General features: G+C 62.8%; 94 protein-coding genes and 1 pseudogene (1 of these 95 only partly in view). 46 read left to right on the top strand and 49 right to left on the bottom strand.

What is annotated here, in order from left to right:
• The 4 genes in view from NKJ13_RS19810 to atzF are tightly spaced (each overlapping or abutting the next) and all read left to right on the top strand, a layout consistent with a single transcriptional unit that may run on beyond the window.
• On the top strand, positions 1–1,179 hold the 3' portion of the coding sequence (locus NKJ13_RS19810; protein ID WP_352737351.1) for an ABC transporter ATP-binding protein. It extends 354 nt beyond the left edge of the window; 1,179 of the gene's 1,533 nt are visible here — the last part of the coding sequence; the start codon falls outside the window, past its left edge; it ends in the stop codon at positions 1,177–1,179.
• Positions 1,179–1,847 carry a cysteine hydrolase family protein gene (locus NKJ13_RS19815; protein WP_352737352.1) on the top strand — a complete coding sequence of 223 codons (669 nt, stop codon included), beginning with the start codon at positions 1,179–1,181 and terminating at the stop codon, positions 1,845–1,847. Before NKJ13_RS19810 ends, NKJ13_RS19815 begins: the two co-directional genes overlap by 1 nt.
• Entirely contained in the window at positions 1,840–2,190 is a 351-nt protein-coding gene (locus NKJ13_RS19820; protein WP_352737353.1) for a cupin domain-containing protein, read from the top strand. The genes NKJ13_RS19815 and NKJ13_RS19820 overlap by 8 nt, the downstream gene beginning before the upstream one ends.
• Positions 2,187–3,995, top strand: coding sequence for an allophanate hydrolase (atzF, locus tag NKJ13_RS19825; protein WP_352737354.1), 1,809 nt, complete (start codon positions 2,187–2,189; stop codon positions 3,993–3,995). Before NKJ13_RS19820 ends, atzF begins: the two co-directional genes overlap by 4 nt.
• Positions 3,996–4,000: 5 nt before the next feature.
• Here atzF and NKJ13_RS19830 read toward each other — a convergent pair whose 3' ends face one another.
• A complete protein-coding gene (locus NKJ13_RS19830) occupies positions 4,001–4,558 on the bottom strand; it encodes a cytochrome c (RefSeq protein WP_352737355.1) in 558 nt (185 codons plus the stop codon).
• A 17-nt stretch (positions 4,559–4,575) separates the two neighbouring features.
• The gene (locus NKJ13_RS19835) at positions 4,576–5,118 is read right to left on the bottom strand and encodes a phosphatase PAP2 family protein (RefSeq protein ID WP_352507104.1); all 543 of its coding nucleotides are present in this window, start codon (positions 5,116–5,118) and stop codon (positions 4,576–4,578) included.
• Positions 5,119–5,159: 41 nt separating this feature from the next.
• Between NKJ13_RS19835 and NKJ13_RS19840 the strand changes: the two genes are divergently transcribed.
• Positions 5,160–5,642: a DUF2127 domain-containing protein gene (locus NKJ13_RS19840; RefSeq protein WP_352452336.1), complete on the top strand. Its 483-nt coding sequence runs from the start codon at positions 5,160–5,162 to the stop codon at positions 5,640–5,642.
• A gap of 42 nt (positions 5,643–5,684) precedes the next feature.
• Here the strand turns inward: NKJ13_RS19840 and cueR are convergent, their stop codons facing one another.
• Positions 5,685–6,083, bottom strand: coding sequence for a Cu(I)-responsive transcriptional regulator (gene cueR / locus NKJ13_RS19845; RefSeq protein WP_254819466.1), 399 nt, complete (start codon positions 6,081–6,083; stop codon positions 5,685–5,687).
• 264 nt (positions 6,084–6,347) lie between these two features.
• On the opposite strand from cueR, the gene NKJ13_RS19850 reads away from it, so the two are divergent.
• The 4 genes from NKJ13_RS19850 (at position 6,348) to NKJ13_RS19865 (ending at position 10,118) form a co-directional block, all read left to right on the top strand.
• Entirely contained in the window at positions 6,348–7,415 is a 1,068-nt protein-coding gene (locus NKJ13_RS19850; RefSeq protein ID WP_352737356.1) for a type III polyketide synthase, read from the top strand.
• Positions 7,412–8,125 (top strand): class I SAM-dependent methyltransferase, encoded by a 714-nt coding sequence (locus tag NKJ13_RS19855; RefSeq protein ID WP_352737357.1) that lies wholly within the window; start codon positions 7,412–7,414, stop codon positions 8,123–8,125. The genes NKJ13_RS19850 and NKJ13_RS19855 overlap by 4 nt, the downstream gene beginning before the upstream one ends.
• Positions 8,122–9,342 (top strand): NAD(P)/FAD-dependent oxidoreductase, encoded by a 1,221-nt coding sequence (locus NKJ13_RS19860; RefSeq protein WP_352737358.1) that lies wholly within the window; start codon positions 8,122–8,124, stop codon positions 9,340–9,342. Before NKJ13_RS19855 ends, NKJ13_RS19860 begins: the two co-directional genes overlap by 4 nt.
• Before the next feature lie 179 nt (positions 9,343–9,521).
• Positions 9,522–10,118 carry a cation efflux transmembrane domain-containing protein gene (locus NKJ13_RS19865; protein WP_352645553.1) on the top strand — a complete coding sequence of 199 codons (597 nt, stop codon included), beginning with the start codon at positions 9,522–9,524 and terminating at the stop codon, positions 10,116–10,118.
• Between the two features lie 231 nt (positions 10,119–10,349).
• On the opposite strand, the gene NKJ13_RS19870 is transcribed toward NKJ13_RS19865, so the two are convergent.
• Complete coding sequence (locus NKJ13_RS19870) at positions 10,350–10,772, bottom strand: hypothetical protein (RefSeq protein ID WP_352649657.1); 423 nt, start codon at positions 10,770–10,772, stop codon at positions 10,350–10,352.
• A gap of 191 nt (positions 10,773–10,963) precedes the next feature.
• Between NKJ13_RS19870 and NKJ13_RS19875 the strand changes: the two genes are divergently transcribed.
• From NKJ13_RS19875 to NKJ13_RS19900, 6 genes and pseudogenes are all read left to right on the top strand, one after another.
• Positions 10,964–11,776 carry a class I SAM-dependent methyltransferase gene (locus NKJ13_RS19875; protein ID WP_352737359.1) on the top strand — a complete coding sequence of 271 codons (813 nt, stop codon included), beginning with the start codon at positions 10,964–10,966 and terminating at the stop codon, positions 11,774–11,776.
• Between the two features lie 570 nt (positions 11,777–12,346).
• Positions 12,347–13,855, top strand: a complete 1,509-nt coding sequence (locus NKJ13_RS19880; RefSeq protein WP_352737360.1) for a tlde1 domain-containing protein — start codon at positions 12,347–12,349, stop codon at positions 13,853–13,855.
• A 360-nt stretch (positions 13,856–14,215) separates the two neighbouring features.
• The gene (locus NKJ13_RS19885; protein WP_352737361.1) at positions 14,216–15,001 is read left to right on the top strand and encodes a ThuA domain-containing protein; all 786 of its coding nucleotides are present in this window, start codon (positions 14,216–14,218) and stop codon (positions 14,999–15,001) included.
• A gap of 53 nt (positions 15,002–15,054) precedes the next feature.
• Positions 15,055–16,113 carry a Gfo/Idh/MocA family protein gene (locus NKJ13_RS19890; protein ID WP_352737362.1) on the top strand — a complete coding sequence of 353 codons (1,059 nt, stop codon included), beginning with the start codon at positions 15,055–15,057 and terminating at the stop codon, positions 16,111–16,113.
• A gap of 207 nt (positions 16,114–16,320) precedes the next feature.
• On the top strand, positions 16,321–16,677 hold the full coding sequence (locus NKJ13_RS19895; RefSeq protein WP_352737363.1) for a hypothetical protein: 357 nt from the start codon (positions 16,321–16,323) through the stop codon (positions 16,675–16,677).
• Positions 16,678–16,923: 246 nt separating this feature from the next.
• Positions 16,924–17,354 (top strand): annotated as a pseudogene (locus tag NKJ13_RS19900) (DUF6841 family protein).
• A 24-nt stretch (positions 17,355–17,378) separates the two neighbouring features.
• Here NKJ13_RS19900 and NKJ13_RS19905 read toward each other — a convergent pair.
• The 6 genes from NKJ13_RS19905 to NKJ13_RS19930 all read right to left on the bottom strand — a co-directional run bounded on the left by NKJ13_RS19905 (position 17,379) and on the right by NKJ13_RS19930 (position 22,141).
• Positions 17,379–18,107, bottom strand: coding sequence for an amino acid ABC transporter ATP-binding protein (locus NKJ13_RS19905; protein ID WP_352737364.1), 729 nt, complete (start codon positions 18,105–18,107; stop codon positions 17,379–17,381).
• A 29-nt stretch (positions 18,108–18,136) separates the two neighbouring features.
• Positions 18,137–18,811: an amino acid ABC transporter permease gene (locus NKJ13_RS19910; RefSeq protein WP_023677250.1), complete on the bottom strand. Its 675-nt coding sequence runs from the start codon at positions 18,809–18,811 to the stop codon at positions 18,137–18,139.
• Positions 18,808–19,479, bottom strand: coding sequence for an amino acid ABC transporter permease (locus tag NKJ13_RS19915; protein WP_352737394.1), 672 nt, complete (start codon positions 19,477–19,479; stop codon positions 18,808–18,810). Before NKJ13_RS19915 ends, NKJ13_RS19910 begins: the two co-directional genes overlap by 4 nt.
• Before the next feature lie 110 nt (positions 19,480–19,589).
• On the bottom strand, positions 19,590–20,378 hold the full coding sequence (locus NKJ13_RS19920) for an ABC transporter substrate-binding protein (protein WP_254819451.1): 789 nt from the start codon (positions 20,376–20,378) through the stop codon (positions 19,590–19,592).
• A gap of 99 nt (positions 20,379–20,477) precedes the next feature.
• Positions 20,478–21,641 (bottom strand): saccharopine dehydrogenase family protein, encoded by a 1,164-nt coding sequence (locus NKJ13_RS19925; RefSeq protein ID WP_352737365.1) that lies wholly within the window; start codon positions 21,639–21,641, stop codon positions 20,478–20,480.
• The gene (locus NKJ13_RS19930; protein WP_023677254.1) at positions 21,638–22,141 is read right to left on the bottom strand and encodes an Lrp/AsnC family transcriptional regulator; all 504 of its coding nucleotides are present in this window, start codon (positions 22,139–22,141) and stop codon (positions 21,638–21,640) included. Before NKJ13_RS19930 ends, NKJ13_RS19925 begins: the two co-directional genes overlap by 4 nt.
• A 383-nt stretch (positions 22,142–22,524) precedes the next feature.
• Here NKJ13_RS19930 and NKJ13_RS19935 point away from each other — a divergent pair, with 383 nt between their 5' ends.
• Complete coding sequence (locus NKJ13_RS19935) at positions 22,525–23,376, top strand: hypothetical protein (RefSeq protein ID WP_352778038.1); 852 nt, start codon at positions 22,525–22,527, stop codon at positions 23,374–23,376.
• 157 nt (positions 23,377–23,533) lie between these two features.
• Here NKJ13_RS19935 and NKJ13_RS19940 read toward each other — a convergent pair whose 3' ends face one another.
• Positions 23,534–24,580, bottom strand: coding sequence for an acyltransferase family protein (locus NKJ13_RS19940; protein ID WP_352737367.1), 1,047 nt, complete (start codon positions 24,578–24,580; stop codon positions 23,534–23,536).
• Positions 24,581–24,797: 217 nt separating this feature from the next.
• A complete protein-coding gene (locus NKJ13_RS19945; RefSeq protein WP_352737368.1) occupies positions 24,798–25,523 on the bottom strand; it encodes a 3-keto-5-aminohexanoate cleavage protein in 726 nt (241 codons plus the stop codon).
• 161 nt (positions 25,524–25,684) lie between these two features.
• Here NKJ13_RS19945 and NKJ13_RS19950 point away from each other — a divergent pair, with 161 nt between their 5' ends.
• Positions 25,685–26,428 (top strand): 2OG-Fe(II) oxygenase, encoded by a 744-nt coding sequence (locus tag NKJ13_RS19950; protein ID WP_352737369.1) that lies wholly within the window; start codon positions 25,685–25,687, stop codon positions 26,426–26,428.
• 31 nt (positions 26,429–26,459) lie between these two features.
• On the opposite strand, the gene NKJ13_RS19955 is transcribed toward NKJ13_RS19950, so the two are convergent.
• The gene (locus NKJ13_RS19955) at positions 26,460–27,815 is read right to left on the bottom strand and encodes a sigma-54-dependent transcriptional regulator (protein ID WP_352737370.1); all 1,356 of its coding nucleotides are present in this window, start codon (positions 27,813–27,815) and stop codon (positions 26,460–26,462) included.
• A 6-nt stretch (positions 27,816–27,821) separates the two neighbouring features.
• Positions 27,822–29,681: a sensor histidine kinase gene (locus tag NKJ13_RS19960; protein ID WP_352737371.1), complete on the bottom strand. Its 1,860-nt coding sequence runs from the start codon at positions 29,679–29,681 to the stop codon at positions 27,822–27,824.
• 236 nt (positions 29,682–29,917) lie between these two features.
• On the opposite strand from NKJ13_RS19960, the gene NKJ13_RS19965 reads away from it, so the two are divergent.
• From NKJ13_RS19965 to NKJ13_RS19980, 4 genes are all read left to right on the top strand, one after another.
• The gene (locus tag NKJ13_RS19965; protein ID WP_352737372.1) at positions 29,918–31,249 is read left to right on the top strand and encodes a dicarboxylate/amino acid:cation symporter; all 1,332 of its coding nucleotides are present in this window, start codon (positions 29,918–29,920) and stop codon (positions 31,247–31,249) included.
• A gap of 469 nt (positions 31,250–31,718) precedes the next feature.
• Positions 31,719–32,786 (top strand): glycosyltransferase family 2 protein, encoded by a 1,068-nt coding sequence (locus tag NKJ13_RS19970; RefSeq protein ID WP_352737373.1) that lies wholly within the window; start codon positions 31,719–31,721, stop codon positions 32,784–32,786.
• Between the two features lie 154 nt (positions 32,787–32,940).
• Positions 32,941–33,219, top strand: coding sequence for a type II toxin-antitoxin system RelE/ParE family toxin (locus NKJ13_RS19975; RefSeq protein ID WP_352737374.1), 279 nt, complete (start codon positions 32,941–32,943; stop codon positions 33,217–33,219).
• A gap of 26 nt (positions 33,220–33,245) precedes the next feature.
• A complete protein-coding gene (locus NKJ13_RS19980) occupies positions 33,246–33,554 on the top strand; it encodes a HigA family addiction module antitoxin (protein ID WP_352455430.1) in 309 nt (102 codons plus the stop codon).
• A 43-nt stretch (positions 33,555–33,597) separates the two neighbouring features.
• Here the strand turns inward: NKJ13_RS19980 and NKJ13_RS19985 are convergent, their stop codons facing one another.
• The 6 genes from NKJ13_RS19985 to NKJ13_RS20010 form a co-directional block, all read right to left on the bottom strand.
• On the bottom strand, positions 33,598–33,885 hold the full coding sequence (locus NKJ13_RS19985; RefSeq protein WP_352475640.1) for a DUF982 domain-containing protein: 288 nt from the start codon (positions 33,883–33,885) through the stop codon (positions 33,598–33,600).
• Between the two features lie 88 nt (positions 33,886–33,973).
• On the bottom strand, positions 33,974–34,780 hold the full coding sequence (locus tag NKJ13_RS19990) for an ABC transporter permease (RefSeq protein ID WP_352737375.1): 807 nt from the start codon (positions 34,778–34,780) through the stop codon (positions 33,974–33,976).
• A 4-nt stretch (positions 34,781–34,784) separates the two neighbouring features.
• Positions 34,785–35,618: an ABC transporter permease gene (locus tag NKJ13_RS19995; RefSeq protein ID WP_254819440.1), complete on the bottom strand. Its 834-nt coding sequence runs from the start codon at positions 35,616–35,618 to the stop codon at positions 34,785–34,787.
• A gap of 24 nt (positions 35,619–35,642) precedes the next feature.
• Positions 35,643–36,758 (bottom strand): ABC transporter substrate-binding protein, encoded by a 1,116-nt coding sequence (locus tag NKJ13_RS20000; RefSeq protein WP_352737376.1) that lies wholly within the window; start codon positions 36,756–36,758, stop codon positions 35,643–35,645.
• A 66-nt stretch (positions 36,759–36,824) separates the two neighbouring features.
• Complete coding sequence (locus NKJ13_RS20005) at positions 36,825–37,919, bottom strand: ABC transporter ATP-binding protein (protein WP_352737377.1); 1,095 nt, start codon at positions 37,917–37,919, stop codon at positions 36,825–36,827.
• Positions 37,920–38,173: 254 nt separating this feature from the next.
• Positions 38,174–39,061: a LysR substrate-binding domain-containing protein gene (locus tag NKJ13_RS20010; RefSeq protein ID WP_352737378.1), complete on the bottom strand. Its 888-nt coding sequence runs from the start codon at positions 39,059–39,061 to the stop codon at positions 38,174–38,176.
• A gap of 75 nt (positions 39,062–39,136) precedes the next feature.
• Here NKJ13_RS20010 and NKJ13_RS20015 point away from each other — a divergent pair, with 75 nt between their 5' ends.
• Positions 39,137–40,729 carry a zinc-binding metallopeptidase family protein gene (locus NKJ13_RS20015; protein ID WP_352737395.1) on the top strand — a complete coding sequence of 531 codons (1,593 nt, stop codon included), beginning with the start codon at positions 39,137–39,139 and terminating at the stop codon, positions 40,727–40,729.
• 33 nt (positions 40,730–40,762) lie between these two features.
• Positions 40,763–41,695, top strand: coding sequence for a dimethylarginine dimethylaminohydrolase family protein (locus tag NKJ13_RS20020; protein ID WP_352507131.1), 933 nt, complete (start codon positions 40,763–40,765; stop codon positions 41,693–41,695).
• Between the two features lie 12 nt (positions 41,696–41,707).
• Here NKJ13_RS20020 and NKJ13_RS20025 read toward each other — a convergent pair whose 3' ends face one another.
• Positions 41,708–42,715, bottom strand: a complete 1,008-nt coding sequence (locus NKJ13_RS20025; RefSeq protein ID WP_352507132.1) for an ornithine cyclodeaminase family protein — start codon at positions 42,713–42,715, stop codon at positions 41,708–41,710.
• A 160-nt stretch (positions 42,716–42,875) separates the two neighbouring features.
• Here NKJ13_RS20025 and NKJ13_RS20030 point away from each other — a divergent pair, with 160 nt between their 5' ends.
• Complete coding sequence (locus NKJ13_RS20030) at positions 42,876–43,337, top strand: Lrp/AsnC family transcriptional regulator (RefSeq protein ID WP_254819434.1); 462 nt, start codon at positions 42,876–42,878, stop codon at positions 43,335–43,337.
• 118 nt (positions 43,338–43,455) lie between these two features.
• Here NKJ13_RS20030 and NKJ13_RS20035 read toward each other — a convergent pair whose 3' ends face one another.
• Complete coding sequence (locus tag NKJ13_RS20035; RefSeq protein WP_352705684.1) at positions 43,456–43,839, bottom strand: YybH family protein; 384 nt, start codon at positions 43,837–43,839, stop codon at positions 43,456–43,458.
• 161 nt (positions 43,840–44,000) lie between these two features.
• Positions 44,001–44,750, bottom strand: coding sequence for an SDR family NAD(P)-dependent oxidoreductase (locus NKJ13_RS20040; protein ID WP_352507134.1), 750 nt, complete (start codon positions 44,748–44,750; stop codon positions 44,001–44,003).
• A gap of 96 nt (positions 44,751–44,846) precedes the next feature.
• On the opposite strand from NKJ13_RS20040, the gene NKJ13_RS20045 reads away from it, so the two are divergent.
• Positions 44,847–45,740, top strand: a complete 894-nt coding sequence (locus NKJ13_RS20045) for a LysR family transcriptional regulator (protein ID WP_352737379.1) — start codon at positions 44,847–44,849, stop codon at positions 45,738–45,740.
• An 80-nt stretch (positions 45,741–45,820) separates the two neighbouring features.
• On the opposite strand, the gene NKJ13_RS20050 is transcribed toward NKJ13_RS20045, so the two are convergent.
• Complete coding sequence (locus NKJ13_RS20050; protein ID WP_254819430.1) at positions 45,821–46,240, bottom strand: VOC family protein; 420 nt, start codon at positions 46,238–46,240, stop codon at positions 45,821–45,823.
• 217 nt (positions 46,241–46,457) lie between these two features.
• On the opposite strand from NKJ13_RS20050, the gene NKJ13_RS20055 reads away from it, so the two are divergent.
• On the top strand, positions 46,458–47,660 hold the full coding sequence (locus NKJ13_RS20055; protein WP_352737380.1) for an MFS transporter: 1,203 nt from the start codon (positions 46,458–46,460) through the stop codon (positions 47,658–47,660).
• An 88-nt stretch (positions 47,661–47,748) separates the two neighbouring features.
• Here the strand turns inward: NKJ13_RS20055 and NKJ13_RS20060 are convergent, their stop codons facing one another.
• Entirely contained in the window at positions 47,749–48,651 is a 903-nt protein-coding gene (locus NKJ13_RS20060; RefSeq protein ID WP_352737381.1) for a sigma-70 family RNA polymerase sigma factor, read from the bottom strand.
• A 204-nt stretch (positions 48,652–48,855) separates the two neighbouring features.
• Here NKJ13_RS20060 and NKJ13_RS20065 point away from each other — a divergent pair, with 204 nt between their 5' ends.
• The 6 genes from NKJ13_RS20065 to NKJ13_RS20090 all read left to right on the top strand — a co-directional run bounded on the left by NKJ13_RS20065 (position 48,856) and on the right by NKJ13_RS20090 (position 55,958).
• Positions 48,856–50,262: a DHA2 family efflux MFS transporter permease subunit gene (locus tag NKJ13_RS20065; RefSeq protein ID WP_352690351.1), complete on the top strand. Its 1,407-nt coding sequence runs from the start codon at positions 48,856–48,858 to the stop codon at positions 50,260–50,262.
• Positions 50,263–50,488: 226 nt separating this feature from the next.
• Positions 50,489–50,824, top strand: coding sequence for a hypothetical protein (locus NKJ13_RS20070; protein WP_352690348.1), 336 nt, complete (start codon positions 50,489–50,491; stop codon positions 50,822–50,824).
• On the top strand, positions 50,824–52,017 hold the full coding sequence (locus NKJ13_RS20075) for an acyltransferase family protein (protein ID WP_352737382.1): 1,194 nt from the start codon (positions 50,824–50,826) through the stop codon (positions 52,015–52,017). The genes NKJ13_RS20070 and NKJ13_RS20075 overlap by 1 nt, the downstream gene beginning before the upstream one ends.
• A gap of 2 nt (positions 52,018–52,019) precedes the next feature.
• On the top strand, positions 52,020–53,126 hold the full coding sequence (locus tag NKJ13_RS20080; protein WP_352737383.1) for a glycosyltransferase family 2 protein: 1,107 nt from the start codon (positions 52,020–52,022) through the stop codon (positions 53,124–53,126).
• A 48-nt stretch (positions 53,127–53,174) separates the two neighbouring features.
• Positions 53,175–54,161 carry a glycosyltransferase family 2 protein gene (locus tag NKJ13_RS20085; RefSeq protein WP_502899842.1) on the top strand — a complete coding sequence of 329 codons (987 nt, stop codon included), beginning with the start codon at positions 53,175–53,177 and terminating at the stop codon, positions 54,159–54,161.
• 9 nt (positions 54,162–54,170) lie between these two features.
• The gene (locus NKJ13_RS20090) at positions 54,171–55,958 is read left to right on the top strand and encodes an ABC transporter ATP-binding protein (protein ID WP_502899840.1); all 1,788 of its coding nucleotides are present in this window, start codon (positions 54,171–54,173) and stop codon (positions 55,956–55,958) included.
• An 852-nt stretch (positions 55,959–56,810) separates the two neighbouring features.
• On the opposite strand, the gene NKJ13_RS20095 is transcribed toward NKJ13_RS20090, so the two are convergent.
• Positions 56,811–59,009: a sensor domain-containing diguanylate cyclase gene (locus tag NKJ13_RS20095; RefSeq protein WP_352737384.1), complete on the bottom strand. Its 2,199-nt coding sequence runs from the start codon at positions 59,007–59,009 to the stop codon at positions 56,811–56,813.
• A 301-nt stretch (positions 59,010–59,310) separates the two neighbouring features.
• Here NKJ13_RS20095 and NKJ13_RS20100 point away from each other — a divergent pair, with 301 nt between their 5' ends.
• Both NKJ13_RS20100 and NKJ13_RS20105 read left to right on the top strand, forming a co-directional pair.
• Positions 59,311–59,532: a hypothetical protein gene (locus NKJ13_RS20100; protein WP_254819423.1), complete on the top strand. Its 222-nt coding sequence runs from the start codon at positions 59,311–59,313 to the stop codon at positions 59,530–59,532.
• A 112-nt stretch (positions 59,533–59,644) separates the two neighbouring features.
• Complete coding sequence (locus tag NKJ13_RS20105; RefSeq protein WP_352507144.1) at positions 59,645–60,349, top strand: SOS response-associated peptidase; 705 nt, start codon at positions 59,645–59,647, stop codon at positions 60,347–60,349.
• Here NKJ13_RS20105 and NKJ13_RS20110 read toward each other — a convergent pair.
• Both NKJ13_RS20110 and NKJ13_RS20115 read right to left on the bottom strand, forming a co-directional pair.
• Complete coding sequence (locus NKJ13_RS20110) at positions 60,346–60,606, bottom strand: hypothetical protein (protein ID WP_352737385.1); 261 nt, start codon at positions 60,604–60,606, stop codon at positions 60,346–60,348. The genes NKJ13_RS20105 and NKJ13_RS20110 overlap by 4 nt on opposite strands.
• A 3-nt stretch (positions 60,607–60,609) precedes the next feature.
• Entirely contained in the window at positions 60,610–60,870 is a 261-nt protein-coding gene (locus NKJ13_RS20115; protein ID WP_352507145.1) for a hypothetical protein, read from the bottom strand.
• A gap of 136 nt (positions 60,871–61,006) precedes the next feature.
• Between NKJ13_RS20115 and NKJ13_RS20120 the strand changes: the two genes are divergently transcribed.
• The gene (locus tag NKJ13_RS20120) at positions 61,007–61,183 is read left to right on the top strand and encodes a hypothetical protein (protein ID WP_352705670.1); all 177 of its coding nucleotides are present in this window, start codon (positions 61,007–61,009) and stop codon (positions 61,181–61,183) included.
• 56 nt (positions 61,184–61,239) lie between these two features.
• On the opposite strand, the gene NKJ13_RS20125 is transcribed toward NKJ13_RS20120, so the two are convergent.
• The 12 genes from NKJ13_RS20125 to NKJ13_RS20180 form a co-directional block, all read right to left on the bottom strand.
• Positions 61,240–62,526, bottom strand: coding sequence for a hypothetical protein (locus NKJ13_RS20125; RefSeq protein WP_352737386.1), 1,287 nt, complete (start codon positions 62,524–62,526; stop codon positions 61,240–61,242).
• The gene (locus NKJ13_RS20130; RefSeq protein WP_352737387.1) at positions 62,490–63,431 is read right to left on the bottom strand and encodes a KAP family P-loop NTPase fold protein; all 942 of its coding nucleotides are present in this window, start codon (positions 63,429–63,431) and stop codon (positions 62,490–62,492) included. Before NKJ13_RS20130 ends, NKJ13_RS20125 begins: the two co-directional genes overlap by 37 nt.
• Positions 63,432–63,612: 181 nt before the next feature.
• Entirely contained in the window at positions 63,613–63,819 is a 207-nt protein-coding gene (locus NKJ13_RS31610; RefSeq protein ID WP_502899839.1) for a BA14K family protein, read from the bottom strand.
• 161 nt (positions 63,820–63,980) lie between these two features.
• Positions 63,981–64,130: a hypothetical protein gene (locus tag NKJ13_RS20140; RefSeq protein WP_352737388.1), complete on the bottom strand. Its 150-nt coding sequence runs from the start codon at positions 64,128–64,130 to the stop codon at positions 63,981–63,983.
• Between the two features lie 14 nt (positions 64,131–64,144).
• Positions 64,145–64,468 carry a DUF2934 domain-containing protein gene (locus NKJ13_RS20145; protein ID WP_352737389.1) on the bottom strand — a complete coding sequence of 108 codons (324 nt, stop codon included), beginning with the start codon at positions 64,466–64,468 and terminating at the stop codon, positions 64,145–64,147.
• Between the two features lie 121 nt (positions 64,469–64,589).
• Positions 64,590–65,228: a BA14K family protein gene (locus NKJ13_RS20150; RefSeq protein WP_352737390.1), complete on the bottom strand. Its 639-nt coding sequence runs from the start codon at positions 65,226–65,228 to the stop codon at positions 64,590–64,592.
• 178 nt (positions 65,229–65,406) lie between these two features.
• On the bottom strand, positions 65,407–66,177 hold the full coding sequence (locus tag NKJ13_RS20155) for an ABC transporter ATP-binding protein (protein ID WP_352740101.1): 771 nt from the start codon (positions 66,175–66,177) through the stop codon (positions 65,407–65,409).
• A 32-nt stretch (positions 66,178–66,209) separates the two neighbouring features.
• Complete coding sequence (locus NKJ13_RS20160) at positions 66,210–67,208, bottom strand: ABC transporter substrate-binding protein (RefSeq protein WP_352778041.1); 999 nt, start codon at positions 67,206–67,208, stop codon at positions 66,210–66,212.
• Between the two features lie 64 nt (positions 67,209–67,272).
• Positions 67,273–68,121 carry an ABC transporter permease gene (locus NKJ13_RS20165; protein WP_352740105.1) on the bottom strand — a complete coding sequence of 283 codons (849 nt, stop codon included), beginning with the start codon at positions 68,119–68,121 and terminating at the stop codon, positions 67,273–67,275.
• Positions 68,122–68,165: 44 nt separating this feature from the next.
• On the bottom strand, positions 68,166–69,530 hold the full coding sequence (locus NKJ13_RS20170) for an LLM class flavin-dependent oxidoreductase (RefSeq protein ID WP_352740107.1): 1,365 nt from the start codon (positions 69,528–69,530) through the stop codon (positions 68,166–68,168).
• Between the two features lie 53 nt (positions 69,531–69,583).
• On the bottom strand, positions 69,584–70,141 hold the full coding sequence (msuE, locus tag NKJ13_RS20175) for an FMN reductase (RefSeq protein ID WP_352740109.1): 558 nt from the start codon (positions 70,139–70,141) through the stop codon (positions 69,584–69,586).
• 605 nt (positions 70,142–70,746) lie between these two features.
• The gene (locus NKJ13_RS20180; protein ID WP_352740111.1) at positions 70,747–72,138 is read right to left on the bottom strand and encodes an Nramp family divalent metal transporter; all 1,392 of its coding nucleotides are present in this window, start codon (positions 72,136–72,138) and stop codon (positions 70,747–70,749) included.
• 165 nt (positions 72,139–72,303) lie between these two features.
• Between NKJ13_RS20180 and NKJ13_RS20185 the strand changes: the two genes are divergently transcribed.
• Positions 72,304–72,609 (top strand): hypothetical protein, encoded by a 306-nt coding sequence (locus tag NKJ13_RS20185; protein ID WP_352507157.1) that lies wholly within the window; start codon positions 72,304–72,306, stop codon positions 72,607–72,609.
• A 536-nt stretch (positions 72,610–73,145) separates the two neighbouring features.
• On the opposite strand, the gene NKJ13_RS20190 is transcribed toward NKJ13_RS20185, so the two are convergent.
• Positions 73,146–74,000, bottom strand: a complete 855-nt coding sequence (locus tag NKJ13_RS20190; RefSeq protein WP_352740113.1) for an aldo/keto reductase — start codon at positions 73,998–74,000, stop codon at positions 73,146–73,148.
• Positions 74,001–74,229: 229 nt separating this feature from the next.
• On the opposite strand from NKJ13_RS20190, the gene NKJ13_RS20195 reads away from it, so the two are divergent.
• From NKJ13_RS20195 to NKJ13_RS20210, 4 genes are all read left to right on the top strand, one after another.
• Complete coding sequence (locus NKJ13_RS20195) at positions 74,230–74,865, top strand: ankyrin repeat domain-containing protein (protein WP_352740115.1); 636 nt, start codon at positions 74,230–74,232, stop codon at positions 74,863–74,865.
• A 143-nt stretch (positions 74,866–75,008) separates the two neighbouring features.
• Positions 75,009–75,398, top strand: coding sequence for an ArsR/SmtB family transcription factor (locus tag NKJ13_RS20200; protein WP_352740146.1), 390 nt, complete (start codon positions 75,009–75,011; stop codon positions 75,396–75,398).
• On the top strand, positions 75,395–75,928 hold the full coding sequence (locus NKJ13_RS20205; protein ID WP_254819403.1) for an SRPBCC family protein: 534 nt from the start codon (positions 75,395–75,397) through the stop codon (positions 75,926–75,928). Before NKJ13_RS20200 ends, NKJ13_RS20205 begins: the two co-directional genes overlap by 4 nt.
• Positions 75,929–76,021: 93 nt before the next feature.
• Positions 76,022–76,597: a dihydrofolate reductase family protein gene (locus NKJ13_RS20210; protein ID WP_352507160.1), complete on the top strand. Its 576-nt coding sequence runs from the start codon at positions 76,022–76,024 to the stop codon at positions 76,595–76,597.
• Positions 76,598–76,719: 122 nt separating this feature from the next.
• On the opposite strand, the gene NKJ13_RS20215 is transcribed toward NKJ13_RS20210, so the two are convergent.
• From NKJ13_RS20215 to NKJ13_RS20240, 6 genes are all read right to left on the bottom strand, one after another.
• On the bottom strand, positions 76,720–77,520 hold the full coding sequence (locus tag NKJ13_RS20215) for a class I SAM-dependent methyltransferase (protein WP_352507161.1): 801 nt from the start codon (positions 77,518–77,520) through the stop codon (positions 76,720–76,722).
• Positions 77,521–77,672: 152 nt separating this feature from the next.
• Positions 77,673–78,584 carry a DUF930 domain-containing protein gene (locus NKJ13_RS20220; RefSeq protein ID WP_352705644.1) on the bottom strand — a complete coding sequence of 304 codons (912 nt, stop codon included), beginning with the start codon at positions 78,582–78,584 and terminating at the stop codon, positions 77,673–77,675.
• Between the two features lie 181 nt (positions 78,585–78,765).
• On the bottom strand, positions 78,766–79,515 hold the full coding sequence (locus NKJ13_RS20225; protein ID WP_254819721.1) for a glucose 1-dehydrogenase: 750 nt from the start codon (positions 79,513–79,515) through the stop codon (positions 78,766–78,768).
• A gap of 48 nt (positions 79,516–79,563) precedes the next feature.
• Positions 79,564–80,568, bottom strand: a complete 1,005-nt coding sequence (locus tag NKJ13_RS20230; RefSeq protein ID WP_254819720.1) for a sugar-binding protein — start codon at positions 80,566–80,568, stop codon at positions 79,564–79,566.
• A 53-nt stretch (positions 80,569–80,621) separates the two neighbouring features.
• A complete protein-coding gene (locus NKJ13_RS20235; RefSeq protein WP_352740117.1) occupies positions 80,622–81,683 on the bottom strand; it encodes an ABC transporter permease in 1,062 nt (353 codons plus the stop codon).
• 55 nt (positions 81,684–81,738) lie between these two features.
• Positions 81,739–82,479, bottom strand: a complete 741-nt coding sequence (locus NKJ13_RS20240) for an ATP-binding cassette domain-containing protein (protein WP_254819718.1) — start codon at positions 82,477–82,479, stop codon at positions 81,739–81,741.
• 453 nt (positions 82,480–82,932) lie between these two features.
• On the opposite strand from NKJ13_RS20240, the gene NKJ13_RS20245 reads away from it, so the two are divergent.
• Together NKJ13_RS20245 and NKJ13_RS20250 are read left to right on the top strand one after the other, a co-directional pair.
• Entirely contained in the window at positions 82,933–84,366 is a 1,434-nt protein-coding gene (locus NKJ13_RS20245) for a coiled-coil domain-containing protein (protein ID WP_352756019.1), read from the top strand.
• 171 nt (positions 84,367–84,537) lie between these two features.
• Complete coding sequence (locus NKJ13_RS20250; RefSeq protein WP_502896214.1) at positions 84,538–86,061, top strand: serine hydrolase; 1,524 nt, start codon at positions 84,538–84,540, stop codon at positions 86,059–86,061.
• Positions 86,062–86,090: 29 nt separating this feature from the next.
• Here the strand turns inward: NKJ13_RS20250 and NKJ13_RS20255 are convergent, their stop codons facing one another.
• On the bottom strand, positions 86,091–87,026 hold the full coding sequence (locus NKJ13_RS20255; protein WP_352740121.1) for a hypothetical protein: 936 nt from the start codon (positions 87,024–87,026) through the stop codon (positions 86,091–86,093).
• A 264-nt stretch (positions 87,027–87,290) separates the two neighbouring features.
• Here NKJ13_RS20255 and NKJ13_RS20260 point away from each other — a divergent pair, with 264 nt between their 5' ends.
• Complete coding sequence (locus tag NKJ13_RS20260) at positions 87,291–87,731, top strand: lipid-binding SYLF domain-containing protein (protein ID WP_352507169.1); 441 nt, start codon at positions 87,291–87,293, stop codon at positions 87,729–87,731.
• A gap of 18 nt (positions 87,732–87,749) precedes the next feature.
• Here NKJ13_RS20260 and NKJ13_RS20265 read toward each other — a convergent pair whose 3' ends face one another.
• Positions 87,750–88,382, bottom strand: a complete 633-nt coding sequence (locus NKJ13_RS20265; RefSeq protein ID WP_352705635.1) for a TetR/AcrR family transcriptional regulator — start codon at positions 88,380–88,382, stop codon at positions 87,750–87,752.
• Positions 88,383–89,101: 719 nt separating this feature from the next.
• Between NKJ13_RS20265 and NKJ13_RS20270 the strand changes: the two genes are divergently transcribed.
• From NKJ13_RS20270 to NKJ13_RS20280, 3 genes are read left to right on the top strand one after another with little or no spacing between them, the layout of a single operon-like run.
• Entirely contained in the window at positions 89,102–89,587 is a 486-nt protein-coding gene (locus NKJ13_RS20270; RefSeq protein ID WP_352507171.1) for a (2Fe-2S)-binding protein, read from the top strand.
• Positions 89,584–90,567: an FAD binding domain-containing protein gene (locus NKJ13_RS20275; RefSeq protein ID WP_352740122.1), complete on the top strand. Its 984-nt coding sequence runs from the start codon at positions 89,584–89,586 to the stop codon at positions 90,565–90,567. The genes NKJ13_RS20270 and NKJ13_RS20275 overlap by 4 nt, the downstream gene beginning before the upstream one ends.
• Positions 90,564–92,885, top strand: coding sequence for a xanthine dehydrogenase family protein molybdopterin-binding subunit (locus NKJ13_RS20280; protein WP_352740124.1), 2,322 nt, complete (start codon positions 90,564–90,566; stop codon positions 92,883–92,885). The genes NKJ13_RS20275 and NKJ13_RS20280 overlap by 4 nt, the downstream gene beginning before the upstream one ends.
• Positions 92,886–92,929: the final 44 nt, after the last annotated feature.

Consider the following 92,929-nt stretch of genomic DNA (forward strand, 5'->3'; position numbering starts at 1 on the left):
GACTGGCGCAAGGAGCGCGCCGCACTTGCGCAATTCATGCAGCGTATGCCGTTCAAGCTGCCGCTCGACGTCAAGGTGGCGGAACTTGCGGCGGGCGAGAAGCAGAAGCTCGAAATCATCAAGCAGCTCTATCTCGGCCGCAGTTTCCTGGTGCTCGACGAGCCGACCTCGGTGCTCACTCCCGGCGAAGCACAGGAGGTGCTTGGCCTGGTGCGCGACATGACCAGGACCGGCGACCTCACCGTGCTGATGATCTCGCATAAATTCCACGAGGTGACGGCGTTTGCCGACGATATCACCGTGCTGCGCAAGGGCAGGCTGACCGGAACCGGAAAGGTCTCCGAACTTTCCCACAAGCAGATGGCGGCGATGATGATCGGCGACCAACCGATCGCCGCACTCGACAGCCGCGCCCCGGTGCCGGCCGGCGCCAGACAGGTGCTGACGGTAAAGTCGCTGAAGGCGCCCGACCGCACCGGTTTGAAAACCATCGACATCGGCGAACTCGATGTGAAGTCGGGTGAGATCGTCGGCATTGCCGGCATCTCCGGCAACGGCCAGAAGGAGTTTCTCGAAGTCCTTGCCGGACAGCGGGCGCGCAATGGCGGCGACGTTCTGGTGAAAGGCTCGCCCTATGGCGCCAGCCGCAGCGAGGCGCGCACGCTCAATGTCCGCTTCATTCCGGAGGAGCCGTTGCGCAATGCCTGCGCACCGAAGATGACGGTGGCGGAAAACATGGCCTTCCGGACCTTCGACCTCAACGAGGCCGGCAAGCCGGTCAACTGGATCAGGATGAGTGCGATCAGGGACTACGCGGCCCGCCTGATAGAACAGTTCAAGGTCAAGACGGCCTCGCTCGCTTCGCCGATTTCGTCGCTGTCAGGCGGCAATGTGCAGCGCGCCGTGCTGGCGCGCGAGCTGACCGGCGAGGTCGATTTGCTCATCGTGTCGAACCCCTGCTTCGGCCTCGACTTCTCCGCCGTCGCCGAAATACGCGCCCGCATCATGAAGGCGCGCAATGCCGGCGCCGCGGTGCTCCTTATGTCGGAGGACCTTGATGAGCTGCTCGAGCTCTCGGACCGCATCTTCGTCATGTCGGACGGCGCGCTGGTCTACGAGACGCCGATTGCTCAGGCGAGCGTGCAGACGATCGGCGAGCACATGGCGGGACATCACTGATGGCGGAGATCGAGGCGCTGCCGTTCCCGTTTGCCTTCAAGCTCGAGGCGATGGCGCTGGTCGTCATCGACATGCAGCGCGATTTCGCTGAGCCGGGCGGCTTCGGCGCCAGCCTCGGCAACGACGTCAGCCGGGTGGTGGCGATTGTGCCGACGGTGAAGAGATTGATCGAGGGGTTCCGCACCGCCGGCCTGCCGGTGATCCACACGATGGAGTGCCACAAGGCAGACCTTTCGGATCTGCCGCCGGCCAAGCGCAACCGCGGCAACCCGTCGATCCGGATCGGCGATGTCGGGCCGATGGGTCGTGTGCTGATCGTCGGCGAGCCGGGAACGGCGATCCTCGATGAACTTGCGCCACTGCCTGGCGAGATCGTCATCGAAAAGCCGGGCAAGGGCGCGTTCTATGCCACCAGCTTCGGCGATGACCTGAAGCGGCTCGGCGCACAGCAACTGGTCTTTGCCGGAGTGACGACGGAGGTCTGCGTGCAGACGACGATGCGCGAGGCCAACGACCGCGGCTATGAATGCCTGCTGGCCGAGGATGCTACCGAGAGCTATTTTGCCGAGTTCAAGGCGGCCGCCCTGGCCATGATCAGGGCGCAGGGCGCGATCGTCGGCTGGACGGCGACAACGGACCAGGTGCTCGAGGGAATTTCCAATGCCTAACCTTGCCTTTGCCGGCCTCCTCAATGGTGGCTGGCGCGATCTGCCGTTCGAGCCTTTCCGCGAAGGCATCACAGTGCATTGGCTGCTCAAGGGTGGGCCGATGGAACCGTCGGTCGCCATCCTGAACTACCGGGCTGGCGCCAGCGTGCCGCGTCATCGCCATGCCGGGCTGGAGACGATCATCGTGCTGGACGGCACGCAGAGCGACGAGAACGGCGATCATGCCGCGGGCAGCGTGATCCTGAACGCGGTCGGAACCGAGCATTCGGTGTGGACGAAGCATAGCTGCGTCGTGCTCATCCAGTGGAACCTGCCGGTAGTCATTCTGGGCGAGGCCAAATGAGCGACATCCGCTTCGACATAGCGAGCCTGCACGTTGCCTATCAGGCCGGCCTCAGCATTGGCGACGTGATCGATATGGTCCATGCGCGGCTCGCGGCGGCCGATGACCCCGGCATCTTCATCCATCTGGCGAGCAGGGCGGAGTTGCTTGCCGAGGCGGAAAAGCTCGGCCCGTTCGATCCGGCGGCAAAGCCGCTGTGGGGCGTGCCGTTCGCGGTCAAGGACAACATCGATGTTGCCGGCATGCCGACCACGGCGGGTTGTGCGGAATATGCCTACTTGCCGGCGAAAGACGCCACCGTCGTCGCGCGACTCAAGGCCGCCGGCGCGCTGGTTATCGGCAAGAGCAATCTCGACCAGTTCGCCACCGGCCTGGTCGGCGTGCGCACGCCCTATCCGGTCCCGAGGAATGCGATCGACCCGAAACTGGTGCCGGGCGGCTCTTCATGCGGCTCGGCCGTGGCGACGGCGCGCGGCATCGTCTCGTTCGCGCTCGGCACCGACACCGCCGGTTCGGGGCGCATACCCGCCGGCCTCAACAACATCGTCGGGCTGAAGCCGAGCGTCGGCGCGCTATCAGCCGCCGGCGTCGTGCCGGCCTGCCGGACGCTTGACTGCGTCTCGGTGTTCGCGCTCACCGTCGATGACGCCTATCACGTGTTCGAGGCGGCGGCGGCAAAGGACGACGCCGATCCCTATTCGCGTGACCTCTGCATTCAGGCTCTTGCCGCGCGCCCGCCGGTGCTGACGGTTGGCGTGCCGGCCAGGGCCGACTGGACCTTCTTCGGCGACCAGGCGATGCAGGCGGGCTTCGAGGCCGCCCTTGCCTCGTTGGAGACGCTGGGCTGCAGGCTGGTCGAAATCCCGTTCGGTGACTTCTACGCCGCCGCCAACCTGCTCTACGAAGGCGCCTGGGTAGCCGAGCGTTACGCCGCGATCAGGGACTTCATGGTTGCCAACGAGGCCGCCATGCATCCGGTGACGCGGCAGATCATCGGCGGTGCGCGAAAACTTTCCGCGGCGGACGCTTTCAAGGGGCTCTATGCCCTGCAAGGCTATAAGGCCAAGCTTGCGCCGGTCATCGCCTCGGTCGACGTTTTCTGCGTGCCGACCGCGCCGACGCACTACACAGTCGAGGCGGTTCTCGCCGATCCGATCGTCACCAACAGCCGGCTCGGCACCTACACCAACTTCGTCAATCTGCTCGACTTGTGCGGCATTTCGGTGCCGAGCGGAACTCGTAGCGACGGTTTGCCGATGAGCGTCACCTTGCTTGCCGCGGCGGGCAAGGACCATCTGACGGCGTCGCTTGCGCGCGACGTGCATGCGGCAAGCGGCCTTTCGCTGGGCGCTACCGGCTGGCCGCTGCCGCCGCGTGGCGATGTTCGCGTGGACGTGGACGAGGGCACGATCGAGCTGGCCGTGGTCGGCGCGCATCTATCGGGGATGGCGCTGAACGGCCAGTTGCAGCAGCTCGGCGCAATTTTCGCCCGGGGGGCAAGAACGGCGCCGCTCTATCGGCTTTACGCACTCGCCGGCCAGTCGGTGCCGCGACCGGGGCTCGAACGGATCTGCAATGGCAAGGGGGCAGCGATCGAGGTCGAAGTCTGGCGGCTCTCGCCACAAGCGTTCGGGCGCTTTGTTGCCGCGATTCCGCCGCCGCTCGGCATCGGGACGCTTCTGCTTGATGACGGAACTTCGCCGAAAGGCTTCCTCGTCGAAAGTGCCGGCCTCACCGATGCAAAGGAGATTTCGCATTTCGGCGGCTGGCGCAATTTCATGGCGGGTCAGCTGCAGCGGAGCTGACGCTATCACTCGACCTTTTGCCGGAATTTCGAATGGCAGCTCGAGCAATCCTGCAAGATGAGATGCAGGAGGTGCTCCGCCGGCAATTTAGTGGGATCGGCTTCCGCGAGTGATGGTCGCTTGCCAAGCAGGCTGCCACCGCCCATCGCCAGGCCGGAACCCATTCTCATGTCGTCGGTGATGCGCGGCGGCGCCCGCTCGGCGTCGGAGCCCAAGGCGCTGGCCAGCGTCCCGATGTGGCGAGCCAGCTCTTCGAACTCCGCGCGGGCGGGGTCGATATCCGGCTTGGCGCCTGAAGGCGCGCCCAATGTCGCGCTGGGGAATTCGGCAATCAGGGCACGGCCGGTGCGGGCGCGGATGGTCTCGGCCGCCGCCTTGAAGGCTGCGGCGTCGTACGCCTGCTTGCCGTCGAACATCCCAGCGATCGCCTTTGCCGCCGCGGCCATTTCCTTCATCGAGGCCTGGCGAGCCTGGATGACCGCATCACGACCCGAATGGGCGGCGGCGAGCACGACAGAGACGCAGGCAAGCGACAGGACCGCTATGATAGCTGCTCGTCTCATCGTTGGCACATAAGGAGCTAGAGAATTCTTGTGACCAGACTGTCCAGTCGGGAGTTCTCGCGATAGGCCAATCGGACCACAACGGCACCTAAGACGCCAGTGATGGCACCGCCTATCACGTCGGTGAGATAGTGGGTGCCGATATAAATTCTCGACCAGCAGATCAGCAATGCCATGATGGAGAGGGCCAGCGTCCGGCGCGGCAGACCTTGCATTGCAAGAGCCGCAACAACCGCAAAGCTGGCTGTCGCGTGGTCGGAGGGAAACGACCAGTCGGCGCTGGGCGCAATCAGCAGATGCGTCACGCCGGCATCGTAGGGCCGCAGCCGGTGGACGAATAGCAAAATGAACTGATTGATCGCCAGACCGAGCAGGAACGCCAAGCCGGCGGACAAGGCAGCATGGCGCACATGGTAGCGGTCGGCCTTTGCCCACCATTGCAGGGCAACAGCCAGCACCATCAGCGGAACGCCGATTTGTGAGACAGCGATCATTGCCTTATCAAGAAAAGGGCTGATCCCGGCTGCCGCGTTGATCCAGTGGGTTAGGGCTGCATCCATCGTTTCTCGTTTCCGCTGTTGTCGATCGCAAGGTGAATTTTGTGAAAGCAGTAGACGAACGCCGCATCCATCAGATTTTCGAGCTCAGCATCTGGCTTAAAGGGGCGCATGCCCTGATCGAATGCGTGGGCGGGATCCTGCTTTATGTCGTCACCACCGACGCCATTGCCTCCTGGGTCAATACATTCACCCAAGAGGAATTGATCGAAGATCCGAACGATTTCATAGCTGGCTATCTGTCGCAGATGGCAAGCCACTTTTCCGTTGCCAGCAAGGAGTTTTATGCCTTCTACCTGCTTAGCCACGGCCTGATAAAACTGCTGCTCGTTGTCGGGCTTTTGAGAGGCAAGCTGTGGTCGTATCCGGCATCGCTTGCGGCGCTGGGCGCATTTATGTTCTATCAAGTCTACCGCTACTCCTACACCCATTCGTTCGGCCTGCTTGTCCTGACCGTATTCGATGCTGTCGTCATGGTGCTGATCTGGCATGAATGGAAGGTCGTGCGGCAGCACAAGCCGGCATGACAGCGAAGTTTGCACGTCAGCCGCTCCGATTTTCAATCCACCTCACTGGGCGACGCCTTGTCCTGCCAGCTCGTCGATGATTGGGCAATCCGGCCGCTCGTCACCGTGGCAGTGACTGACCAGATGGTGAAGCAAGCCGCGCAATCCGACCAGTTCGGCGATCTTCCTGTCGATCTCCACCAGCTTGGCTTTCGCGATCGCCTTCACGTCGGCGCTGTCACGTTCCCTGTCTTGATACAGCGAGAGCAACTGGCGGCATTCGTCGACCGAAAACCCCAGGCTTCGCGAGCGCTGCAGGAAGCGCAGCCGGTGAATATCGGCCGTCGAGTAATCGCGATAGCCATTGTCTGTCCGAGCCGGGTGCAAGAGCCCGATATCCTCGTAGTAACGGATCGTCTTGGCCGGCAGGCCGGATTTTTCGGATGCGACGCCGATGTTCATGGCGGAAATCTCCTTTATTGGAGGAAATAGACCTTCCAGTAGATGGAAGGTCAACATGATGTGGCGATTTTGGATGCCTGACGCAACCGCCCGCCCGCTCCAACCGTTTGCCTGCCAGCAGCGCACACTGAACCTTCGGGAAGAAATCAGTTTTCGGAAACGTTTATCGAACAGCGCTCAAAACCCGGTGTTCGACACCGGGTAACGATGAGCAAGGACCCTCCGGCGGCACGTTACACCGTGCAGACGCCGAGGAGACAGAATATGCCCGTCAACGCCTATATCAACCGGATCGCGACGGCGGTGCCGGAGCACGAGGTTCATCAATTCTACCTGCGTTTCGCGGCCTCCATGCTCGCGGCCGATCGCCGGAGGATCTTCGAACGCATGGCCGATCTTGCCGGCATCGAGCACCGCTATTCCTGCTTTGCGCCGGCGTCCGACCCCGAAGGACCGTCCGCCGACTTGGCCGGGACCTTCATCCGCGGTGCGTTTCCCGGAACGGCCATGAGAATGGCGATGTTCGACGATGCCGCACCTGTTCTGGCGCAAAAGGGCATCGACGGATTGCAGCTTGGCGACGACGCTTCCCGCATCACCCATTTGATCGTCACCACCTGCACCGGCTTTTCGGCGCCGGGCATCGATCTGGAGCTGATCGCGCGTTGCGGGCTTCCCGATAGTGTCGAACGCACGATGATCGGTTTCATGGGTTGCTACGCGGCGATCAACGGGCTCAAGCTGGCCCGCCACATCGTCCGCTCCGACCAGCAGGCCAAGGTCCTGCTGGTCAATATCGAGCTCTGCACGATGCATCTGCGCGAAACCACCGAACTGGAAAAACTGCTGTCGTTCTGCCTCTGGGGCGACGGCTGCGCGGCTGCGCTCATCACTGCCGAGCCGGCCGGCATCGAGCTCGATAGCTTTCACTGTCTGGTGGCGAGGGAACGGCGGGACCTGATGCGCTGGAACATTCGCGACCGCGGCTTCGAAATGGTTCTTTCCGGCCAGGTGCCGGCAGCGATTCATGAAGCGTTGCGGAACAGCCAGGCCGCCATCCTCGGCGGCCGATCGGCGAAAGACATCGACCTTTGGGCCGTGCACCCGGGTGGACGTTCGGTGCTCGATGCTGTCGAAAGGGCTCTGGAACTGGAGCCCACTGCACTGGAACCATCGCGCGCGGTGTTGCGCCGGTATGGGAACATGTCGTCGGCGACCGTCATGTTCGTGATGAATGAGATGTTGAAGGCGCCACCCGGCCTACTCGGCTGCGGCATGTCGTTCGGGCCCGGGCTGACGGCCGAAACCATGCTCTTTCGAACGGTGTCATGAGCGGCCTGGAGCATCGGCAGCTTGCGCCGGAAATCCTCGACGGACTTGCGGCCGACGATCCGCGAGCGCTGGCCGCGCGCCGCGACCTTCGGCGCATCAATATGCTGATGTTTCAGGTGCCGATCATGACGTCGTTGCTCAAGAGGTTCGTGCCAAAGCCGCCACGCCGCATCCTGGAGATCGGCGCCGGCGATGGCTCCTTCATGCTGGCGGTGGCGCGGCGCATGGCCACGCATTGGCCCGGGGTCGAACTGGTAATGCTCGACCGCGTCGGCCTCGTCACCGGGCAATTGCGCAGCGATTTTGACAGGCTGGGATGGAAGGCCGAAGGCGTCACCGCCGATGTCTTCGACTGGGCAGGAAAGATCGAGGGTGCGCCGTTCGACGCCGTCACCGTCAATCTGTTCCTGCATCACCTCGATGATGCGCAGCTCGTGCGTCTGTTTTCGCTGATCAGGCCGAAAGTCCCGTTGCTCATCGCGACAGAGCCGCTGCGGGCGAAACTGCCGCTGGCCGCAACCCGTCTTCTGCCGGCAATCGGCGCCAACGACGTCACACGAAACGATGCGGCGCAAAGCGTGCGTGCCGGCTTTCGCGGCAGCGAGCTTTCCCGTCTCTGGCTTGCGGCCAACGGCAAACCGGTCGAGGAGCGGCGCGCCGGCCTGTTTTCCCACATTTTCGTCGGCGCCAGTGCCAGTGTCGAGCCATGACGCGATTGTCGACTCATGACGCGATCGTCATTGGTGCCGGCCCGGCGGGCACCTCCGTCGCGCTCACGCTGGCCCGGCGCGGGTGGGTCGTGGCCATTGTGGAAAAGAGTGCGTTTCCGCGCCGCAAAGTCTGCGGCGAATACATCTCGGCAAGCAATCTTGCGCTTCTCGACCGGCTCGAGATCGGCGATGCCTGGCGTGCCAATGCCGGCCCCGAAATCCGCCGCGTCGGTTTGTTTTCCGGTGAGACCTCCGTCGAGGCTGCAATGCCTGGTGCAGGAGCTGGGTCTCGTGCGAAACACGGCTTCGGCCGGGCGCTCGGCCGGGACATTCTCGACTCTCTGCTTCTACAGGCGGCGCGATCGGCGGGCGTCGAAATCTTCCAGCCCTGCCGCGCCGTCGCCATCGACCGGGATGGTGAGATGCAACGTGTACGAGTTCAGGCCGGGGATGAAGCGGTGATGTTGCGTGCGCCGGTGATTGTCGCCGCACACGGCTCCTGGGAGCCGGGACCATTACCCAGCCAGCTCGCAAAGACCAATCGGCCGTCGGACTTGCTCGGCTTCAAGGCGCATTTCACCGGGTCGTCGCTCGCACCGGATTTGATGCCTCTGCTGGCTTTTCCCGGCGGCTATGGCGGCATGGTCTCGGCGGATCATGGACGGTTGTCGATCTCGTGCTGCATTCGCCGCGATGTGCTCGCGCGGCTGCGTAAACAACATGATCCCGAATACCTGGGCCATGTGTCGGCCGCCGATGTCGTCTCACGCCATGTCATGAATTCATGCCGGGGCGTGCGAGGCGCCCTGGAACCGGCGCACCTCGACGGCCCGTGGCTTGCCGCGGGTCCGATCCGGCCGGGAATTCGCTCCTGCTACGAACAGGACATCTTCCGGGTCGGCAATGCAGCCGGAGAGTCTCATCCCGTTATCGCCGAGGGCATCTCGATGGCGCTTCAGTCCGGCTGGCTGCTGGCTAGCGAACTCGCATCCGCGCCAAGTGGCCAAGCGGGGCGCGAGGCCGCCGCCAGACGCTACGAGGCGGCCTGGAAAAGACTGTTTTCGACCCGGGTCTACGCTGCCGCTGCTATTGCCGGAATTGCCCTTCGCCCCGGCAGCGCCACCGCGATGGCGGCGATCGTCCGGAATTTCCCGCAGGCGCTGACATTGGGCGCGCAACTGAGCGGCAAGACCAAGCCGGTTCCCGGCTTTGCCTGACGAGCGGCGCGCATGAGGGCACGCCCAAAACAGGGTGACCATCCTGTTTTGGCTCGCAGGTGTTTTGGTGACAGACGTGCCATGTTCGGCCTAGGCTGGCCTCAAAGCCTGCGAGATCGAGACGGTCGAGGAACGGGACGCCCAGCAATAACATTAACGCCATCACATCGGGGCAGACCATGCAGCAAGCCATCACGTCGGACGGCCTTCGCCGGGTGGTGCTTGTCGTCGCACTGCTGAACCTGGGTTATTTCGGCATTGAATTCGCCGTCGCGCTGGCGATCGGCTCGGTGTCGCTGTTCGCCGACAGCGTCGATTTTCTGGAAGATGCCTCGGTCAATCTCCTCATACTGCTCGCCATGGGATGGTCGCTGCGTGCCCGCTCGCGGGTCGGCATGGCGCTGGCGCTTATCCTGCTGGTGCCGGGCCTGGCGACGCTGTGGACCGCGTGGGAAAAGTTCAACATGCCGGTGCCGCCGCAGCCAACGGCTCTGACGCTGGCGGGGTTGGGCGCTCTCGCGGTCAATCTGTCATGCGCCTACATGTTGGCGCGCTACCGCCATCACAGCGGCAGTCTTACCAGGGCGGCATTCCTCTCGGCCCGCAACGATGCGGTCGCCAATGTTGCGATCATACTGGCCGGATTGGTGACGGCCTTCCTGTGGCGCTCGGCGTGGCCGGATCTGATCGTCGGCCTGGGAATCGCGGCACTGAATGCAGACGCGGCGCGCGAGGTCTGGGAGGCAGCTCGGGAAGAGCACCGGGCCATTTCGTGAAGCCAAACGCCCAGCGCGGCGCCGGCTTGCGAATGCGGCGATGCAGGGGCGCCAATGTAGGGGCGCCAATGCAGGCCCGCAGACCGGCGTGCAGTCATCCAGAAACTTGCGTGATTTCTAATATAGCGCACGCTTGCAAAGCGGGCGGAGGGAGAAACGGCTCATAAGCACGCACCTCATCAAAAGGCCCGCGTCCGGACGAGGACGCGGGCCGGTTTTCGCTGGCATGCGCTAGGCAGGTATCAAGACGGCGATGCGGTGGATGCCGACTACCTTGCTGGTGTTGGCTGCCTCGTCGGTCTTGCCCTTGGAGCAGGTGTACACGTCACCTTCCCTAAGCTTGAATTCCTTGTCCGCCTTCTTGATCGTGAATTCACCGGCAGCAATGGTGCACACCATGTCGTTGTCCATCACCATTTGAGGGGCGGCTGCTCCGGGCTGAAAGACTATGTCGACAATTGAGATGCTCTTGTAAGCGGGGATATCGGAATTGCCGGTGCCGACCTCGACCAATCTGACGCCGGGGGCTATTTCCTTGCCTTCCTTCGGGCCGTATTTCTTGACCTTTGCAGCAGCCGCCAGCGTGAACAAAGGCGTCACCGCTGCCGCCGTCACGCCAAGCGCGATTGCAGACCTGCGACTTATGGTTTTCATCGCATCCTCCCATTTTATGTTTGGCCACGCACCAATGCGCATGACCACAAGATATTAACACATATGCAGATAATTGCAGCACGGCGTTTCGGAGCTTCCGGGAGCGAACCGCCTCCCGGTCGAATGCGACCGAATAGCAAACAATTCCATGCTATGCTGACGAGCCATCAAACGGACGGCGGGGGATAGCAATGTTGGAAACGGACAAGGTATTCGCCGGCTCAATTCCGGAAAACTACGACCGCTATATGGTGCCGTTGATTTTCGAGCCGTTCGCCGCAGATCTTGCACGGCGAGCAGCGTCCTTGTCGCCAAGCGCCGTTCTGGAAACCGCCGCGGGCACCGGGGTTGTCACCCGCGCATTGGCGCCAAAACTGTCGCCCGGTGCAAGCTATGTCGTAACCGACCTCAACCAGCCGATGCTCGACTACGCCGCTTCGCGGCAAGCTCCCGACGATCGCATCAAATGGCGTCAGGCGGATGCTCTGGCGCTACCGTTTGAAAATGCGGCCTTCGATCTCGTTTGTTGTCAGTTCGGCGCGATGTTCTTTCCCAACCGCTCATCTGCCTACCGCGAAGCCCGGCGAGTCCTGAAGCCCGGAGGACATTTTCTATTCAGCGTATGGGATCGCATCGAGGAGAACGTGTTTGCCGACGATGTGACGAATGCTCTCGCAAGGATTTTTCCGAACGATCCGCCGCGCTTTCTGGCACGCACGCCGCATGGCTACCACGATACGGCACTGATCCGTGGCGAGCTGGAGGACGCAGGTTTTTCCGGTGTGGTGATCGAGACGAGAGCCGAACAAAGCCGTGCCTCCTCGCCGCGCCTTCCGGCCGTTGCTTATTGCCAGGGCACTCTCCTTCGCAACGAAATCGAGGCCAGAGAGGCGGGGAAGCTGGACTCTGCAACCGACTATGCCGCAGCCGCCATTGCAGACAGGCATGGCAGCGGCAAGGTTACTGCCAAAATTCAGGCTCACATACTGGTGGCTGTGGTCTAGGTGTTGGATATCCCGCTCCGGCACTTGGCGACATTCAGTTGCTGCGCGGCAAACATCTTGCCGCTGTCCCGAATTCTCAGACGTTAATCGTTCATTCGCCCGAGTGGCAGGTCGACAAGTGCCCGCTCAATAATCGCCGTTCTGATCGAACGCCGGGGCTTGATGACGGTGGCTGCCGGCCGCAAGATTCTGGTCGGCCCGGCTTCACTTTCGCAGCCATGGCCGACTCCGCCCAGCAAGGCCTAGTCATTTCGCTTTCTTGACTCGGCCGACAAAAACGGGCAGCAAAGTCATCATTGGAGGGCAGTTTTGCCAACTATGCAGGTTTTGGAGGGCGTTTTTCGGTGTGACCGTCGCCCAATCGGCGGTCGGTAGAGGGATTGGTTAACCAACTTTGTCCATCTTTTGAATCAATCGGCAACAGACGCGAAGCGTGCTGGGGGCACCAGGCGAGCTGTGAATGTCACGGCTGCGAAATCCGCTAGCCGGCATCGGCCGATTGAGAGTGGTTGAATGGCGTTTGTAAGTGCGAAAACCCGGGGTGACAGTCCTGCAACTGGATTGACTTCGATGAGGCCCGGCCTGCGCTGGGTCGCGGTTCCTGCCGTCGGCGCAGCCATTGCTTTATGGTCGGTGGCGACCTTGGCCGGCCTTTATTCGATGGGAACCTCGCTCACCGCCGCTTCCAACGGTCTCCCGCAAAGCCTGCTCGCGCCGCGCACCATCGCGCTCGCCGATCCTCGCCGCAGCCTTGCAAAGGCGCAGGCCCCGACATGGGCCGCGACAAACGCAGCGCTGTCGGCCAAGCTGCTGCAGCACGGGTGCGATGCCAACTGCCTGCGGTCGGCGTCGAATTTCGTTCACCAGGGAAAATCGGCGCGTCTCAAGCGCAATACGGTGCCGCTCGTCGCCGATGCATCGCGGCAATCGAGCTTCGACGACGTGGTGGCCAAAGCAGGGTTGTCGCCGCAAAAGCTTGCCGCCGCCTTTGCCCGTGCCGGCTCACCCGTCATGCTCGCAAGCCTGCCGGCCGCCGCCCGGTTCGCCGAGCCGGTACGCATTCCCGACCCGAACGGCCCGGCATCGGTGCGCTTCGGGCCGGCGGTGGCGGAGATCGAACGCTCGTCGCGCCTGGCTCTGGCGCTGGCGAATACATTGCCGGAGCAGATGATCGACGTGCTCCCGGCAGCCGTCGTGGCAAGCGAGCCGGCAGCTTCGCAAGAGCCGCAAGAGCCAGAGGTCCAACTGGCCTCGCTGCCGCCGCAGGACGACATGCCCGACAGCGTTCCGCTGCCGACCCTGCGTCCGCAGGCGGACATCGATGAGCCGGCGCCCCAGGCTCAAGCCTCGAAAGACCGGGCGCCAAAGGATCAGGCATCAAAGGCCCAGGCAGTAAAAACGGAGCCGCCCCAGAAATCCAGGGCCCAGGCATCCAGGGCGAGCAAGGTCCAGACGGCCGACGCTCCGCCGGTCGAGACGCTACCCGGCAGTCTGTCGCCTCGCAATTCGTCACAAGCGGCAGTGCCGGCCGTGTCGGGCAAGCCGGGCAAACGGTCGAAGACGCAGGGCGGCGACATGCTGGCCTATGCCAAGCCCGACATGCCTTCCGGCGGTCTCGGCGGAGCCTTCAGGAACCTGTTCACCACGCCCAACATGGGCAGCGGCGTCGCCGTCTACGACATCTCGGCCAAGACCGTCTATATGCCCGACGGCTCGCGGCTGGAGGCACATTCGGGACTGGGCGCGATGGTCGACCAGCCGCGCTACGTTCACAAGAAGAATGTCGGTCCGACGCCGCCCGACACCTACAATCTGACGCTGCGGGAATCGCGCTTCCATGGCGTCGAGGCCCTGCGTCTCACCCCTGCCAGCGGCAGCAACAAATATGGCCGCGACGGCTTGCTCGCCCACACCTACATGCTGCGCGGCGGCCGCGCCGAATCCAATGGCTGTGTCGTCTTCAAGGACTATGCCCGCTTTCTCGCCGCCTACAAGAAGGGCAAGATCAAGCGGCTCGTCGTGGTGCCGCGGCTGTCGAAGCCGCTGACACGCGTCGCCCAAGAAGGCCGCGGCGCTTAGGTTCGCGGCGGTCCTTTACGGCTTCGTTATCCCAGGGCGGAGCGGACGCGAAGCGGAAGCGCAGACCCTGGGATCCATGCCGTTGCATCAGCCGAAGAAAGCAACGATGCAGATTTGACGCCGTTCTGTCGCAATCCCTTTCACCTCTTATCCCTCTTGCATCAAGGTTCTGCACCGTCGCAGCGCATAGAAGTCACGGCATGGATCCCAGGGTCTTCGCGACGTCGCTTCGCTCCTGCTTCGCCCTGGGATGACGACGCTGGGGACGTTTGGGCCAATCTCGAGGTTTTCATTCCCGGCCGAGGATATTATGACTGACCGGCCGGGGCGGCTCGAGTTTCAAACAATCACGAGGACATCATGACAATACGCGCTGTCGTCTGGGGCGAGAATATTCATGAGCGGACCAACGAGGTGGTCGCCGGCATCTATCCCGAGGGCATGCATGCGAGGATCGCCAATGCGCTGAAGCTCGACCCGGAGATTTCGGTATCGTGGGCGACGCTGGAGCAGAAGGAGCATGGGCTGCCGGCCGACCGTCTGGCCGAGACCGACGTCTTGCTGTGGTGGGGACACAAGGACCATGGCGCCGTCGCCGACGAAGTGGTCGAGCGCGTGGCGCGCCGCGTCTGGGAAGGCATGGGGCTGATCGTTCTCCATTCCGGCCATTTCTCGAAGATATTCAAGAAGCTGATGGGCACGCCGTGCACGCTGAAATGGCGCGAGGCGGGCGAGCGCGAACGGCTCTGGGTGACCAGCGCAAGCCACCCGATCGCTGCCGGGATCGGCGAGTATTTCGAGCTCGAGAACGAGGAGATGTATGGCGAGCAGTTCGCCGTGCCGGAGCCGCTCGAGACCGTGTTCATCTCCTGGTTCCAGGGCGGCGAAGTGTTCCGGTCGGGGCTGACCTATCGCCGCGGCGCCGGCAACATCTTCTATTTCAGGCCCGGCCACGAGACGTATCCGACCTATCACGACGCCAACGTCCACAAGGTGCTGCGCAATGCGGTGAGATGGGCGCACAACCCCCAAGGCTCCAATCCGGCCATCCTCGATGCGCCGAACGTGCCGGTGGAAAAGGCGCTCGAGCCGATCGTCGAGCGCGGCGGAAAACTTCATTCCGCGGGCGAAGCCGGCTTTCGCTAGACCAAATCCATGATCGAACAAGAAGATAAAGCCCTGTCCTAAGGATAAGAATCATGCGCCTCTTGATACTCGGCACCGGTTGGATGGCGGAGGAGCACGCCAGGCAGTTCGGCAAGATCGAGGGCGTCGAACTGATCGGCGCCGTCGATCTCGACCGCACGCGCGTCGACAAGTTTTCGGACATCTACGGTATCCCCAACCGGTTCGCGTCGCTGGACGAGGCGCTGGCATGGGGCAAGTTCGATGCGGTGGCGAACGTGACGCCTGATCGCATCCACCATCCGACCACCATGATGCTGATCGCGGCGGGCAAGCCGGTGCTGTGCGAGAAACCGCTGGCCGAAAACTTCGAGAAAGCCAGTGAGATGGCCGCTGCCGCCGAGCGGGCCGGCATCATCAACATGGTCAACCTGACCTATCGCAATGTCGCGCCGCTGCAGAGAGCGCGCGCCATGGTGCTGGCCGGCGACATCGGCACGGTCAGGCATGTCGAGGCGTCCTATCTGCAGAGCTGGCTGGTGTCCAAATTCTGGGGCGACTGGCGCACCGATTCGAAATGGCTGTGGCGGCTGTCGCGCGGCCATGGCTCCAACGGCGTGCTGGGCGACGTCGGTATCCACATCCTCGATTTCGCCAGCTATGGCGCGGCGCTCGACATCGACCATGTGTTCTGCCGCCTGAGATCCTTCGACAAGGCGCCCGAAAACCGCATCGGCGAATACGAGCTCGACGCCAATGACAGTTTCACCATGGCGCTTGATTTCCGCAATGGCGCCTTCGGCGTCGTCCATGCCAGCCGCTGGGCAACCGGCCATCTCAACGAACTCCGCCTGCGCATCTACGGCGACAAGGGCGGCATCGAAGTCGTGCACAATCTGACCGGCTCGGAGCTGAAAGCCTGCATCGGCGAGGATGTCGAGAACGCCAAATGGCAAGTTCTGGACGCCGGAACGGTGGCGACCAACTACCAGCGCTTCGTCGATGCGGTGCGCAGCGGTGTCCAGCCCGAACCGTCATTTCGCCATGCGGCCGAATTGCAGAAGGTGCTCGACCTCGCAGTCGTGTCGGATGAGAAGCGGGCCGAATTGAGCACTCACGCGGACGCGCAATAGGCTTGGGTTCCTCGCCGTAGGGCGGGGCGGTCGACCGATGCTGTTCAACGGCACAAGCAGCGGAAGCATCTGGCTGCATCGCTTGCATATGCCTCGACGCTGCTCATAATGTGCGGACAAGGCATCGCGACTCTATCGAATCGCTAGAAAACCGATGGATAAATGAGCAAACCAGATCGCTAAATTCTTCTTTGCATAGGTATTTAGATGATCCAATCTTCCCATAAATTTAAAGAACGCACGTCCTTTGAAAGCGCAGAATCGGTTTTAGCGGCTATTCTAGTTTTATGTCTCTTCGCTGCGATTCTCGCCTTCTTCCATTACAATCCTGAGCTCCGATCAGCCATTGCCGGGGCTTTTCGGCCGTCTGACAATTTCATCGCGACCGTGGAAAGTGACCCATTTGCTGTTCTTGGCGTCGTCAGCCTTTCCCTAGTTGCCTTTGTCGCAACGCTATTTTTTCTTATTACAACATGGTCTATTGCGACGAGATCCATTCACTTTTTATCTGCACGCTTCCTCGCGTCGGCCAACCGCAGTGTTGAGTCAGATAAAGGCAATTGAGCGCACGATCGGTCTCTCCAATAGGACGTCAAATCTTTGCCGATAGATCCGCACCTCCGGATAAGTCCAACCACCCATCTGGGCCATCGGTGGCAACCAACTGACTGAATCTAAGCCTCAATGCCGCAGGATCTTGCTCCGCCCTGGGACGAAGTCATGATTGGCTGAGGGGCAATCGCGGATGTCGGAGATCGGCGGAGCGTTTCCTGGTCCCACCCAACATAGCCGCACCTGGGAGATGAAACTATGGAGACCAGCGTAAGGAAGCTATTCGAGCGATATGAGCGCTTTTTCAACCAGTCCCTCGGCGGCGACATGGACATGGATGAGGTCGCATCGCTGTATGCTTCGGACTTCATAGCGGCTTCGCCCGCCGGGGTCATGACTGGAAAGAACGATAAGCAATCAAGCAGGTCATGGCGCAAGGCCATGCGCACTATCGCGCGATAGGGACGAAGGAAATGCGGATACGCAATGTCCGGCTCTCGCCGATAGACGAACATCATTGCGTGGCTCATGTCGCCTGGACAGCAACCTATGCCCGCAAGGATCAATCGAAGGTGGCGATAGATTTTGACGTCCACTACCTCGTGCAGAAGTTGGACGGCGAGCCGAAGGTTTTCGGCTGGATATCGGACGACGAGCAGGCGCTGTTGAGAAAGCACGGCATCGTCTGAGGTCCGCTTTCTCCTGATGCCCCCCTAATGCCGCAGGATCTTGCTCAGAAAAGCGCGGCTGCGGTCGGTCTTCGGATGCGAGAAGAACTCGTCCGGCGTGCCGCTCTCGACGATGGCGCCGGCGTCCATGAACACCACCCGCTGCGCGACCTTGCGGGCAAAGCCCATCTCGTGCGTCACCACCATCATGGTCATGCCTTCCTCGGCCACCGCGACCATGACGTCGAGCACTTCCGAGATCATCTCGGGATCGAGGGCCGAGGTCGGCTCGTCGAACAGCATGATCTTGGGGCGCATGCCGAGGCAGCGCGCGATCGCCACGCGCTGCTGCTGGCCGCCTGAGAGTTGCGCCGGATAGGCATTCACCTTGTCGGCAAGGCCGACCTTGGCGAGCAGCTCGCGTCCGGCCTTTTCGGCTTCGGCGCGCGGGATCTTGCGGACATGGATCGGCGCCAGCGTCACGTTTTCGAGCGCGGTCTTGTGCGGGTAGAGATTGAACGACTGGAAGACGAAGCCGATCTCGGTGCGCAGCCGCGTCATGTTGGTGGCGGCGTCGCCGAGGCGCTGGCCGTCGACCGTCAGGTCGCCGTCGCGGATCGTCTCCAGCCCGTTGATGCAACGGATCAGGGTGCTCTTGCCCGAGCCGCTAGGGCCGCAGACGACGACCACTTCGCGCGGCTCGACGCTCAGCGTGATATCCCTGAGCACGTTGAGCTGGCCGAACCATTTGTTGACGCCGCGAAATTCGATCATGCCAGTGCCATTTTTGCTAAGGTTCGACATCACAACTGCACCTCGCCATGCGCCGCGCCCATGCGTTGCTCCAGCCGGCGGGCCAGCATGATCAGGGGGTAGCAGACGATGAAGTAACCGAGCCCGACGAGGAAGAAGACGAGCAGGCCGTTCGGCACACGCTGCACCACCAGCCAGCCGACGCGGGTGAGGTCGGTCAGGCCGATGGCCGAGACAACCGAGGAATCCTTGATCAGCAGCACATATTGCCCGACCAGCGGCGGCAGCACGATGCGCATCGCCTGCGGCAGCACCACCTGGCGCATGCGCTGCCAGCGCGACAGGCCGGATGCCAGCGCCGCCTCGACCTGGCCGGTCGGCACCGAGCGGATGCCGGCGACGACGATCTCGCAGATGAAGCAGGCGGCCAGATTGGTCAGCGCGATGATGCCGGCGGTGAAGGCGTCGAGCTCGATGCCGAGTTCCGGCAGGATGAAGAAGATCAGGAAGATCTGCACCAGGAACGGTGTGCCGCGGATCAGGTCGACCCAGGCGCCGATCGCGCCGCTGATCAGCCGGTTGCCGCCGGTGCGCAGGATGCCGAGGCCGAAGCCGAGCAGCGTGCCCAGCACCAGGCTGATCAGCGACAGCACCACGGTCATGCCGAGGCCGCGCAAGGCGAGGGGATAGCTGCCGGCGATGCTTTGCAGCTGCTGCCAGATCATGTCCGTGCCCCCGCGAGGCCGAGCCAGCGCCCGGAGAGCGCCGCCAGCCCCTTCAGCCCGTAATAGAGCAGGAGGTAGAAGGCGGCGATGGTGATGAAACCTTCGGCCGGCATGAAGCGGTCGGAGGCGAGCAATTGTCCGGCGCGCGTCAGCTCGGCAACCGAGATCAGCGACAACAGGGCGGAATCCTTGACCAGCACGATCGCCTGGCCGAGCAGCGGCGGGATCGTCACCTTGAACGCCTGCGGCAGGATGACGAGACGTATGCGCTGGACATAGGTCATGCCCGAAGCGACGCCGGCCTCGACCTGGCCGCGCGGGATCGACAGGATGCCGGCACGGATGATCTCGGCGACATAGGCGCCGCTGTTCAGCGATAAAGCGAGGATGCCGACGACGAACTCGGGCAGGATAAAGCCGAGCCGCGGCAGGCCGAAATAGAGGAAATAGAGCTGCGCCAGTAAGGGCGTGGCGCGCACCGCGTCGATATAGGCCTTGGCCGGGACGCGGAACAGCCGGCCGCGCTGCAAATTCATCGCGGCGAGCACGATGCCGACGGCGAGCGCGCCGGCAAAGGAGAGCGCAGACAGCCACACGGTCGTGACGAGGCCCTGCCCGAACAGGGGCAGATATTCGACGATGGTGCGGAAGCTGAAGTTTTCGAGCATGGTGAGTGGGCAGTAGTGAGTAGGCAGTAGTGAGTAGTGAAGGTGTCCGGAATGGCCATCAGCCACTCCATGCTCCCTATTTCTACTTCCTACTCCCTACTCCCTATCCGTTAGTGGTCTTTCTTCCAGGCGTCGGAATTCACCCAGTAATCGAGGTTCTTTTGCAGGCGGCCGTCGAGGCTGACCTGGTCGAGGAACAGGTTCATCCAGACCAGCAGGTCCTGCTCGTCATAGCGCGTGGCGAAGGCCAGCGGCTCCTTCGACAGCATATCCGGCATGATGTTGAAGCTGCCGGCTGGGTACGCGGTCGACTGGCCCTTGACCGCCGAGACGTCGTTGACGCCGCAATCGGCCTGGCCGTTGTTGACGGCGTCGAGCAGCAGCGGGCCGCCGCCCTTGTAGCTCTTGATGTCGGCATCGGGGAAGGCGGCCTTGGCTTCCTTCTCGCCGGTGGCGCCGAGCAGCACCGCGATCTTGGTGCCTTTGGCCTTGCAGTCCTCGGTGGATTTGAAGGCGGTCCCAGCCTTGGTGAAGACGGTGCTGCCCGTGTACATGTAGGGCTTGGTAAAGGCGACCTTCATGCCGCGCGCCAGCGTCGGCGTCATGTCGGCGACCAGAAGATCGGCCTTGCCCGACAGCAGCGCCGGGATCAGGCCGTCCCAGTCGAAGTCGAGGAAGGTGATCTTGACGCCCATTTCCTTGGCCATCAATTCGGCGAGTTCGACCGAACTGCCGGTGCGTTCGCCGGCGGCACCCACCAGCGAAAAGGGCGGGCCTTGCGTCTGCACCGCAACGCGCAACTCACCGCGCTTGGTAATCTCGTCGAGGGTTCCGGCACTGGCGGCAGCGGTGAGGCCGGCGAGCGCAAGTCCGGCGATGAAAAGCTTGGCAATCTTCATTTGGGCATTCCTCCTTGTTGTTCCACTTGTTGTTTCACCCCATCGGGTGCTTTTTGAGCGGCAGCGCCGTTGCCGGCGGCAACCACCGTTCGAAAATCTTCAATCCCAGCTCACCGTTTCGGCGACCTTGATGCCGCGCCTGGCCAGCTCGTCGAGGAAGCGGCCATCGGGCACATGCAGCAGTGGGTTGAGCAGGCCGGGCGTGGCGATCTCGCGCCGTGCCAGCATCTGCGCCACGATGCTGGCGGGATAGCCGACGCCAAGGCTCATGCCGAACAGGCCAGAGGCGAGGTCGCGTTCGATGACCAGCTCCGAGGTCACCGTCTTGCGGCGGCCGCCTTCGCTGCCGACAAACACGTTCCGCATGACGCAAAGGTCCTTTTCGTCCGCGCCGTATTGCAGTTGCGGGCCAAGCAGCCGGCCGAGGAATTCGCGTGGGCTGACACCGGTGCCGGATACCTTTTCCTCGGACAGGAAGCCGAGCTGCTTCAGCGGCGCCCAGAACGCCGACCAGCCAGGCCAGCGCAGCGAATATCGGCCGGAGCGCTGCAGCCCCTTTGCGGCGGCAAGCATGCCGGCATAATGCGGGGCGTCGCCATTGGGGAAGGCTTCCAGCCTGCCCAGCCCCGCCACCTCGATCTCGTGGATGAAACGATTGTCGTGCTGGCGGGCGGCCGGCACATCGACCTGTTCGCCGTTCTCGACCAGCACACTGTCGCGGTTCTGGCTGACCAGAACCATGTCGAAATTCCAGCTCACCTTGTAGCGCAGCGGCTCGACCACCGCTTTCGGCTCGGGAATGCCGCCACAGTAGGAATCGATCGCGGTGATGGTGTCGAACTGGCTTGCGGCGCGCGCGTAGAGCACAAGGTCGATGCCGGGGTCGAGCCCGCATTCGGTGACGATCGAGACGCCGGCCTTTTCGGCCTCGGGCGCTAGATCCGCGATGGCCTTGCCGTAATTGGTGGTGACCAGCGGCGTGCGCGTCGCGATCGCCGCCTGCACCGCCTCGCGCATCAGCGGTTGCGGCAACAGGTCGATGACCGCGTCGACGTCCTTCATCACATCGGCCAATGCTGGACCGATCGCGCCCTCCGGCACGACGAAACGCACCCGGGCAAGGTCGGTCAGGCCGCCAAGCCGCGCAGCGCCGTCGGTTGCGGTGTCGACACAGACCACTTGCTCGACGCCGTCGCTGGCAACGAGATCGGCGATCGCCGCCCGGCCTTGCAGGCCGAGCCCGCCGAGAACCGCGATCTTCATGCCATTTCCTTCCGCGTCTCGTCCGACCAGCAACCTTCCGGCAGGCTGACCCATTTGTTGCAGGACGCCATGACGACGAAAGTCTCGCTGCGCACGACCTCGCCCGGCTCGCCGGCGCCGGGGATCAGCTCGCTGGTGACGCGGTAGAGATCGGCGACATCACCGGCCACGGTCACGTCGACGATGATGTCGAAGCGTCCGGTGACGACGGCGGCCGAGTTCACGAAAGGCAGTTCGGAGATGCGTTGCGCCAGTTCCCGTGCCCGGCCGCGCCCTTGCGCATTGATGCCGACGATCGCCGAGATCAGCTCGGGGCGTTCGGTCAGGTTGAGCAGGCCGACGATCTTGAGCAGGTTGCGGTCGAGCAGGTTGCGCAGCCGCATGCGCACCGTCGGCACCGAGATCGCCATCTTCTCGGCGAGGCGGTTGACGCCAAGCTGCGCGTCCTGCGACAGCAGCTTGACCAGTCGCCGGTCGGTCTGATCGAGATGTTCCCGCAAACGCTCAGGCTTTCATAAATGGAAATAAACGGTCGGATTTTCTTTCGGATATGAAAATACCTTATGAGAGATTTTTAACAATGGCAAGAGCCACGTCGTCCGCGGTCCCCTATGCCTGTCGGCAGTTTCGTCGAGGACGTCACATTTTGTTCTTGCTTTGTGCCGGCAGCTATGCTACTAATTTGGGTATGGTGCTAATTGGCTCCAAAGACCCGCCTCCCCGAGGCGGGTTTTTTGTTTTCCCATACCTTTGAAGGTTCAGCGCCGCCGGCTTGAGGTTGGCGGGACAGCGCCGTTCGGGACGCGCTGTGTTCGAGGGTGGAAAAGCAAACGGCGCAAGAGGTGCCTGGAATCTCATGTTTAGAAAGGAACGGTAAATCGACATGAAGAAGATTTTTCATCTGTTGGTGCTCACGGGAATCTGCACCATTACCGCCGCTATGGCGCCAGTTGGCGCCGCATATGCCCAGAATGCGCCCTACTGGCGAGCGGACTGGGAGGAGGGGCCTTGCACCGGCGTCTCGTGCTACACCGACTGGTCTTTCGTTCAGGCGGAGGATTCCGCGCAAGCCGATCCCAGCCTGAACGCAATTGTCAGCGGCCTTGTCTCGACCAGCGCAGGGAATGTATCCTCGCACGGCGGCAACAGCTTCGGAAAGTTCGAAACGACGCTGGCTGCCATCAATGCTGGAAAGCCCCACTCCAAAGTCTACAAAGAGTGGCTCTTTCCAGGCGGCCTAGCCAAGAACGACGCTTTCGGACGTCCGCTCCAGGTGGTGCCGCCGTCAGGGATCGATGGAACCTATGTCGCGTGGTTTTTCATTCCGTCCAATTACGAGTCGAAGAACGACTGGACGAATATCCTCCAGTTCAAGGTGACCGAGCAATCGCCTTTCAAGCAGGAACCAACGTGGTGGGTCAACCTGCGCGACAGTCTGACTGATGACACGCTGTTGCTGCACGTGGAAAATTGGGCGGACGGAACGTACAATCCGGAGAACGATGTTGCCGCACCGAAAGGCCGCTGGTTTCAGCTTCGTGCGGATCTCTATGAAGGGGTAGGCATCGATTGGTATCTGGACGGGGTGTTTTGGCAGTCATCGTCGAACGCAACCTGGCCGGTCGGGCGGGATTCCGACGGATCAGGTACACCTCAGTCATTCGTGTTTGGCGTGGGTCACTATGGTGGAGTTGGCAGACTCTATACTGACGATGCCTACATGATTGCAAAGTAGCCACTGGCACATTGTCGAATGTGCATAAAACAATAAGCTGCTTCGGGTCCAACCGGGCAGCTTTTTTTGCACTTTGAGCGCGTCGCGTTTGAATGCCCTTTAAGTCTTTGTTCTGTGCATGTCGTGTCGCAAAATCGTTGCGAGGCGCAGCCGCAACTTATTGTGCCTTCACCTGATAGGCGGAGAGGCTCATCCGCGAAATGGCCAAAAGCGGCTTTTCAATAAAACTATAGCTGGCCAGGGAGACGGCAATGCAGGCGGCGACAAGAACCATGCCTGCAAGCCATGGTGATACATTGGCGCTTGCAACGACAGGAGCGGTCGCAAGCAGCACGATAGGATGCGTCAGATAGAGAGAGTAGGAAGCATCACCCAACCTTGCCAGCACGCGAGGAGCAAAAAGCCGGAAGTAGCTTTCCAGCCTGATGCAAGCCGCGACAAGGATCAACGCGGGGAGTCCCTGAGCAAGGGTTCGCGGCAAGTTGAAGCCAAGTACCATCACCAGCATGGACATGATAGCGAACACGAGTGCCGAGGCACCCAGGACGGCAGGCAAACGCGTCAGCCTGCCGACCAGATGGCCGAGAGCCATGCCGGCAAGGAACTCAAACAGGATTGGCGTGGTGTAGAAAAACAGCACAGTGTCGGCGGCGGGTTTGAAGATGATGCGCACCGCTACGGCGATTGCAAAGACAACGCCGACCGCGGCCATTTGCGTCCACTTACCAAAACTCATGGTCGCCGCGAACAGAATATAAAACAGGATTTCCAGATTGAGCGTCCAACCCACGCCAAGCACTGGTTGGACATAGCCCGTGACAGTATCGAGGTAGGGTATAAAGAGCAGGCTGTTGGTGGTCTGCTCAAGAGACACTGCGCGACCGGCAATCAACCAAAGTGCAGCGACCATGAGGAAGGTCATAATCCAATAGAACGGAACGACGCGCGTGAACCGCTGCATCAAAAAAGCACGGTGGTCCGGGCGTCTGTTCTCCGTCGAGAGAACCATGACAAAACCACTGATGATGAAAAACAGGTCGACGCCACTGTTTAGAACGGGAATATCCAGATCGAGCATGCCCAGTGCGGCCGGAAGATGAAAAATGACAACCATGAGGGCTGCCAGCCCCCGCAGGATCTGTACCGATGTATACTGTTGAATCCGGCGCGGCGAAGCGTGATCATTCTGTGGAATGATGTTCATAAAAAATGGTCCCCGGTGCAGGAGAGCATTTAACATACGGGGTCGTTGATGTGCTGATTAATTGCCCGTGTAATTAATATCTAAAGTTTTAGATAGATTTTACTGACATCAGCACGCGGCCATACTTTAGACCCGCCCGACTTTGGCCTGCCTCTCCGTCAAATCCTAGCATCTCCCCGTGAAGAGGGGATCGGCGGCCATCGACGCTTTCCCCGTGCTAACGACTGGTCTCGAGGATAGCGACGGCTGCCGCTGTCAGCGCAGCGTTACCGGGTGCTATTGTTCCATCAGGAAGCTCCTTGCCGTCTTCCAGTCCGACGCGCGTCGACCAACGGCGTTCCGCCGCCCGGTGCACGAAAGGCCAGACCGTGGCGTCGGCGCCGTGCAGCAGGATCGCCCGGCGGATTCCGGCGCCGTCGAGCACGGCGGCGATATCGTCGCTGATCTCAAGCGCAGCATCCGGCTCCTGCTCGGAGATTTCGATCAGGATGCGCAGCACGCGGTTGCCATGGTCGAGGCTCACCAGGCGTTCGGCGTCGGCAACGGAGGCGAGCCCGGCCTCGATGCCAATGCCGCGCTGGCGCAGGCTTTCCATGACGGCGGGCGCTGCGTTCTCGCTGAGATTGACCGAGGCGTAGTCAGGAAGCTCGCTCCAGCCGGCGATCGCGGCCAGCGTCCGCTGGTCGTCGTTCTCGATCCAGGCACCCGTCGACACGCCAATCAGCGTTCCCGGGCAGGCGCGGCGGAGCGCCAGCACGGTCGGGTCCATCGCGTCAGGGGCAAGGCTTTCGCGGCCATCGAGCCCGCGTGCATGGACATGCAACTCGGCCGCACCTGCGGCCACGCAGGCCGCGCCGTCTCGCGCAATGGCTTCGGGATCAAGCGGCAGTCGGGGGTGGAAATCAGCGCTGCGCGCGCCATTGATGCAGGTCTGGACGATCATGGAGGTGGCGGTCCCGTTGAGTGGAACAAGTTTAGCCCATGACCACGAAATCGGAAATTGAATGACGTCCCGTCCCGCGAACCTCACCCGGCAAGAAACGGGTGGTCCGCGCGCGCCGTTTCACCCATCTCAATGACAGAGAAGCCACAGGAGGCGAAGCCATGACCATCCATTCGATAGGCGCGAAAGCGGCGGTGAAATCGGCGGAGGTGCGCGTTGCCGGATATGATTGGCGGACGCTGGCCGATGAGCTGAGCGGCTATGGCTGCGCGGTGATGGAAAAGCTGCTGACGCCGCAGGAGTGCGGACAGACAGCCAGCCTCTATCCGGACGAGAGCCATTTCCGCAGCCATGTCCACATGGCGCGGCACGGCTTCGGCAAGGGCGAGTACCGCTATTTCCGCTATCCCTTACCCGACTTGATCGGCGGCTTGCGCACAGCGCTCTATCCGCGCCTGGCCGCGGTCGCCAACGACTGGAACGCGCGCATGGGTATCGCGCAGCGCTATCCCGACGAACACGCCGCGTTCCTCGAGCAATGCCACGAGCAGGGCCAGACGCGGCCGACGCCGCTCCTGCTGCAATACGTCCCCGGCGACTTCAACTGCCTGCACCAGGATCTCTACGGCGATCTTGCCTTCCCGCTGCAGGTGGCGATCCTATTGTCGGAACCAGGCAAGGATTTCACCGGCGGCGAGTTCGTGCTGACCGAGCAGCGTCCGCGCATGCAAAGCCGCGTCGAGGTGGTGCCGCTGCGCCAGGGCGATGCAGTCGCCTTCGCGGTCCACAATCGTCCGGTCCAGGGCAGCAAGGGCAATTACCGCGTCAACCTCAGGCACGGCGTAAGCCGACTACGCTCCGGCATGCGCCACACTGTCGGCATCATCTTCCACGACGCCAAATAGCCGAGCCGCCCGGTCGCGAGGCCGGCGGCGATTACCGGGAAAAATCGCTGCGCACGATGCCGTGGCGCTGGAGCTTGTCGTAGAAAGTCTTGCGCGGAATCCCCAGCGCTTCGATCGTGCGCCTGACATCGCCGTCGTTGCGGCCAAGCGTCTCGCGAATGATGTCGGCCTCGTAGCGCTCCAGCCGCTCCGGCAGCTTCATGGCGGCGTTCGATTGGGTCGGGGCAGGGGGTTGTGCTTCGGCGCCTTCCTCCAGTCCAAGCACAAACCGCTCGGCGAAATGCGCCAGTTCGCGCACATTGCCCGGCCAGTCATGGTCGCTCAGATGGCGATGCACCGTCGCCGGCACTGCCGGCACAGGGCGGTGGAAGCGGGCGGCGGCGCGCTCGGCGAAATAGAAAAACAGCAGGGCGACATCGTCGCGGCGCTCGCGCAGCGGCGGGATCGAGATCGTTACCACGTTGAGCCGGTAATAGAGATCCTCGCGGAAAGCGCCGCGCTGGCGCGGATCGCCGAGGTCGACCTTGGCGGCGGCGACGACGCGCAGATCCACCGGCCGCACCTCGTTGGTGCCGAGCGGCGTGACCTCGCGCATCTCCAGCACGCGCAGCATCTGCACCTGTGTCGAGACCGGCATGCTTTCGATCTCGTCGAGGAACAGCGTACCGCCGCTGGCGTGCTCGATGCGGCCGATCCGTTTCTTCTGCGCGCCGGTGAAGGCGCCGGCCTCATGGCCGAACAACTCGCTCTCGATGACGGTCTCCGGCAGCGTGCCGCAATTCAGCGCGACGAAATTGCCCTTGGCGCGGCGGCTCCAGCGATGCAGAAGACTTGCCACCACCTCCTTGCCGGAGCCGGTCTCGCCGGTCACCAGCACGTCGACGTCGGTATCGGCGATCTGGCGCAGCGTACGGCGCAGCCTGTCCATCGCCGGCGTCTGGCCGATCAGCGGCAGGCTGTCCTGCGCCTCTCCGGCCGCCTCGCGCAAGGCCCGGTTCTCCATTACCAGGCGGCGCTTTTCCGCTGCGCGGCGCACGCTCTGCACCAGCCGGTCGGCGGCGAAGGGCTTTGTGATGAAGTCGTAGGCGCCGTCCTTGATCGCCTTGACGGCCATGGCGATGTCGCCATGGCCGGTGACGAGGATGACGGGAATGTCGGCATCCAGCCGCAGGATGCGATTGAAAAGCTGCAAGCCGTCGATCTGAGGCATGCGGATATCCGACACCACGACGCCGGCAAAACCGGCGTCGAGCGTGGCCAGCGCCTCGGCCGCCACCGCAAAGGCCGAGACCGAGAAGCCGGCAAGCTCCAGCGTCTGCGCGGTGGCCTTGAGGAGATCGCGATCGTCATCGATCAGGACCACCGGTGCGGAATTGTCGTTCGTCATGATGGCTTACGCTGCTTTCTGGAGATGAATGGTGAAGCGGGTGCCGCTGTCGCCGCTCGAAACCTCGATGCGTCCGCCATAGTCGGCGACGATGTCCTTGGAGATGACGAGGCCGAGGCCCAAGCCTTTTTCCTTGGAGGTGTTGAACGGCGTGAACAGCGATTTGAGGATCGCCGGCGGAATGCCGGGTCCGTTGTCGGATACGCTGATGGTCACGCCATCCGCGGTCTCTTCGACCGAGACCCGCACATGAGCGTCGTCGCGGCCGTCGAGCGCCTCCAGCGCGTTCTGGAAAAGATTGATCAGCACCTGTTCGAGCCGCACCCGATTGCCCATGACCTTGAGGCTCGGCAGCGGCAGGTCGACGACCAATGCGTCGAGCCGGCCGGCAAAGCGGCTTCTCAACAGCATGACGGCGCCCTCGATGACGCCGCGCAATTCGACAGGCTCGGCGGCGGTGCGGCCCTTGCGGGCAAATGCCTTCAACTCCTCGGTGATTGAGCCGATGCGTTCGGTAAGGGCTGCAATGGCGCCGAGGTTTTCCTCGGCCGGCCCGGTCTGCTTGCGGTCGAGGAAGGTGCGGGCGTTGTCGGCATAGGCACGGATGGTGGCGACCGGCTGGTTGATCTCGTGGGCGACGCCGGCGGCGACCTGGCCGAGGATGGCGAGGCGGTTGGCCTGGACCAGGTCCTGCTGCACCACCTGGAGCTTTGCCTCCGTGTTGCGGTGGCCGGTGATCTCGGCCTGCAACCGGTCGCGGGCTCGGCTCAGATCCTCGGTGCGTTCGACGACGCGGCGTTCGAGTTCGGTGCGCGCCGCCTGTTCGGCGGCAATCCGCATCTGCGCCGACTGCCGGCGCCACAACAGATACGCGGCCAGGCCGAGCAGCGGCACGACGACACCCAGTGCCAGAAGCCGCATTTCGCGGACGGCAGCGGCGATCGGCGCTTCAGCCGGGATCAGATAGTCGAGCCGCCAGGGGGTCGAAGGAACCGGCGTCGAAAGGCTGAGATACTGCGCGTCGCTGCCGCCGGGCGTCACCGCGTGGACGATCGACACATCCGGGCTGAGCGCCTGCGCGTGCATGATCGGCAACGGCACAAGCGGCGCGTCGCCGAACTGTTGGCTGTCGCGAATTGCGGCTTGCTTGGGTGCGGCCAGCGGCGCGGTTGTCATGAAGCGCCAGGACGGCACGCTGGTGATCAGCACGACACCACTCTCGTCGCTGACATAGGCCGGGCGGTTGGCCTCGCGCCAGTCGGCTTCGAGCTGGTCGAACTCCATCTTGACGACGACGACGCCGAGCGGTGCGGCGGCATCGCCGACGCGCCGCGAAATGTAGAGGCCGGGACGCTTGCTGACATTGCCGAGCGCAAAATATTCGGCGGTTCCGGCCTGCATCGCGCCGGAGAAATAATCGCGAAAACGGTAGTCGTTGCCGACGAAGCTGATCGGCTCGCGCCAGTTGCTGGAGGCGATCGCCAGTCCGTCGGCGCCGATCACATAGAGCACCGACGCCTTGGTGCCGGAGACCAGCCCCTCGAGCTTGCGGTTCAGCACATCGATTGCCGCGGCGTTTTTCTGCGACAGCGCATCACGTACCTGCTGGTCTGCAGACAAAAGCAGGGGCAGGGCGCGCGGGCTTTCGAGCACGGCGCGCAGCAGCGCGACCTTCAGATTGGCATCGGTACGCCCCTGCGCCGCCAAGGCCCCGATCTCGGCGGTGCGGCCGTAAAGGCCGGCGCCGTAGAGCGCTGCCGTGACGATCAAAAGCGCGACGGCCGCAAACAGCAGCCAGGCTCGGCGCGCGCGCCTGGCGAGTTGCTCGGGCGTCGAAGACAAGGCACCGGCGGGGCGTTGCAGCATCGCCTATTTGTGCATGAATTCGCACAAAACACAATTCAACCTATGCGGAGAGTCGCACTTGACCATGTGTCCGGCAGTGCGGCCGTTTGTGAATGCTCAATAAAATCAATGATGAATAATTCTTCTGCGTATCTGGCACGGCTGTTGCAAACACGAATTCAGCAGTCGCGAGGCTGCTGGTCAAAACAACTGCCCCGGGGAGTCGAGCTTTCGATCGGGGCGCCATGGAGGACGTCATGCAGACAGCAATCGCTGCCGCCGAGCCGCGCGGCAAACTTCCCTTATACCGGCATCTTTATGTGCAGGTGCTGGCGGCGATTGCCGCCGGCGTGCTGCTCGGCCATTTCTATCCCGAAACCGGCGAGGCGATGAAGCCGTTCGGCGACGCCTTCATCAAGCTGGTGAAGATGGTGATCGCGCCGGTGATCTTCCTGACCGTGGCGACCGGTATCGCCGGTGTTTCCGACCTGCAGAAGGTCGGCCGCGTCGCCGGCAAGGCGATGATCTATTTCCTGGTGTTCTCGACGCTGGCGCTGGTCGTCGGCCTGGTCGTCTCCAATGTCGTCCAGCCCGGCGCCGGCATGCACATCAATCCGGCCACGCTCGATACCGCCAAGGTGACGGCCTATGCCGAGAAGGCGCACGACACAACCATCGTCGGCTTCCTGATGAACATCATCCCCGACACCATCACCGGCGCCTTCGCGCAAGGCGACATTTTGCAGGTGCTGTTCTTCTCGGTGCTGTTCGGTGTCGCCCTGGCGCTGGTCGGCGATCGCGGCCGTCCGGTCGTCGATTTCCTGCAGGCGCTGACCACGCCGATCTTCCGCCTCGTCGCCATCCTGATGAAGGCCGCGCCGATCGGCGCGTTTGGCGCCATGGCCTTCACCATCGGCAAATACGGCATCGGCTCGATCGCCAATCTGGCCATGCTGATCGGCACGTTCTACCTGACTGCGTTGCTGTTCGTGCTGGTGGTGCTCGGCGCGGTTGCCCGCTACAACGGCTTCTCGATCCTGGCGCTGATCCGCTACATCAAGGAAGAACTGCTGCTGGTGCTCGGCACCTCGTCCTCGGAAGCGGCATTGCCGGGCCTCATGGCCAAGATGGAGCGCGCCGGCTGCAACCGCTCGGTGGTCGGCCTGGTCATCCCGACCGGCTATTCCTTCAATCTGGACGGCACCAACATCTATATGACGCTGGCCGCGCTGTTCATCGCACAGGCGACCGACACGCCACTCACCTATGGCGACCAGATCCTGCTGCTTGCGATCGCCATGCTGAGCTCCAAGGGTGCCGCCGGCATCACCGGCGCCGGCTTCATCACCCTGGCGGCGACGCTTTCGGTCGTCCCCACCGTGCCGGTCGCCGGCATGGCGCTGATCCTCGGCGTAGACCGCTTCATGTCGGAGTGCCGGGCGCTGACCAACTTCATCGGCAATGCGGTAGCGACGGTCGTGGTGGCACGCTGGGAAGGAGAACTCGACCAGACGAAGTTCGCCGCCGCTATGGCCGGCGACTTGCCGGAGGAAGTCGACCTGTCGCTGCCGGGTTTGCAGGCCGCCTGACTATTTAGGCCACATGACCATAAGCCCCGGAGGCGGTTCGCCGGCTCCGGGGCAAAAGCACTGACGGTCGCGGCATGCCGCCTTGAAACGCAACCTGAAGTGGCCCTGTTTTCGACGCGGGGCTTGTTCCAGCCGCATTTGCAGGCCACTATCCGCCATGCCTTCAGGGCACCGTCCGCTTCGCTCCCCGACCTGATCGCGAGGCGAGACATTTCCGTCGGGCTCGGTTGCGACATCACCTTGGCCGAACGTCGGAGCTTTTGCTGCCGCCGATCGTGACATGGCAGCAGCCCTCGAAGGCAATGGCGGCCTCAGTACGAAGTCGCAATGCGAAACGTGACCCGTCTCCTGTTGGAAGGCGCAAGCTTTTCCCAGGGAACTCGTTGCGCGCCAAGAGGGGCGCTTGAAGAGGGGGCAGGCCCATGAGCGGGCTTTTGCCGAACCAAAGCAAGATGCGAGGTCAAACGCGATGCAGTCTGTCCAAAACCGGCTTCCGGTATCCATCATCATCCCGAACTACAACTATGCGCGGTTCCTCAAACGCAGCATCGACAGCGCTCTCGAGCAGGACTACGCGGATGTCGAGGTCATCGTCGTCGACGATGCATCGCAGGACAATTCCACCACAATCATGGAATCGTATCACGACGAGATCCTCGCATGCCCGCGAGCGCAAAATGGCGGACATGCGGCGGCATTCAATACCGGCTTCGCTGCGAGCTCGGGCAAGATCGTCCTGTTCCTCGATGCCGACGATTATCTCTATCCGACCGCCGTCTCCACCATCGTCGAGACCTGGGACGAGGCAACCGCTCAGGTCCAGTCCAGACTGCACATCGTCGACGAGGGGCAACGCATCAAGGATGTCTTTCCGCCCCCCGAACTGCCTTTCGACAGCGGCGACGTCATGCCGAAACTGCTGCACAAAGGCCGTTACCAGACCACCGTGACCAGTGGGCTGGCCTTCGACCGTGCAACCCTGGAATCGATCATGCCGATCCCGGAGCCGGAGTTCCGCCAGGGCGCCGATGGCTATCTGGCAACGCTGGCACCGATGTACGGGCATGTCCAATCGATCGACGAATGCCTCGGCGCCTACCGGATCCACGGCGCCAACCATTCGGTCTTCGGTGAAAAACTCGCCGAGCGGGCACGCTGGCGGGTAACCCACGATTTCCGCCGCATGCAGGCGCTGTCGGACCAGGCCTCCGGGATCGGCCTGACCATCGTGCCGTCGGATGCTGTCCGCCACGATCCGATCCATCTGGAAGAGCGGCTGGCATCGCTTTGCGCGGATAGAGACCGACACCCCGTGGCCGACGATTCCCGGCTGGCGCTCGGGGCGGCCGGCGCCGTCGCCAGCCTCGAGATGACGGCATCGCTGCGGCGGCGCGCCATCCTCGCCGCCTGGTTCCTGTCGGTCGGGGTGCTGCCGCGGAAAATGGCGACGGCAGTCCTGTCGTGGAAGCTTGACGCGTCGTCCAGACCGGCATTTTTGAGCCGCCTGTCCAAGAGAATCCGCCAGGCGATGGGTTAGCGGATAATGCCGTGACATAGGTCCGCCAGGTATTCGGCTGGCCCGGCCCAGCGTCCAGCGGACGCAGTTATAGCCTCCGATGGGCCCGGGACCATTCTGTAAATCATTTGCTTACACCTGCTTGACCCCCGTAAGCAACATGCTTACCTGTTGCATGATCAAGTCGTTCAAGCACAAGGCGCTGGCGGACCTCTTTCAAACCGGAAAGACCGGAAAGATCGACGCCAAGATGCATAAGCGCATCCTTGTCCGGCTTGACCGTTTGGAAGTCTCGGAAAGGCCTGACGACATGGACCTGCCCGGCTTCGACTTCCACGCTTTGAAGGGCTTCAGCCCGACCCGCTACACGGTGCATGTCAACGGGCCGTGGTGCATCACATTCGAATTCGACGCCAATGATGCTGCCCGCGTCGATTTCGAACAGTACCATTGAGACGGCTTAGATTGGAGAAATCGATTATGAGCGTGTATGAGCCGATGCGTCCGATGGAGCGCTGCCCATCCCACCCCGGGGCGTTGCTCGACGACATTATCCCGGCAACCGGCAAGACCAAGGTGGAAATCGCCAATCTGCTCGGAATCTCGCGCCAGCAGCTTTACGACATCATCCGCGAAAAGAAGCCGGTGTCGCCGGCTGTTGCGGCGCGCCTTGGAAAGATGTTCGGCGACGGCGCCGCGATCTGGCTCAGGATGCAGGCCGCTTACGATGCGTGGCACGCGGAGCGCGAGGTCGACGTCAGCGCCATTCCCAGGCTCCATGCTGCCTGAGATGCAATAGATCGGCCGAACCACCGAGGCTCTCATAAATCGATCACGGTCCCGCCTGCCTGGACCGGTCCTGCGGTTCGACGGCTCGCTCGACCAGGACATGCGCCTCCCGCGCGGCCTCGATGAACGCGTCCCTGGCGGCTTCGGTCCAGCGATCGTCGCTCATGGCGCGGCGGCATGTGCGCAGTGCCAAGCCGTGTTTGGCGCTGCCGGCGTCGCGCCAGTGGGCTTCCAGCAATTCGACAGCCTGACGTGCGTTGGAAATGTTGCGGATATCTCCCACGATGCCGACCGCAACCGCAACCGGCTTGGAAAACCATCCTTGGTTCATGGCGAAGCCTTCGACGTGTTGAACTACCTATAACGAAAATCGTAGCGCAAGGTTTCATTTGCGCCAGTCACCACGGCGTGAGGCGCGTCTACTGCGCCGCGCGCAGCCTGACCACGACGCTGCGCGCCACAAGCACCAGCACGGTGATGACGATCAGGATCACCGAGAGCGCTGCGATCGCCGGGTCGATGTTGTCGCGCAGGCCCATCCACATTAGCCGCGGCAGCGTGATGGCGTTGACCGAGGTGATGAACAGGGTGACGCCGATCTCTTCCCAGGACAGCACGAAGGAGAGCAGTGCTGCGGTGACGATGCCGAACTTGATGTTGGGCATGATGATGCGGGTCGCGCGCTCCCATACGGTCGCGCCGAGGCCGCGGGCGGCGAGGTCGATGCGGCGGTCGAGCTGGCTGAGCGACACCAGGATCAGCACCGTGGCGAAGGGCACCGTCATCACCGCATGCGCCATGGCGACACCCAGCCAGGTGTCGTAGCCGAAGAACGACGAGAACCCCGAGATCGAGGTCAGCAGGAAATAGAGCGTGATTGCCGAGACCACCGGCGGCACCACCATCGGCAGCAGAACGAAGCCGACGAGAGCGGCGGTGAAGCGCGGCTGGAACATCCAGACGCCGAGGCTGAAGCACAGTGCCAGCACCGTGGAAAAGGCGCTGCTGACTATGCCGATCCTGGTCGAGAGCAGGATCGAATTGATCCAGCGCGGATCCTCGATCAGCGCTCGGTAATGGCGCAGCGACAGTTCGCCCGACGGCATCGCCAGCATGCGGCTCGGCGTCAGCGATACCGGGATCACGGCGAGCAGCGGCAGCAGCAGGAATAGCGCGACCAGGGCGGCGAGGATCAGCGAGACGGGACCGGGGCGGTAGGTCGGCATCGCGCTACACCAACTGCTTCGGCCTGATATAGCGGAAAAGCAGCGCCATCAGCGCGCCGACGAACAGCACCAGCACCACGCTGATCGCCGCGCCCAGGCCCCAGTCCGGGCTCTGGAAGATGCGGAGATAGATCAACTCGGCGATCATCACGCTGCGGCCGCCGCCGAGAATCGCCGGCGTGACGAAGAAGCCGAGCGAAAAGACGAAGACGATTAGCGCCGAGCCGATGATGCCGGAGCGGGTCATCGGCACGAACACCGACCAGAAGGTGCGCATGCGGCTGGAGCCGAGGCCGCGCGCCGCCAGCAGCACACGGTCGTCTAGGCTTCGCATCGAAGACGCCAGTGGAAACACCGCGAAGGGGATGAGGAAATGCGTCATGCCGACGATAACGCCGAACTCGTTGCGCACCAGAGCCAGCGGCTCCGAGATGAAGCCGACCGCCTGCAGCCAGGTGTTGATCAGGCCGCGATTGGACAAAAGCGCCACCCAGCCGAAGGCGCGCGTCAGCACCGAGATCCAGAACGGCACCAGGATGCAGAACTCGGCCACGACGCGCTGCACCGGCGTGCCGCGCACCCAGACAACGGTGATGGCGTAGGCGGCGGCAACCGAAACGATCGTCACGATCGCGGCGATACGCAGCGTGCGGATGAAGACCGACTGCACCAACTGATCCGTGAGCAGCGCATTGTACTGCCCCAGCCCCGGCGTGGGCAGCGTAAAACTCCATTTGACCACGCCGAGGAATGGCCAGGCGTAAGCCAGCACAAGGAAGAGGAGCAGCGGCGCCATCAACAGCGCCGCGCCTATCCTGTCGGAGAGGTGTGCTCTCATCTCGCCCCCGATCATCCCGGCTTGTCAGGCGGAGATGATCTTCGTGTATTCGTCGAGTGCCGCACCGTAGTTCTTGGCGTACCAATCCATGTCGAGCGGGATCTGCTTCTTCATGTTCTCGGGATCGACGGGGTTGATGCGCTTCTTGTCAGCGGGGATCAGCGCGTCGGCGGCCGGATTGGCCGGACCTTGGCCGAGCTTGTCGAACATGATGAGTTCCTTCTCCGGGTCCTGGGTGCTGGCGATGAACTTCATCGCCGCGTCCTTGCCGCCGGGATTGCCCTTGAGCACGGCGAGCGCGCCGGGCGAGATCAGGCCCTGGTCCCAGATGAACTTGATCTTGCCGCCGGAATCCTGCTCGATGAGCGAGGCCCGGGTCGACCAGACGATCGCCATCGAGGCCTCGCCATTGAGCAGCACGCTCTGGCTTTCGGCGCCGCCACCCCAATAGGCAACGACGTTCTCCTTGAAGGCCGCGATCTTGTCATGCGCGCGCTTGAGGTCGAGCGGATAGAGCGAGGCCGGAGCGATGCCGTCGGCAAGCAGTGCCGCTTCCCAGCTCGACACGCCCCATTTGTAGAGCGAGCGCTTGCCGGGGAATTTTGCCACGTCGAAGAAGTCGGCCATGCCGGTTGGTGCCTGGCTGCCGTATTTCTCGGCATCGTAGGCGATGACATAGGAGAAGAAATAGGTCGAGGCCGCGTATTCCCAGCCGAATCCCGGCCGCATCTTCTTCTTGTCGACGATCGAATAGTCGATCGGCTCGAGCATGCCTTGGGCGCCGAGCGTGATGGCCGAGAACGGATCGACGTCGACCAGGTCCCAGGTCGGCGCGCCGCTCTTGAACTGCGCGGCGATCGCGCCTTCGGTCGGACCGGAGCCGTCCATCTTGACGGTGATGCCCGTCTCCTTGGTGAAGGCTTGGCCATAAGCCGCGTCATAGGCGGTGATGGCGTCGCCGCCCCAGTTGACCAGCACCAGTTCCTTCGCCGCGGCAAAGGCGCCGGTCGAGCGCAGCAGCATCGGCGTGCCGGCCAGCACCAGTGTGGCCAGTTGCGTGAACTGCCGGCGCGAGATCTCGCCGCGCACTGCCCTGGCGGACAGCGCCTCGATGGAATTTTTCCTGGTTTGATTTGTCATGTCAGTTCCCCTTTTTGTTGTTGGTATTTCCTGAAAGTCAGCTTGGCGAATTCGCCACGCCGATCGTCATTGTCCTCCGTCCGGAAGGAGGAAGCCTTTCTCCGCCGGCCAAGTCAGCCACACGGAATTGCCCTTGCTGAGCGCGGAAGCGGCAACCTCGTTCGGCACCGAGACCGTGATCTTGGCGCCTTGGCGCGTCGTCAGATCGAGCCGCGTCGCAGCGCCGAGGTAGGTCGAGGCGACGGCAGTCGCGGCAATACCGTTCTCGCCCGCTGCCGCCTCGCGTGCGATCGACATGTATTCGGGCCGGATCGCCAGGATGGCGTCGCCACGGACCTTCTCGGCCTTGCAGCGCATGCTGATCGCGCGGTCTTCGCAGAGGCCGGTCGAGCCATTGTCGGCCGGGTGCACGCCCTTCAGCGGCAGCATGTTGATCTCACCCAGGAACTCGGCGACGAAGCGGTTGTCGGGCCGGTCGTAGACCTCGTCGGGAGCGCCGACCTGCAGCAATTTGCCATGGTTGAAGATGGCGACGCGAGACGACAACGCCAACGCCTCGCTCTGGTCATGGGTGACGAAGACGAAGGTGGTGCCGGTCTCCTGGTGCAGCCGCTTCATCTCGGCCTGCATCTGGCCGCGCAGGCCCTTGTCGAGTGCCGAAAACGGCTCATCGAGCAAAAGCACGCCCGGCTCGAAGACCAGGGCCCGGGCCAGGGCCACGCGTTGCTGCTGCCCACCGGACAATTGCGACGGCAGTTTCTTTTCGTGGCCCTTGAGCCCGACGCGCTCGATCATGTCGCCGACGCGGCGCTTGATCTCGGCCGCCGATTTCTTTCTCACCTTGAGCGGGAAGGCGATATTGGCCTCGACGCTCATATGCGGGAACAGTGCGTAGCCCTGGAAAACCATGCCGGCGGCGCGCTGCTCGGCCGGCCGCTCGGTGATATCGACGCCGTCGCTGTAAAGGCGACCGTCGGTCGGCTGAATGAAGCCGGCAAGGATCATCAGGAAGGTGGTCTTGCCGGAACCGGAGGGGCCGAGCAGGGTAAGGAACTCGCCACGGCCGATATCGAGCGTCAGATCGTCCAGCGCACGGAACGAGCCGAAGCTCTTGCCGATCCCGATTGCCTTGATCTCTGCGGCCCGGCCGGGTTGCTGCATCCTGCCCTTTCCTTAGCGTAGGCGAAATCGTATGCAGGGCGGCGGCTTACCGCAACCGAATAGTTTTCGCCTGATCGGCAAATTTGATTCATCTATGCGCCAATCTTGGGGAGATGTCGCCGAAGGCGACGGAGGGGGGGTCGTCTCGCGTGAAGCGCCAACTTCCTCTTTCTTCGAAAATCAGACCGGGCCGAGCCCAGTCGGACCGACCCCCTCTGGCCGCTTCGCGGCCATCTCCCCCTCGAGGGGGGAGATTAACGCTGGTTCTCCGACAGCTTCGACCTCAGCCACCGCCCAAACGCCTCCAGCACCGGATGCGCCGCCTTGGCATGTTCCGAGACCAGAAAATACGAGCGCGGGGAATTGATCGCTATGTCGAAGGGGCGCACCAGCCGGCCTTCGCTCAGTGCCCGGCCGCTGGTCAGTTCGTCGCCCATGGCGATGCCCTGGCCGGCGATCGCCGCCGAAAAGACCAGGTTCATGTCGGAAAAGAAGATGCCGCCTTCCGGGTCGGGGTTCTCGACCTTGGACAGCGCCAGCCAACGCGCCCAGTCCTCGGTGTCACCGAGATGCAGGAGATTGGCGCGCAGCACGTCTGCCGGTTTGGAGAAGCCGCCGATCTTGTTGAGCAGCGTCGGGCTGCACAGCGGCGTGAACGAGATCTCGCACAACAGCTCGACCGCGCGGTTCGGCCAGTTGCCGACACCAAAGGCGATGAAGGCGTCGGCCTCGGCATTGCTAACGTCATCGAGGCGGCGCGGCGTCAGGATGCGGAGCGCGACATCGGGATACATCTGCCGGAATTCGCCAATGTGAGTGCACAGGAAAAGCGAGGCGAAGCCGGGGGTGCAACTGATGCTGAACGAACCGCCGACGCCGGTGCCGGCATGGCGCGTCACCGCGTCACCCAACACCGTCAGCGCCTTGCGCACGTCGCTGGCATAGCGCTGGCCACGCGGCGTGAGGGCCACGCCCTTGCCGATGCGTTCGAGCAGATCGAAGCCGAGGTCGCGTTCGAGCAGGCGCAATTGATGGCTCACCGCACTGCGGGTCAGATGCAGTTCGTCGGCGGCGCGCCAGACGCTGCCGTGGCGGGCAAAACTGTCGAGGGCGCGCAGCGCCTGCGTCGAGGGAATTCTCAAGAGGTGAACCGAATTTGCATGAGCCGGGAAAACATATCACTTTTTGGCGGGGCGCTTCACTGCTTTCTTTCCGCCATGGAGAAACCGGTGACCTCGGCACAAGCGACCGCGCTTGCCTGTCTGGATGACATCCAGCCGTCCCTGTCGGCGTGGACGCGGACCATCTTCGACTTCGGCGAGACCGCCTGGCGCGAATACCAGTCGGCCGCCTGGTATGTCGAGCAGTTGAAGCACGAAGGCTTTTCGGTCGAGGAAGGCTCCGGCGGTATGCCAACGGCCTTCTGCGCCCATTGGATCAACGGGACCGGCCCGACGATCGGCATGTACGCCGAATACGACGCGGTGCCCGGCAATTGCCAGGACGCGGCAACGGTGAAGCGACCGCGTCCGGGCCTCGGCGAACAGGCGGGCGGCCACACCGATCCGCATTCCGGCCTCGGCATTGCCAGCCTCGGCGGCCTTTTGGCGACCAAGGCAGCAATGCAGCGCCACGGCATATCAGGCACGCTGCGCTTCACCGGCGAGCCGGCGGAGAAGGTGAGGGGATCGAAGCCGATCCATGCCGCGAAGGGCTATTACGATGGGCTGGCGGGTATGATCTCCTTCCATCCTTTCTACATGCTGCCGCTCTGCAACACGGCGCGCTGGGACACGCATTGCGGTGCGGCCTATGCGATGATCCACCGCTTCATCTGCGACGAGCCGGAACATTGGGCGAGGGCGGCAGGCACCGCAGCACCCATCCCGCAGGCGCATTCGGCGGTCAGGGCGCCCGGCGCCAACGACGCGCTCATGATGATGTACATGGCGTCCAAGGCGCTGCGCGATTCCATGCTGCCGCATCAGGGCGGCTGGTCGATCAGCGAGGCGATCCTGACGGCGGGCCAGGCGACCGCCGACAATCTGCCGGCCGGGCTGGCCGAGATCCAGTACATGATCCGCGTGCCGACGCTTGCTATGGCCGAGCAGGTCACCGCCATGCTCGACCGCAATGCGGAAGCCGCAGCTAGGATGAGCGGCTGCCGCCATGAGCGGCACTGGGTGTCGAAGTCGCGGCCGGGGCTGGCCAATCACGTCATGGCCGGCATTGCCTTCGACGCGCTGGCGGCGGTCGGGCCGCCGCGCTGGGACGAGACGGCCAAGGCGATCGCCCGCGAAATCCAGGTCAATGCCGGCGGCGAGGCGAGCGACGAACCGTTCATCGCCGAGCTGGAGCGGCTGATTGCGCCGCAGGATGCAGAGGCGCTGCTGCGTCGCGACCTGCCGCCATCGCAGCTCAATTCGACTTCCGACGACTACACCGACATGTCGTGGCATACGCCGACGGCGCGGTTCTATGTCGCCCGCCCGGCGCTGCGCTCGGAGAATGGTCACGCCTATCCGGGCTGGGCGATGAATGCGCTGGGCGGCATTTCTGCCACCATCGACCCGATGGTCATCTGCGCCGCAAAGACCATTGCGCTCGCGGCACTTCGCTTGTTGGAAGACGAGGCTGCGCGCGACGCGGCGATGGACGAATTCGTCGCCCGAACCGGCGGTGGCATCGGCGGCTCGAACTGGATCGCCCCGCTCTGCGACTACGATCCGCCGATCGGATTTCGCTGGCCGGAATACATCACCACCCCGCGCGGACGGGATTGGTGGATACCAAGCAACCAAGCCGCATGATCAACCAGCCGCCCCCATCACGAGGAGAAACTCATGACCGTCCATGACCGCATCGTCGCCGAGCCGTTTTCGCTGCAGCGCCGCAACCCGGTGGGCGGCACCAAGCCGTTGACCGCCTGGGGCTTCGCCAACGAGACCGACGTGCTGACCGACGTGCTGCTCGGCTCGCCGAATTTCCTGCGTCATCTCTCGACCAGCTCGCTGTCGCGAAAACATCTGCGCGAGGCGCCTTGCAACCTCCAGATCGCGCAGGCACAGCACAAGGACCTGGCCGCCGCCTATGAGCATTTCGGCGTCAACATCCACTGGCACGAGCCGACGCCGGAGCTGCCGATGCAGGTCTATTCGCGCGATTCCAGCGTCATGACGCCCTACGGCGCCATCATCACCGCGATGGCCCAGTGGTGGCGGCGCGGCGAGAACTACGCGGCGATCCGCACCTATGAGAAGCTCGGCATCCCGATCTACGACATGGTCACCGCCGGCACCTTCGAAGGCGGCGACTTCAATGTCATCGAGGATGGCGTGGTGCTGATCGGCTGCGGCGGCGCCCGCACGCAGGAGGAGGGCGCGCGCCAGGTGCAGGCCTGGTTCGACAAGGAGGGCTGGGAGACCCGCATCGCCTTCATCGACGAATATTACGTCCATATCGACCTGATGGTGGTGCCGATTGCGGAAAAGCTGACGGCCGTCTGCCTTGCCTGTACGGAGCCCGGCATCGTCGACTGGCTGAAGGGCAAGGGCCACGAGATTATCGACGTGCCGTTCCAGGACACGATGGCGCTCGGCTGCAACTTCATGTCGCTGGGCAAGGACAGGGTGATCGCGCCGACTTCGAGCCAGACGCTGATCGGCCAGCTCAAAGCGCGCGGCTTTGAGGTGGCCGCCATCGACATGAGCGAAATCTCGAAGACCGGCGGCGGCATCCACTGCATGGCACAGGCATTGAAGCGCGAGCCTGCGTGAGGCGGCACGCGCCTACAGCACGACGAGCTTTCCCTTGCGCAGACGCCGGGCGCAGCAATAGGCCAGGTCGGCGGCGACCATGTCTTCCATCGCAATGCCCATCGCCTTGTAGGTGGTGATCTGCTGATCCGAAACGCGGCCCGGCGCGCGGTCGAGTAGCATGGCGCCAAGCTCGGTGCCGAAATCCGGGTCGAAGCCGGCAAGCTCGCAGGAACCGACCGGGGTCGGTTTGAATGCATCCTTGGTTTCGACAAAAAGACTGGATTTGGCGATGAGCTCGATCGGCATTTCACCGCGGGGCGGCGCCACCCCGACCGACGAGACATGCGTGCCCGGCTGGACCCAGCCTGCGTCGATCACCGGCTGATAGGAGTGGGTCGCCAGGCACACCACGTCGGAACTGCGCACTGCCGCCTCGAGGTCGGCGACCGCCACCACCGACGGGTGCAGCCGGGCAAGCGCTGCCGCATCGTCGAAGCTCTTCGAAGCGACGCGGATTTCGGTAAAGTCCCGCACCAGCGGCAACAAATGGAGATGCTGGTTGGCCTGCACGCCGGCGCCGACCACTGTCGCTATCCTGGCATCCCGGCGGGCAAGCGCGCGCACCGACAGCACAGCGGAGCCGGAGGTTCGCACCGCCGTTATGAAGGTGCCGTCCATGATGCAGACCGGCAGGCCGGACAGCGGATCGAACAGGCTGATGGTGGCGAGGTGGCTGGGCAGGTTCTTGGCCAAGTTGCCTTCGAAGACATTGACGATCTTGACGGTCAGGTTCATGCCTTCCATCCAGGCCGGCATGGCGAGGCTGTAGCCGGCTCCGGGGATGTCGAGCTGTGGCCGGGGTGGATTGACAACCTTACCTTGTGACAGCGCCTTGAAGCCGTCTTCCAGAACATCGAGAAGCTGGCTGAGGTCGATGCACGCCATCACGTCGGCTTCGCTCAGCACCAGGATCTCGGTCGCTCCCTTGCTGATTTCCGCCGCACTCTTGCCGGCTGGACTGAACGCTTCCTTGGTCATCCTGCACTCCCTTTGTTCGTCGAAATCGGCTCACCCCGTTTGCTTCGCGTGGGTGAGGGAAGTGCAAGCTATTGCGAGGTTTCATGTGATGAAATACGTTGATTTTGGCATCTCTGCGTGAAATCAACACATAAATCCCTGAGATAGAGTGGATTGTGAAATGGACGACCTCGACCAGATAGACCGCAGCTTGCTCCGGCTGCTGCAGGAGGACGGGCGCCGAACGACGCTTGATCTGGCCGGGCGTATCGGGCTGTCGCCGACCGGAACCAGCCAGCGGGTGAAGCGCCTGTTCCGCGACGGGTTCATCACCGCGGTCAGAGCCGTGCTCGATCCGCGCAAGGTCGGCCGGGGAACGCTGGTGTTCATAGAGGTCCGGCTTGACCACACGGCGCCGCATGTCTTTGACCGTTTTGCCGAAGCCGTGGCGAAAGCCCCGGAGGTTCTGGAGTGCCATATGGTGGTTGGCGGCTTCGACTATCTGGTCAAGGCGCGGATCGCCGATATGGCGGTGTTCCAGGACTTCCTGCAGCGGGTCATCCTGCCGCTGCCGGGTGTGCGCGAAACGCACACTTTCGCCTCCATCGCCGATGTCAAGCCGAACGCCCTCTTGCCCGTGTGATCAGGTAGAGGAGGAACACTGTTCAGGGCGGCTTGCATCGCATCCTCGCCATCTTATCGGTCCCCCTTGGCCGCTCTCCCTTTGCCCGCCTTCCGGTGCAGGATGTCGGAGACCGGCGCTAGCCTTGCGCAGTCAGCAGGTTCGCGTCGCGCGCGAGCCGCCACTCACCGTCTGCCTCCTTGCGCAGCAGCGTCAGTGCATATCCCGATCGATGGACCGGCTCGCCATTCGGCGGAGTCGCCGTCATGTCGATGCGGCTGCGGATGAAGGCCCAATTGCCGAGAAGCTGTAATTCCACGATATCGCTGGTGCCGTCGATATGAACGCCGGCCGTCTCCCGCGCGGCTGCCGCGAAGATCTCCTTGTCGAAGGGTTCCCGGCCGGGAACCATGAAGATCGCGTCGTCCGTCATCAAGCTGAGCACGGTCGCAATGTCACCACGCTTGCTCGCATCCATCCACGTCTCGACCAGCCTTCGGATTGCTTTTTCGTCGCCCGTCATCCGTTACCTCCTTGGCATCTAGCGGTCATCGATAGCGCACGGCGCTCCTCCCTTGCTGAGAAACATAGGGCTTGGATCCCCGTCGTCATCGATTGCGGTGTTCCTCGATGTCACGCTGCGGGGGCATGGTCCGTAAAACGGCAGGTCCGCGCCCTGCATATCTATCGCCAGCCGCCCGAGGCGGTGATGCGCTCGCCGGTCAGCCATGACGCTTCGTCGGAGGCGAGGAACACCGCGACGCGAGCGACGTCGTCGGGCCGACCGAAACGGCCGAGCGGGGTCATGGTGACGATCTGTTTTTCGAAGTCGCTGCCGACGATGCCGATACGCTCGAGGCCTTCGGTGTCGACGCCGCCGGGCGCAATGGCGTTGACGCGGATATTGCGGGCGCCGAGTTCCCGCGACATCGACAGCGTGATCGTGTCCACCGCGCCCTTGGTGGCGGCATAGACGAGCGAGTTCGGCTGCGGATTGCGGCTGGCGACCGAGCTTATGTTGATGATGCTGCCGCCGCTCGGGCCAAAATGGCTCACTGCTGCTTGCGTGGTCAGAATGATGCCCAGCACATTGGTGTCGAACTCACGGTGGAACTCGGCCTCCGTCACCGCTTCCAGCGGCTCGAATGCGAAGACGCCGGCATTGTTGACCAATATGTCGAGCCCGCCGAACTCCGACTTCGCCGCCTCAAACAGGCGGCGCACGTCGGCCGATTGCGATACGTCGCCCTGGACGGCGACGGCGCGGCCGCCACGGTCCTCGACCTCCGCGACGACACGGTCGGCGCCTTCCCGTGACGAGGCGTAGTTGACGACCACCGCGGCACCGGCCGTGGCAAGACCCTTGGCAATGGCGGCGCCGATACCCTTGGACGCGCCGGTGACGATGGCGACCTTGCCGTTCAGCTTGCTCATCAATCTCTCCTTTGTCGACGATGAGCGGTATTTAATGATGATCAAAAAGCGTATTAGGATCATAATGATCCATTCTTTCGTGCCTAGAATTCCGGAATGACCACCATTCTCGAAAAGACCGCCGGTCTCGTCGCCTTCGTCCGAACCGTCGATGCCGGCTCATTCCATGCCGCCAGCCGGTTGGTTGGCTCGAGCCCATCGGCGGTGTCGAAAAGCGTGGCACGGCTCGAGCGGCGGCTCGGGGTCAGGCTGATCCAGCGCTCGACGCGTCGGCTCGGGCTCACCAGCGAAGGCCTCGCCTACTACGAGCGGGTGGCGCCGCTGCTCAGGGCGCTGGACGATGCCGAAGACATCGTCCAGGTGGCCGATACGGCGCGCGGCCTGCTGCGCGTCACAGCGCCGGTCGAGCTCGGGCGCGGCCTGATCGCGACATGGGCGCAGGCGTTCCTTGCGCAGCATGGCGAAGTGAAAGTCGAGCTCAGCGTCACCGATCGGCACGCCGATCTGATCCGCGAAGGCTATGACGTTGCCGTGCGCATGGGGGCGCTGTCGGACACGGGGCTGGTTGCCCGCAAGATCGCCAATCTGCCGATCGTGCTGGTGGCCTCGCCGGCGTATGTCGAGCGGCGCGGCCGTCCGGCATCGGTCGAGGATCTGGCGAACCATGACTTCATCCGCTACCAGATGGCCGGCCGGCCCTATCCGGTCACCTTTGCCGACGGTACGATGATCGTCCCGAATGGGCGGCTGGATACCGATGATGGCGGCGCCATCCGCAATGCAGCACTTGCCGGTGCTGGAATAGCGCATCTGATGCGGTTTGCGGTGCAGGGCGATCTCGACGCGGGCCGCTTGGTCCGTATCCTGCCCGAGGTGGCAATGCCGACCATGCCGGTGCATATCGTCCATGCCTACGGGCGGCAGCTACCGGTCCGGGCACGGCTCTTCGTCGACTTCCTGGCGAGCCAGATGGCGGCGCTGACGCGATAGGGCAGACGCGGTCTGACGCAAGCACCCAGATTTGGCAGAGACCAACCGTGCCGGCCGGTGCGAACCACCTTTACCCGAAGCTAGAAGGTGATCTTCACTGAATCGGCGCTGCGTTTGGCCGGGCCGTGGTGGACGGCCTCGATATTGTTGCCGTCGGGATCGAGCAGGAAGGCGGCGTAATAGCCGGGATGGTAGGATCGCTCGCCCGGCGCACCATTGTCGGTGCCGCCGGCCTCAAGCCCGGCCTTGTAGAAGGCTTCGACCATCGCACGGTCCTTTGCCTGGAAGGCAAGGTGATGGCGCCCGGTCAGCTTTCCCAGGGCCGCCGGGCTGTCGGGGCTGGAAATGAACAGTTCGTCGGCCCAGAAATAATCATCGCCGGCGCCACCGATCGGTATGTCGAGCACGTTGAGAACAGCCTCGTAGAAGCGGCGGCTGGCCTTGAGATCCCTGACCACCAGGTGGAGGTGGTCGATGAGACGGCCGCGATGAAGTTCCATACCCGATAGCTCCTGATGGCCAGGCTGGAAATCTAGCTCGGGACGATGCACGGTCAATGCATTGGAGCAGTTGAGCGGCGCAATTTTCTGACTGGATAAAAAATGCAACCGGATTGTCGGATTCAAAACATCTCCAACGTCCTTCGGACGCAAGCGGCTCGGCGAAGCTCGAAAAGGTCGTGCCGTATCAACGGTTCCGGCATGGGAGAAAATTGAAATGAGCCTTCCCTATCGTTGGGTTATCGTCGCGGCTGGCGCGCTGATGACCTGTGTCGCTCTCGGGGCGATGTTCTCGCTGGCGATCTTCCTCGAACCGATGGCGCTCGACACACAATGGTCGCGCGCCGGCATATCGAGCGCGATGACGCTGAACTTCCTGGTAATGGGCCTCGGCGGCTTCGCCTGGGGCGCCATTTACGACCGTTTCGGCGCCCGCATCGTCGTCATGACCGGCGCCGTGCTGCTCGGCCTGGCGCTGGTGCTGGCCAGCCGCACCGGTTCGCTGCTCGTTTTCCAGTTGGCCTACGGCGTGCTCGTCGGCCTCGCGGCAAGCGCCTTCTTCGCGCCGATGATCGCGCTGACCTCCGCCTGGTTCGAAACGAACCGCAGCCTCGCCGTCTCGCTGGTCTCGGCCGGCATGGGCGTGGCGCCAATGACCATCTCGCCCTTCGCGCGCTGGCTGATTTCGGCCTACGACTGGCGCACCGCGATGTTCGACATCGGCATAACGGCGTGGGTGCTGCTACTGCCGGCCGCGCTTCTGGTGCGCCAGCCACCCAAACCCGCTGCCGAAGGCGCTGCCCCAAGCGTTGCCGCCGAGGGTGCCGGCATGACTGTTCCGCAGGCGCTGCGCTCGCCGCAATTCATCGTGTTGGGACTGACTTTCTTTGCCTGCTGCGCGGCCCATTCCGGGCCGATCTTCCATATGGTGAGCTATGCGATGCTGTGCGGCATCGCGCCGATGGCAGCGGTCAGCATCTACAGCATCGAGGGCCTGGCAGGGCTGGGTGGCCGGCTGCTTTACGGCGTGCTCGCCGACCGGCTGGGCGTCAAGCCGGTGCTGATCACCGGGCTGGCCATACAGGCCGTGGTTATCGCCGCCTATCTGGCCGTCAGCGAGCTTGGTCAATTCTACACGCTCGCCGTCATCTTCGGCGCCACCTATGGCGGCGTCATGCCGCTCTATGCGGTGCTGGCGCGCGAATATTTTGGCCAGCGCATCCTCGGCACCGTGTTCGGTGCCGTAACCATGCTGTCCAGCCTTGGCATGGCTTTCGGCCCGCTCGCCGGCGGCATGGTGTTCGATGCCTATGCCAGCTATTCTTGGCTGTTCATCGGCTCGGCCCTTGTCGGGCTTGGTGCGATGGCGATTGCGATCGCCTTCCCGCCGCTGCCGCGCAGGGAGTTGCAACCGGCTTAAAGCAGGATCGACGAAAAAGGGCGGCCGCTTGGATGGCAAGCGGCCGCGATCCTGGCAGTGGTTGTTCGGCATTATGAAACGCGAATTGCTATGCCCGCAGAGGCACTACTTCGGCGCCATCAAGCGTGTAGCGCGCATAGCGGAAATCGCGAATTCTCGCCAATCTGTCGCCCGCCCATTCCAGCAGGATAAAGTATTTTGGCCCTCCGGCCGGGTCATCCGGATCGATCACAAGAATGGCTGGGTGCCGATCGACCTGGCCTGGAAGCAGTTGCCAATCGTGGATACCCGCGTAATTGTGGAAGTATCGGCCCACTTTCGCGCGGCCGCTCGCCCGGAGCCGGTTGACGAGGTCAAGCCGCACGTCTTCGGCCAACATGTCGCGGATCGCATCGAAGTCGCGGGCGTTGAACCGATCTACGTAGGCTGCCAGACGCGCCCGCTCGGGCTCGGTCAACACCGGCACAGGCCGATCGTCAGGCTCGCCGGCGACCTCGCGCAGGCGCAGACGGCCGCGATGCAGAGCGGCTTTCACCGCCGGAACGCTGCTGTCGATAATGTTGCCGATCTCTTCGATCGTATAGCCGAGCACATCCATGAGGATGACGCTGCTACGCTGCGCCGCGGGCAGCCGCATGAAGGTCTGCAGGCTTGCGGCTGCAGTGTGACGACCCTCGGCCGACATACCGGGGTCAGGTATCATGTCGATATCATCGACGGCATGCGCGGCATCCGCCCTGGCGCGACGGCGCAGGTGGTCGAGCGCGGCATTGTGCGCGATGCGGAACAGCCAGCCCTCGACATTGGCTATCGGCCCGCTCCCGGGGAACGCCTCGAGCGCCTTGACCGTAGCTTCCTGAACGACATCCTCGGCATCGATCACCGAACCGGTCATGCGGGCGCAGTAACGGTGCAGTTTCGGCCGCAATTCGCCGAGCAGCCGGTCAAATGGCTCCCGTCCTTCTGGCGTGCCGATTGCGGATCCGGTCATCGCACAAGCGTCGATTTCATGCGTATCTCCCAGGCAGGGCGCCCGCCATCGCGGGCAGCGTCCTATAGACGCTCGACGATGGCAAAAGGATTCGGTCGAAAAAAACTTTCTTTAGCTGGAATCCTTTGGTGGTGCCTCCGCGTCACTGGATCACGGGCCCGCGAGACTGGCGGGCCATCTGTTCAAGCCGGAGGCGTCATAATCATGAGCAAGCAAAGTGCGGGGTCAACGAAGGTCTGGGTTCTCGCCCTCACGTCGATAGGCTCCTTGATGGTCGTTCTCGATGCGATGGTCGTGGCGACCGCATTGAGCACGATGCGGGTCGAACTCGATGCCTCGCTGGAGACGCTGCAATGGACGATGAACGCCTACAATTTGAGTTTTGCCGTCCTGCTTATGACCGGGGCGGCGCTCGGTGACAGGTTCGGCCGCCGCCGCATCTTCATCGCCGGATTGGCGCTGTTCGTCGCAGCGTCGGTTGCCTGCGCGCTCGCTGGAAATGCCGGATTGCTGATTGCGGCCCGCGCGGTTCAGGGCGCGGGTGCCGCAATGGTCATGCCGCTGGCCATGGCGCTGCTGAGCGTCGCTTTTCCTCCGGAGGAACGAGGCAAGGCGCTGGGTATCTTCAGCAGCATCACCGGCCTGGCCCTGATCATCGGTCCGATGGCCGGCGGTGCGATCTCCGAAGGCCTCTCCTGGCACTGGATCTTCTGGCTCAATGTTCCGGTCGGCATCGTTCTCATCCCGCTGGTGCTGCGTCGGATTCCGGAGAGTCACGGGCCGGGCACGGCAATCGATGTCCTCGGCGTCGTCCTGGTAACTGCGGCGGCATTTGGAGTGGTCTGGGGTCTGATGCGCGGCAACATCGTGGGCTGGAGCAGCTCTGAAGTGCTGTCGGCGCTGACGGCCGGGCTGCTTCTCGCCATCGCATTCGTCCTTTGGCAGTTGCGTACCCGTGAGCCCATGCTGCCTTTGCGGTTTTTCCGGGCGCGCGCATTCTCCTCGGGCGTAGGTGCGAACTTCCTGCTCTGCGCCGCCATGTACGGCCTCGTATTCCTGTTGCCGCAGTTTCTGCAGTTTTCCCAGAGCCGTGGGCCGCTCGGCGCCGGCATGGGATTGCTGCCCTGGACCGCCACGCTTTTTGTGGTCGCACCGATCGCCGGCAGCCTGATCAACCGCGTCGGTGAGCGCTGGCTTGTGGTGGCCGGATTGATCCTGCAAGCGGCCGGAATGGCCTGGCTGGCGCAGATCGCAGCACCTGATTTGCCCTACATCCAGCTCGTCGCGCCGCTGATCATTACCGGCGCAGGCGTATCGATGGCCATGCCTGCCGCGCAGAACGCGGTGCTCAATGCGGTTGCGCGGCCGGAGGTCGGCAAGGCTGCCGGCACGTTCAACACGTTCCGCTTTCTTGGCGGCGTATCTGGGATCGCGATCGCCGGTGCGGTGTTCGCCGGGACCGGAAGCTTCGCGTCCACCGATGCGTTCAGTGATGGCTTCACCTCGGCAATCGACGTCTCCGCTCTGCTCTCGCTCGCCGGTGCGCTCGTCGGAATGGGGCTGCCGGAGCGTCGCACAGTGGCGCTCGCGAACGCGAGCAAGGAGGCGTAACCCGGAGGCGGGAAGCTTGCGCGTGAGTGGGTCCCGCGAAGCAGCCCCTCCTTCAACACGCCTTCCTATTGGCCCGGCGGATGCGAGGGTGCCGCTCGCTATGAGGTCCCACAGCTGGTCGGCGCTCAGGTGCCTGGGGGATCCATCATAGGCCACGCGTCCGAGGCTGAGGACCACGATCCTGTCGGCCAGCGCCCGCACCGTGGAGAGATCATGCGCGACGAGGATGACGCCGGTGCTGCCGGCGGCGATCGAGCGGACGAGCTTCGCGGCGGCGGCGAGCATGTTGCATCGCAGCACCCCTGCCGCCGAAATTGGTCGGCCAAGGCAGGGTGTGAAAATCGTCAAAAATGGACAATTCGGGCTGGTTCCTGCTGTTTCTTGTGCTTTATTAGTAGCGTCTCACGTTCCTGTTTCAAATGTGTCAACTTTTTGTGTTGCGTTGCACAATGGTGGCCCTATTCTGGGTGAGGGGGGCGCTACCGATTGGAAATGCGCCGTGAACGACGCCGCCATGTTGACCGATTGGCAGTTTCGCCGTCCCGCCGGCGTACGCCGCTAATGGGAAATGCGCGCGACACCCAATTGGACGCGCTGAGGGCCATCGCCGTGACGATGGTGCTGTACGCCCACTTCTTCGCGGCCGGAGGATCCTCGTTCTGGGGCCATATTGGCGTGCGCCTGTTTTTCGTGCTGAGCGGCTTTCTGATCACGCGACTGCTGCTGGAAGCCAGAGCGGCCGCCGAATTCGAAACCGGACCGGCGCTGAAATCCTTCTATATCAGGCGGGCGCTGCGGATATTCCCGCCTTATTTCGCCGTGCTGGGTTTCGTCTGGCTGGTGGACCTGGAGCAGTCCAGAGGGTCGCTGGCCTGGCATGCGCTCTATCTGTCGAACTTCTGGTACGCATCGCAGAATGAATGGACGCCCTGGCTGCTCTGCCATTTCTGGAGCCTGAGCATCGAGGAGCAGTTCTACATCGCCTGGCCGCTGATCATCCTGCTGGCGCCGCGCCGGCGCCTGGAATCGATCTGCATCGGCGTTATCGCGCTGTCGCTGGCCTATCGCTTTTATTGGCCGATCGCGGGAACGCCCAGCCTGGCGCGCGACCTGCTGCCGCCGGCGTCTATGGATGCACTGGCGTCAGGCGCGCTGCTCGCCGCCTACCGGTCAAGAGCTGCTGGCTTGCCGCAATGGCTTCGAGTTGGCTGGCCGGGGCTCGCTGCGGCGTTTTTCGTTCTGCAGTGGTTTGCGCCGACGCCTGCAAATCCGGTGCAGGAATGGGGCCTCTGGCTGCTGTTGCAGATCCTGCCTGTCGCGCCGCTGGTGGTCATCGTTGCAAGCTGTTCGAGGGGCATTGGCGGGCGCGCCGGAAAACTTCTCGAACTGCCGCCGCTGCTCGGTTTTGGCCGCATCAGCTACGGCGTCTATCTCTACCATCCCATTGTGCTGGCGCTGGTCGTCAAATCGCAGCCGTGGATCCCGCTCAACGTCTCCGAGCAAGGGCCGGGGCGGTTCCTGGTGGCGGGAACGGCAACGCTCATGCTGGCTTCGGTCTCGTGGCTGCTTTTCGAGAAGCCACTCAACAGCCTCAAGCGCCACTTCCCCTATGTCGCTCGAAGAGGCCCAGGCGCCGCCCCGGCAGGCATCGACGTGGGCAATGCCGGATGGCTTGCGGCCGGAGCATATCTGGGCAGGCCGCTTGATGGCGCACCACGCTTGCCGCGCAAGCTGCAACAAACCGATCGGGGCTGACTATGGCTGCTGCTCCCTTGGTCTCCGTTCTGCTGCCGATCTACAATGCGGGACCTTATCTGGCCGCTGCGCTGAGCAGCATCCTGCGCCAGGATTACAAGCATCTTGAGGTCATCGCCATCGATGACGGCTCGACGGACAACTCGCTGCAAATCCTGCGGAAATATCGCCAGGCCGACAGCCGCATCTCGATCATCTCACGCGAAAACCGCGGCCTGATCGCAACGCTGAACGAAGGCTTGGCCATGGCCCGCGGCGATCTGGTTGCCAGGATGGATGCCGACGACATCGCGTATCCCCAGCGCCTGTCGCGGCAGGTAGCACTGTTCGACCAGCAGCCTGACCTCGCTCTATGCGGTGCAAGCTTCGACACGTTGCTCGGCAACCGCATCGTCAGGGGGTCGCCCGATCCGATATTCCAGGACAATAGCCTGCGCATATTGTCGATGTTCTTCACGATCTTCATGCATTCAACGGTCGTTTATAACCGGAAGGTCATCGAAGACGGCGTTCTACATTATGACGAGAGCTACAAGCACGCCGAGGATTTCGACCTGTTCAGGCGACTGACTGATCGCTACCCGGCAGCAATGATCCCCGAAAGCCTCATCGCCTATCGTATCCATGACGACAGCGTGACCAACAGGCACAAGCGCGAAATGCGCAGGACGCATTTGAAGATCGTCGCCGAGAACCTAGAACGCGAAGGGCTCGCACAAGAGACGCAGGACCTCCGCGCCACCGGTGATGTCCTGTCGATGGAGACGATTCGCCGTGCCGCCGAATGGATCCTCGCGCTGGAAGAAAGGATAGCCGCGCTTCCGGTCGAGACGAGGCCGAGCTACCAGGCCGGCACGCTGAACCTGTTCTATTTCCTCTATCAGCTGATATCGGGAGAAAGACAGCCGCTGCTGATGCACGAATTCCTGACACGGACGGCGAAATGGAAACTCATCCGGCGCCGCGAGCAGTACGTGTTTCGCACCGGTGCTTTCGCGCCGCGCTTCAGTCTCGCCTCGATGTCGGTCACCAGGCAGGTGGATGCCCTGTCGCGGTATCTGCAGTCCGTGCCGGCCGCGGCGGTTTTGCCTTCGAACCAGTTGAGCTAGCAACCCATGTTCGTCAAATCGCACCAGCTCCAGCAACGCGGCCGCTCGATGATGCCGGCGGCCATGTCGCCGCGGCCGCAGCAAGGACCGGCGCCGGCGGTCAGCTTCATTGTCTGCACACGCGACCGTGTCGCCGTACTCGAGCCCTGCATCAGCTCGATCCAGGCCGCGTGTCGTGCCCATGCCGACTTTGCCGCCGAGCTGGTGGTTGTCGACAACGGCTCGACCGACAGCACGGCCAAACGGCTGGCCAGCATCGCCGAACTGTCGGACATCCCGTTCACTGCCATTTGCGAGCCGCGACCCGGATTGGCGGCCGCGCGCAACGCCGGGCTGGAGCGGGCGCGGGGCCGCGTGCTGGTCTTCGTCGATGATGATTGCGCGGTTCACAAGGATTATCTGCGCGATCTGCAGCGGCACTATGCGGCCGGCGAACGGGTCATCCGCGGCGGCCGCGTCGAGATCGGCGACCCCCGCGACCTGCCGTTCACCATCAAGTGGTCGCCGGTGCGCGCGCGGCTTACGCCGGATGTCCATCCCGGCGGCTTCGTGCTTGGCTGCAACATGACGATGCACCGCGATGTTGCCGCCCGAATCGGGCGTTTCGACGAACGCTTCGGCGCCGGCGGCCCGCTGCGCTCCGCGGAAGATACGGACTATCTCGTCCGGGCCGTGCTGCTCGGCATTCCGGTCGAATATGTGCCCGACATGACCATCTATCACCATCACGGCCGGCGCGACCGCAAGGCCATCGAAAAGCTGCATCGCGATTACAGCATGGGCAATGGCGGGCTTTGCCTGAAGCATATCCGCCACGCGCCGTGGCTGCTTCGGCATTTCTACTGGTCGATGAGGGCAGCCTTGCGCGAACTGAGGAAAGGCCCGCTGTTCGATCGTGAACTCAAGCTGTCGCACTGGCCGATCATCGGCATGAATCTGCTCGGCGCGGCCAAGTTCGCGGTGCTTTTGCTGGCGAAATCGCCAAAGACAACGGAGATGCGACAGGAGCAACAGGCAAATGCCGAGGCGAGGTGATCCGCTATCATGCGACTGATGCCGCCCAGCCTGCCGATGCTGCGTCGCGCGCTCGGGCAAAAGCAGTTGCGCCTGCTTCCGGCCGTAGTGGTGCTCGGGCTGCTCAGCGCGGCACTTGAAGGCTTCGGTATCGGCCTGATCATCCCGTTGCTGAACATAATCATGGGGCAACAGGGGCAGACCGGCATGGCAGGCTTTTCCGCCGTCTTCCAGCATGTCGGAGCGAGCCTGAGCGAACGCGACCGGCTGATCGTCATATCGGTCGCCATCCTCGGCTCGATCGTTCTGAAAAATCTGTTCGCCTACGCCAACACGCTGCTGACCACCTTCATCTACGGCAAGGCCAGCCATTCGATCCGCAGCGCGCTGTCGGAGCAGCTGGTCAGGGTAGGGTACCCGTTCTTCCTGCAGCAAAGTCCCGGGCGGCTGCTCAACATCATCTCCAACGAATCCTGGCGGGCCTCGGATGCCATCCAGATCACGCTGGGGGCAATCGTCAACGCATCGGCCGCGATCATCCTGCTGACCTTCCTGCTGCTCCTGTCGTGGCAGATGACGTTGCTGGTCACGCTGGGCCTGGCGCTGGTGCAGGTCGCGCACGCCATGCTGTCCGCCAATCTGAAGGCGCCGAGCCGCAGCGTCGCCTCCCGTAACAGCCAGCTCGCCTCACAGATGCTGCATCTGGTGCATGCCGGGCGGCTGATCCGCATCTTCGGCCAGGAGCAACGCGAGAAGGCGGCATTCGACCAGGCGTCGGATGCGGTGCGCCGCGCCGCCTTCGTGCTTTTGACCCGTCAGGGAGCGTTGCCGCCGCTGACCGAAATCCTGCACGCCATGCTGTTCCTGGCGGTGGTGATCGGCGCCTGGTTCGCCAATGTCAGCTTCCCGCTGATCGTCGCCTTCGTCATCCTGCTCTACAGGCTGCAGCCCTATATGCGGTCTTTGCAAATGGCCTGGAGCCAGCTGCAGGGCCTGAGCGGATCGCTTGAAGAGGTGACGTGGATGCTGGACCCATCCGGCAAGCCCCAGCCGCCGCAAGGTGACGCGGCGTTCCCCGGGCTCAGCCAAGGCATCAAGTTCGAGGACGTCACCTTTACCTATTCCGGTTCGGAACAGCGCGCGGTGGTGCTGCATGCGGCGAGCTTCGACCTGCGCAGCGGCCGCTCAACCGCGCTGATAGGCCGGTCGGGCGCCGGTAAGACGACGATCGTCAATCTCCTGTGCCGCTTTGTCGAACCGGATAGCGGCAGGATCCTCGTCGATGGATCGCCGCTGGACCGCATCGACCCCAGCCAGTGGCGAAAGCACATTGCACTTGCCAGCCAGGAGCTGGAACTGGTCGACGGCACGATTTTCGAAAACATTGTCTACGGCCAGGACGCCGCCTCGGCCGACGATGCCGAGCGCGCGGCAAAACTGGCCGAAGCGCATGGCTTCATCGAGCAACTGCCGCAAGGCTACAGGACCGTCGTCGGCTACCGCGGCGTTAACCTTTCAGCCGGACAGCGGCAGCGGATCGCACTGGCCAGGGCCCTGGTGCGCGATCCCGATATCCTCATCCTCGACGAAGCCACCAATGCTGTGGACGGGCTATCGGAAGCGGCGATCGTCGAAACGCTGAAGTCGCGCGCCGGCCGCCGCACCACCATCGTCATCAGCCATCATCGCAGCACCATCTCGTTCTGCGACGACGTCGTGATCCTGAGCCACGGCCGCGTGAAAAAGCAGGCACCCTTCGCCGCGCTGGCGACGCTCAGCATGGACGAGCTTTACCAGCACGAGGCGCTGGAGGGCTGAGGGCGACCCCGCTGCGCGCGCTGTGAGGTCGTCTCGAATGTCAAGCCAGGTCAAGCATCTCAGGGATGAGGAAGACCTCCGCCATGCTTCTCTGCAGGATTTCTGGGGTGATGTGTGATCCCGAGCTTACCCGCCTTCGATCTGGAGCATACAGAACCAAGGGTCCGCCAGCCAAATCCAGCAATGGCAGGCGGACCCCAATCAGCGCATGAAGGGACTGATTCTGCGCCGATGTCTCCTCGAGGAGGTGACGCCATCAACTGAAGACGGGCGCAGTTGTTCCCGAAACTGCCTGTGCACGGGACCATTGCGCAGGCAGGTCAGACTTAGGTCCCTGCGAACGGGCATCGCTGGCTGTGAGTGAAGATCGGATCGGCTCGGTGGTAGCGAAACTTCGTCCGGGGATAGATGCAGCCATCGGGTTCCGGGGCATGCGGCTCGGCGCTGATCATGGGCGTCGATCGATCCCCGCACGGCTGATGCGGAGGGCGCTTGCATTCCTGCGGAATGCGCATCCAATCCGGCGCCAACTGAAGTTGTCCAGGCGGGACAGGGCTCAGCGGTCGTCAAGCTGTTGCTAATATGCAGCACAGGCAGCGCTCTATGAACACCGTCGCTTGGAACCGCTACCTCCGGCCAACCGTTGGTGTCACAATGACAAAATAAAAAAGTGAGGCTGACGATGGACCCGCGGCAAAACAACACGTTGGAGATCTGGTGTCTTGCAGCCGTTCCGCTGTCACTGCTCCTTACGGTGTTATTAGCCGGATTTATTCTTTAGTCGAACCCAACGAGGCCGGCTTGGCCTTCGTGCGAGCGTCGCTTGGCAATCAGCGGCAAGATGGCGTCCGGCTATTTTTTGGGAGCCGTTACCAACTGGATTTGTCGCTCGCCGGGGGCGCTGTTGCGCGCAACCACGACCCGATCGCGACCCTCACCCTTGGCCTCGTAGAGCGCATGATCCGCGGCATTTGTGAGTTCGGCCCAGCCCGCTCCGTGGTCGGGGTAAGCGGCCACCCCGAACGAAACGGTAACAGTGCCCAGCGTCCTGCCTCGATGCGCCAGGTGAAGCTGTCTGATTGCCTGGCGCAGCGCCTCCGCCCGCTCAGCACCCTCTTCAAGCGAGCACCCCGGCATCACAAGGGCGAATTCCTCGCCGCCATAGCGCGATACGACATCGCTATCCCTGGCATGCTCGATCAAGGTGGCGGCAACTTGCTTCAACACCAGGTCACCGGCCTCGTGGCCGAACGTATCGTTGAACTGTTTGAAATGATCGACGTCAAGCATCATGACGACCAATGGCTGACCCGAGCGCTCCATTCGGCGCAGTTCACGGCTGCTGGTCTCCTCGAGATACCGTCTGTTGAACAGACCGGTATTCGGATCGCGGATCGATTGCTGCCGCAGCGTCTCGCGCAGGCGCAGATTGGCCAGCGCCAATGCCAGCGTGTCGACGACGCCGCGCAGGATCTGCTGCCTTTCAGCCAGCCATTGCGGTTTGTCCGCCGCATTCGGTTCACACAAATGCAAGATGCCCAGTGTTTCGCCTTGCGCCGCCAGCGGCATGCAGACGTAACCCTTGCCGCCATTCTCGGTGATATGGGCGCAACGCGGCGACAACATGCCCGGGCCGGCGACATGCTCCTGGCCGCGCCGCAACGCCCAGCAGTCTTCCGGCGCAAATTGGCCAGCGCTCGACCGGACGGCGCCCCAATGCGCTACCTCTTCCACCAGGTTACGCGAGGCGCTGGTCAGGTGGACGGTTCCGCTTAAGCCGCCGAGGAACTCGGCCATGGCGGTGCCGACCACTGAAAACGCTTCAGGAAACGTAACGCAGGCCTGCAGCAGCTCCCCCAGCTTCACCAGACGGGACGTTGTTTCCGACTTCTCGTGCAATTCGCGGTTCAGCCCAGCCAGCTGATTGGCACGCTCGTTCACAACGCTCTCCGCGCGGCGCAGTTCGCTGATGTCGTTGAGCGTGAGGACGAGGCTTCCGTCCGACTTGCTGAGCGGACTGCAACTCGCGATCACCGGCAAATGCGAGCCGTCCAATTTGGTCAAGCGCACTTCGCCCTGGTGTTGGCGGCCCGAGGTCAAGGCCAGCTCGATGGGAGACGTCCCGGCGGCGAATTCGTCGCCTTTCGGATCACGTATCGTCATGACCGAGCGCCACTCCTGGCCGACGATCTTGTTGGCGCGCCGCCCGATCATCGAGACCGCCGCGGGATTGACGCTGGCAATCCGGCCATCACCGTCGAGGACGGCAATGCCTTCAGCCGCCGTCTCGACGATATCCTCGATGTGGGCCCGCGCCGATTCCAATTCGGCGGCCATCATGTTGAAGCCGTGCGCCAGCTGCCCGAACTCATCTTTGCCGGTGTAGCTTACACGCGTCATGGCATTGCCTTTGGCCAGCGATTCCATGCCTCCCATCATGCCAGAAAGGCCGGTACCGAAACGACGCAGCAGTACAGCGGCGAATCCCGCCGCAACCAGCATGGCGGCTGTCGCGCTGAGGCCAACCAACCAAAGCATGTTGCTGGTGCGCCGTTCGGCATCGCCTAGCAACGGGTCGTATTCCAGGAGCACGGCACCGATGATCGTGTCCTCGGGATGTTCGATCGGAACGACCAGCATGTCGTTGGCCTCATGAGCATCCTCAAACCTGCGGGAGATGCCATCTTTCAGAGTCTGGCCGACTTCATCGCCGGCGTCGTGATCGAACTTGTCGCCGACCTTGTGGTCCTCGTCGGAAGCGTGGGCCAGAAGGACCTTGTTGCGATCGACGACCAGGAAATCCCTGCGCGAACCATGGTGCTGATGCTCCAAAAACTCCCGGAGCGCGTCGGGTCGGTCGAACAGCGACGGCGCCCCATCGGATGACCTGAACACGATCGTGTTGGCCAGTTCGCGCGCGACATTGGTCGCTTCGGTCAACCCCAACGCCCTGATCGCCGCCATCTGCGTGAAAATCGCAACGCCGCCGACCACCCCGATCAAAGCCGCGGCGGCCATCATACTGAGAAGGATCTGGCTTTTGATGCGCACGTCACAGGCCCACTGAGAACGACAGCATCATAGATGCCCGATCAAGCCAGCATTTCATTTCCCGCCTTTTATTACCAAATGCTTATCAACGTCCTAACAATTAGCCTGCCCGAAGGCCGGGTTTCGATCGGGTCGGTACGCGGCGCTTGCCCACCGGACCCGGTGCGAGGCTGCACATCTGACCTCGCACAGCCCCGGTACGTTTCTTACACAATCTCTGATTGGTGGACTCGCCCGACGCCATCGACGTTAATTTTGCGTTAGCGACAGGAGGGGGGAGATCGCTAAAGGGAGGAAGAAAATGAAAGAAAACTACGATCTGACGATCGACTACGACGACGACGAGCCTTACGACAACAAACCCTACGATCTGGTCACATTCGCGAGAAAGCACGGGCTCAACATGCGAGCCGCCGAGCTTCTCCTTTTCGCCAAGGGTCCGTCCCGAGCGGCCTGCGATGCCGCGGCCAGGGCTTTTCTCGCGGCAGTCGCCGCACAAGCTATGAGACAATCGGCGCGGTAGGTCTCACAAAACCATTGCTGACACGGCCTGCCGTGTCAGCAACCCGACGGACAGCGCTGGAAATTCCGGGCCGTTTCCAACAAGATGCCTGAGCATCCGGGAACGGCCTGAAATGTGCAATCTTTACAATATCACGACCAGCCAGGAGGCCATTCGCCAGTGGACCCGCGCCTTGCGCGATATCCTCGGCAATCTCGAACCCTCCATCGACATCTATCCCAACCAGCCAGGCCCGGTGGTGCGCAATGCGCCGGACGGCGAACGCGAATTAGCCAATCTGCTGTGGGGCATGCCGACGCCACTGGAGCGGGTCAAGGGCAAGGCCGACTACGGCACCACCAACATCCGCAATCCGCAATACGGCCACTGGCAGCAATATCTCGGCATCGAGAACCGCTGCGTGGTGCCCGTCACCAGCTTCGCCGAGCCCAGCCCGACGCCCGGCGACAAGGACCCCGAGACCGGCATTCAGCGCAACTTCTGGTTTGCACTCGGCGAGGACCGCCCGCTGTTCTTCTTTGCCGGCCTGTGGACGCGCTGGCAGGGCATTCGCAAGGTCAAGGACGGCCCCGCCGAGCACCAGGTCTATGGCTTCATGACGACCAGGCCCAACGCGCTGATCGCGCCGATCCACGACAAGGCAATGCCGGTGATCCTGACCACGCCGGAAGAAACCGAGGCTTGGCTCAGCGCGCCATGGTCGGAGGCAAGACACCTGCAGCGCACGGCGCCCGATGACGCGCTAGTGATCGTCGACAAACCGGCGACGCAGATCAAGTTTCCGCAGCAGGCGCCGGCGCAAGGCTCATTGTTTTAGCGCTTGAATTTCTGCAGCACCCAGATGTAGCCCTTGGGCGGATGATCCTGATCGATGAACTGCGTCTTCACCGTCGTGTCCTTGCGGCTGCATCGCTTGCACCTGAACCTGATCGCTTCCAGCGGTTTGTTCCAGCCCACCACCTGGGCCACGTCATTCGCCCTGAAGCGCCCGACGTGGTAGCAGTGGCCGCACTCCACGATAGGCAGCATGTTGGCCTTGGCGGCACGCCCAACGCTGTCCATCGGCCCGGCCATGGCTCATTTCCGGGTCGAGTAATCCTCGGGGAGGGGAAGCAGGCCAAGCTCCGCCATCCGATAATCGGGCTCCTTCTCCGCTACGCTGGCCAGCACCTCGTGCAATTTCTCGACAAGCCCGTAAAGCTGCCAGAACAGCTCGCCATGCGCCTTCAGATGCAGCTGCGACGACAGCACCGTCCGGCGCAGGCTCAAAGCGTCCCTGATGATCGCCTCCGCATCCCTCGCCGACAGCCTGTCGAACCGGCTTTTTCGTCTGCCCATCGCGGCTCTCCTCGATTTGTGAGCAACCGCCCCACCTACTGACAAATAGGAAGGCATTCCTCGCAGAGTCAATTCGCTCTTGACACTTTTGTTCCCGTTTTGTTCAATTTCAACAGGAACGCTCGGAGGCACCGCCATGGACCACATCGTGACGCTGGACAGCCGCCAGGAGGCTGCGCTGCAGGCCATCGCCGACAGGTTCATCGCCCGGCATAAGGGCGATGCGGTGAAGGCGCTCAAGGAGATGATTGTTTTGAATGGGCATCTGCAGGAGCGACTTGACGCGGTGGAGAGCCGGCGGGCAGCGCGGTAGGGGTGCAGAGGTGGCGAGACCCGGACATCCAGTTGGGCGATGCGGTTGACGCGCCGTCATCCTTCATGTTGTTCATCTCGCGTCTCTTCCGGCGACTGGCCCTTTAGCAGTTGCTCGGACCCGCGCACAATCTCTGTCAGCAGATTTCGCTGGTCCTTACTCAGGTCGGACTTTAGGTGCTTCTTCCCTGCTTCGACGAGCAACGACAAATCGTAGAACTGCGGCTCAGGAGCGTCTCGCATTGTATATCGGCGCTCTTTCGTTCCAACGCTATAACTGACCAAGCCTCTGCCGGCTTTCGCCATGAACTCGGCGCTCTCGGATATACCAGCAGCAAGCCACGCCTTAGGAGCCGCCGCACCAGCGATATGCGCCCACGCCCTAGTGAGGTCAAAATAGAATGGTGCGGCTTCCAAAGTGCCGTCGTGAGCCGCGGCTTGGATTTTCGTGATGAGAATGGCACCGAGCTTCTCGAAATGCTCCTGACTGACTACTGGCCGTTCGCCGGAGTCGGAGCGAAATACGCCTAGTTCACGGCCACGATCGACATATATGTCGGCTGCAAATGCTGGTGAGGCAGCTTTTTCGAATGCTGCAATCAGGTGGCTACCTGCCTCCTCCACCCCCCACTGCTCCAGCATATTCCAAATAAGAAACCCGAGCTGTGCCCGCGGCGATAGCCCAAACATATTACCGTCCCAATCAATACCGATGACGTCTTCACCGATCCGAAACAAGGCATCCAGAAGGGCTTGGGTCGGCTGCGCAGGACGGCTTGCACGGTACTGCACGCGCAATTCGTCAAGGAGCTTGGCGATCATCAGTTCGCCACGGCTATTTCTCTTTCCGCTGTAGCTTCGAATGATGGTCTCGATCGCGTCGGCATCTTCCAGATTCGACATAAGATCGTTGATGACCGCCTTAGGAATTGCATCGGAAGACGGGTGAAGACCAAAGTAAGCGTCATAGCCGGCTTCGCTCCCAATACCACGTCGTTTGGTCACGTCTATGAAGGCTTCATCACCAGAGGCTTGCTGACCTTCTAACCATTTGGCCGCCTGCGGGAACAGCACTGATAGCACCCGAAGGACCTGCGGCTGGACTTCGTCGGGGATTCGCCGTTTGAGGCCCTCCACTGCGGTCTTCCTCACGTCGTCTTGCGCCATAACAAAGCGCCCTTCCGTGAAGAGAAAATCTCTGCTGTCTCGAATCCAGTTGAACGAGCCTTGGTCAAACAGTCTCACCCCTTCAATAGCGAGGAGGTCTTGAGCGTCAATTTCTCCCTCCAACGCTTGCCAAGAGAATTTCAGAGTTTCACCACATCGCGTGGCGACCGTATCCACCGCCGAATCCCGTCGCGGACGATGTAGTGCCAGCGCGAGGTGTCCTCAGTCGTGCCGGTTAGAAAGGAGATCTCCTGATCAAGGATGGTAAGAAGTGCGTTCTTGGCGGGCCGCGGAAGTTCAATTTCTTGCTGAACGATTTTCTCCGCGAAGCGCGGTCTTCCACGATCCGTCCCGTGATCCAAAGCTTCCCAGACTATATCGCGATCGTAGGCCAAAAGATAAACGACGTTGGGCAGTTGGCCGATGCTTTTTACCATCTGCATGATCGATTTCACGTCTTTGTTTTCTAGCCGATCCATATCGTCGATCGTGACTACAAAGCGTCTGCCGCTACGGCCAAGTTGACTTTTCAAGTCCTCATATGCCGTTTGCAAAGACGGATTTTCGAGGTACCGACCTAATAGTGCGTTGACCGACTTCTTTGCCAAGTTGCCTGCAAATCCGGAAGCTGCACCGCCGCTCGGGTCGACAGTCAAGGCCACAGTCGCCGCAGCGTCCACCAGATTATCCGTTGTTCCGCTAATCAACCCGGCAATCCAATTCTGAAACCGCGTCCAACGGGTGCCTTTCGGTCCTAGTCTCTCCGACAGTATCTTGAAGAAAGCGACAATCAGATCCTGATGACCGGACACAATCCAAGGCCGAAAATCGATATGGGTTATCTGATCATTTTCGTGCTCGGCGTTGTGTTTCTTCAAATATTCTAAGATGAAGTTGAGCGCGGTCGACTTCCCACTCCCCCACTGGCCGTGAACGCCGATCACGTAGCCGTTTGGTGCTGTCATTTTGATGATGACTGTCGCTATCCGCTTTGCAAACGGAGCATACCCTAGACGGTCATCCCGCCAAGGGTTGGATTTCGGCAGATCGTCGCCCAGCTTATAGCCTTTTTCCTCAGCCACTGCGAACACCCCCCAATATTGCAGACCATCTATCTGCAACCAGCCGGTACAAGCAATTCTTCACTGGGAGACTATCGCCCGTCGCGCGATATTCCGACGACACATGTAACAGATCGCCTACTTCCGGAAGGTGCAGCACATAGATGCCGACCGACGCGCGCCAGGCGCCCTCAGCGCCCACCTATTGGCACTGCCTGCGCGGGCCGCCGGAATAGGGCTGGTAGCTGTTGTCTTCCGGCCGATAGGAACGATAGTGGCTGAAGCAATATTGCACGTGGTAGGGCGGAAGCCAGGCGGCGCCGGTTTCATCCGGCGGGACCTCCATCGAAGCGTCGTTCGCCTCGACGTAGTCGCTGCCATCGGCGGGGAGTTGCGCGGTCGGCAGCACCGCATCGAGATAGGGCGAGATGCAGGGGCGCCGCTCCGCTGTAGGACCGTCCCTTGCCCTGTAGGAGCGGTAGCGGCTTCGCGACGCCTTGTTACGGGCTGGAATTCAGGTTCCGCCAGGCATTCCGGCGCGGCTGCCTGGCAAGCGACGGCACGCCGCCCTCAATGGCGCTTGAAGTACTGCACCTCCCGTTCGTGCTTCTCGGCGGCCTCGCGGGTATCCAACGTGCCGAGATTGCGGCGCTTGCCGGTCTTTTCGTCCTTCTTGCGCGAATAGAGGCGGTATTTTCCGTCTTTGAGTTTTCTGATCATCTGTCTCTCCCTGGCTAGGGCCGGCGCTTCCCCTTGAGGTTGCGCGCGGCTTGCTCGATCGCCGCCCGGTCGTTGCCCAGCCTGTCGATCAGCTCCTGCGCCTGTTCGCCCGATATGCCGGTGCGCACCGCCAGGGCCTCCACCGTCAAGACGTCGGAGCTCGCGACCTCGCGGGTTTCCGGCAGGGCATCGCCTGCCGTCAGCGGCAGGGCTGCCTCCCTGTCGATCTCGGCCTCGGCCCGGTGCCAATGCCGCTCGGGATCGCCATGGATCCCGCCTTCACGTTCCCAGATCTGGTATGCGCGCTCACGAATCTTGTCTTCCCGGTCGTCGCCCATGTTGATTTCTCCTTTGGGTATCGGATGAACGCCGTGCCAACCCGAACGATCCAAGAAATCTGCGTGATCGTTGGTCGCACAAGGCGCCATGCACTGCGGCCGCCAGCCACCGCGGCCCGCGCTACTCGCACTGCCGGCGCGGCCCGCCGGAATATGGCTGGTAGGTGTTGTCTTCCGGTCGATATGACCGGTAGCGGCTGAAGCAGTATTGCACGTGATCGGATGAGAGCTCGGCGTCGCCGGGTTCATCCGATGGGGCGTAGCCCTCCACCGACGATGTATCGCTCGCCTCGACGTAGCTGCCGTCATCGGTGATGTCGAGATAGGGCGAGATGCAGGGGCGCTGTTGGCCGCTGTAGGAGGTGTAGCGGTTGTCGTCCGGCCGGTAGGAGCGGTAGCGGCTGGCGCACCATTCGACATGAGCGGCGGGCAGCGCTTGCTGCTGCTCTTCCGCTGGTGGCTTGATGGAGCCGGTGGCGGTGGCGTCGGCTGTCGAAGCTGCGGCGGTGTCGGCGGGTTTGGAGGTGCGATCAACTTCCGAGGTGCGAACGGGAACCGGGCGGGCCGGGAGGCGCTCGAGGCGCTGCGAGGCCGGGTTTACCGGGCGCGGATCCTTGGCCCACAGTTCGGCGACGCTGGAGACCGGGGCGGCCGGCGGTACCGGCTTGGCTATCAATAGCCAGGTGGCGAAGGCGAGACCGCTGGCGAATACGGCGAGCGTCAGGACGAAGCCGCCAAAGATTGCGAACAAAGCTTTCATGCCGCGCTCCTTTGCCTCCCGGTTAAGGAAATGCCGAGGCGGGGAATCCGGTTCCAGGAAAGAGCGTAGTGCAGGGCACTCGAAGGAAGGCCCATCTCCGTCTCGGCTTCGCCGAGACACCTCTCCCCGCTTCGCTCCCGCTTCGCGGGACGCGGGATCCAAGCCTCTTAGGCGGCTTTCAGTGCAGCCCGAATTCGCGCAGCAGTTCTTCGCGGTAGCGTACGAAGCGGCTTTCGCTGCGCTCGCGCGGGCGGGCCAGGTCGATGTCGATCAGCCGCGCCGCGCCGCCTTTCTCCTTGGGCAGGATCAGCACCCTGTCGGCGAGGTAGATCGCTTCCTCGAGGTCGTGCGTCACCATCACCATGGTGACGTTCTCCTCGCTCCAGATGCGCGCCAGTTCCTCCTGCATGCCGATCTTGGTCATCGCGTCGAGCGCGCCCAGCGGCTCGTCAAGCAGCAGGATCTCGGGCTGCACGGTCAGGGCGCGGGCAATGCCGACGCGCTGCGCCATGCCGCCCGACAGCTGCCTTGGAAACGCATCGCCGAATTCGGCGAGGCCGACGAGCGCGATATAGAAGCGCGCCCGTTCCTCGGCGTCGGCCTTCGGCACGCCGCGCACTTCGAGGCCGAAGGCGACGTTGCCGAGCACCGTCAGCCAGGGCAGCAGGCGCGGTTCCTGGAAAATCACCGCGCGCTCGGCGCCGACGCCGTGCACCGGCTTGCCATCGATGGCGACGCCGCCGCTGTCGGCCGCCTCCAGTCCGGCCAGGATGCGCAGCAGCGTTGTCTTGCCTGACCCGCTGGCGCCGACGATGACCAGGCATTCACCCGAGCGGATGTCGAGATTGAGGGTCCTCAGCACGGCAAGCGAACGCCCGCCGATGCTGAACGATTTGGACAGGTCGCGTATGCTGACCTCACCGCCGCTTGTGCTGCTCATCGCGCTCATCTCCCAGCTGATTGCCTTGCCGGTTGGCCTTGTCAGTTGGTCTTGGTTTCGCCGGGCCGGTAGAGGATGTCTGCTGCCTTCAGCTTACCCTTTGGCAGGCGGCCGTCGCGTTCGAGCACGCTGACCCAGAAATCGATGTCGCGGTCCGTCGCCTTGGCCCCCTGGCGCAGCCCGAAGCCGGTCCAGTAGCGCGCCAGCTCGCCGTTTTCGCCGCGCTTGTCGAGGATATTTGCCAGCACCTTGCGCGCTTCGTCGGGGTTCTGCAGCGACCAGTCGGAGGCGCGCGCCGACTGCTCGACGAAATTGCGGGCGGCGTCGGGATGCGCGGCGATGAAGTCGCGCCTGAGCACGACGAAGCCGCCGGCCAGCTCGCCCAGCACGTCGGTGTCGTTGAACACGCCGCGCACGCCGCCATTGTCGACCAGCGCCCCGGCAAACGTCGCCTGCCAGTAGCCGAGCGCCGCGATGTCGACCTGGCGGGAGCGCAAGGTCTGCTCGAGCTGCGGTCCGGGTACGACAACGAGATTGGCGGCGTCCGGCGACAGGCCGACGCTGTGCAGCGCCTCGCGCACGGTGTAGTCGAGATGGGCGCCGAGCGTATTGACGGCGATGGTCTTGCCGGCAATGTCGGCGATCGATTTGATCGGGCTGTCGTCGAGCACGTAGAAGACGCTGCGCACCTTGCTGTTGATGCCGTTGCTCGGATAGACGGCGACGAAGTCGTTGCCGCCGGAGATCGAATTGATCACGGCGGCGGTTGCGGCCGAGCCGATATCGACGCTGCCGGAGGCGAGCGCAAACAACGATTCCGGGCCGCCGCCGGAATAGCCGACATTCTCGACCTCGATACCGAGGCCTTTGAAATAGCCGAGCTCGCCGGCCAGCTCATGCGGAGAGATGCTGCCACGGCTGGCGAGGGAGCGGAACTTGACGGGTGCGGCTTCGGCAAGGGCGAAGCGCGGCAGGCTGGCGGCGAGAAGGCCGGCGGCGAAGGGCGCGCCGGCAAGCAGGGAACGGCGGGAGATTTTCATGGTCCGGTCTTCCTCTGTCTGGCCCGGTTCGGGGGCCTGGTTGGGAGATGGCGAAAAAGGCTGCTCAGTCGACGGCATTGCTCCAGCGGCAGAGCCGCCGCTGCAGGCTGACCAGCGCCTGGTTGGCGATCAGGCCGAGGCCGGCGAGGATGACGATCGCCGCGAACATCAGCGGGATCTGGAAGTTGTACTGCGCGTTCATCACCTGGAAGCCGATGCCCTTGTTGGCGCCGATCATTTCGGAGGCGATCAACAGCAGCAGCGCCGTGGTGGCGCTGAGCCTCAGCCCGACGAAGATCGAGGGCACCGCGCCGGGCAGCACGACGCGGCGGAAGACGGTGAGCTGATTGGCGCCGTAGACGCGGGCCATTTCGAGCAGTTTCGGATCGACTTCCTTGACGCCGCCGATGGTGTTGAGCAGCAGCGGGAACAGCGTCGCCCAGAAGATGACGAACACCTTGGACGCCTCGCCCAGCCCCAGAAGCAGGATGAACACCGGATAGAGCGCCAGCGCCGAGGTCTGCCGGAAAACCTGCAGGATGGGATCGAGCGCGGTTTCGACCGCGCGCACCTGGCCCATGAACAGGCCAAGCGGGATGGCGACCAGCACGGCGGCGGCGAAGGCGAAACCGGCGCGCTGCAGGCTGATGGCTATGTCGCCGAGCAAGGTGCCGCCGGCCAGCCCCTTCCAAAGTGCCGCGGCAATCGTGTCGATCGGCGGCAGCACCGCCGCGTTGACCCATCCGGCGCTGCTCGACACCTGCCAGAGTGCGAGGAAAGCTATGAGGACGCCGTAGCGCGCGAGGAAGCGAGCACCCGCCCGGCCGCCGAGGCGCAGGAAATCCGTGCCGATGCTGGTGTTGCGATCACGCGTGCCGATGCCGGCGGCCTGTTCGATGTGCTGCAAAGTCATCGTCTTTGCCTTTTGCTTCGAGGGCTTATCGGGCGCTTAGGGAGCTATTCGGCGGCCAGCACGGCCGGCCGGGCGGCGGTCCAGGGATTTTCCGGCCGCCTGAGGCCGAGGTTCTCCCGCAGCGTCCTGCCTTCATAGGCGGTGCGGAACAGGCCGCGGCGCTGCAGTTCGGGGATCACCAGCTCAACGAAATCGTCAAGCGCGCCGGGCAACCAGGGCGGCAGGATGTTGAAGCCGTCGGCGGCCTCGTTGCCGAACCATTCCTCCAGCTGGTCGGCGACCTGAGTGGCACTGCCGATGACGGTGTAATGGCCGCGCGCCGTTGCCACCCATTGGTAGAGCTGGCGGATGGTGAAGTTGTGCTCGTCGGCAATCTGGCGGATCAGCGCCTGGCGGCTCTTCATGCCTTCGGTTTCCCTGCTCGGCGGCAGCGGCCCGTCAAGCGGATAACCGGTGATGTCGAGCGTCTGGCCGGCCAGCCCGTTGAGCAGGGCGACGCCGTCCTCGGGCAGGATGAGATCGTTCAGCTGCTGGTATTTGGCGCGGGCTTCCTCTTCGGTGCGGCCGACGAAAGGTGCTACGCCGGGCATGATCAGCACCTGCTCGGGATCGCGGCCGGCGGCGATCACGCGCGCCTTGATGTCGCGGTAGAATTCCTGCGCCGACGCCAGGTTCTGATGGGCGGTGAAAATGACTTCCGCAGAATGGGCGGCGAGCTTGCGGCCGTCCTCCGACTGCCCCGCTTGCACCACCACCGGGTGCCCCTGCACGGGACGCGGCACGTTCAGCGGGCCCTTGACGCTGAAATGCGCACCCTTGTGATCGATGTCGTGGAGCTTGTCCTTGTCGTAGAAGCGGCCCGATTTCTTGTCGCGGATGAAGGCGTCGTCCTCCCAGCTGTCCCACAGCGCCTTGACCGTCTCGACATGCTCATGGGCGCGCGCATAGCGCTCGGCATGGTTCGGCTGGATGTCGCGATTGAAGTTGCGCGCGGTGTCGTCGCCGGCCGAGGTGACGACATTCCAGCCGGCGCGGCCATTCGACAGCAGGTCGAGCGAGGCGAACTTGCGGGCGAGGGTGTAGGGTTCCTCATAGGTGGTCGAGGCGGTGGCGATGAAGCCGAGATGCGTGGTGAGCGGCGCAAGGGCGGCAAACAGCGTCACCGGCTCGAAGCCGGCGATCTTGGCGTTGCCGCCTTCGCGGGCGCCGAGGCCGACGGTCAGATTATCGGCGAGGAAATAGGCGTCGAACAGGCCGCGCTCAGCGGTCAGCGCAAGCTGCTTGTGAAACTCGAAATTGGTCGCGCCGTCGGCCGGCGCCTCGGGATGGCGCCAGGCGGCGATGTGCTGGCCGCCGCCGGGCAGGAAAGCGCCAAGTTTGATTTGCCTGGATTTTTTGGATCGGGTCATTGCGGCGTGCTCCTGGATGGATCGGGACGGGGATCTCGGATCAGCGGCGTGTTTCAGGCGGCAAGCCCGACGCCGTAAGGCACTCCGGTTACCCGGCACGCCTCGGCCACCGCCTGCCGGGCACGGGCGTGGATGGCATCCGACGTCAGCACGCCATTGGCGAAGTCCTTGTCGGAGGCGTAGATCGCGGTCGGCATGGTCAGCGCCTCGAAGAAGCCGAAGAGCGGCCGCAGCTGGTGCTCGACGATCAGCGAATGGCGCTCGCCACCGCCGGTCGCGCCGAGGATGACCGGCTTGCCCCTCAGCGAGGACGGGTCGAGCAGGTCGAAGAAGTGCTTGAAAAGCCCGGTATAACTGCCTTTGAAAGTAGGCGAGCCGGCCACCAGGATGTCGGCGACCAGCAGCCGTTCGACGATGTTGCGGGCCGCCGGCTCGAGGTCGCCAAGGCGCCTTGCCTGCGGCAGGGACGCGCCGAGATCATCGATGTCGAAGACCGCCGAGGCCGCGCCGATGCTTTCGGCGGCTTGCCCGACAATGTGGCTGACGAACGCCTTGGTCTTTGAGGGCCGGGTCAAATTGCCCGACAGTCCCACCACGAGCTTTTTCGACATTCCCGGCTCCTCTCAAGCGCTCGATTTCAAGTCTGGTGATCATGGAAGTCTAGAGAGTTTGTAGAATTAAAAGAGCGAGAAAATTTCAAAAGCAGCGCGGTGAGCGGACAGAGTTTGCGGAACACCGCCCGTAATTGGTTCATTCAACGCGGTGTACCATGTCCTGGCGCCACCATCCCGGACGGCCTCGCGGTGCTGGGGGAAGGTGCGGGCGAAGCACAGGTCAAGGTGCTGGAGTGGCTCGGCGGCATGCGGTAGTTCGGTCAATCTTGATTCAAATCCGGCTGTGGATATTTGCTTTTGGGTAAATCCGGGCGGTCATCTTGCCGGCCGGCCGGTGGGCAAAAAGGAGAAGCCTATGACGAGCGACTTTGCCGCCGCACACCTGCACCTTGAACGAGCCTGCCATTATTTGCGCGGCGACGACGAGACGAGCCGCACGGCTCGTGCGGCTCTGGATCTCCTGGTCGATGCAATTGTCGCGGCCCAGTACACGCGTCCGCCTGCGGACGTTGTGGAATTTCCAAGATCGGCAAGGTTGCGATAGTTCCGCAAGCGGCAGAGGCAATCCAACCGGCGGGACAGCGCGCCTTTGTTCCGCCGGATCACAAGAACCAGGTCGCCACCAGGCCGATCGTCGCCGAGAAGATGGCGGCGGTTGTTGCCCAACCGAGTATGTTGGTGCTCCGGCTGTTCACCTGGTCGCCCATGATCCTGCGGCTGTTCGTCATCAGCATGATGAGCAGCAGCAAGGGCGGCGTCGAAAAGCCTTGAACGATGCCGGACCAGACCAGCGCCTTCATCGGATTGAAGCCGAGGAAGTTGAGGCCGGCCGCGATCGCCGTAAAGAAGCCGATGGTGAGATAGAATTTGGGCGCCTCTCGAGCACGGGCGTGCAGGCTGTTTTTCCAGCCGATGGCCTGTGCCACGTCATAGGCGGCGCCGGTGGTCATGACAGGAACGGCAAGGAAACCCACGCCGATCACGCCTGCGGCGAACAGAATGCTTGCGGCCTGGCCGGCGAGCGGACGCAGCGCCTCCGCGGCCTGTGCCGCTGTGTCGATGTCGTGGTGGCCCGCTTCGTAGAGCGTCGCGCCTGTCGACAGGATGATGAAGTACATGATGAGATTTGAAAACATCATGCCGATGAGGATGTCCCGGCGAGAGCGCCGCAGTTCACCCTCGGTGGCGCCCTTCCTTTCCTTGAGCGTCGCTCGCCCTTGGGCAATCTCCTCCTCGACCTCCTCGTTGGACTGCCACGTATAGAGATAGGCGGACAGCGTCGTGCCGATGATGGCGACCAGAATCGACAGGAACTCACGGTTGAATTCGATCCTGGGAAGCAGCGTTCCGCGTAGCACCGCCGCGGCATCCGGCTTGGCCAGAATGGCGGCACCGACATAAGCGAGCAGCGCCAGCGCCAGCCAGCGGAAAACGTTGCGGATCAAGGTATAGGAGCCGAAGACCTGAAGGGCGAAGATGAGGGCGGCGACGAACAGCACGATCACCGGAATGGGAAGCGGCACGAATATGTTGATCGCGGCGGCCATTCCGCCAAGATCCGCCGCCGCCTCGATGGTATTCCCGATGAGCACACCCAACAGCACGGACCAGAGCAGCCACCGCGGATAGAAGTCCTTGATGACGTGGAACAATCCGCGCCCGGATACCTGGCCGAGCTTCGACGACAGGTAGACGACCGCGTACATCATCGGCAAGGTCACCGGAGCCGTCCAGAGCAGGTCGGGTCCGAAGCGGGCGCCGGCGCTGGCATAGGTGCCTATCGCCGAACAATCGTCGTCGGCCGCCCCTGTTATCAGGCCAAGGCCGAGTGCTCGTCCTATGCCGCCATTCCTCTCCTCCGGTGAGTTGGAACGGTCAGAACCGGCCTGCCTCATTGCGATCGGACCGGGTTGGGATGGAAGGGCGTGGGCACGGCCTTCCATGCCACGATCGTAAGGATCGGTCGCGCCGCTGATCTCATTTTGCTTCCTCAACAACTTTGCCCAAACCCGGCGCGCCATGACTTGTTCCGTGGCCTGGCGGAGCAGAGGCTTGCCCCAGATCCTTCCCTCCGGGGGGTAAGCCTGAAAGTTCGGGTTGACCGCTTGTGAAGGCGAAGCGACTATCTGTGCGAGGTGAATTCCGTAGGAGGAAATACGATGGACGAGCCCGATCGGTGGCGCCACATGTCGAGTGCGCCAAGGGACGGCAGCAGAATCCTTGTCACGGTTCGGCCATCCGAACAGGGGCCGGCCGAAGTCGACATGGCTTTCTGGGCCCGGGCCGATCAGTTCGGCAGCGAAGGCTGGAGGGCTTCCGACTCTTCTCCGGGACGCATCGTCGAATATGCCGAACCGGAGCTGAAGTGCTGGATGCCGCTGCCGTCGGCCAATCTGAGCAAGGGTTCGATGCCGAGCCCCTGGGAGGAGGATGATGTCCCGCTGCTGGATGGCTCGGGGATCTGAGGTGAGCTGTCGCGGTCGCTATAGGACCGCGTTGGGGCCGAAGCTGCCGATCTCCCCCCTCGTGGGGGAGATGTCCGGCAGGACAGAGGGGGGCGCCGTAGAACGCCGACCTCGATCGCCAAAGAGCGTTGACAATGCCTTACACGCCATTGCCTCCACGACACCGCGCAAATGCCAAATCGATGCCCAAGGCCAGCACATTGGCATTGTGACTGGGCTCGCCGCTGCATCCTGAATGGGTGGCCAAAGCGCGAGTTCCGTGAGCGACGGATGGGCAGCAGAACCCTGGCAAGACCGGCGGGACAGCGCCCCCCTTGTAACTTGGAAACGACCACTTCTCTGTCCTGCCGGACATCTCCCCCACGAGGGGGGAGATTGGCTCTCATCTCGGCTTTTCGCTAGTCTCCAACGTTGCAAGAACGGCGCTCCCGTTGAAGCTGCCAATCTCCCCCGGGGGGAGATGCCAAGTGGTGCCAAAGAGGGCAGGACACAGGGGTCGCAAAGGAATGCCAACGCCGCGGTGATGCCCGCCTTCGTCAGAACAGGAACGCGGCGGTGGCGGGGTTCGGGCCGGTGCGGCCGTCGGGCGAATCCATGCCCCGGATGAGCTCGAGGTCCTTCGCTTCCAATTCGAAATCGAAGACATCGAAATTGGCGGCGATCCGGTCCTGGTGGATCGATTTCGGGATGACGATCAGCCCTTCCTGAAGGTGCCACCTGATAATCACCTGCGCCACCGACTTGCCGTGTTTCCTGGCGATGCTTTCGAGCGTCGGGTCGCTCAACAGCCGGCCGCTGCCCAGCGGGCTCCAGCTTTCGATGCGGATGTTGTGCCTGTCGTGAAATTCGCGTTTGTCGCGCTGCTGGAAACGGGGATGGAGCTCGATCTGGTTGACTGTCGGCGAGACGCCGGTCTCGCCGATGATCCGCTCGAGATGGTCCTGATTGAAGTTCGAAACGCCGATCGACTTGATCCGGCCCGATTGCCTGAGCTCGATCAGCGTCTTCCAGGCCTCGACATATCTGTCCTGGCCGGGCACCGGCCAGTGGATCAGGAACAGGTCGAGCTGCTCGATGCCGAGCTTGCTCATCGTCTCGTCGAAAGCGCGCAGGGCGGCGTCGCGCTGATGGGCGCCGTTGCGAAGTTTCGAGGTGATGAACAGCTCGCTTCTCGGCACGCCGGCCGAGCGGATCGCCTGCCCGACGCCTTCCTCGTTCTGGTAGCCTTCGGCGGTGTCGATCAGTTTGTAGCCGGCCTCGATCCCCCAGCCCACCACCTTGGCCGTGATGGCTGGATCGACCTGCCACACGCCAAGGCCGATTTGCGGAATGGCGGAGCCGTCGTTCAATCTGATTTGTTCAGGTCTATCTAGGGTAATCTGTTCAGCCATGTTCAGGTCCTTCTGCATCATTCCGCCCGGCGCACGCTCTATCTAGTCTGGATGGCCGCCAAAGCCAGTCGATATCATGAGAATGTGAGGAGACGGACGTGAAGCGCTGATCTTCCGCTTCGGGCCGACAGCTCTCTGTGACCCACGGAGTCCAGGGAACTCCATTCAGGACGATCCCGCTGTCGCGGATTCTGTGGTATTCTGTGGACTATCCGAGGAGGCGACTGCGTTGACCAACAGCTTGGAAGGCGAAGGAGCAAGAGACTGGTCGCCCCTGCTGGTCGCGGCAGAACAAGGCGATGCGGATGCGGTTCGATCGGAATTGGCGGCTGGCGCCGAGATCAATCAGTCGGACGACGGCGGCTGGTCTGCACTTCACCTTTCAGCCCTCAATGACCGCACAGCGGTGGTCGAGGTGCTGATCGAAGACCCGGAAATCGATGTGAATGCCAGAAACAAGTGGAAGAGCACGCCCTTGAGCCTTGCGTCGGCCAAGGGACATTACGCGTGTATCTCAGGCCTCGTGAGACACCCCCAAATAGAGATCAACGCGCGAGCTGACTACTACGGTAGAACGGCTCTTATCGAGGCGGCGAAGAACGGGCATCTCGAAGTCGTCAAGTTGCTCGTGGAGAATGGCGCGGAAGTAAATCTGACCGACAAGACGGGGAGAAACAACGCGCTCATCGAGGCTATCAAAGGGCGGCACTACGAGATCGCGGAATACCTGCTGGATTCTGGGAAAGTGAGCTTTATCAACAAAGAAATAAGGCTAAACGCCCTGATCTGGGCTGGCAGCTGCCACAACCCTCAGCTTATCGAAAGGCTGGAAGCCGCGATCCACAGTTTCTTCAACGGCAAATAAGGGCCTCGCCCTTACTGTCGCGGGCCGTCCGTATCTCCCGTCACGTCGATGCGCTCGATGGCGCAAACGGCCCTGCGGCGCTTCACATAATTTATTCAACCAAACGGTTGACTATCTCAAAGCGTGCGTCTATATTCAACTACATGGTTGAATTACAAACACCTCAGATGGATGCGGTCTTTCACGCCCTTGGCGACGCCACGCGCCGGCACATGCTTCGCGATCTCGCCCATGGCGAGAAAACGGTAAGCCAGCTGGCGGAACCCTTCGCGATGTCGCTCGCGGCGGCCTCCAAGCACATCAAGGCGCTGGAGAACGCAGGGCTTATTCGTCGAGAGGTGAGGGGCCGCACGCATCTGTGCCGACTATCCCCCGGACCGCTGGCCAGCGCCCATCAGTGGCTCAGCTTCTACGAGCGCTTCTGGACCGGTCGTCTCGATGTTCTCGAACGCCTTCTTCGCGAAGAGGACGCACGCAAAGCCCAGGATGAGCCCAGGAAATCGCCCAATCCGAAAGAAGGAGACGAGCAATGAACCAGATGAGAAGCATCGACGCCTATGGCGCGCTAAGCGAGCCCGCCACGTTCACTATCCAACGCCTTTTGCCCGGACCCATCGAGCGCGTCTGGGCCTATCTCACCGAGAGTGACCTGCGCCGGCAGTGGATGGCAGCGGGGCAGATGGAAATGAAGGCGGGCAGCTCGTTCGAATTGGTCTGGCGTAACGACGAGCTGACGGACCCGCCTGGCCAGCGCCCCGCGGGCTTTCCCGAAGAGCATCGGATGGAGGGCCGGATCACCGACCTCGATCCGCCGCGCAAGCTTTCCATCACCTGGGGAAATACCGGCGGCGTCTCCTTCTTGCTGGAGGCGAAGGGTAGCGATGTGCTGCTCACCGTCGTCCATCGCCGCCTGCCGGAACGTGCAATCCAGCTCAACATCACGGCCGGCTGGCACATACACCTCGACCTGCTGGCCGCCCGCCTGGCTGGCAAGACGCCGACCTCGTTCTGGGACGGCTGGAGCCGCCTGCGGGAAGAATACGATCGCCGCCTGCCGGCCTGATGTAACTCGCGGCGTCCATCCCTGAGGTCGCCGCCAGCAACACGAAGCAACGATGAAACGTGCTTGCATCCCGCAAGCCTGATGGAGGAAGTCATGCGCAAATTGATCGCTGGGATGAAAATCTCCGTCGACGGCAAGATGGAGGGGCCCGAGGGTTACGCCGATTGGGTCGACGCGTGGTCGGACGAATATGGCCTGACGCCGCAAATCGACGCCTGCCTGCTTGGCAGCGTCATGTATGCCGGCTACGAGCGCTACTGGAGCGCCATCCAGAACGAGCCCGACAAGCCGCTGCCGATGACCGGCAAATTGCCGAAGCCGGCCGAGCTCGAATGGGCCCGATTCGCCGCGCAGACCCCGCATTATGTGCTGTCGAACACAATGACTTCGGCCGCCTGGCCAAAGACGCGCTTCGTGCGGAATTTCGAGGATATCGCTGCGCTTAAACAGAAGCCCGGCAAAGACATCTACCTTATGGGCGGCGCCCGAATTACCGCGAGCCTTATCGATGCCGGGCTGGTCGATGAGCTCAGGCTGATCGTCTATCCGCTGCTCGCCGGTGAAGGAAAGGCGCTGTTTGGGACGGCGAAAAATCGTCGTGGGCTCGAACTGCGCAAAGTGGAGCAGCTTTCGGACGGCCGCGTCAGGCTGGTCTACGGGATCGGCTAATGCAGCCACCCTTGGCGGATCTAGCGGGGCCGAAGCGGAGGCCGTCCCGTCAACAGCGGGACAAGCCGGCGCGAGGAGAGCGATGCTTCCTATGCGAAGAATGCATCCCGGCTGCCGGCCGGTCAGGCAACGATACCGCGGCAGGCCCAGGCGACATTCGCAAAGGATCTCGGGCCGTCGGGCCGGCCGGCCTCATAGGCGTCGCGCATGGCGGCGTCGACGCGCGCCCGCTCTTCTGGATCGAGCGTGGCCACATACTTGCCGAGCGGCCCTTCGCCGGCGGCTATCGGCGCCCAGTAATCGTCGAAGTTTTGATAGTCCATGCGGATCATCAGCTCGGTCTCCGTAACGTCGCGGAGACCCTGCTCGACAAAGGTCCGTTTCATTTCACCCGGCTGCATCATCGGCTGCGTGCAATAGCGGGCGCGCAGCTGGCGTCCGCCTTCGCTGAGCACCGCCACCGTGTCGATCATCATGCGCATCCCCGGCATGCCGCCGAGATGGTCCCATACCGTCGCCGCGACCACGCCGCCCGGCCGCACGACGCGGCGCATCTCGGCGACTGCCTTGCCGGCTTCGGGCACGAAATGGAGCACGAGCAGGGCCAGGGCACGGTCGAACGCGCCGTCCTCAAAGGGCAGGGCGCAGGCATCCGCCTGACGGATTTTTATCCGCGGATCGGAGTTGCGCCGGATTGCCTCCTCGACAAAAACGCCTGAAAAGTCGATCGCGGCGACCTCACGGAGGTCAGCGGCCTTGACGAGCGCGAAGGTCAGGCTGCCGGTGCCGCAACCGACGTCGAGGATCTTTTCGCCGTCTTTAAGGCCCGCAAAGTCGATGAACAGCGGCGCGAGCCTTTGGCTCCAGCGGCCCATGAGCTGCTCATAGCCGGCAGCATGGTGAACATTGAAACTTGAAGTCATCGAAGCCTCCTCCCAAAGCCGTATGCTAGACTTCGGCGGCCACTGACGAAAGCCATTTTTGGCGCGTGTTGGTTCGGTCACTCGGGCCGCGCGAAGACATCGCCGGCCGGATTTGATGGCGCCGGACAGCCGGCCTCCGTGGCCTTGACCACCTATTCGGCGGGCAACCCGCGGCGCTTCCATTCACTGCGCGGCACCGGATTTCCAACACGGAAGGCGAACGACACGACTTTCGTTGCGTCCGGATCGACCTCACAACGAAAGCTCAGATCGTACCACTGCCCGTTTGCGGGGAACGGCGCACTGGCGACGTTCATGACCGTGCCGGCCTTCAGCCGATACTCAAGCAAGCTGTCTGGGAAATAGGGGGGCGACGCGTGCACCAATTGCTGCGCGAGCTCCGTGTTGCAGAGCTGACCGATTCGTACTGCGCGCGGCACGTTTCTCATGGCGGTTGTCGCGATTGGATCATCGGTTGCTGCTTGCGAGAACAATCTTTTCGCTTCTTCAAGCTTCAACGGCTTTTGCACGTTAGCGACATCCGCCGGCTTGGGCTTTGGCGGCTGTGATGCGCCAGGCGGCGGAGCCTGGTCTTTCCCGTCGACCGCAGTCACGGCAGGTGGCTGTGCAAGATCCTGGTTATTGGGATCTTGCGGCGCGGGCGGTTGTTCCGAACCATCCTCCGCACTGTTGCCGTCCAGAGACTTGCGAGGACCGGCGTCCTTCTCACCGAATTGGAAGACAGGTCTCTGCGCGGCGACCTCACGGCTCGCCGGGGTCTCGACCTTTGCTTCCGGCGGCTTTTCCGGCTTGGGCGGTTCAGCGGGGGACGGAGGTTTGGTTTTTTCCGGCGGTTTGGGCGGCGGCACGATATCCACCGCAATGGCCTGCTCCTTCCCTGGCTGCGAGAGCGTTGCCGGCAGTCCGAACAACAAAAACGCGACGATGAGCAGATGCAGGGCAATCGAAGTGGGCAAGGCCCACCCGAATACCCGGCGCTGATCCCGTATGTCGTTTCTCATCGTGGCCGGTGTGTGGAATGAAATATTGGCGGCATCAAGCATCGATGCCGCCAGACGTCGAAATAACCCGTTGCGAATCGAGAGTCGGCGGCTGCAATACGGCGCGCCATCCAATCGTGTGGCGTCTGCGTCCGCGCAGGGGGACCGGGCCAGCAGCACATGCAGCAAGTCGTTTCAGGCGGCTAGCAGGCACGCCCTGTCGGCACGGTGTCGCCGGTTGAAATCACAGGGAAACCGATAGCCCGCCGTCAACGGCCAGCACGTGCCCGTTGACGTAAGCGGCAGCGTCGGAGGCGAGAAACACCACGGCTCCGCCGAGTTCCTCAGGCTGGGCCCAGCGGCCCGCGGGGGTTCGTGCCTCGACCCATTTGGTGAAGGCCTCGTCGTGCATAAGTGCGGTGTTGAGCTCGGTGGCGAAATAGCCTGGGGCGATCGCGTTGACGGTGATGCCGTGGCGGCCCAGCTCAGCGGCAGTTGAGCGTGTCAGCCCGTGCAGCCCCGCCTTTGCCGCCACATAGGCGTGAATGGTGGGACGGCCAAGGATCGCAGCGACCGATCCGGTGTTTATTATGCGCCCGAACTTGTTTGGCAGCATCAGGCGCACCGCGTCGCGCATCATGCGGAAGCAAGCCGACAGATTGACGGCAACCACGTGGTTGAAATCCTCGTCCTGCCATTCGACCAGCGGCTTACGATGCTGGATGCCGGCGTTGTTGACCAGAATGTCGAGGCGGCCGTGGCGTTCGACGATTCCTTCGAGCGACGCCCTTGAGATCGCCGCGTCGGTGACATCGAACGGCAGGGCTTCTGCACCTATCCTGTCCGCCGCGGCGGAAAGGGCGGCCACGTCGCGGGCGTTGACGACCACCGTCGCGCCGTTCTCCGCAAGTGCCTTGGCCATGGCAAAACCAAGGCCACGCGAGGCGCCCGTGACCAATGCGACACGGCCCTTGAGCGAGAACAATTCCGGCATTGAGATCCCCTATGGAAAAGGGCGGGAGTTTCCTCCCGCCCAAAAGCACTATTTAGCGACGCAGGTGTCGGCTGTCTCCGGAGTGCAGACATCGAGGCCCGTGTAGGTCGGGTCGGCCGGCGGAGCCTTGCCATCCTTCATGTCCTTCAGCGCCATCATCGTCTTGTAGCCCATCTCGAACGGCCGCTGGCCGACCTGGCCAAGCGAGAAACCTTCCTTCATCTGGTCGATCTGTACCGGAAGCGTGTCGGCGACGACAAGGGCCAGGGCCTTCGAGGCGATCTTGTCCTTGTACGGTGCGACGGCGGCGCGGTTGGCATCAGGGATGAACTGCGGGAAGCCACCGGTTGGGACAAACGCGTCGAGGTTCGGGTTTTTCGCCATGATATCCTCGAACTGTTGCACCGAAAGCGGGAAATCATCGTTGGTGTAGAGCGGACAGCCTTCGATTTCGGTCCAGCCGTTCTGGCCTGTCAGCCGATCTCCGGGCGAGGCCGCCGATTTGGTGCCCGAAAGCGTATCGCGAATGCCCTGCATGCGCTCGTTGTGGTTGGCCGCCGCGGCGCCGCCGGACTGGATGCAGATCGTGCCGCCTTTGGGCTTGATCTGCATGACAAGCTTGGCGAGGTTCACACCGATCTCGTAATTGTGGGTGCCGATGTAGGCAACGCGCAGATCCTTGTTTTCGGGCAGGAGATCGGAGTCCCAGGTGAGAACCGGGATACCGGCCTCCTTGGCGGCCTGCAGCGCAACCGCCATCGCTGCGGCGTTCGAAGGCGACACGGCGATGCCGTCCACCTTCTTGGCTACGAGGTCCTGCACGATCTGCACCTGCTCGTCGCCGCCGCCATGTTCGCCGGGGCCGATATACATGCACTCTACAGCGCCATTGGATTCGGCCTCGGCCTTCTTGCAGCCGTCGCGTGCCTGGTCGAAGAAAGGATTGTTCATGTTCTTCGGCACCAGGGCGAAGGTGTATTTCGCCTGGGCGCCGGAAACGGCGAGCACCATTGCGCCAAGCGCGACGGCGGCCGTGAGCAGATGTTTTTTCATGTGACGTTCTCCTCCTTGGTGTGATGTCCCGCAAGCCTCCCGCCGGCGGGTTTCTAGCGGCGTTTTTTGGGCATCAAGACTGCCAGCGACGCGGCGAGAATCGATTTGCCGCCGGTTTGCATGCCCAAGAGAACCGCAAGAACGATGAAGGCGCCGACGAAGGCACCCTGCCAGTTTGAATCGATGCCGGCCATCAGCAGCGCGTTCCTGATCACCTCGAGGAAGGCGGAACCGATGATCGCACCGAAGGCCGTGCCGGCGCCGCCCATGAGGCTGGCGCCGCCAATGACTGTCGCGGCGATAACGCGCAGCTCATAGCCTTGGCCCATGGCATTGATGGCCGAGCCGTTATAGCCGAGGAGCAGGAGCGAGGCGAGCGCGGCGGTGAAAGCCGAGAAGACATAGGCCTGGAATTTGATCCAGTTGACCGGAACGCCGGTGAGCCGTGCCGCCTCCTCATTGCCGCCGATGGCGAAGAGATGCCGGGCCCAGGCAGTGAAGTTAAACACGAAGCCGACAATCAGGGCCAGGATCACCATGGTCCAGAATTGTGACGACAGTTCTGGTATCCAATGCGGTGCCCAGTCGTCCAGACCATGCCGCGGCCATTTCCCCTGACCGATTGCCTTTACGATCGGGGCATCGGGCCCGAACTGGTAGAGCATCTGGTTGGCCGAGAATACGACCGCCAGCGAGCGCGCGACGGACAGCATGCCGAGGGTGACCACAAAGGACGGCATCCCGACATAGGCGACAAAGAATCCATTGACCGCGCCACACGCCAGACCGGAGAAAAGGCCCATGGCGAAGGCGACGTACCAGGGATAATGCCAGGTGAGGAACAGGCCGGCGACGATGACCACGAGACCCATGACGGAGCCGACCGACAGATCTATGCCGCCGGTGATGATGACGATCGTCATGCCAAGTGCCATGATGCCGAAAGGTGCGAAATTGCGCGTCACATTGGCGACGTTTTCAGAGGTGCCGAAGCTCGGCTCCATCGCAGTCATCAACATGACGAGCGCAATGAGCGCGATCGTCACCCAGAAGGGCTGACTTGAAATCACACGTTGGAGAACTGTTTTTTCCTTGGTCGGAACGAAATCCGACATGGCCGGCCGGCCATGTTCTTCGACTGAGCCCTGAACGCCAACTGACTCCTGAACACTATTCGCCACGGATGGCCCCCGTTATCAGTCCAGTGATTTCCTCGGGCGACGTTTTGTCGGCTGGCTTGTCGGCAACTTTTGAGCCCCGCCTGAGGACGATAATACGATCTGCCACGGCGAACACATCAGGCATTCGGTGACTGATCAGCATGACGCCGACTCCTTGTGCTTTGAGGCGCCGGATCAGTTCGAGTACTTCCGCCACCTGGCGCACTGAGATGGCGGCCGTTGGTTCGTCCATCAGCACCAGCTTGGCATTTGAAAGTCGGGTCCGCGCGATGGCGACCGCCTGGCGCTGCCCACCCGACATCTTTCTGACGAGGTCGCGCGGCCGGGTTTCCGATTTGAGTTCCTTGAACAGCGCAGCCGAGCGATCGATCATCGCCTGCTTGTCAAGAATCCTGATCGGCCAGAAGCCTTTCTTGATCTCGCGCCCCAGAAAGACGTTCTGCGCGGCTGTCAAGTTATCGGCGAGCGCCAGGTCCTGATAAACAACTTCGATCCCTTTGGCGCGGGCCTGCACAGGCTGGTGGAAGTGGCACACCTCGCCCTCGACTACAATTTCGCCGTCGCTCGGAGGAAAATTCCCGGCCACCGTCTTGACTATCGTCGACTTGCCGGCGCCGTTATCCCCCATGAGACCAACGACTTCGCCTCGCTCCACCTGGAAGCTGACGTCGGTCAGGGCCTGGATAGCCCCGAAATTCTTGGAGACGTGGCGAACCTCAAGCACCGGCATCGCGGTCCTCCCGGGACAACATTTTGTCGGTCTTGTCCCTGGTCTATTCACAGCAGCTAATCAGCGAAACGTATTCAACACAATCATTTATTAGGTCAGGCCTCTCGGCAGTGACACGCGTCGTCCTAGGCCGTGACCTTGTAGCTGCTGCAGAACACCGAGGCGCTCGGCCGGTCCTTAAGACAATTACCAGGCGATTCTCAGGCTTGCGCCGCTTCATATCCGTCTCGGGTGAAATGAGTGGCATTTTGCGAGCGGTGCCAACGCCTCGGGTATGGAGCGCGGCAGAACACGGCTTTACGTCATTCAAACACACGAGGACAGTGGCCAAGCCTGTCCCTAGCCTGCGTCGGCCAGAGCGCACGTCAGGAGATGAACCCCGTATTCGGGGAGGCGAGGTCAAGAGTTGAAAGTCCGCTCCTTAACGGCGCTGCACGAGAGGGATATTCGGTCATGAATTTCAAAGGTTTGATCAAGCGTGCCGAGACTGTGGAAAGAGCGTTCAAGGAGCTCGAAACCGATTTGGCGGATGCGTTTAGCGAATGTCTCAACGTGGACGATCAGCCGCCGCTGAACGACGTCACTGTGCCGGATGAGACGGTATCGGATGAGAATCTCGGGGCAACGGATGACAGCTCGCAGATCGAGGCCAATGCGGACGCCTTCGAGACCGCACGACGGCTGTCCCCCCATACGCAAACCCGGCTGGCTGCCTTAAGCGCGGTCGATGGGCTCTTTCACGACGCGCAGGAGTATCTGGGGGAGATCAATGCGAAACTGTCGGAGATCGCGACCTCGCATCATCTGACGGGCGAATTTCTAAAACTGCTCCACGGCGACATTCTTCGCGCCAACGAATTGGAGCTGGCAAATACTGGCCTGACCGCGCAGCAAAGGGTGCTGTCCGAACAGCTCCACGATGCAACCAGAAAGCAGCGCGAGCGCGACAGCGCTATCGAGGCCCTGCAGCAGCACGAGGCAAGCCTGGTCGAGGACAAGGAAGCACTTCGCGGCGCGCTGGCTGCGGCAAGGCTGGAACTTGTCGTGGCAGGCAATGCGAGCGCAAAACGCGAGGCCGAGTTCGGCGAGCTTGTCAAAACACTCTCAGCCAGAGCCGTCGAGGCCAACAGACGCTCGCGCGAGAACGAAATGCTGCGGGAGAAACATGTCAGCTTGTCGATCGACCTCGACAAGGCGCTGAAACGGGAAGCCGAGGCCCGGCACAGGCTGGACGAACTCTCGACTGTCCATGCCAATGATGCCGCGCAGCTTTCGGAACTGCTGGCCGCGCTTGGCAAGAGCGAGAAAGAGGAGATGCGGCTGCAGAAATCGCTCGATATGGCGCAGGCGAAGCTATCGGAAATAACGGAAGCAGCCCGCCTCAGGGACGGTGACAGGGAAGCCGAGCTTGCACGCAGTGTCGCGGAGATGACCGGCTTGCGTTCTGAAATCGAGGACCTTCGATCGCGGCTGGAGGCCGCCTCCAACCAGAACAGCGAAGCCGCCAGCGAGATCGCCAGGCTCAAGGCCCAAGCGAGCGACGCGGTGGCCGAAAGGCAAATTGTCGAGCAAAAATTGTCTGCTCTCATGAAAGAGAGCGAAAACGACAAGATGAACCTTTCCGCAATCAGCGCAAATTTTTCGCAGCTTTCTCTGCAACAGGCATCCGAACAGATACAGTTCGACGTCCAGAGGCAGGAATGCGAGGATCTGCGAGCCGAAGTCGCGTCGCTTCAAGCCCGGGTCAAGGAACTGTTGCCCTATGAGCGGCTCCACAAGGTCACCAACGCCAGACCGCGTGAAGACGGCGTGGTCGAGATCACCGCCGCGGTGGCGGAGAAGGCCCGCGCCGGCAGGCGGCGCCTCCGCCTGCGCGCTGCATCCTAGCTCAGGCGCGGCTGTCTGAATTTCGACTGGTGTGATGCGGACATCCGTCAATGGATGGCGGGTCGAGGGTGAGGCTGGCCTTCCCTGCGTCGGCCTGCAATAGTGCACGCCGGTGAAGCGGAGGGGCTGAGCATGCGGCTGTTCATAAACCGGAATCACCTCCGGTGGAGGATGTTGGCCTTCATCGCAATCATGACGCTTTTGCCGAAGGCGGCGTCGGCCGATACCATCCCACCCGACAGGATCGCCGCCGCTCTGTCGAAGCTCGAATTGCTTGCCGAAGGCGTCGTCGCGGATGGTAGCGTGCCCGGTCTGGCCATCGGCGTCGTGCACGGCGACGAGGTGATCTTCCTCAAGGGGTTCGGGCATCGCGAAGCCGGAAAACCGGAGATCGTCGATGCCGACACGGTCTTCCAGATTGCCTCGCTCTCCAAGCCGGTCTCCGCCACCGTCGTGGCGGCGCTGGTCAGCGACGGGATCGCTTCGTGGGATTCCAAGATCGCCGACCTCGATCCGGCTTTCCGGCTCGCTCAGCCCTATCCGACCAGCGAACTCACGGTCCGCGATCTGTTTGCACACCGCAGCGGGCTTCCCGGCACCGCCGGCGACGACCTCGAGGACATCGGCTATGACCGCGCGGAGATCCTGCGCCGCCTGCGGTTCGTGTCGCCGTCATCCAGCTTTCGCGCGGGCTATTCCTACAGCAATTTCGGACTGACCGAGGGTGCCGTCGCGGCCGCGAAGCCGACAGGCAAATCATGGGAAGAGGTCGCCGAAGAGAAGCTCTACCGTCCGCTTGGAATGGCCTCGACCAGTTCCCGTCATTCGGACTTCATCAAGCACGCCAACCGCGCCGAGCTCCACGCCAAAATCGATGGCGCGTGGACCGCCAAGGTCCAGCGCTATCCGGATGCGCAGGCGCCAGCAGGCGGCGTCAGTTCCACCGCACGCGACCTCTCGCAATGGATGCGCCTTGTGCTCGGCAACGGGGACTACGCCGGCAAGAGACTCATTGCCGCCGATGCGCTGGACCAGACACATATTCCCTTGATGGTTCGCGGCAAGAACCCCGTCTCCGGAGGCGAGGCCTTCTACGGCCTCGGCTGGAATGTCGAATTCGGCCGGCACGGACCGATCTGGGGTCATGCGGGCGCCTTCAGCGCCGGCGCCCGCAGTCTGGTGATGCTCTTTCCCGAGGAGAAGCTTGGCATCGTCGTCATCGCCAACGCCTTTCCGACAGGCGTGCCGGAGGGACTGTCCGACAGCTTCGCCGATCTCGTCTTCGACGGAACGCTGGGAAAGGACAAGGTAAAGGCTTGGAATGATATCTATGCAGGCATGTTCGGCCCGGTGATTGCGGCGGCCAAGGCTACCTATGCCGCGCCGCCCTCTCCAGCAAGTCCGGCGGCGCCGGCCAGCGCCTATGCGGGCCGTTACTTCAACGACTTCATCGGCGATGCTATTGTGTCAGGCGAAGGAGACGCTCTTGTCCTCAAGGTCGGGCCTGCCGGTGCGCGGTCCTATCCACTGAAGCATTTCAACCGCGACCTCTTCGTGACCTTCCCCGATGCCGAGATGCCGGACAGGCCTTCGGCCGTCAGCTTTGCCCTCGGCCCCGACGGCAAGGCGTCGGCCATGACCGTCGAATTTCTCGACGACAATCGTCTCGGCACGCTGCAACGCGTGGGGGATTAGCCGCCGCCGGGCGGGCGATGCTTGCCGGTTCAGGATGCCGGGCCGAACTGGAGCAATTTGAAGCAATCGCCGCTTCCCGACTTCAACTGCGTCAGGAAGCCTTTTGACCGATCGATCCATTCCTGGTGCGACGTGGCATCGGCTTCGATCTCATTGGCCGGTGCAAGCTTGACGAAGTCGCGCCCCTTGCTGAAAAGCCAGCACGCGCGGCCGAGAAACCGCCTGCTGCGCTGGCGCAGGAGGTCGGCATCATAAAACACGTCGAGCACCTCCTGCTTGATCTTCCGCTCCTTTTCGGGCTTGGCGATCGCAACCTCGATAGGCTCGCCGCCGATCGCATCCTGCAGGTCCTTGTAATCAAGGGCCATCTGGGTGGTGGCATATTTGATGTCGCTCTCGTCCCGGACGACGTTGAACCATAGCGTTGGGTTGAGCTCGTTGACGACGAACGATGCTTCGAAATCGCGCGACAGATTCAGGATATCGAACCCCTGAACATCGACGTCGCGCTCGACCAGAAGGATCTGGGAAACCTGCTTGGCGAGCGCCGTTCCGTGGGCGCTGACAGCGGCGTTGTCACCGCCGTGTTCCGGACTGACATAAGCACCACCATCATCCAGCAGCGCGTCGAATTCGCCGAGGGCCTCCACGACAGCGCTGCCGCGGGCAACACGTGCCGCCAGTTTGGCGAGAACCTGCTGGAGCTCCGCTTCGCGTTTGCGCTGGTCCTGATAATTCTGCTGGAAAAAGAAGATGAACAGGGACACGCCAATCCCGATCATGATCACGCCCAGCTGCGAAAAGATGTTGCGATAATATTCCAGCAGCTTTTCACGATGGCGTACGTCGTCGCGCACGCTGTGCGCCACGCGAAGATTGACGATCAGCGAAAGGACCAGCAGCCCGGCACCGACCAGGATAAGGCCGCCGATCAGGAGGTAGCCATGCCGTGAGTTGAAATCCATTCCTTTGCCGCGCTCCCGAAACCCCAGGACAGCGCAGACTAATACCATTCCGCCTCAACACCTACGATCATCCCCACCATCAGTCATGTTCTTACAGCCAGGACTACGCTCGCCATCCGCCTCGTTTCGTAGCGGTCTTCTCGCAGCCGGATTCAGGCCGCGTGCTTGGAACCAATGACGGGCGAGACTGTTCAGCTATGACTTTGATACGGCGCCGACGTGCCCGGCCGGCTGGGCATGCGGCGATCTTGAGGAGTTCTCATCATGAAGATTTCGTCCAGATTTCGTTCAGTCGCGGTTGCCGTCATAACTGCGGCGGCAGTTAGCTTTGCCAGCGTCGCACATGCCGACAGCGGTACGATCCGCTTCGCCATCTACAAGGCGGCCTTCTTCATCGGCGGCGCCGGAGGCGAGGGCACACTGACCTTCCATGGTCGCCGGTATCCCATCTCGGTCGGCGGCATCTCGGGCGGCCTCGCCTTCGGTGCCTCCAAGACCTATTTCAAAGGTACCGTGCGCCACATACGGCGCGCCCGGGATGTGACGGGGGTTTACGGCGCAGCGGGCGGTGGCGGCGCGCTCGGCAAAGGAGCCCAGGTGATCGTCATGACCAATGACAAGGGTGCCCAACTCGAACTCACAGGCAGGCAGGTAGGCCTGCAAGTCAATGCCGATCTCAGCGGTATGAGCATCTCGCTGAAATAAGGACAGTCACTGCATTCGTTATTCCTTGGATGGGCGGGATTTGGCCGCTCCAAACCGCAGCCCATCCATCAGCAGCGACACCAATCGGCGCGAGCGGTCGCGCCAGTCCTTGGTGTCCGGGGCCGAATAGATGCCGCCCAGCGCATGCAGCACGTCGGAGGCATCGACGTCGCTGCGGATCGAGCCGTCGGCGACCGCGGCATCGATCAGCCGCCGCAAGGCGAGCGTCACCCTGCCCGAAACGTCGGAGAACAGGGTGGAGTTGGTCGTGAGCAGGATGCGCAGGCTTGTCGACAGCCCGCGCTTGGTGGCGATGTAGTCGACGAAGCGCTGCATCCATTGTTCAAGCGCCACGTCGGGCGAATGATCGTGGGCGAGTTCGTCGGCCGCCTGGCACAGCCCTTCCACTTCGCGCCGATAAACCACCTCGACCAGATGCTCGCGGGTTGGGAAATGCCGGTAGAGCGTGCCGATGCCGACGCCGGCCTGGCGCGCAATCTCCTCCAGCGAGGCGTCGACGCCATGCGCGGCAAAGGCCTTTGCCGCGACCTCGACCAGCGCGTCGCGGTTGCGCTGCGCGTCGGCGCGCAGCGGTTTTGCAACGGCGGTTTCGGTTTTGTCTCCAGGTATGACGGGCGGCTCCGCGGCCAATTTCTTCTCCAGTGCTGATCCGAAGCATAACCGGATAGGCAGGCCCCGTTTCAAGAACGCAGACTCTTCCACCTTCGTTACGTCTCCGACAAATATAATCGCAAGTAACTATAATCACAGGATCGAGTTTGGGCCGGCGTTCCGGCAGGCGAGGCATCTTGCCCGCCTCCGGTGCACGGCGGGTGACGACGGAGGATATTTCCTCGCGGCCGGCACTCCTCATCTGTTCGGCCGATGCCGTGGGGCAAAAATGAGCCCACGTTGAGCGCGATCCCCTCAGGATCATTGGACTGTCCTGCCCCTACAGACAGTCCAGAGAGCACCACCGGCTTGGGCCGGTGGTGCTTTTTTGTCTCCCGGCATGACGGCTGGCTGCCCGCCCCCAATTTTCTCCAATTTCGATCAATTTCGATCCGGGGCTTGAACAGGGCGGAGCAGGCCCCTAGTTAATAAACGGAGGCGCCTCCGATTTGTGGAGCGCCTTTATCATGTAATCACGGGATCATGTAATCACGGGATCGGGTATGTCACGTCTTTCAACCTCGCAAACCGCGGCCCTCCCGGAGGTCGCATCAAGCCAAGCGGACCCCCGCTGCCCTGCCGGGCATCTCCCCGCAAGGGGAGATTAGCCTTCACCTAGCCATAAGCTGACCTTGCCGCTCGCTGGCCGGGCGCCAGATCATCCCCTCTCGCGTCAAGCAACTGGAGCCAGACGCCCCATGACAAGCAAAACCCGAACTCCGATCCAACTTCAAATCAACGGACATCGACATGAGCTCGAGGCAGAGCCGCGTGTTACCCTGCTCGACGCCTTGCGCGATCATCTCGGCCTGACCGGCACCAAGAAGGGCTGCGACCAAGGCCAGTGCGGCGCCTGCACCGTCCATATCGACGGCCAGCGCGTGCTGGCCTGCCTGACTCTTGCCGCGCAGGCCGAAGGACGTGCCATCACCACCATCGAAGGGCTTGCCGGGGAGGATGGCGCGCTACATGCGGTGCAGGCCGCCTTCCTCGAACAGGATGCCTTCCAGTGCGGCTATTGCACGCCGGGCCAGATCATGTCGGCGGTCGCCTGCATTCGCGAAGGCCATGCCGGCTCCGATGAGGAGATCCGCGAATACATGGCCGGCAATCTCTGCCGCTGCGGCGCATATCCGCATATCGTCGCCGCCGTGCGCCAGGCAGCCGTGGAGGCCACATCATGAGGGACTTTTCGTATCTCCGTGCCGGCTCGGTCGACGCAGCGCGTGAGGCAGCAGCACTGCCCGGCGCCATGCTGCTCGCCGGCGGCACGACGCTTGTCGATCTCGCCAAATGCGGCGTTGCCGAACCCGAGATCGTGGTCGACATCACCCATCTCACCGGACTGGACACGATCGTGATCGATGACCGGGGCGCCACGGTCGGGGCGCTGGCCAGGATGAGCACCGTGGCCGACCATGCCGGTATCAAGAGCGGGTTCCCTGCCGTCTCAGAGGCGCTGTGGCAGGCGGCATCGGCGCAGCTGCGCAACATGGCGACGATCGGCGGCAATCTGATGCAGCGTACGCGCTGCCCCTATTTCCGCGACCCGGCGAATTTTCCCGCCTGCAACAAGCGCTCGCCCGGCAGCGGCTGCTCGGCTATCGGCGGCGTCACCCGCGGCCATGCCGTGCTCGGGACCAGCGAGGCCTGCATCGCCACCTATCCCGGCGACCTGGCGGTTGCACTCGCCGCTTTCGACGCAATCGTCCATCTCGGTGACCGCCAAATCGCCGTCGATAACTTTTTTCTGCTGCCGGGCAGCACGCCCGACAACGAACATGCGATCGAGCCCGGCGAGATGATCACCGCGATCGGCATTCCCGCTTCGGCCGCCGCCCGCCGCTCGACCTATCTCAAAGTCCGTGACCGCCAGTCCTATGAATTCGCCGCGGCAAGTGCCGTGGTCGGTATCGAGTTCGAGGCCGACGGAAGGACGATCCGCGATCTTCGCGTCGCGCTTGGCGGCGTCGCCACCAAGCCATGGCGCGCCCGCGCCGTCGAAGAGGCGCTGAAAGGCAAAGTGCTCGAGCCGGAGGTCGTCAGGCAAGCCAGCCTGCTCGCCGTCGAGGGCGCCGTCGACCATGGCGCCAACCACCACAAGATCCAACTGGCGCCGCGCGTCGTCACCCGCGCCATCCTAAAAATGGGAGAAACGGCATGACCGTTCACGAGTTGAGAGCAAGACCCGGCGATGCCAAACACGGCGACGCTTCGGACGGTGCCGTCCTCGCCGATCAGGTCGGCGGCCGGCTGTCTCGCGTCGACGGCCCGGCCAAGATCACCGGTGCCGCCAAATATGCCGTCGAGCAGCAGCTCGAGGGACTTACCCATGCGGTGCTGGTCGAGAGCACCATTGCCGCCGGCCGGGTGCGTTCGATCGACACGGCCGCGGCCGAAGCGTCGCCCGGCGTGCTGCTGGTGCTGACGCCTGACAATATCCTGCCGCTGAGAACCGCAACGGACTGGCTGGGCACGCCGCCGCCGGATGTCGCCTATTGCCCGCTGGCGCGCGACATCACCTTCAGCGGCCAGCATGTCGCGGCGGTGGTGGCCGAGAGTTTCGAGCAGGCGGCAGCGGCCGCGGCGCTGGTCAAGATCGCCTATGACGAGGCGCCGGCGATCGTCGACCTCAGCGATCCGAAGGCCGGCGACGGCATCCCGGTCGACGCCATGACCAAGGAATGGGGCGAGGCGGAGACAGCGTTCGCCTCGGCTCCGGTCAGGATCTGCAACGCTTACAACACGCCGCGCGAATACCAGGCGCCGATGGAGCCGCATGGCCTGATCGCAAAGTGGCAGGGCGACCAGCTGACGGTCTGGGAGCCGAGTCAATGGGTCGACGGCATGGCGCGGACCTATGCCGAATGGTTTGGCGTGCCGTTCGAGAATGTGCGCCTTGTCTCGCCCTATATTGGCGGCGGCTTCGGGTCCAAGGCGTTCGCCTATGGCTACGGCGCGGTGGCGGCAGCGGCCGCGAAAATGCTGGGACGGCCGGTGAAGCTGGCGGTCACCAGGCCGCAGACCTTCACCGCCTATGGCGGACGGGCGGCGACGCGCCAGACGGTAGCGCTCGGCGCCGATCGCGACGGCAAAATCCAGTCGATCGTGCATCGCGGCGTCAACGAGACCTCTGTCGACGGCATGTGGGTCGAGCCGCTCGGCTCGGTCACCTCGGTCATGTACGCGACGCCGAATTTCTCGTCGCGGCAGAACGTCGTGCGGGTCAACACGGTGGTGCCGGGGGCATTGCGCGCGCCGGGCGAGAACCCGAGCGCCTTCGGCATCGAAAGCGCCATTGACGAGCTCGCTTACGAGGCCGGCATCGATCCGCTGGAAATCCGGCTCAGGAACTATGCCGAGCAGGACCCGCATGCCAAGAAGCCGTGGTCGACACGGCAGCTGCGTGAGGCCTTCGCCGCCGGCGCCGAAGCCTTTGGCTGGTCGAAGCGGAACCCCCGGCCGCGTTCGATGCGCGACGGCAACCAGCTGATCGGCTGGGGTGTCGCCGCCGGCACCTATCCGGTGCGGCGCGCCTATGGCGAGGCCATGGTGCGCATCCTGGCCGACGGCTCGGTCGAGGTCGAAAGCTCATCGATCGACATGGGGCAAGGCACCTACACGATCCTGGCGCAGACCGCCGCCGAGGTGGTGGGCGTGCCGGCGGAAAACGTCGTCGTCAAGCTTGGCGATTCCCGCTATGCGCGAGCCGGCGTCACCGGCGGTTCGCGGCTGGCCGGGGTGATGACCGGCGCCGTCCACAAGGCGACGAGTGCCGCGCTCGACCAACTGATCGGGCTCGCCATCAGCGATCCGGCTTCGCCGTTCCATGCGCTGCAGGCCAACACGCTCGTCGTCGCCAATGGCCGCATCGCTTCACCGCGCGGCAACGGCCCTGAAGTTTCCATCGCCGAACTGCTCAGGAGCGTCGGGCGCGAGCATATCGAGGCGAAGGGCGACACCATGCCGGCCAATTCGACGGTCGAGGACCGCTACAAGAACTACACCACCATAGCCATGGCGCTGCCACACACCGAGGGCGACTATTCCCGCTACAGCTGGTGCGCGCATTTCATCGAAGTGCGCGTCGACGAGGACTTTGGCACGGTTCGTGTGTCGCGTGTGGTGTCGGCGCTGGATTCGGGCCGGCTCTACAACCCCAAGCTCGCCGAAAGCCAGTGGAAGGGCGGTATCATCATGGGCATCGGCCAGGCGCTGCTCGAGGAAGGCATCGTCGACCGCCGGCATGGGCGCATCGTCAACAACAATCTCGCCGACTATCTCATCGCCACGAATGCCGACATTCCCGATATCGAGGTGATCTCGGTCGGTATTCCCGATCCGCACTCCTCGGTGCTTGGCGGCAAGGGGGTCGGCGAACTGGGCATTGTTGGCGTGGCGCCGGCGATCGCCAACGCGGTGTTCCACGCCACCGGGAAAAGGGTGCGGGACCTGCCGATCACGCTGGAGAAGCTGATTTAAGAGCAGACAGCGAAGCTGCCAATCTCCCCCCTTGTGGGGGAGAT

The organism is Mesorhizobium sp. M0174 (assembly GCF_040322275.1).
GTDB lineage: Bacteria > Pseudomonadota > Alphaproteobacteria > Rhizobiales > Rhizobiaceae > Mesorhizobium.

What these genes read in the sequence shown, in the direction of transcription:
- NKJ13_RS20220 (WP_352705644.1), bottom strand. Translation starts at nt 78,584, where the DNA reads ATGCTTGATGCCGCCAATATTTCATTCCACACACCGGCCACGATGAGA.
- NKJ13_RS19955 (WP_352737370.1), bottom strand. Translation starts at nt 27,815, where the DNA reads ATGACGAACGACAATTCCGCACCGGTGGTCCTGATCGATGACGATCGC.
- NKJ13_RS20110 (WP_352737385.1), bottom strand. Translation starts at nt 60,606, where the DNA reads ATGGCCGGGCCGATGGACAGCGTTGGGCGTGCCGCCAAGGCCAACATG.
- NKJ13_RS20170 (WP_352740107.1), bottom strand. Translation starts at nt 69,530, where the DNA reads ATGACCCGATCCAAAAAATCCAGGCAAATCAAACTTGGCGCTTTCCTG.
- NKJ13_RS19850 (WP_352737356.1), top strand. Translation starts at nt 6,348, where the DNA reads ATGCCCGTCAACGCCTATATCAACCGGATCGCGACGGCGGTGCCGGAG.
- NKJ13_RS19895 (WP_352737363.1), top strand. Translation starts at nt 16,321, where the DNA reads ATGATCCAATCTTCCCATAAATTTAAAGAACGCACGTCCTTTGAAAGC.
- NKJ13_RS20245 (WP_352756019.1), top strand. Translation starts at nt 82,933, where the DNA reads ATGAATTTCAAAGGTTTGATCAAGCGTGCCGAGACTGTGGAAAGAGCG.
- NKJ13_RS20065 (WP_352690351.1), top strand. Translation starts at nt 48,856, where the DNA reads ATGAGCAAGCAAAGTGCGGGGTCAACGAAGGTCTGGGTTCTCGCCCTC.
- NKJ13_RS20000 (WP_352737376.1), bottom strand. Translation starts at nt 36,758, where the DNA reads ATGACAAATCAAACCAGGAAAAATTCCATCGAGGCGCTGTCCGCCAGG.
- NKJ13_RS20230 (WP_254819720.1), bottom strand. Translation starts at nt 80,568, where the DNA reads ATGAAAAAACATCTGCTCACGGCCGCCGTCGCGCTTGGCGCAATGGTG.
- NKJ13_RS20120 (WP_352705670.1), top strand. Translation starts at nt 61,007, where the DNA reads ATGGACCACATCGTGACGCTGGACAGCCGCCAGGAGGCTGCGCTGCAG.
- NKJ13_RS19965 (WP_352737372.1), top strand. Translation starts at nt 29,918, where the DNA reads ATGCAGACAGCAATCGCTGCCGCCGAGCCGCGCGGCAAACTTCCCTTA.
- NKJ13_RS20210 (WP_352507160.1), top strand. Translation starts at nt 76,022, where the DNA reads ATGCGCAAATTGATCGCTGGGATGAAAATCTCCGTCGACGGCAAGATG.
- cueR (WP_254819466.1), bottom strand. Translation starts at nt 6,083, where the DNA reads ATGAACATCGGCGTCGCATCCGAAAAATCCGGCCTGCCGGCCAAGACG.
- NKJ13_RS20185 (WP_352507157.1), top strand. Translation starts at nt 72,304, where the DNA reads ATGGACGAGCCCGATCGGTGGCGCCACATGTCGAGTGCGCCAAGGGAC.
- NKJ13_RS19985 (WP_352475640.1), bottom strand. Translation starts at nt 33,885, where the DNA reads ATGAACCAAGGATGGTTTTCCAAGCCGGTTGCGGTTGCGGTCGGCATC.
- NKJ13_RS19925 (WP_352737365.1), bottom strand. Translation starts at nt 21,641, where the DNA reads ATGAAGATCGCGGTTCTCGGCGGGCTCGGCCTGCAAGGCCGGGCGGCG.
- NKJ13_RS19970 (WP_352737373.1), top strand. Translation starts at nt 31,719, where the DNA reads ATGCAGTCTGTCCAAAACCGGCTTCCGGTATCCATCATCATCCCGAAC.
- NKJ13_RS19960 (WP_352737371.1), bottom strand. Translation starts at nt 29,681, where the DNA reads ATGCTGCAACGCCCCGCCGGTGCCTTGTCTTCGACGCCCGAGCAACTC.
- NKJ13_RS20200 (WP_352740146.1), top strand. Translation starts at nt 75,009, where the DNA reads ATGGTTGAATTACAAACACCTCAGATGGATGCGGTCTTTCACGCCCTT.
- NKJ13_RS19835 (WP_352507104.1), bottom strand. Translation starts at nt 5,118, where the DNA reads ATGGATGCAGCCCTAACCCACTGGATCAACGCGGCAGCCGGGATCAGC.
- NKJ13_RS20045 (WP_352737379.1), top strand. Translation starts at nt 44,847, where the DNA reads ATGACCACCATTCTCGAAAAGACCGCCGGTCTCGTCGCCTTCGTCCGA.
- NKJ13_RS20160 (WP_352778041.1), bottom strand. Translation starts at nt 67,208, where the DNA reads ATGAAAATCTCCCGCCGTTCCCTGCTTGCCGGCGCGCCCTTCGCCGCC.
- NKJ13_RS19950 (WP_352737369.1), top strand. Translation starts at nt 25,685, where the DNA reads ATGACCATCCATTCGATAGGCGCGAAAGCGGCGGTGAAATCGGCGGAG.
- NKJ13_RS20275 (WP_352740122.1), top strand. Translation starts at nt 89,584, where the DNA reads ATGAGGGACTTTTCGTATCTCCGTGCCGGCTCGGTCGACGCAGCGCGT.
- msuE (WP_352740109.1), bottom strand. Translation starts at nt 70,141, where the DNA reads ATGTCGAAAAAGCTCGTGGTGGGACTGTCGGGCAATTTGACCCGGCCC.
- NKJ13_RS20155 (WP_352740101.1), bottom strand. Translation starts at nt 66,177, where the DNA reads ATGAGCGCGATGAGCAGCACAAGCGGCGGTGAGGTCAGCATACGCGAC.
- NKJ13_RS20100 (WP_254819423.1), top strand. Translation starts at nt 59,311, where the DNA reads ATGAAAGAAAACTACGATCTGACGATCGACTACGACGACGACGAGCCT.
- NKJ13_RS19995 (WP_254819440.1), bottom strand. Translation starts at nt 35,618, where the DNA reads ATGAGAGCACACCTCTCCGACAGGATAGGCGCGGCGCTGTTGATGGCG.
- NKJ13_RS20255 (WP_352740121.1), bottom strand. Translation starts at nt 87,026, where the DNA reads ATGGATTTCAACTCACGGCATGGCTACCTCCTGATCGGCGGCCTTATC.
- NKJ13_RS20165 (WP_352740105.1), bottom strand. Translation starts at nt 68,121, where the DNA reads ATGACTTTGCAGCACATCGAACAGGCCGCCGGCATCGGCACGCGTGAT.
- NKJ13_RS19935 (WP_352778038.1), top strand. Translation starts at nt 22,525, where the DNA reads ATGAAGAAGATTTTTCATCTGTTGGTGCTCACGGGAATCTGCACCATT.
- NKJ13_RS20205 (WP_254819403.1), top strand. Translation starts at nt 75,395, where the DNA reads ATGAACCAGATGAGAAGCATCGACGCCTATGGCGCGCTAAGCGAGCCC.
- NKJ13_RS20055 (WP_352737380.1), top strand. Translation starts at nt 46,458, where the DNA reads ATGAGCCTTCCCTATCGTTGGGTTATCGTCGCGGCTGGCGCGCTGATG.
- NKJ13_RS19870 (WP_352649657.1), bottom strand. Translation starts at nt 10,772, where the DNA reads ATGAAAACCATAAGTCGCAGGTCTGCAATCGCGCTTGGCGTGACGGCG.
- NKJ13_RS19940 (WP_352737367.1), bottom strand. Translation starts at nt 24,580, where the DNA reads ATGAACATCATTCCACAGAATGATCACGCTTCGCCGCGCCGGATTCAA.
- NKJ13_RS19910 (WP_023677250.1), bottom strand. Translation starts at nt 18,811, where the DNA reads ATGATCTGGCAGCAGCTGCAAAGCATCGCCGGCAGCTATCCCCTCGCC.
- NKJ13_RS20215 (WP_352507161.1), bottom strand. Translation starts at nt 77,520, where the DNA reads ATGACTTCAAGTTTCAATGTTCACCATGCTGCCGGCTATGAGCAGCTC.
- NKJ13_RS20270 (WP_352507171.1), top strand. Translation starts at nt 89,102, where the DNA reads ATGACAAGCAAAACCCGAACTCCGATCCAACTTCAAATCAACGGACAT.
- NKJ13_RS19875 (WP_352737359.1), top strand. Translation starts at nt 10,964, where the DNA reads ATGTTGGAAACGGACAAGGTATTCGCCGGCTCAATTCCGGAAAACTAC.
- NKJ13_RS20050 (WP_254819430.1), bottom strand. Translation starts at nt 46,240, where the DNA reads ATGGAACTTCATCGCGGCCGTCTCATCGACCACCTCCACCTGGTGGTC.
- NKJ13_RS19830 (WP_352737355.1), bottom strand. Translation starts at nt 4,558, where the DNA reads ATGAGACGAGCAGCTATCATAGCGGTCCTGTCGCTTGCCTGCGTCTCT.
- NKJ13_RS20085 (WP_502899842.1), top strand. Translation starts at nt 53,175, where the DNA reads ATGATGCCGGCGGCCATGTCGCCGCGGCCGCAGCAAGGACCGGCGCCG.
- NKJ13_RS19860 (WP_352737358.1), top strand. Translation starts at nt 8,122, where the DNA reads ATGACGCGATTGTCGACTCATGACGCGATCGTCATTGGTGCCGGCCCG.
- NKJ13_RS20070 (WP_352690348.1), top strand. Translation starts at nt 50,489, where the DNA reads ATGACGCCGGTGCTGCCGGCGGCGATCGAGCGGACGAGCTTCGCGGCG.
- NKJ13_RS20060 (WP_352737381.1), bottom strand. Translation starts at nt 48,651, where the DNA reads ATGACCGGATCCGCAATCGGCACGCCAGAAGGACGGGAGCCATTTGAC.
- NKJ13_RS20015 (WP_352737395.1), top strand. Translation starts at nt 39,137, where the DNA reads ATGGAGAAACCGGTGACCTCGGCACAAGCGACCGCGCTTGCCTGTCTG.
- NKJ13_RS20090 (WP_502899840.1), top strand. Translation starts at nt 54,171, where the DNA reads ATGCGACTGATGCCGCCCAGCCTGCCGATGCTGCGTCGCGCGCTCGGG.
- NKJ13_RS19990 (WP_352737375.1), bottom strand. Translation starts at nt 34,780, where the DNA reads ATGCCGACCTACCGCCCCGGTCCCGTCTCGCTGATCCTCGCCGCCCTG.
- NKJ13_RS19980 (WP_352455430.1), top strand. Translation starts at nt 33,246, where the DNA reads ATGAGCGTGTATGAGCCGATGCGTCCGATGGAGCGCTGCCCATCCCAC.
- NKJ13_RS19815 (WP_352737352.1), top strand. Translation starts at nt 1,179, where the DNA reads ATGGCGGAGATCGAGGCGCTGCCGTTCCCGTTTGCCTTCAAGCTCGAG.
- NKJ13_RS20075 (WP_352737382.1), top strand. Translation starts at nt 50,824, where the DNA reads ATGGGAAATGCGCGCGACACCCAATTGGACGCGCTGAGGGCCATCGCC.
- NKJ13_RS19975 (WP_352737374.1), top strand. Translation starts at nt 32,941, where the DNA reads ATGATCAAGTCGTTCAAGCACAAGGCGCTGGCGGACCTCTTTCAAACC.
- NKJ13_RS20240 (WP_254819718.1), bottom strand. Translation starts at nt 82,479, where the DNA reads ATGCCGGTGCTTGAGGTTCGCCACGTCTCCAAGAATTTCGGGGCTATC.
- NKJ13_RS20025 (WP_352507132.1), bottom strand. Translation starts at nt 42,715, where the DNA reads ATGACCAAGGAAGCGTTCAGTCCAGCCGGCAAGAGTGCGGCGGAAATC.
- NKJ13_RS19920 (WP_254819451.1), bottom strand. Translation starts at nt 20,378, where the DNA reads ATGAAGATTGCCAAGCTTTTCATCGCCGGACTTGCGCTCGCCGGCCTC.
- NKJ13_RS19865 (WP_352645553.1), top strand. Translation starts at nt 9,522, where the DNA reads ATGCAGCAAGCCATCACGTCGGACGGCCTTCGCCGGGTGGTGCTTGTC.
- NKJ13_RS19890 (WP_352737362.1), top strand. Translation starts at nt 15,055, where the DNA reads ATGCGCCTCTTGATACTCGGCACCGGTTGGATGGCGGAGGAGCACGCC.
- NKJ13_RS20115 (WP_352507145.1), bottom strand. Translation starts at nt 60,870, where the DNA reads ATGGGCAGACGAAAAAGCCGGTTCGACAGGCTGTCGGCGAGGGATGCG.
- NKJ13_RS19905 (WP_352737364.1), bottom strand. Translation starts at nt 18,107, where the DNA reads ATGATCGAATTTCGCGGCGTCAACAAATGGTTCGGCCAGCTCAACGTG.
- NKJ13_RS20040 (WP_352507134.1), bottom strand. Translation starts at nt 44,750, where the DNA reads ATGAGCAAGCTGAACGGCAAGGTCGCCATCGTCACCGGCGCGTCCAAG.
- NKJ13_RS20250 (WP_502896214.1), top strand. Translation starts at nt 84,538, where the DNA reads ATGTTGGCCTTCATCGCAATCATGACGCTTTTGCCGAAGGCGGCGTCG.
- NKJ13_RS19880 (WP_352737360.1), top strand. Translation starts at nt 12,347, where the DNA reads ATGAGGCCCGGCCTGCGCTGGGTCGCGGTTCCTGCCGTCGGCGCAGCC.
- NKJ13_RS19855 (WP_352737357.1), top strand. Translation starts at nt 7,412, where the DNA reads ATGAGCGGCCTGGAGCATCGGCAGCTTGCGCCGGAAATCCTCGACGGA.
- NKJ13_RS20190 (WP_352740113.1), bottom strand. Translation starts at nt 74,000, where the DNA reads ATGGCTGAACAGATTACCCTAGATAGACCTGAACAAATCAGATTGAAC.
- NKJ13_RS20035 (WP_352705684.1), bottom strand. Translation starts at nt 43,839, where the DNA reads ATGACGGGCGACGAAAAAGCAATCCGAAGGCTGGTCGAGACGTGGATG.
- NKJ13_RS19945 (WP_352737368.1), bottom strand. Translation starts at nt 25,523, where the DNA reads ATGATCGTCCAGACCTGCATCAATGGCGCGCGCAGCGCTGATTTCCAC.
- NKJ13_RS19915 (WP_352737394.1), bottom strand. Translation starts at nt 19,479, where the DNA reads ATGCTCGAAAACTTCAGCTTCCGCACCATCGTCGAATATCTGCCCCTG.
- NKJ13_RS20260 (WP_352507169.1), top strand. Translation starts at nt 87,291, where the DNA reads ATGAAGATTTCGTCCAGATTTCGTTCAGTCGCGGTTGCCGTCATAACT.
- NKJ13_RS20225 (WP_254819721.1), bottom strand. Translation starts at nt 79,515, where the DNA reads ATGCCGGAATTGTTCTCGCTCAAGGGCCGTGTCGCATTGGTCACGGGC.
- NKJ13_RS19885 (WP_352737361.1), top strand. Translation starts at nt 14,216, where the DNA reads ATGACAATACGCGCTGTCGTCTGGGGCGAGAATATTCATGAGCGGACC.
- atzF (WP_352737354.1), top strand. Translation starts at nt 2,187, where the DNA reads ATGAGCGACATCCGCTTCGACATAGCGAGCCTGCACGTTGCCTATCAG.
- NKJ13_RS19820 (WP_352737353.1), top strand. Translation starts at nt 1,840, where the DNA reads ATGCCTAACCTTGCCTTTGCCGGCCTCCTCAATGGTGGCTGGCGCGAT.
- NKJ13_RS20020 (WP_352507131.1), top strand. Translation starts at nt 40,763, where the DNA reads ATGACCGTCCATGACCGCATCGTCGCCGAGCCGTTTTCGCTGCAGCGC.
- NKJ13_RS20140 (WP_352737388.1), bottom strand. Translation starts at nt 64,130, where the DNA reads ATGATCAGAAAACTCAAAGACGGAAAATACCGCCTCTATTCGCGCAAG.
- NKJ13_RS20150 (WP_352737390.1), bottom strand. Translation starts at nt 65,228, where the DNA reads ATGAAAGCTTTGTTCGCAATCTTTGGCGGCTTCGTCCTGACGCTCGCC.
- NKJ13_RS20080 (WP_352737383.1), top strand. Translation starts at nt 52,020, where the DNA reads ATGGCTGCTGCTCCCTTGGTCTCCGTTCTGCTGCCGATCTACAATGCG.
- NKJ13_RS20145 (WP_352737389.1), bottom strand. Translation starts at nt 64,468, where the DNA reads ATGGGCGACGACCGGGAAGACAAGATTCGTGAGCGCGCATACCAGATC.
- NKJ13_RS20235 (WP_352740117.1), bottom strand. Translation starts at nt 81,683, where the DNA reads ATGTCGGATTTCGTTCCGACCAAGGAAAAAACAGTTCTCCAACGTGTG.
- NKJ13_RS20105 (WP_352507144.1), top strand. Translation starts at nt 59,645, where the DNA reads ATGTGCAATCTTTACAATATCACGACCAGCCAGGAGGCCATTCGCCAG.
- NKJ13_RS20005 (WP_352737377.1), bottom strand. Translation starts at nt 37,919, where the DNA reads ATGCAGCAACCCGGCCGGGCCGCAGAGATCAAGGCAATCGGGATCGGC.
- NKJ13_RS20030 (WP_254819434.1), top strand. Translation starts at nt 42,876, where the DNA reads ATGGACGACCTCGACCAGATAGACCGCAGCTTGCTCCGGCTGCTGCAG.
- NKJ13_RS20280 (WP_352740124.1), top strand. Translation starts at nt 90,564, where the DNA reads ATGACCGTTCACGAGTTGAGAGCAAGACCCGGCGATGCCAAACACGGC.